The organism is Kitasatospora sp. Ki12 (assembly GCF_054601375.1).
Genome location: NZ_BAAIHT010000003.1, coordinates 744,746 through 859,343, shown reverse-complemented (window position 1 = coordinate 859,343; position 114,598 = coordinate 744,746). Strand labels below are relative to the sequence as shown.

93 protein-coding genes, 3 rRNA genes and 1 pseudogene (2 of these 97 cut by a window edge) are annotated in these 114,598 nt (G+C 74.2%); 65 read left to right on the top strand and 32 right to left on the bottom strand.

All coding sequences use genetic code 11. The features are described 5' to 3' along the window. The 3 genes in view from ACYP53_RS34350 to ACYP53_RS34340 are tightly spaced (each overlapping or abutting the next) and all read left to right on the top strand, a layout consistent with a single transcriptional unit that may run on beyond the window. Positions 1-156, top strand: partial view of an ABC transporter ATP-binding protein gene (locus tag ACYP53_RS34350; RefSeq protein WP_459650353.1) — the end only. 651 nt of this gene lie to the left of the window's left edge; the window shows 156 of its 807 coding nt (coding positions 652-807); its start codon lies off the left edge, out of view; it ends in the stop codon at positions 154-156. Then, a complete protein-coding gene (locus ACYP53_RS34345; RefSeq protein WP_459650352.1) occupies positions 153-1,550 on the top strand; it encodes a hypothetical protein in 1,398 nt (465 codons plus the stop codon). The genes ACYP53_RS34350 and ACYP53_RS34345 overlap by 4 nt, the downstream gene beginning before the upstream one ends. Then, a complete protein-coding gene (locus ACYP53_RS34340; protein WP_459650351.1) occupies positions 1,547-2,113 on the top strand; it encodes a hypothetical protein in 567 nt (188 codons plus the stop codon). The genes ACYP53_RS34345 and ACYP53_RS34340 overlap by 4 nt, the downstream gene beginning before the upstream one ends. Positions 2,114-2,170: 57 nt before the next feature. On the opposite strand, the gene ACYP53_RS34335 is transcribed toward ACYP53_RS34340, so the two are convergent. Both ACYP53_RS34335 and ACYP53_RS34330 read right to left on the bottom strand, forming a co-directional pair. After that, entirely contained in the window at positions 2,171-3,298 is a 1,128-nt protein-coding gene (locus ACYP53_RS34335; protein ID WP_459650350.1) for an NADH:flavin oxidoreductase, read from the bottom strand. A gap of 260 nt (positions 3,299-3,558) precedes the next feature. Further along, positions 3,559-4,047 carry an Lrp/AsnC family transcriptional regulator gene (locus ACYP53_RS34330; RefSeq protein WP_229928712.1) on the bottom strand — a complete coding sequence of 163 codons (489 nt, stop codon included), beginning with the start codon at positions 4,045-4,047 and terminating at the stop codon, positions 3,559-3,561. A 161-nt stretch (positions 4,048-4,208) separates the two neighbouring features. On the opposite strand from ACYP53_RS34330, the gene ACYP53_RS34325 reads away from it, so the two are divergent. The 5 genes from ACYP53_RS34325 (at position 4,209) to ACYP53_RS34305 (ending at position 15,557) form a co-directional block, all read left to right on the top strand. Then, positions 4,209-5,882, top strand: a complete 1,674-nt coding sequence (locus tag ACYP53_RS34325; RefSeq protein WP_189917845.1) for a PLP-dependent aminotransferase family protein — start codon at positions 4,209-4,211, stop codon at positions 5,880-5,882. Positions 5,883-6,177: 295 nt separating this feature from the next. Further along, positions 6,178-7,002, top strand: coding sequence for a hypothetical protein (locus ACYP53_RS34320; protein ID WP_459650349.1), 825 nt, complete (start codon positions 6,178-6,180; stop codon positions 7,000-7,002). Positions 7,003-7,021: 19 nt separating this feature from the next. Continuing rightward, on the top strand, positions 7,022-9,190 hold the full coding sequence (locus ACYP53_RS34315) for a CHAT domain-containing protein (protein WP_459650348.1): 2,169 nt from the start codon (positions 7,022-7,024) through the stop codon (positions 9,188-9,190). Next, entirely contained in the window at positions 9,187-14,292 is a 5,106-nt protein-coding gene (locus tag ACYP53_RS34310; protein ID WP_459650347.1) for a hypothetical protein, read from the top strand. The genes ACYP53_RS34315 and ACYP53_RS34310 overlap by 4 nt, the downstream gene beginning before the upstream one ends. Beyond that, the gene (locus tag ACYP53_RS34305; RefSeq protein ID WP_459650346.1) at positions 14,289-15,557 is read left to right on the top strand and encodes a hypothetical protein; all 1,269 of its coding nucleotides are present in this window, start codon (positions 14,289-14,291) and stop codon (positions 15,555-15,557) included. Before ACYP53_RS34310 ends, ACYP53_RS34305 begins: the two co-directional genes overlap by 4 nt. Positions 15,558-16,027: 470 nt before the next feature. On the opposite strand, the gene ACYP53_RS34300 is transcribed toward ACYP53_RS34305, so the two are convergent. After that, positions 16,028-17,428, bottom strand: a complete 1,401-nt coding sequence (locus ACYP53_RS34300) for a COG1470 family protein (RefSeq protein WP_459650345.1) — start codon at positions 17,426-17,428, stop codon at positions 16,028-16,030. A gap of 225 nt (positions 17,429-17,653) precedes the next feature. On the opposite strand from ACYP53_RS34300, the gene ACYP53_RS34295 reads away from it, so the two are divergent. From ACYP53_RS34295 to ACYP53_RS34260, 8 genes are all read left to right on the top strand, one after another. Beyond that, positions 17,654-18,409: a response regulator transcription factor gene (locus ACYP53_RS34295; protein ID WP_459650344.1), complete on the top strand. Its 756-nt coding sequence runs from the start codon at positions 17,654-17,656 to the stop codon at positions 18,407-18,409. Between the two features lie 213 nt (positions 18,410-18,622). Beyond that, complete coding sequence (locus ACYP53_RS34290) at positions 18,623-21,901, top strand: hypothetical protein (RefSeq protein WP_459650343.1); 3,279 nt, start codon at positions 18,623-18,625, stop codon at positions 21,899-21,901. Continuing rightward, positions 21,898-22,638, top strand: a complete 741-nt coding sequence (locus ACYP53_RS34285; RefSeq protein WP_459650342.1) for a DUF4255 domain-containing protein — start codon at positions 21,898-21,900, stop codon at positions 22,636-22,638. The genes ACYP53_RS34290 and ACYP53_RS34285 overlap by 4 nt, the downstream gene beginning before the upstream one ends. Next, a complete protein-coding gene (locus ACYP53_RS34280) occupies positions 22,635-24,914 on the top strand; it encodes an ATP-binding protein (protein WP_459650341.1) in 2,280 nt (759 codons plus the stop codon). The genes ACYP53_RS34285 and ACYP53_RS34280 overlap by 4 nt, the downstream gene beginning before the upstream one ends. Before the next feature lie 140 nt (positions 24,915-25,054). Then, positions 25,055-26,602, top strand: coding sequence for a phage tail sheath family protein (locus tag ACYP53_RS34275; RefSeq protein ID WP_459650340.1), 1,548 nt, complete (start codon positions 25,055-25,057; stop codon positions 26,600-26,602). A gap of 65 nt (positions 26,603-26,667) precedes the next feature. Further along, positions 26,668-27,108, top strand: a complete 441-nt coding sequence (locus ACYP53_RS34270; protein ID WP_189917863.1) for a phage tail protein — start codon at positions 26,668-26,670, stop codon at positions 27,106-27,108. Beyond that, the gene (locus tag ACYP53_RS34265) at positions 27,105-27,620 is read left to right on the top strand and encodes a hypothetical protein (RefSeq protein ID WP_189917865.1); all 516 of its coding nucleotides are present in this window, start codon (positions 27,105-27,107) and stop codon (positions 27,618-27,620) included. The genes ACYP53_RS34270 and ACYP53_RS34265 overlap by 4 nt, the downstream gene beginning before the upstream one ends. After that, positions 27,617-27,775 (top strand): DUF6760 family protein, encoded by a 159-nt coding sequence (locus ACYP53_RS34260; protein ID WP_167344238.1) that lies wholly within the window; start codon positions 27,617-27,619, stop codon positions 27,773-27,775. The genes ACYP53_RS34265 and ACYP53_RS34260 overlap by 4 nt, the downstream gene beginning before the upstream one ends. Positions 27,776-30,506: 2,731 nt before the next feature. Here ACYP53_RS34260 and ACYP53_RS34255 read toward each other — a convergent pair. Further along, positions 30,507-31,013: a hypothetical protein gene (locus tag ACYP53_RS34255; RefSeq protein WP_189917867.1), complete on the bottom strand. Its 507-nt coding sequence runs from the start codon at positions 31,011-31,013 to the stop codon at positions 30,507-30,509. 19 nt (positions 31,014-31,032) lie between these two features. Between ACYP53_RS34255 and ACYP53_RS34250 the strand changes: the two genes are divergently transcribed. The 10 genes from ACYP53_RS34250 to ACYP53_RS34205 all read left to right on the top strand — a co-directional run bounded on the left by ACYP53_RS34250 (position 31,033) and on the right by ACYP53_RS34205 (position 40,237). Then, positions 31,033-31,305, top strand: coding sequence for a hypothetical protein (locus tag ACYP53_RS34250; protein ID WP_459650339.1), 273 nt, complete (start codon positions 31,033-31,035; stop codon positions 31,303-31,305). A gap of 113 nt (positions 31,306-31,418) precedes the next feature. Continuing rightward, positions 31,419-31,844, top strand: coding sequence for a phage tail protein (locus ACYP53_RS34245; protein WP_459650338.1), 426 nt, complete (start codon positions 31,419-31,421; stop codon positions 31,842-31,844). Positions 31,845-31,949: 105 nt separating this feature from the next. Continuing rightward, positions 31,950-32,672: a CIS tube protein gene (locus ACYP53_RS34240; RefSeq protein WP_459650337.1), complete on the top strand. Its 723-nt coding sequence runs from the start codon at positions 31,950-31,952 to the stop codon at positions 32,670-32,672. Further along, a complete protein-coding gene (locus tag ACYP53_RS34235) occupies positions 32,669-34,447 on the top strand; it encodes a VgrG-related protein (protein ID WP_459650336.1) in 1,779 nt (592 codons plus the stop codon). The genes ACYP53_RS34240 and ACYP53_RS34235 overlap by 4 nt, the downstream gene beginning before the upstream one ends. 95 nt (positions 34,448-34,542) lie before the next feature. Beyond that, positions 34,543-34,854: a PAAR domain-containing protein gene (locus tag ACYP53_RS34230; protein ID WP_459650335.1), complete on the top strand. Its 312-nt coding sequence runs from the start codon at positions 34,543-34,545 to the stop codon at positions 34,852-34,854. After that, on the top strand, positions 34,851-35,288 hold the full coding sequence (locus ACYP53_RS34225; protein ID WP_189917879.1) for a GPW/gp25 family protein: 438 nt from the start codon (positions 34,851-34,853) through the stop codon (positions 35,286-35,288). The genes ACYP53_RS34230 and ACYP53_RS34225 overlap by 4 nt, the downstream gene beginning before the upstream one ends. Beyond that, complete coding sequence (locus tag ACYP53_RS34220) at positions 35,288-37,249, top strand: putative baseplate assembly protein (protein ID WP_459650334.1); 1,962 nt, start codon at positions 35,288-35,290, stop codon at positions 37,247-37,249. The genes ACYP53_RS34225 and ACYP53_RS34220 overlap by 1 nt, the downstream gene beginning before the upstream one ends. Positions 37,250-37,271: 22 nt before the next feature. Next, positions 37,272-37,835, top strand: coding sequence for a phage tail protein I (locus ACYP53_RS34215; protein ID WP_459650333.1), 564 nt, complete (start codon positions 37,272-37,274; stop codon positions 37,833-37,835). Between the two features lie 3 nt (positions 37,836-37,838). Continuing rightward, positions 37,839-39,125, top strand: coding sequence for an NADase-type glycan-binding domain-containing protein (locus tag ACYP53_RS34210; RefSeq protein ID WP_459650332.1), 1,287 nt, complete (start codon positions 37,839-37,841; stop codon positions 39,123-39,125). A 119-nt stretch (positions 39,126-39,244) separates the two neighbouring features. Continuing rightward, positions 39,245-40,237 carry a PI-PLC domain-containing protein gene (locus ACYP53_RS34205; protein WP_459650331.1) on the top strand — a complete coding sequence of 331 codons (993 nt, stop codon included), beginning with the start codon at positions 39,245-39,247 and terminating at the stop codon, positions 40,235-40,237. Positions 40,238-40,435: 198 nt separating this feature from the next. Here ACYP53_RS34205 and ACYP53_RS34200 read toward each other — a convergent pair whose 3' ends face one another. After that, positions 40,436-40,942: a hypothetical protein gene (locus ACYP53_RS34200; RefSeq protein ID WP_459650330.1), complete on the bottom strand. Its 507-nt coding sequence runs from the start codon at positions 40,940-40,942 to the stop codon at positions 40,436-40,438. Positions 40,943-41,628: 686 nt separating this feature from the next. Here ACYP53_RS34200 and ACYP53_RS34195 point away from each other — a divergent pair. The 3 genes from ACYP53_RS34195 to rrf all read left to right on the top strand — a co-directional run bounded on the left by ACYP53_RS34195 (position 41,629) and on the right by rrf (position 46,734). Next, positions 41,629-43,152: ribosomal RNA gene (locus ACYP53_RS34195) — 16S ribosomal RNA — on the top strand. 270 nt (positions 43,153-43,422) lie between these two features. After that, positions 43,423-46,535: ribosomal RNA gene (locus tag ACYP53_RS34190) — 23S ribosomal RNA — on the top strand. A gap of 82 nt (positions 46,536-46,617) precedes the next feature. Next, positions 46,618-46,734 (top strand): 5S ribosomal RNA (gene rrf, locus ACYP53_RS34185). Together the 16S, 23S and 5S rRNA genes form the textbook arrangement of a ribosomal RNA operon. Positions 46,735-46,835: 101 nt before the next feature. On the opposite strand, the gene ACYP53_RS34180 is transcribed toward rrf, so the two are convergent. After that, entirely contained in the window at positions 46,836-47,738 is a 903-nt protein-coding gene (locus ACYP53_RS34180) for a nuclease (RefSeq protein ID WP_189926581.1), read from the bottom strand. A gap of 466 nt (positions 47,739-48,204) precedes the next feature. Between ACYP53_RS34180 and ACYP53_RS34175 the strand changes: the two genes are divergently transcribed. Beyond that, positions 48,205-48,918 (top strand): hypothetical protein, encoded by a 714-nt coding sequence (locus ACYP53_RS34175; protein WP_459650329.1) that lies wholly within the window; start codon positions 48,205-48,207, stop codon positions 48,916-48,918. Positions 48,919-49,024: 106 nt separating this feature from the next. Here ACYP53_RS34175 and ACYP53_RS34170 read toward each other — a convergent pair whose 3' ends face one another. From ACYP53_RS34170 to ACYP53_RS34155, 4 genes are all read right to left on the bottom strand, one after another. Beyond that, entirely contained in the window at positions 49,025-49,639 is a 615-nt protein-coding gene (locus ACYP53_RS34170; RefSeq protein ID WP_189926577.1) for a TIGR03086 family metal-binding protein, read from the bottom strand. Between the two features lie 134 nt (positions 49,640-49,773). Next, entirely contained in the window at positions 49,774-51,411 is a 1,638-nt protein-coding gene (locus ACYP53_RS34165; RefSeq protein WP_459650328.1) for a phytoene desaturase family protein, read from the bottom strand. A gap of 111 nt (positions 51,412-51,522) precedes the next feature. Continuing rightward, entirely contained in the window at positions 51,523-52,179 is a 657-nt protein-coding gene (locus ACYP53_RS34160; RefSeq protein ID WP_189926573.1) for a response regulator transcription factor, read from the bottom strand. After that, positions 52,167-53,444, bottom strand: coding sequence for a sensor histidine kinase (locus ACYP53_RS34155; RefSeq protein ID WP_459650327.1), 1,278 nt, complete (start codon positions 53,442-53,444; stop codon positions 52,167-52,169). Before ACYP53_RS34155 ends, ACYP53_RS34160 begins: the two co-directional genes overlap by 13 nt. Positions 53,445-53,610: 166 nt before the next feature. Here ACYP53_RS34155 and ACYP53_RS34150 point away from each other — a divergent pair, with 166 nt between their 5' ends. After that, the gene (locus tag ACYP53_RS34150) at positions 53,611-54,639 is read left to right on the top strand and encodes a hypothetical protein (RefSeq protein ID WP_459650326.1); all 1,029 of its coding nucleotides are present in this window, start codon (positions 53,611-53,613) and stop codon (positions 54,637-54,639) included. Between the two features lie 58 nt (positions 54,640-54,697). Here the strand turns inward: ACYP53_RS34150 and ACYP53_RS34145 are convergent, their stop codons facing one another. After that, positions 54,698-55,735 carry a GlxA family transcriptional regulator gene (locus tag ACYP53_RS34145; protein WP_459650325.1) on the bottom strand — a complete coding sequence of 346 codons (1,038 nt, stop codon included), beginning with the start codon at positions 55,733-55,735 and terminating at the stop codon, positions 54,698-54,700. A 175-nt stretch (positions 55,736-55,910) separates the two neighbouring features. On the opposite strand from ACYP53_RS34145, the gene ACYP53_RS34140 reads away from it, so the two are divergent. The 4 genes from ACYP53_RS34140 to ACYP53_RS34125 all read left to right on the top strand — a co-directional run bounded on the left by ACYP53_RS34140 (position 55,911) and on the right by ACYP53_RS34125 (position 59,200). Then, complete coding sequence (locus tag ACYP53_RS34140; protein ID WP_459650324.1) at positions 55,911-56,501, top strand: isochorismatase family protein; 591 nt, start codon at positions 55,911-55,913, stop codon at positions 56,499-56,501. 321 nt (positions 56,502-56,822) lie between these two features. Next, positions 56,823-57,818: an ArsR/SmtB family transcription factor gene (locus ACYP53_RS34135; protein WP_459650323.1), complete on the top strand. Its 996-nt coding sequence runs from the start codon at positions 56,823-56,825 to the stop codon at positions 57,816-57,818. 198 nt (positions 57,819-58,016) lie between these two features. Continuing rightward, positions 58,017-58,781 (top strand): class I SAM-dependent methyltransferase, encoded by a 765-nt coding sequence (locus tag ACYP53_RS34130; protein ID WP_459650322.1) that lies wholly within the window; start codon positions 58,017-58,019, stop codon positions 58,779-58,781. After that, positions 58,778-59,200 (top strand): hypothetical protein, encoded by a 423-nt coding sequence (locus tag ACYP53_RS34125; RefSeq protein ID WP_459650321.1) that lies wholly within the window; start codon positions 58,778-58,780, stop codon positions 59,198-59,200. The genes ACYP53_RS34130 and ACYP53_RS34125 overlap by 4 nt, the downstream gene beginning before the upstream one ends. A 72-nt stretch (positions 59,201-59,272) precedes the next feature. Here the strand turns inward: ACYP53_RS34125 and ACYP53_RS34120 are convergent, their stop codons facing one another. Then, positions 59,273-60,190 carry an alpha/beta hydrolase gene (locus ACYP53_RS34120; protein WP_459650320.1) on the bottom strand — a complete coding sequence of 306 codons (918 nt, stop codon included), beginning with the start codon at positions 60,188-60,190 and terminating at the stop codon, positions 59,273-59,275. A 196-nt stretch (positions 60,191-60,386) separates the two neighbouring features. Here ACYP53_RS34120 and ACYP53_RS34115 point away from each other — a divergent pair, with 196 nt between their 5' ends. Then, positions 60,387-61,193: a mechanosensitive ion channel family protein gene (locus tag ACYP53_RS34115; RefSeq protein WP_459650319.1), complete on the top strand. Its 807-nt coding sequence runs from the start codon at positions 60,387-60,389 to the stop codon at positions 61,191-61,193. 113 nt (positions 61,194-61,306) lie between these two features. Here ACYP53_RS34115 and ACYP53_RS34110 read toward each other — a convergent pair whose 3' ends face one another. Then, positions 61,307-61,660, bottom strand: coding sequence for a DUF6401 family natural product biosynthesis protein (locus ACYP53_RS34110; RefSeq protein ID WP_189926539.1), 354 nt, complete (start codon positions 61,658-61,660; stop codon positions 61,307-61,309). Positions 61,661-61,813: 153 nt separating this feature from the next. On the opposite strand from ACYP53_RS34110, the gene ACYP53_RS34105 reads away from it, so the two are divergent. The 4 genes from ACYP53_RS34105 to ACYP53_RS34090 all read left to right on the top strand — a co-directional run bounded on the left by ACYP53_RS34105 (position 61,814) and on the right by ACYP53_RS34090 (position 65,640). Further along, on the top strand, positions 61,814-62,740 hold the full coding sequence (locus tag ACYP53_RS34105; RefSeq protein ID WP_459650318.1) for an LLM class F420-dependent oxidoreductase: 927 nt from the start codon (positions 61,814-61,816) through the stop codon (positions 62,738-62,740). A gap of 182 nt (positions 62,741-62,922) precedes the next feature. Next, on the top strand, positions 62,923-63,630 hold the full coding sequence (locus ACYP53_RS34100) for an AAA family ATPase (protein ID WP_459650317.1): 708 nt from the start codon (positions 62,923-62,925) through the stop codon (positions 63,628-63,630). A gap of 98 nt (positions 63,631-63,728) precedes the next feature. Further along, on the top strand, positions 63,729-64,706 hold the full coding sequence (locus ACYP53_RS34095; RefSeq protein WP_459650316.1) for a zinc metalloprotease: 978 nt from the start codon (positions 63,729-63,731) through the stop codon (positions 64,704-64,706). Between the two features lie 94 nt (positions 64,707-64,800). Beyond that, complete coding sequence (locus tag ACYP53_RS34090) at positions 64,801-65,640, top strand: Fpg/Nei family DNA glycosylase (RefSeq protein ID WP_189926531.1); 840 nt, start codon at positions 64,801-64,803, stop codon at positions 65,638-65,640. A gap of 190 nt (positions 65,641-65,830) precedes the next feature. Here ACYP53_RS34090 and ACYP53_RS34085 read toward each other — a convergent pair whose 3' ends face one another. Further along, the gene (locus ACYP53_RS34085) at positions 65,831-66,466 is read right to left on the bottom strand and encodes a nucleoside/nucleotide kinase family protein (RefSeq protein WP_459650315.1); all 636 of its coding nucleotides are present in this window, start codon (positions 66,464-66,466) and stop codon (positions 65,831-65,833) included. 74 nt (positions 66,467-66,540) lie between these two features. Further along, a complete protein-coding gene (locus ACYP53_RS34080) occupies positions 66,541-67,860 on the bottom strand; it encodes an outer membrane protein assembly factor BamB family protein (protein WP_459650314.1) in 1,320 nt (439 codons plus the stop codon). A gap of 150 nt (positions 67,861-68,010) precedes the next feature. Here ACYP53_RS34080 and ACYP53_RS34075 point away from each other — a divergent pair, with 150 nt between their 5' ends. Further along, positions 68,011-68,577: a Uma2 family endonuclease gene (locus ACYP53_RS34075; protein WP_459650313.1), complete on the top strand. Its 567-nt coding sequence runs from the start codon at positions 68,011-68,013 to the stop codon at positions 68,575-68,577. A 28-nt stretch (positions 68,578-68,605) separates the two neighbouring features. Here ACYP53_RS34075 and ACYP53_RS34070 read toward each other — a convergent pair whose 3' ends face one another. Next, positions 68,606-68,938, bottom strand: a complete 333-nt coding sequence (locus ACYP53_RS34070; protein WP_459650312.1) for a DUF4326 domain-containing protein — start codon at positions 68,936-68,938, stop codon at positions 68,606-68,608. A gap of 94 nt (positions 68,939-69,032) precedes the next feature. Between ACYP53_RS34070 and ACYP53_RS34065 the strand changes: the two genes are divergently transcribed. The 3 genes from ACYP53_RS34065 to ACYP53_RS34055 all read left to right on the top strand — a co-directional run bounded on the left by ACYP53_RS34065 (position 69,033) and on the right by ACYP53_RS34055 (position 74,218). After that, a complete protein-coding gene (locus ACYP53_RS34065; protein ID WP_459650311.1) occupies positions 69,033-71,561 on the top strand; it encodes a SpoIIE family protein phosphatase in 2,529 nt (842 codons plus the stop codon). Positions 71,562-71,759: 198 nt separating this feature from the next. After that, the gene (locus ACYP53_RS34060; RefSeq protein WP_229929299.1) at positions 71,760-73,427 is read left to right on the top strand and encodes a sensor histidine kinase; all 1,668 of its coding nucleotides are present in this window, start codon (positions 71,760-71,762) and stop codon (positions 73,425-73,427) included. 122 nt (positions 73,428-73,549) lie between these two features. Continuing rightward, complete coding sequence (locus ACYP53_RS34055) at positions 73,550-74,218, top strand: response regulator transcription factor (RefSeq protein WP_189926583.1); 669 nt, start codon at positions 73,550-73,552, stop codon at positions 74,216-74,218. Positions 74,219-74,391: 173 nt separating this feature from the next. Here ACYP53_RS34055 and ACYP53_RS34050 read toward each other — a convergent pair whose 3' ends face one another. Beyond that, positions 74,392-74,547: a hypothetical protein gene (locus ACYP53_RS34050; RefSeq protein WP_189926519.1), complete on the bottom strand. Its 156-nt coding sequence runs from the start codon at positions 74,545-74,547 to the stop codon at positions 74,392-74,394. A 224-nt stretch (positions 74,548-74,771) separates the two neighbouring features. Here ACYP53_RS34050 and ACYP53_RS34045 point away from each other — a divergent pair, with 224 nt between their 5' ends. From ACYP53_RS34045 to ACYP53_RS34035, 3 genes are all read left to right on the top strand, one after another. After that, the gene (locus ACYP53_RS34045) at positions 74,772-75,542 is read left to right on the top strand and encodes a LysM peptidoglycan-binding domain-containing protein (RefSeq protein ID WP_189926517.1); all 771 of its coding nucleotides are present in this window, start codon (positions 74,772-74,774) and stop codon (positions 75,540-75,542) included. Positions 75,543-75,845: 303 nt separating this feature from the next. Continuing rightward, positions 75,846-76,601 (top strand): SDR family NAD(P)-dependent oxidoreductase, encoded by a 756-nt coding sequence (locus tag ACYP53_RS34040; RefSeq protein ID WP_189926515.1) that lies wholly within the window; start codon positions 75,846-75,848, stop codon positions 76,599-76,601. Positions 76,602-76,748: 147 nt separating this feature from the next. After that, positions 76,749-77,357, top strand: a complete 609-nt coding sequence (locus ACYP53_RS34035; protein ID WP_459650310.1) for a TIGR03086 family metal-binding protein — start codon at positions 76,749-76,751, stop codon at positions 77,355-77,357. A gap of 76 nt (positions 77,358-77,433) precedes the next feature. Here ACYP53_RS34035 and ACYP53_RS34030 read toward each other — a convergent pair whose 3' ends face one another. Both ACYP53_RS34030 and ACYP53_RS34025 read right to left on the bottom strand, forming a co-directional pair. After that, the gene (locus ACYP53_RS34030) at positions 77,434-77,901 is read right to left on the bottom strand and encodes a (2Fe-2S)-binding protein (RefSeq protein ID WP_189926391.1); all 468 of its coding nucleotides are present in this window, start codon (positions 77,899-77,901) and stop codon (positions 77,434-77,436) included. Between the two features lie 12 nt (positions 77,902-77,913). Continuing rightward, positions 77,914-80,382: a xanthine dehydrogenase family protein molybdopterin-binding subunit gene (locus ACYP53_RS34025; RefSeq protein ID WP_459650309.1), complete on the bottom strand. Its 2,469-nt coding sequence runs from the start codon at positions 80,380-80,382 to the stop codon at positions 77,914-77,916. A 479-nt stretch (positions 80,383-80,861) separates the two neighbouring features. On the opposite strand from ACYP53_RS34025, the gene ACYP53_RS34020 reads away from it, so the two are divergent. From ACYP53_RS34020 to ACYP53_RS34005, 4 genes are all read left to right on the top strand, one after another. After that, complete coding sequence (locus ACYP53_RS34020; protein ID WP_189926389.1) at positions 80,862-82,142, top strand: MFS transporter; 1,281 nt, start codon at positions 80,862-80,864, stop codon at positions 82,140-82,142. 100 nt (positions 82,143-82,242) lie between these two features. Next, complete coding sequence (locus tag ACYP53_RS34015) at positions 82,243-83,007, top strand: Mut7-C RNAse domain-containing protein (protein ID WP_459650308.1); 765 nt, start codon at positions 82,243-82,245, stop codon at positions 83,005-83,007. 93 nt (positions 83,008-83,100) lie between these two features. Further along, on the top strand, positions 83,101-83,526 hold the full coding sequence (locus ACYP53_RS34010; protein WP_459650307.1) for a cupin domain-containing protein: 426 nt from the start codon (positions 83,101-83,103) through the stop codon (positions 83,524-83,526). A gap of 8 nt (positions 83,527-83,534) precedes the next feature. Beyond that, on the top strand, positions 83,535-85,400 hold the full coding sequence (locus ACYP53_RS34005) for a CocE/NonD family hydrolase (RefSeq protein WP_459650306.1): 1,866 nt from the start codon (positions 83,535-83,537) through the stop codon (positions 85,398-85,400). A gap of 57 nt (positions 85,401-85,457) precedes the next feature. On the opposite strand, the gene ACYP53_RS34000 is transcribed toward ACYP53_RS34005, so the two are convergent. Together ACYP53_RS34000 and ACYP53_RS33995 are read right to left on the bottom strand one after the other, a co-directional pair. Next, positions 85,458-86,531 carry a restriction endonuclease gene (locus ACYP53_RS34000; protein WP_189926383.1) on the bottom strand — a complete coding sequence of 358 codons (1,074 nt, stop codon included), beginning with the start codon at positions 86,529-86,531 and terminating at the stop codon, positions 85,458-85,460. Between the two features lie 162 nt (positions 86,532-86,693). After that, positions 86,694-87,509: a PQQ-binding-like beta-propeller repeat protein gene (locus ACYP53_RS33995; RefSeq protein WP_189926381.1), complete on the bottom strand. Its 816-nt coding sequence runs from the start codon at positions 87,507-87,509 to the stop codon at positions 86,694-86,696. 227 nt (positions 87,510-87,736) lie between these two features. On the opposite strand from ACYP53_RS33995, the gene ACYP53_RS33990 reads away from it, so the two are divergent. Further along, on the top strand, positions 87,737-88,237 hold the full coding sequence (locus tag ACYP53_RS33990) for an inorganic diphosphatase (protein ID WP_189926379.1): 501 nt from the start codon (positions 87,737-87,739) through the stop codon (positions 88,235-88,237). 74 nt (positions 88,238-88,311) lie between these two features. On the opposite strand, the gene ACYP53_RS33985 is transcribed toward ACYP53_RS33990, so the two are convergent. Beyond that, entirely contained in the window at positions 88,312-89,574 is a 1,263-nt protein-coding gene (locus ACYP53_RS33985; RefSeq protein ID WP_459650305.1) for a pyroglutamyl-peptidase I, read from the bottom strand. An 88-nt stretch (positions 89,575-89,662) separates the two neighbouring features. On the opposite strand from ACYP53_RS33985, the gene ACYP53_RS33980 reads away from it, so the two are divergent. The 3 genes from ACYP53_RS33980 (at position 89,663) to ACYP53_RS33970 (ending at position 92,838) form a co-directional block, all read left to right on the top strand. After that, the gene (locus tag ACYP53_RS33980) at positions 89,663-90,895 is read left to right on the top strand and encodes a cytochrome P450 family protein (RefSeq protein ID WP_459650304.1); all 1,233 of its coding nucleotides are present in this window, start codon (positions 89,663-89,665) and stop codon (positions 90,893-90,895) included. Between the two features lie 125 nt (positions 90,896-91,020). Continuing rightward, on the top strand, positions 91,021-92,091 hold the full coding sequence (locus ACYP53_RS33975; protein WP_459650303.1) for a TerD family protein: 1,071 nt from the start codon (positions 91,021-91,023) through the stop codon (positions 92,089-92,091). A 129-nt stretch (positions 92,092-92,220) separates the two neighbouring features. Continuing rightward, entirely contained in the window at positions 92,221-92,838 is a 618-nt protein-coding gene (locus ACYP53_RS33970) for an SUKH-4 family immunity protein (protein ID WP_189926371.1), read from the top strand. Between the two features lie 68 nt (positions 92,839-92,906). Here the strand turns inward: ACYP53_RS33970 and ACYP53_RS33965 are convergent, their stop codons facing one another. Continuing rightward, positions 92,907-93,536 carry a TetR/AcrR family transcriptional regulator gene (locus ACYP53_RS33965; protein WP_459650302.1) on the bottom strand — a complete coding sequence of 210 codons (630 nt, stop codon included), beginning with the start codon at positions 93,534-93,536 and terminating at the stop codon, positions 92,907-92,909. A gap of 139 nt (positions 93,537-93,675) precedes the next feature. Here ACYP53_RS33965 and ACYP53_RS33960 point away from each other — a divergent pair, with 139 nt between their 5' ends. Then, positions 93,676-94,713, top strand: a complete 1,038-nt coding sequence (locus ACYP53_RS33960) for an aldo/keto reductase (protein WP_459650947.1) — start codon at positions 93,676-93,678, stop codon at positions 94,711-94,713. Positions 94,714-94,935: 222 nt separating this feature from the next. Here the strand turns inward: ACYP53_RS33960 and ACYP53_RS33955 are convergent, their stop codons facing one another. After that, positions 94,936-95,904: an NAD-dependent epimerase/dehydratase family protein gene (locus ACYP53_RS33955; RefSeq protein WP_459650301.1), complete on the bottom strand. Its 969-nt coding sequence runs from the start codon at positions 95,902-95,904 to the stop codon at positions 94,936-94,938. A gap of 400 nt (positions 95,905-96,304) precedes the next feature. Between ACYP53_RS33955 and ACYP53_RS33950 the strand changes: the two genes are divergently transcribed. Continuing rightward, positions 96,305-99,088, top strand: coding sequence for an SdrD B-like domain-containing protein (locus ACYP53_RS33950; protein WP_459650300.1), 2,784 nt, complete (start codon positions 96,305-96,307; stop codon positions 99,086-99,088). A gap of 119 nt (positions 99,089-99,207) precedes the next feature. Further along, positions 99,208-99,999, top strand: coding sequence for a hypothetical protein (locus ACYP53_RS33945; protein WP_459650299.1), 792 nt, complete (start codon positions 99,208-99,210; stop codon positions 99,997-99,999). 133 nt (positions 100,000-100,132) lie between these two features. Here the strand turns inward: ACYP53_RS33945 and ACYP53_RS33940 are convergent, their stop codons facing one another. Continuing rightward, positions 100,133-102,199 (bottom strand): MDR family MFS transporter, encoded by a 2,067-nt coding sequence (locus tag ACYP53_RS33940; RefSeq protein ID WP_459650298.1) that lies wholly within the window; start codon positions 102,197-102,199, stop codon positions 100,133-100,135. 237 nt (positions 102,200-102,436) lie between these two features. Here ACYP53_RS33940 and ACYP53_RS33935 point away from each other — a divergent pair, with 237 nt between their 5' ends. Further along, positions 102,437-103,924 carry an MFS transporter gene (locus ACYP53_RS33935; protein ID WP_459650297.1) on the top strand — a complete coding sequence of 496 codons (1,488 nt, stop codon included), beginning with the start codon at positions 102,437-102,439 and terminating at the stop codon, positions 103,922-103,924. Positions 103,925-104,070: 146 nt separating this feature from the next. Then, a complete protein-coding gene (locus ACYP53_RS33930) occupies positions 104,071-104,259 on the top strand; it encodes a hypothetical protein (protein ID WP_459650296.1) in 189 nt (62 codons plus the stop codon). 33 nt (positions 104,260-104,292) lie between these two features. On the opposite strand, the gene ACYP53_RS33925 is transcribed toward ACYP53_RS33930, so the two are convergent. Further along, a complete protein-coding gene (locus ACYP53_RS33925) occupies positions 104,293-105,174 on the bottom strand; it encodes an ABC transporter permease subunit (protein WP_459650295.1) in 882 nt (293 codons plus the stop codon). Then, a complete protein-coding gene (locus ACYP53_RS33920) occupies positions 105,171-106,121 on the bottom strand; it encodes an ABC transporter ATP-binding protein (protein ID WP_459650294.1) in 951 nt (316 codons plus the stop codon). Before ACYP53_RS33920 ends, ACYP53_RS33925 begins: the two co-directional genes overlap by 4 nt. A 125-nt stretch (positions 106,122-106,246) precedes the next feature. Here ACYP53_RS33920 and ACYP53_RS33915 point away from each other — a divergent pair, with 125 nt between their 5' ends. Both ACYP53_RS33915 and ACYP53_RS33910 read left to right on the top strand, forming a co-directional pair. Beyond that, positions 106,247-107,458 (top strand): sensor histidine kinase, encoded by a 1,212-nt coding sequence (locus tag ACYP53_RS33915; protein WP_459650293.1) that lies wholly within the window; start codon positions 106,247-106,249, stop codon positions 107,456-107,458. Beyond that, positions 107,455-108,167, top strand: a pseudogene (locus ACYP53_RS33910) (response regulator transcription factor). Before ACYP53_RS33915 ends, ACYP53_RS33910 begins: the two are co-directional and overlap by 4 nt. 58 nt (positions 108,168-108,225) lie before the next feature. Here the strand turns inward: ACYP53_RS33910 and ACYP53_RS33905 are convergent. The 4 genes from ACYP53_RS33905 to ACYP53_RS33890 form a co-directional block, all read right to left on the bottom strand. Continuing rightward, positions 108,226-109,065, bottom strand: coding sequence for an SAM-dependent methyltransferase (locus tag ACYP53_RS33905; protein ID WP_459650292.1), 840 nt, complete (start codon positions 109,063-109,065; stop codon positions 108,226-108,228). Between the two features lie 122 nt (positions 109,066-109,187). Further along, positions 109,188-109,937 carry a hypothetical protein gene (locus tag ACYP53_RS33900; protein WP_459650291.1) on the bottom strand — a complete coding sequence of 250 codons (750 nt, stop codon included), beginning with the start codon at positions 109,935-109,937 and terminating at the stop codon, positions 109,188-109,190. A 334-nt stretch (positions 109,938-110,271) separates the two neighbouring features. Next, positions 110,272-111,303: a DUF1648 domain-containing protein gene (locus ACYP53_RS33895; RefSeq protein ID WP_459650290.1), complete on the bottom strand. Its 1,032-nt coding sequence runs from the start codon at positions 111,301-111,303 to the stop codon at positions 110,272-110,274. Further along, complete coding sequence (locus ACYP53_RS33890; protein ID WP_189926337.1) at positions 111,300-111,647, bottom strand: GntR family transcriptional regulator; 348 nt, start codon at positions 111,645-111,647, stop codon at positions 111,300-111,302. The genes ACYP53_RS33895 and ACYP53_RS33890 overlap by 4 nt, the downstream gene beginning before the upstream one ends. A 196-nt stretch (positions 111,648-111,843) precedes the next feature. Here ACYP53_RS33890 and ACYP53_RS33885 point away from each other — a divergent pair, with 196 nt between their 5' ends. The 3 genes from ACYP53_RS33885 (at position 111,844) to ACYP53_RS33875 (ending at position 113,769) form a co-directional block, all read left to right on the top strand. Further along, positions 111,844-112,422: a universal stress protein gene (locus ACYP53_RS33885; RefSeq protein WP_459650289.1), complete on the top strand. Its 579-nt coding sequence runs from the start codon at positions 111,844-111,846 to the stop codon at positions 112,420-112,422. Between the two features lie 6 nt (positions 112,423-112,428). Beyond that, entirely contained in the window at positions 112,429-112,842 is a 414-nt protein-coding gene (locus ACYP53_RS33880) for a hypothetical protein (protein ID WP_459650288.1), read from the top strand. Positions 112,843-113,142: 300 nt separating this feature from the next. After that, positions 113,143-113,769, top strand: coding sequence for a GNAT family N-acetyltransferase (locus ACYP53_RS33875; RefSeq protein ID WP_459650287.1), 627 nt, complete (start codon positions 113,143-113,145; stop codon positions 113,767-113,769). 161 nt (positions 113,770-113,930) lie between these two features. Here the strand turns inward: ACYP53_RS33875 and ACYP53_RS33870 are convergent, their stop codons facing one another. Beyond that, on the bottom strand, positions 113,931-114,598 hold the 3' portion of the coding sequence (locus ACYP53_RS33870) for a S1C family serine protease (RefSeq protein ID WP_459650286.1). The gene runs 355 nt beyond the window's last position; the window shows 668 of its 1,023 coding nt (coding positions 356-1,023); the start codon falls outside the window, past its right edge — the gene reads right to left on this strand; it ends in the stop codon at positions 113,931-113,933.

Sequence of the window (114,598 nt, the reverse complement as noted above, 5' to 3'; positions counted from 1 at the left end):
GACGTGGTGCTGTTCGCCGACGGCCGCCTCGTCTTCCAGGGCACGCCGGACGACCTGGCCGCGGCGGGCGGCCCCGAGCACCCGGGCGACAGCCCCCTGGAGCGCGGCTACTCGGCGCTGCTCCGCAACTCCGGCCGGCCGGGAGGCACCTGGTGAACGCACGTGTCCTGCGCACCGAACTGAGGCGTTCGGTCGCCCCCTGGCCCGGCGTCGTCGTCCTGGCCGGCAGCCTGGCGGTCTTCTTCCTGATCGACGGCATCTGGTGGAAGGGCACCGCCGGGTGGACGGCCCAGTGGACCTCCATGGCGATGTGGACCCGCTACCTGCTGGCCTTCTGGTGGCCGCTCGTGGTGGGCATGGGAGCCGTGTACGGGCTGCGCGACTCCCGCTCGCGGATGGCCGAACTGCTGGTCACCACACCGCTGCCGGCCTGGCGCCGGGCGACGCTGCCGGCCGGTGCGACGGCGCTCGCGGTGACGGCGGGCTTCGGCCTGCTGGTGCTCGTCGGCGGGGCCCAGGTGGCCCTCGGCCGGACCACCTACGCACCGCTCGGCTGGCTGCCGATCTCGCTGGTGGCGGCGCTGGCCCTGGTCGCGGGGGCCGTGTTCGGCATGGGCGTCGCGCGGGCCCTGCCCCATGTGCTCACCCCGCCCGCCCTGGTGGTGTCCTTCCTCGCACTGACCAGCTTCCTGCGGGCGCGGACCGAGGGGCTGGTGCCGTCGGGCAACGCGCCGAACCAGATCTTCCTGCTGTCCCCCGCGGTCGCGGACCCGCGGGAGATGCTGCTGACGCTGTCCGGCTCGGTGCACCTCGGACAGACGCTCTGGCTACTCGGCCTGCTCGCCACCGGCTTCGCCCTGCTGTCGGCCGTGACCCGCCGGGCCCGGCTGCTCGCCGTGGTCCCGGTCCTGGCCGGCGCGGCCCTGGCACTGCTCGTCCTGCCCGCCGATCCGCGCGACTCCTACGTCGTGGACAGGACCGCCGCGGCCCTGGTCTGCGACGGACCGGTCTGCGTGACCCGGGCGAACCGCGCCCGCCTGGACGAGCTCGCACCGCGCGGCAACGAGGCACTGAACGTGCTGCGCGGCCTCCTGGGCGACCGGGCACCGCACTCGGTGCGGGAGGACGACAGGCCGCGCGAACTCGGCGGCGACCGCGGGCTCGACGCCGACGTGGTGCTGGTCGACTTCGACGAGCGGCTGTTCGCCGACGCGACGGGAGACGCGTTGACCCGGGCGCTCATCTCCCAGGGGCTGACACCCAACTGCCGCGGGAACAACGACCGCGAGGGCGGGGGGAGCAGCGGCATCGCGCTCCAGAGCATCGCCGTGAGCTGGGCCCTCCACGACCCCCAGCTCCGGCCGCTGACGGAGAAGGGCTCCGACGCCTACTCCGCCAAGACCTGGGCGGAGGCCGACGCGGCCTGGCAGAAGCTGACGGCGATGCCGCCGGCCGAGCAGCGCTCCCGGATCGTCGAGCTGCGCGCCGGCGCCTTCTCCTGCGCGCCCGGCGACCCGCTGCTGCCGCTGGCGGGGGAGGGGTCCCGATGAGGTGGCTGACGCTGTACGCCCGTTCACGGCAGGTGCCCGGTTCGGCCGCCGCCGTCGTGCTGGTCGGGCTGGCGGTGTGGGCGCTGGCCGAGCCCGGCCCGTCGAACCTGGGGACGGCGGTCCTCGTCCTCGGCGCGCACGTGGCGGCGGCCTCGGTCGGGCTCGGCGGCCAGGACGTGCTGCTGGACTGGACGGCCGCGATCCGGTGGCTGCCCCGCCGGGTGGCGCACGTGCTGCTGATCGGCGCGGTCGCCGGTGCGGCGCTGCTGGCGGTCCAGTCGGTGGGAACGGAGCTGGCCCCCACCGGGGTCGTCGTCCGGGACAGCGCGGGCCTGGTCGGCCTGGCCGCGCTCGGCGCGGTGCTGTGCGGGGCACAGCTCGCCTGGACCCTGCCGACCGGCTGGCTCGCGGCGGCCCTCCTCGTCCCGGTCCCGGGCGGCACCGCCGGAGAGGTGCTCAACTGGATGATCTTCCCCACCGGCACGACGGCGTCCGACCGGACGGCGTGGACCCTGCTGGCGACCGGCACCGTGGTGTACGCCCTGGCGGGGCCGCGGCGGTAGCGGGTCAGGGCCCGGCCGCCGGATCGACCGGCGGCCGGGCCCTCGGGGCGATGCGGGTCAGCTCAGGGTGCGGACCGCGGCGGCGTCGTAGGCCTGCAGGTCGGTGAAGCGGCCGGAGAGGACCTTGGCGGCCCACTGCGGGTCCTGGAGCAGGGCGCGGCCGACGGCGACCAGGTCGAACTCGTCGCGCTCCAGCCGGTCGAGGAGGTTGTCGATGCCCTGGACGGGGGCGCCCTCGCCCATGAAGGCGCGGACGAAGTCGCCGTCGAGGCCGACGGAGCCGACGGTGATGGCGGGGCGGCCGGTGAGCTTCCTGGTCCAGCCGGCCAGGTTGAGGTCCGAGCCGTCGAACTCGGGGACCCAGTAGCGGCGGGTCGAGGCGTGGAAGGCGTCGACGCCGGCCTCGGCGAGCGGGGTGAGGATCGCCTCCAGCTCCTGCGGGGTCTCGGCGAGGCGGGCGTCGTAGTTCTCCGCCTTCCACTGCGAGTAGCGGAAGATCACCGGGAACTCCGAGGAGACGGCCGCGCGCACCGCCGCGACGAGTTCGGCGGTGAACTTCGTCCGGGCGACCGGGTCGCCGCCGTAGCCGTCGGTGCGGCGGTTGGTGCCGGCCCACAGGAACTGGTCGAGCAGGTAGCCGTGGGCGCCGTGCAGCTCGACGCCGTCGAAGCCGATCCGCTCGGCGGCCGCGGCGGCCTCGGCGAAGGCGCCGATCACGGCGTCGAGGTCGGCCCGGGTCATCGCCCGGCCCGCGCCCTCGGTCCCGTCGAGCCGGATGCCGGACGGGCCGACGGCGGGGGCGTCGGCGACCGGCGGGTCGCCCTGCTTGCGCACCATGCCGATGTGCCAGAGCTGCGGCACGATGCTGCCGCCCGCCGCGTGGACGTCCTCGGCGACGCGGGCCCACCCGGCCAGCTGCTCCTCGCCGTGGAAGCGCGGGATGGAGTCGCTCTGGCCGGCGGACTCGTGGCCGACGTACGTCCCCTCGGTGACGATCAGGCCGACGCCCGCGGCCGCGCGGCGGGCGTAGTACGAGCGCACGTCCTCGCCGGGCACGCCGCCCGGGGAGAAGCTGCGGGTCATCGGCGCCATCACGATGCGGTTGGGCACGGTCAGCCCGTTGATCGTGACGGGCCGGGAGAGGATCTCGGCCGCGCGGGAGGTCGACGGCTCGGTGACGGTCATGGGGATTCCTCGCAGATAGCGGTGCGTCCATTCGGTGCTGCGCGGTGCGGTGTCGGTCGGTGCCGCGCGGTGCGCCGGTGTGGAGACGGTTGCCCGTGCCAACCACCGCGGTGGCCCCGGCATTTCACCGGCCGTCGGAATCCCGCTGTGATCCGCGCCACTGGCCGTCGGTTGCCGGTTGCCGGTCGACGGTCCAGCCGGTCACTGGCCGCCGTCACCGGCCGCCGTCACCGGCCGGGGGCGTGCCCGTTCCGGAGCGGTCAGCCCTGCCCGAGGTAGTGCCGGCCCGGTATCTGTTCGAAGATCAGGTTGGTGCGGGTCTGGGCCACCGCCGGGTGGGTGGTGAGGTGGTCGACGACGAAGTCGCGCAGGGATTCGGGGCCGGCGACGCCGACGTGCAGGAGGTAGTCGTCGGAGCCGGCCATGTGGAAGACGGCCAGGACGCCCGGCAGGTCGGGGGCGGTGCCGCGGAAGCTCTCGTTCTGCTCGCGGGTGTGGGCGCGCAGCCGGACCGAGATCATCGCCTGGAGCGGCAGGCCGATGGCGGCCGGGTCGACGTCGGCGCGGTAGCCGCGGATGACGTCGCGGTCCTGGAGGGAGCGGACCCGGGCCAGGCAGGTGGAGGGGGCGATGCCCACCGCCTCGGCGAGGGCGTTGTTGGGGAGGCGGGCGTTGTCGGCCAGGGCACGGATGATCGCCCGGTCGGTGTCGTCGATGGGGGCCCGCCGGCGCTGCGGATTGTTCGGCATGAGTGCCAGGATCCCAGCCGATTCCGTCGATGAGCAAACCTGTTCGGGCTTCGGCCGAATCTTCTTCGGACGGTCTTCCGGGAATCGCCGGAAAGTTCCATCCTGGGCGGCGCGAGCGGTGAACGCCCCTCGACCCCCACCACGTCCGGAGCGCCCCGCCGATGAGCCCGACCGCCACCGCCACCAGTCCCTTCGCAGAGACCGAGACCGGGACCGTGACCGCCGTCGACCCGGGCCCGGAGCTGGACTGCGGCGACTTCGTGCTCCCCGCTGCCGGGCTGGACGACGCCCAGCGGCTGCGCGCGCTGGACACCGTGGACGAGTACCTGACGCGCAAGCGCGAGCACCTGGTCGGCTACCAGGCCACCCAGGACATGAAGGGCACCGCGCTGGACCTGGCCCGGTTCATGCCGAACAACATCAACAACCTCGGCGACCCGTTCCAGAGCGGCGGCTACAAGCCGAACACCAAGGTCGTCGAGCGCGCCGTGCTCGACTACTACGCCCGGCTGTGGCACGCGGAGCGCCCGCACGACCCGGCCGACCCGGAGTCGTACTGGGGCTACATGCTGTCCATGGGCTCCACCGAGGGCAACATGTACGCGCTCTGGAACGCCCGCGACTACCTCAGCGGCAAGGCGCTGATCCACCCGCCGGCCGCCCCCGGGGACGAGCTGCGCTACGTCCAGGCCGCGCCCGACCGGGACAACCCGAACGCCCACCGCCCGGTGGCGTTCTACTCCGAGGACACCCACTACTCCTTCGCCAAGGCCGTCCGGGTGCTGGCCGTCGAGACCTTCCACGCCGTCGGCCTGGAGCTGTACCCGGACGAGTGCCCGCTGGTCGACCCGGCCACCGGGCGCCGGGAGTGGCCGGCCGAGGTGCCCTCCGCCCCGGGCCCGTCCGGGTTCGCCTGGGACGGCCCGGGCTCGGTGGACGTGGACGCGCTCGCCGCGCTGGTCGAGTTCTTCGCCGCCAAGGGCCACCCGGTCTTCGTCAACCTCAACCTCGGCAGCACCTTCAAGGGCGCCCACGACGACGTCCGGACGGTCTGCGAGCGGCTGCTGCCGATCTTCGAGCGGTACGGCCTGGTGCGGCGCGAGGTGGCGTACGGGACGGACCCGCGCACCGGGCGGCCGCTGGTCGACGTGCGTCGCGGCTTCTGGATCCACGTGGACGGCGCGCTCGGCGCGGGCTACGCGCCGTTCGCCCGGCTGGCCTCGCAGGACCCGGCGTACGGCTGGACTCCGGAGACGGAGCTGCCGGAGTTCGACTTCGGGCTCACCCTGCCGACCGCGGGCCACGGCGAGGTCGACATGGTCTCCTCGATCGCGATGAGCGGCCACAAGTGGGCGGGCGCGCCGTGGCCCTGTGGCATCTACATGACGAAGGTGAAGTACCAGATCTCGCCGCCGTCCCAGCCGGACTACACGGGCGCCCCCGACACCACCTTCGCCGGCTCCCGCAACGGCTTCTCCCCGCTGATCCTCTGGGACCACCTGTCCCGCCACTCCTACCAGGACCAGGTCGACCGGATCCGGACCGCGCAGGAGCTCGCCGACTACCTGGAGCGGCGCCTGCTGGCCATGGAGCACGAGCTCGGCGTCGACCTCTGGCCGGCCCGCACCCCGGGCGCGGTCACCGTGCGGTTCCGCAAGCCGAGCGCCGAGCTGGTGGCCAAGTGGTCGCTGTCCTCGCAGGACGTGCTGCTCGTCCCGGGCGACGAGTCCACCCGCCGCAGCTACGTGCACGTCTTCGTGATGCCCTCGGTCGACCGCGCGAAGCTGGACGCGCTGCTCGCCGAACTCGCCGAGGACCCCGCCGTTCTGGGCTGATCCACCGGCCGGGTCCGTAGCCCGCTGTGACGCCGGGTCCGTAGCGCGCTGTGACGCCGGATCCGGGGGCGCCGGGCCGCGCGGACCGCACCGGCTGCGAAGGGTGACGGAATGCCGGGTGCGGCGGTGGGGGGCCTTTTGACACGCCGTTTTGCGGCGACTAGCGTGAATTCAAAGGGCGCCGCTCCTGGTCGGCCTTTGAACCACCGGCCGGTGGAACGCATTCCGCCTGTCGACGAACTCCTCAGGGAGCGAGCCCGGTCTCCTTTCCGCCGCACGGCCTGCGGGAGGCGCGATGAACGGCTACGACGTCTACTGCAAGGCGATGACGGGGGATCAATGGCGGGGCTGGTGGGTGACTTGGCCCCCGTCGAGCCGCGTTCGCCTGGGTGACGTGCTCGACCGGCAGGACTCGGTCCGGAGGGCGGGCAGCCTGGCCGACCGCGGTGTCTCGTTCATTTCCGAGGACGGGACTCCGCCGGGTCTGTTCGTTTACGATTCGAACAAGTCCGTGAGTGTGCGTTTCAAAGCCGCCGGGGCCGCTCCCGATCCCCTTTCCGGACTGAGCGCGATCGACGCCGGTGCGTCGGTCACGTTCGGAAAGGAGAACACGGCGTTCGTGGTGTTCCGCGGTATCGCGCAGACGGGGATCGCCGATGTCCGGAGCCTGGCGAACGACCTGGCGACGCTGTGGTGGAACAAGGCCTGGGACGAGTCGCTGCTGGCCGTCACCAGCGTGGTCTCCGCCCGCGGTGGCACCGTTCTCGCGGCGGCGGCCGCGGGCGCGACGGCGGAGCTCAAGGTGGCCGCGTCGGCCGGCGTCGCGGGGGTGCTCCAGCTGGCCGACCTGGCGCTCGACGCCTCGGTCGTCCACCGCAGTGCCCTCGGCGCGGAGTGGACCGGCGCGGACGTCACGCCCTTCTACCAGGTGGTGCGGCTGCGCGAGAACTGGCGGGGCAAGGTGCACGCCGAGTACGGGCCGCGGCAGCCGGGCCACGGGGCCCTGCCCACCGCCCTTCCCCCCTTGCTGACCGAGGAGATCCGGGACGACCCCGCCGCCGTCCTCGGCCCGGTGGACGAGGCCGAGCAACTGCCGTTCGCCCCTTCGCGGGGCGGCTGACCCGCCGTCCGAGGCCGTGATGACGAGCGTCCGATTCCGCCTCGCACCCGGTCCGCCCGAGCCGGCGGGCACGGGTGACGGTCCCGCCAGGGTCGGTCTGCGGGTGGCGGGGCTCGAACCGGGCCCGCCGCGGGAGGCGGTGGAGGACCTGGACCTCGCGGAGGCCGCCGGGTGCGCCGAGGACCTGACCGGGGTGCTCGGCCCGGGGACCACCGACCAGCGGCGGAAGGCGGCGGGCGAGCGGCTGTTCGCCCTGCTGACCCCCGGCACCGTGGGCGCGCTCTGGGGCCGGGTGCGGGCGGGCGCGCGGGCGGAGGACACCGGGGCGGACCCGGTGCGGCTGAGCCTGGAGATCGCGGTCGAGGACCTGCGGCGGCTGCCGTGGGAGCTGCTCCGGGACGGCGGGAGCTGGATCTTCCACGACCCGAGGCTGCTGGTCTCACGCCGGCACGCGCCCGCGCACCTCCCCGTCCCCGGCTTCCCCGGCGCGGAGGGCGACGGCGACGGCAACGGCGAGGCGCCGGCCGACGCCGGGCGGCGGCCGGCCGGGCCCGCCGAGCTCGGGCCGCTGCGGGTGCTGCTCGTGGTCTGCAACCCGCTCGACCGGACGGACCTCGCCGACCAGGAGCACGCCACGATCGCGGCGGCGCTGGGCACCTCGCCCGGCCGCGCGCACCTCCAGGTCCTCGAAGGCCCGTCGCACCAGCGGCTCTTCGACGAGGTCCGGACGTGGCGCCCGCACGTCCTGCACTTCGTCGGCCACGGCATGCCCGCGGTGGAGGGGGCCGCCGCCGCCCTGCCGTTCAACTGGGCCACCCGGGAGAACCCCGAGGTCGACCCGAAGGAGCAGTGGAGCCTGGAGTCCGAGGACATCGCCGAGCTGCTGGACGAATGGCGGCCCCGGCTCGTCGTCCTGAACGCCTGTCGGACGGCGGCCGACCCGGTGGACAAGCTCGGCGGCCTCGCCCACGCCTTCCTCGAGGCCGAGGCCGAGGCGGTGGTGTCGATGCAGGCCGACATCGACTCGCCGGCCGGCGTCGCCTTCGCCTGCGCGCTCTACCGGGAGGTGGTGAAGGGGCTCGCGGTGGACCGGGCCGTGCACACCGCCCGTCGGGAACTGCGCAACCGCTTCAGCGAGCAGGGGTACTGGGCGCTCCCGGTGCTGGCCACGCAGCGTGACCCGGAGGCGGCCCTGGCGATCCGCTTCGTGCCGACCGAGCGGTCCATCACCACGCTCTGTGAGAACTCGCTCTACCGCGACCTGAAGCTCTTCGTGGACCGCGCGGACGAGCGCCGGGTGGCGTGGCAGGCCCTCGACCCCGTCGGGCCGCAGGAGGGCCGTCCGCTGCTGGTCATCTCCGGGCAGTCGCGGGTCGGGTCCCGGTGCACCGGCAAGACCTGGTTCACCCGCTCCTGCCTGCTGAGCTGCTTCCTGCACGGGCACCGCATCACCTACGTGGACCTGAGGAGTCGGCCTTCCGGCGGCGCCGGCGGAGAGCCCGGCAGCACCCACAAGGACTGGCTGGGCCTGCTCCGGGCGGTGCGTGACGGCTGCCTGGACGACAGCCAGCCGGAGCCGATGCGGCCGGAGGCCTTCTCCGCGTTCAACGCCGAACTCAACGCGCTGGTCGCGGGCGCCGTGCCGGTGACGGCCGGGCCCGGCGCCGCGCCCGCCGAACCGGTCGCGGACCAGGGCCGGCCGTTCGACGAACAGGTCGGGCAGGCGGACCGGCGCCGGGCGGGGATCTTCCGGGCCTTCCTGGACGCCCTGCACGCGGCCGACCCGGACCCCGACCGCGTCCACGTCCTCGCCCTCGACCACGCCGAGTTCCTGCTGCCCGAGATGTGCCGGCAGGCCGTCTACCCCGAACTGATCGAGCCCGTCGCGCGGCGGCGGGAGGCACCGCTGAGGCTGCTCCTGGTCACCACCAAGGACTGGATCGACCGGGGCGCACTGCCCCCGGAGGACGGCGGGTGGTGGCAGCCGGTGCTGACGCTCGGGGACTTCCCGGACCGCGACTACCTGCGTCTGGCCGACGAGTACTGCCAGCGGGCGGGCCTGAACTTCGCCGCGGAGGAGGTCCGGGGCGCGTTCGAGGGATACACGAAGATGATCTCCAGGCGGGGCGGCGTCGCGGTCGACCTCTTCCGAACGATCCGGCAGACCCTGTACGGAGCGGACACATGACCGGATCGATCGAGCAGATCACCGCCTTGATCGAGGCCGGTGCCGACTTCGACGAGATCCGTCGGCGGATGCTCCCGGCGGGGTGGGAGCCCCTGCTCAAGGCCTGCGCCGCCGCCGGCGTCTTCGACCGGGAGCTCTTCGACCGCGTCCTCCGGCCGTCCGCCGGTCCCGGCCCGCCCGGGCTGGACCGGCTGGTCGAGCGGGAGGTCGTCGAGCCGGCGCCCGGCGAGCCGGGCCGCTACCGGCTGTCGCAGGACGACCGCGCGGCCTACATGAAGCTCTGGCTCGTGGACTGGGCCGGCGGCGCGGCGCCCCGGGACCTGGCGAAGCTGGAACGGCGGCTCGCCGAGCACCGGGCCGCCGCCGGGGACCGGCGCGAGCAACTGCGCCACCTGCTGGTGGGCGACCGGAAGCGCGGGCTGCGGCTGTTCGACGAGCTCTTCACCGCGGCGGACACCGCCCGGGACTTCGCCCGCTGCCAGGACCTGCTGGACGTGCTCGCCGACGACGACCGCCTCTCCGTGTACGGCCCGGAGGTCGCCCGGGTCCGGGAGGACCGCGCGGGCTACGTACGGGCCCGGTGCCACTGGGCGGTGGACTACGCCCGCTGCGCGCAGTACCTGGCGCGGCCCGAACTGGAGGAGCAGGCCGCCGCCCTGCTGGCCGGCACCGACGTCCGGGCGTGGCAGCTGCACGGTGCGGCCGGGATGGGCAAGACCACCCGGCTGCGCTGGCTCGTCACCCGCTACTGCGCCGGCGCCGAGCGGGACGTCCCGTGCGCCCGGATCGACTTCGACGTGGTCTCCCCGGTGACCGTCGGCCGCCACCCGTGGCTGGCGCTGCTGGAGGCGGCCGCGCAGTTCGACGACCGCTGGGGCAAGCGGACCTTCGGCAGCCTGGACCGCTACGCGTCGTTCCGCAGCCTGCTCGGCCGCCGTCCGTCCGACCTGAGCCGCACCGCGGCCCAGGGCTTCCGGACCACCGGGGACCCGGACACGCTGCGGGCGGAGGTCACCCGGGTCTTCGTCGACCGGTTCAACGACGCCGCCGGAGACCGGCCGGCCCTGCTGGTCTGCGACACCACGGAGGAACTGCTGCTGCGGGGCACACCCGGAGTCGGCCGCTTCCTGGCGCTGCTGGGGGAGGTGCAGCAGGACTGCCCCGCGCTCCGCATCGTGCTGGCCGGCCGGTACGACCTGGCGACACGGGCCCCGGAGGCCCTGGCCGCGCTGAAGGGCGTCGAGTCCATCGAGGTGACGCCGTTCACCGACGAGCAGGCCGAGACCTACCTCCGCACCATCCGCGGCATCGCCGACCCCGGCAAACGGGCCGTCGCCCGACGGCGGGCCAACGGCCGGCCGCTGGTCCTCGCCCTGTTCGCCGACGCCATCGAGCTGGACCCGGACCTGGGCGTCGAGGCCCTGGAGAAGACCCGGGACCCGGTCATCCCGCCGCTGATCGAGCGGGTGGTGTGCCGGATCACCGAGGAGCCGGTGCGCTGGCTGCTGCGCTACGGCGTCGTCCCCCGCAAGCTGCGGCGCGAGGACCTGGCGGTGATGGCTCCGTTCCTGCGCAACATGGCGGGGCCCACCCCGAGCGACGACCCCAGGGCGGACACCGACGGCCTCGGCGGCCCGGACGCCTACCCGTTCACCCGGCCGCCCGGGACCACCGCCGAGCTCGACCGGATCTGGGCCGAGCTGCTCAACTACGCCGGCGGCTCCTCCTGGGTCTCGCAGGCCGCCGAGGACCCCTCGACGGTGGTCTTCCACCCGGACGTGCTGGTGCCCCAGCGGCTGCTCCTCGCCGACCACCCGGTCTTCGAGGACCTGCACCGCGCCTTCGCCCGGCACTTCGAACTGCTCGCCGAAGGGGCCCCGGACCGCTGGGCGGAGTTCACCCGGGAGGCGCTCTACCACCGGTTCCAGCCGGGCGACCCGCAGGCCGCCGCCGCCTGGCGGAGCGCACTGCGGCGGGCCCGGCAGGCCGACGCGCTCGACGAGCTGCACGAGCTCGCCTGCGAGGTGCTGGGCGGCGACTACCTGGACGAGGACGGCACGCCCCGGCGCGGCGGACGCGGGACGGCGCTGATCACCCACGCCGAGGTGGCCGAGGCCCGGCTCCAGGAGGCCTATGTGCTCGCCCGCCGGGCGCTGCGCGACCGGGTCGGGGCGGGGGACCCGCAGTGGGACGAGGTCGAGTACGCCCTGGAGCAGGCGGCCCGGGCCCGCGACGCCTCGCCCCGGGCCCTGCCCGTCCCCGGCGGGGAACACGTCGTGCGGGCGATGCTGCTGAACGCCGAGGGCCGGGCCGAGGCCGCCGTGCGCTGCGCCGAGCACGCGCTGACGGCGGCCGACCCGGACGAGCGCCTGGACGCGCTGCGCGTGCTCGGGGACAGCAGGGCCGCCGCCGGCGACCCGACCGCGCAGGACGCCTACCAGGAGGCCTTCGAGCTGGCCCTGCGCGAGGGCAAGGCCGTCCGGGCCGTCGAGATCGGCCTCGCCCTCGCCCGCGACCGCGAGGCGCACGGGCGGCTGGACGAGGCCCTGCGCTGGTGCGAACGGCTCGAACCGCTCGCCCCGCTCGCCGCCTCCCCGAGCCTGGTGCTCGCCCGGGCCGGGCTGCTGCTCGCCTGCCGGCGGCCCTGCGCCGCCCTGCGCGTCCTACGGCCCCTGCTCGGCACGGACGACCGGCCGGCCGCCGGCGGCGCGGCCGTCGACGCCGCCGTGGAGGCGGAACTGCTCCGGGCCCGGGCGGCGTTCATGCTCGGCCGGGAGGAGCGCGCCCGGACGGCCCTGGACCGCGCCACCCTGCTCACCGAACGCGTGCCCGGGGCGGCCCGCTACCGGTGGCGGGCCCGCATCCACCAGCTCGGCGGTGTGCTGTCCGGCGAACTGCTCGGGGTCGAGGAGGCGGAACGGTCCTTCCAGCAGGCCGAGAGCCTGTGGCAGGAACTCGGCTACCACGACGGCCACCCAACGTGCCGCTACCTCCACGCCCGCTTCCTGCTCCGCGACGTCGGCGACCTGGTGGAGGCGCGCGAACTGCTCGCCGCCGCCGGCCCCCGCACCGGCCCGCCGGCCGGCCGGTCGGCCACACCCGAGGACGAGTTCGCGCTCCGCACGGCCCTGCTCGCACGCGAGCTCGTCCTCGACGAGGGCGGCCGGCCCGACCCGGAGCGGCCGACCGCGGAACCGGCCCCGCGGCTGCCGCCCCGGCAGGCCGCCCTGCTGGCCACCCAGTGGATGGTCGAGGACTGGCGCAGGACCCGGCGCTCCGACCCCCCACCGCGCGACCGGGAGTCGGTCCAGGCGCTCGCCCACGCCCTGGAAGCCCTCGAACCGCCGTCCGCCCGGCTGTTCGTCCTGGACGAGCTGCGCCGTTGCCGGACCCCGCGCAAGGCCTCGGACACCGTGCTCGCCCCGCTGTACCGGGTGTTCCCCGCCGCCGACGACGCGCCGGACCCGCTGGACCGGGCCCTGCACCGGGCGCTGCTCGCCGAGCTCGACCGGCTGGCCGGCCGGCCCGACCGCGCCCATTCGGCCGTCGACGAGGCCCGGGCCGTCCTCCAGGAGGACACCTACCACCGGGACCCGCTGCAGTGGTGGCGCTGGTTCCGGGCCGGCACCCGGCTCGGCGTCCCCGACGAACCCGCGCGCGGCGACTACCCGTCGACCATCGCCGACCGCTTCCCGCTGCTGCACGCCGCCGTCCTGGCCGGGCTCGCCAAGGACGCCCGGCGGGCCGGCGACGCCGCGCGGGCCGGGGAACTGATCACCCGCGCGCTGGACGCCTCGGCCCGGGTGGCCCGGCCGACCCGCTGGGCGGCGGACACGCTGCGCACCTACGCGGAACTGGCCGACGACCCGGACGCGCGCTCGTCCGCCGACCGCCTCTACCAGCGGCTCGGCCGGCCGCAGCGCCCGGCCGAGCCCGTCCCGTCGCCGACCTGGCAGCCGCCGCAGGCCGCCGGGCAGCTGGCGATCCGCCTGACCGCCCCCGACGGCCTGCCGTCGGCGGACACCGAGGCGCTGCAGCGGCTGCTGTTCAACGACCCCGGGGCCGTGGTGGAGCGCCTGCGCGAGCCCCTGGCCGAGGCGCTCGGGGCGGTCCGGGAACCGGACCGGAACCGGGTGCTGCGCCTGGAGTCCGACGACGCCGCCGTCCACGCGCTGCCGTGGGAACTGGCCGTCACCGAGCCCCGGGGAGCGGGGCCGGGCGCCGGGCCGTACGGGTTCCGCACCCTGCCCGGCGCGGCCGAGCACGGCACCCTCGTCCAGTTGCAGACCTCGCTGCGCGACACGGTCGACCCGGACCTGCCGCTCGACGGCTTCCTCGGCCCGCGCACCCGGCGGGCCCTCGCGCTGGTGACCGGGCCGCGGGCCGCCGGCGGCCCCGAGCCGGACCCGGAGTCCCTGGCCGACCTGGCCCGGCAGCGGCAACGCCCCTCGACCGGCACGCCCACGGTGGTCATCGTGGCCCCGCCCACGGCCGTGCAGTACGGGTCCCGGGGCAGTCACCGGCTGTCCGGGGTGGCCCTCGCCGACGTCTACGCGTCCTTCGGCTTCACCGTCCGCTTCGTGGAGGCCGTCGACTCCGGCGATCCGCTGACCACCCGGCCGAGCCTGGTCCACGTCAGTGCCCCGCTGGAGGCCACCCCCAGGGGTCCGTACTTCGACATGTCCGTGGCGTACTCGGAGTCGCGGCTGGAGAGCAGGTCGCGGGGGTTCGACCTGCCGGCCGCCGCCCTGGCGGAGTGGCTCCGGGTGTCCCCGGACTGCGTGGTGGTGCTCGATCCGCCGGTGCCCGGGTCCCCGCTGGACATCCCCGAGCAGATGCTGTGGCGCAACCAGTTCGCGGCCCAGCTGTTCGCCAGGCTCCCCGCCGCCGCCGTGCTCGGCATCGGGCTGAACGAGTACCACACCTACGCGTCCGTCGCCCAGCTGGCGACCGCCGTCCGGGACCGGCGGCAACTGGCCGACGCCTTCCACGAGTTGGTGCTGGTCCGGAGCGGTCCGGTCTGGGAGGGCTCCACCTGGCGGGCCAGCGACACCACCCTGTTCGCCACCGCCACCACCTTCGCCGACCACGTCCTGTCATGACCGGCGCCGACCGCGAGGCGCGCAGCCGGGCCCGGACCCGCCACCTGGTCGCGAGCCTGGAGGCGGAGACCGTCCGCTGGACCGAGGCCACCGGGCCCGGCGAGCCGCTGGAGAAGCACCACAGCCAGGTGGCCTGCCTGGTGCGGCTGCTGCGCACCTGCCTGCGGGACCTGGACGGGCTCCCCGACCGCGAACTGACCGAGCCGGTCCTCGACCTCCACCACGTGTGGGACTTCTTCCGCGGCAAGCTCGTCCTGCGCTGCCTGCCGCAGTACCGGGACTTCCTGGAGACGGCCGACGAGCTCGCCTGGGCCTGCTACCAGCCGGCGCCGGCCGCGGCCGGGACGGGCCCCGGGGTGCCGCCGCTGGTCTTCCTCAACCGGGCCGAGGTCCCGTTCGCGGTCGGCCGCGGCCACGACTACCGGGAGCTCCTGCCCGGGGCCGTACGCACCCGCTCCGGCGAGGCGGCGGCGGGCACGCTGCCGTTCCCGATCATCGGCGTGCCCTGGCACCAGACCGAGCACCTGCCGGGGCTGCTCACCGTGGCGCACGAGGCCGGCCACCACGTCGAGGACGACTGCGGACTGGGGCTCGCGCTGCGGGCCAGGGTGCGGGGGAGCGGCCTCCCGTCCGAGCGCCAGCGGCTCTGGGAGGACTGGGTGACGGAGGTCTTCGCGGACGTCTGCGCCTGCCTGGCCTGCGGCCCCGCCTACCTCGACACGCTGTCCGACGCGCTGGCCGACCTCCCGCCGCTCGCCTTCGGCGGGTACCCGCCGAAGGAACTGCGGCTGAGGGCCTGCCGGAGCGTGTTCGAGCCGACCGCACCGGGTGCTGGCGAGCGGCCGGGGGAGGGGCCGGGTGAACCGTCGGGGGAGCAGGGCCCGTCGGACGAGGCGGCGGTGGTGGTCCGGGCGCTGACCGCCGACGGCTACGCCGAACTCGGCGGCCGGACCCTGCCGTCCGTGCTGACCTGCGCCGAGGCGTGGGAGCCGGAGGTGGCGGCCGGCCGGCTGCTGGCCGGCATGCCGTCGGGGACGGCCGACGCCCGGGCGTCCCTGGCCTCGGCGGCCGCCGCCTTCGCCCGCGATCCGGCCGGCTACGACGCGATGGGCGTCGGGCGGCGGGTGGTCCGGGAGGTCCTGGACCACCGCCCCAAGGGCCCCCGGGCCGCCACCCCCGCACCGGAGGCCGCCGACCGGCGGGCCACCGCCGCGGGGCACCTCCTCGCGGGCCTGCTCACCCGGACCGGGTCGTCCGCGGGCTGAGCGGCTGCGCTGCGATCGTCCGGGGCGTGATCCCCTCCGGTCCGGTCGTCCGGGGCCCGGGTCTCTTCGGTCCGATCGTTCGGACCGGAACGGTTCGGGCCCCGGCCCAACGTCCACCGCCGGTGCGCGCGGGGCAATCCGGGTGCCGGGCCGACGGGTCGTCAGTGGTCCACCGGGGCAGACTTCGCGGCCCGCGGGGGCCGGGCCGGTTGCCCTCGGAGGCCCTGTCCGGTTGCCCCGAAAGGGCAGACGCCCTCCGGTCGGCGCGGTACGGCGGCCTGGTCGGAGGGCGTTCGGCCCGACCGAAGTTACCGGCCGGTGTTGACATGGTCACAGGATGTAGGAGGAGATACGGGAGGGGGAGATACGAGACGGACGGGTCGGACAGGACCCGTCGGCATCATCGGGACAACCGGGGCGCTTCGCCCTCCCCGGTTGCCCGGGGAGGGAAGGTCATCCTGCGCGCCCAGTCAGTTCCCCTGTCGGAGATCGCTCAGCGTGCCGCTGATGTTGAGGAGTTCGTGGCAGGCGGCCGCCTGCTTGCCCGAGGCCGGAGTGCCCGGCGCCTCGCAGGTCACGCTCGCCGTCACCGTCTGGTCCCCGGACACCTGGATCGGGGTCACCCAGTGGTAGTCCTGGTTGCGGAAGGTCTCCAGGGCGATCGTGGTGATCGTCTGGTTCCCGGCCGTGATGGTCAGTAGCCCTTGGTCGCCCTGGAAGTTGGCCGCCACGATGTCCGTGATGTCGAAGACCTTGCCGTGCGGCACCTGGTAACTGCCCACGGCGGCGGCCGCGTTCGCGGTCTGCACGTCGATGGTGGCGGAGCTCTGCTGCCCGGTGCCCGGGACGGCCAGCCCGCCCGGACCGGTGGTGCGGCCGCCGGGGCCCGTGGTCGACTGCCCGGCCCCCGGCTTGGTCTGGCCGCCGGGGCTCGCGCCGCCGGGTTGCGTCGGCGCGCCGCCGTCCGGAGTGGCGGGGGCCGGCGCCGGGGTGGGGAGCTGCTGGGCGACGGCCTTCTCCGCGGCCTGCTTCGCGGAGCTGCGCACCGCCGGGCGGACCAGGGCGAACCAGGCCAGCAGCAGGGCGATCAGGGCCGCCAGAAGCGCGAGCAGCCACCAGGGGAAGATCGGCAGTTGAACGAACTCACCGTCCAGCAGCGGGCGTTGGACCGGCGTCGGGTCGGCCGCGGCGGTGTCGCCGCCCGGGCCCTTGCCGTCGGCCCCCTTGGCGCCTGTGCCCTTGCCGTCCGGCCCCTTGCCGTCCGCGCCCTGCTCCGGGCCGACCGTGACCTCGAACGGCCAGGAGGCCGGCTTGCCGAACCAGATCAGCTTGCGGGCGCGCGCCTGCACCCGCAGCTCCCCGGACTCGCCGGGTTCGAGGCGCAGCCGCTCCGGCGTGACCCGGAACCGCAGGTCCTCGCCGGCCTGTCCGGGAGCGAGGACGACGGTGGCGGGGGCGTTGCCGAGGTTGCGCACCGAGGCCCGGTAGCGTCCGCGGAGCCAGCCGCGACGGCGGCGGGGTGCGAGGGCGGCCTGCAGCTCGTGGAACGGCGTCACGGTGACCGTGGTCTCCGGGACCGTCACCAGCTCGGGGCGCTCCGTCGGCAGCACCCGGATGCCGAGCGGGAAGTCGCCGGCCCGCGCGGAGGGCGAACGCGGCGGGGCCAGGCGCACCGTCACCGTCTCGGACGTCCCCGGGAAGAGGGAGACCCGGGCCGGCTCGATCGTCGTCCACGCCGCACAATCACCGACCGCCTCCAGCGTGTACGCCTCAACGATGTCGAGGTCGTTGCGTACCGTCAGGGTCGTGGTGGCCACGCCACCGGGCGCCACCGTCAGCGCGGACAGGCCGAGTTCGGCGGATGTGGTCATGGCGTGACGGTAGGGCCGGGAGGGGGTCGGAGGAGAGGGCCGTGCGGGCAAGGCGTGGGCACACCCCTTGCCCGCGGGGGCGGACCGACCCTGCCCGCCGCCGTCCCGGCAGGCCGCACCCGACGCGGGAACCGCGGGGTCCGGGGCAGCCGGGCCCCGGCCGTAACCGCCCCACGGCCGGCCGGCCGTCACCACAGCAGTTCCACAGGAGATATGGAGTGTTCGATGACAACGACCGATACGACCCGCACCTGCCGGGGGGAATCCGTCACCACCAGGCGCACCGCACCGGCCCAGCGGTCCGGCAGCTCACTGCCCTCCGCACCGGGCCCCGCCGCCGCCCAGGTGCGTAGCAAGCCGGCCCAGGTGCGCGTGGCGGTGTACGCCGAGGACCTCATCCTGCAGACCGGTGTGGTCCAACAGCTGCGCCAGCGGCCCGAGGTGGAGCTGCTGAGCGAGAGCGAGGCGGCCGGCGCCGAGGTCTCCCTGCTGGTCGTCGACGCCCTGACCGAGACGGTGGCCGAGCACCTGCGCCGGCTGCGGCTCGCCACCTCGGGCCGGATAGGCCTGGTGGTGGGGCACTTCGAGGCCGGCGGGCTGCAGACGATCGTCGAGTACGGGGTCGCCGCCGTGCTGCGCCGCTCGGAGGCGGACCAGGACCGGCTGGTGCACCTCATCACCGCCCTGGCCAACGGTGAGGGCGTGATGCCCGGAGACCTGCTCGGCGAACTGCTCGACCGGATCGGGCTGCTCCAGCGCACCATGCTGGACGGCAAGGGCCTGACCCTGTCCACCTTGACGGCCCGGGAGGCGGAGATGCTCCGGCTGGTCGCCGAGGGCTTCGACACCAGCGAGATAGCCGCCAAGACCTCCTACTCCGAACGCACCGTCAAGAACGTGCTGCACGAGATCATCACGAGGCTGGGCCTGCGCAACCGGGCGCACGCCGTCGGGTACGCCATGCGGCGCGGCCTGATCTGAGGGGCGCGGCGGCTGTACCGGACCGACACGGGGGTGGCCCGGAACCGTCCGCCGCAAGACGCGCCATGGCCCGTCGGAGGCGAACCGCCCCCGGCGGGCTGCCCTTTGGGGACACGGTCGTTACCCCCGGCTCGGGCACCCGGGCTCTGTTCCCGGGCGTCCGGGCCGAGGAGACTGCCGGGAGAACGCCCCTGCCACCTTGAGAGGTCGAGCGTGATCGGCGCCACCGGCACTCCCCGCTCCATCCGGCGGCCGGCCAGAGCCGCCGTCGCGGTCCTGCTCGCGCTGGCCGCGGCCGTGACGACCCTGGTCGCCGCCGCCCCGGAAGGCCGGAACGCGTCCCCGGCGGCATCCGCCGCAGCGGACCCCGCGGCCGGGCGGGTCGTCTTCGCCGGCACCAACCACCGCGGCCTCGGCCGGGTCACCGGCGCGGACACCAGCGCCCCGCTGTTCGGGCCCGGTCCGGTCCACTTCGACCAGGACCCGTCCTCCCGCGGCGACGAGCTGGTCTTCACCAGCCTGCGGGACAGCACGCTCCCGCAGGTCTACCTGCGCGACGCCGCCGGCGCGGTGCGCCGACTGACCTCCGGCATGGACACCGCCCACCCCGCCCTGGCCCCGGACGGCAAGGCCGTCGTCTTCGAGGCACTGGAGACCAAGGCGGACGGCAAGCCCCAGCACGTCCTGTGGGTGGTCAACCGGGACGGCTCCGGGCTGCGCCGGATCACCGACGGCGCCGCCGACGAGACCCATCCGACGGTCTCGCCGGACGGCAAGTCGATCGCCTACTCCTGCACCGGAGACCCGGCGCACCGGCAGATCTACCTGCGGCCGTTCGAAGGCGGCGCGCCCGTCAAGGTCACCGACGTGACCACCGGGGACGCGATCGATCCGACCTGGAACCCGGTGAACGACGACGCGCACCGCAACCAGATCGTCTACACCTGGGACCAGGGCGACCAGGGCCGGACCCTGAGGCTCACCTCGCCCACCGGCGGCGACAAGGCGTTCTTCCTCCGCACCGGCTCCACCTGGCGGACCGGCTCCGCCTCCTGGCTGGCCGACGGCACCGGCGTCCTCTTCCTCAGCTCCGACCTGCTCGCCCCCGCCGCCCCGCCCCGGCAGCCCGAACCGCCCCGGCCACCCGTCGTCAACCTGTACCGGGCGCCGACCTGCTCCTGCGACGACCCCAAACTGCTCTACGGCACCGACCGGCTGATCGCGACGCCGGCCTGGCTCGGCAGCCAGGACAAGGGCGGGCCGGTGGTGGAGCAGACCAGCGCCACCGCCGCCAACATCGCCGACCTGCAGGACGTCCGCCCCGACGGGGTCGACCCGCGCGACCTGGGCGTCAGCGTGCTCCGGGAGGACCCGGCCGCCGACACCAACACCGACCCCGACCCGGCCGCCGACCCGCTCTTCCACCCCCGGGCCGGCTACGACCCCTGGTTCGAGCGGCAGACCTACACGCCCGACGGCCGGCAGATCGTGGTGACCCGCTACGAGGACTCACAGGCCGGACGGATCCAGCGGATCTGGCTGACCGACGCCGACGGCGCCAACCCGCGCCCGATGAACCTGGCCGGCCGACGCCCGCTCGACCGGGACACCGACCCCTCCCTCTCCCCGGACGGCCGGCTGATCGTGTTCAGCCGCAGCTCCCCGGGCGGCGGCGCGGAGCCGGCCCGGCCCGGCCGGATCGTGATCGCCCAGGTCTCCACCGGGGCGGTCGTCGGCACCGTCCAACCGCCGGCCGGCGAGCAGGGCGCCTCGGACGGCCAGCCCTCCTGGTCCCCCGACGGCAAGCTGATCGTCTTCTCCAGGTCCGCGGTGATCAACGGCAACGCCGGCAACCTGCACGTCTGGACGGTGGCCGCCGACGACCTCACCCGGCAGAGCGACCTGAGCCGGACGGTCTGCCCGGGCAGCTGCGACGTCATCGACGACAGCCCCGCGTTCTCGCCCGACGGGCGGCGGATCGCCTTCAACCGCAAGGGCGGCGACGGCGGCAACAACCACCGGGACGGCGTGCTGGTCGCCTCGGCGACCGGCGGCGACTGCACCGTCGTCCTGCCCACCGCGCTGCGCGGGCAGAAGGACGCCTGCACCCGGCCGCTGCCCGAGACCACCGACGCCGGCCCGTTCCAGCCCCGCGACGTCGCCTGGACGGCCGGCGGCGGGCAGCTGGTGCTCACCTCCCGCCGCGCCCAGCCGCCGAACTCACCGGAGGGGCTCGCCGTCTACGACTTCGCGGCCGGCACGCTCACCCCGCTCGACCGGCGCCTGCCGGGCCGGCAGAAGGAACCGGCCGTCCAGCAGTCCGTCGACCTGGAGCTGAGCGCACCCGAGCGGACCCCCGCGGTGCCCGTCGGCGGCGGCACCGACGTGACGATCACCGTCACCGACAAGGGCCCCGCGCCCTCGCCCGGCACCGTCCTCACCGCCTCCGTGCCGACCGGCGCCCGGCTCGGCGGGCTGACCAGCCCGGTCGGGCAGTGCGATGCCGCGGCGCTCCGCTGCGACCTCGGCACCCTCGCCCCGGGCCAGGTCGTCCGGGTGACCGCCCGGCTGATCGGCACCAGGACCGGTACCCAGGAGTTCGGCTGGAGCGTCACCGGGACGGTCACCGACCCGAACCCCGGGGACGACTCCGCCCGCACCTTCCTGCCCGTCCAGGAGGCGCCGTCGCCCTCGCCGACGCCCTCGCCGACGCCCACCCCGTCACCCACCCCGACGCCGTCGCCGACCGTCACCCCGACCCCGACGCCCGCGCCGACACCGACCGCGACCCCGACGCCCGTACCGCCGCCCGCTCCCGCCCCGCCGCCCGCCCCGGCACCGCCGCCGCAGGCCGGACCCGGGGTGTCCGTCGACGCCCAGCCGAACCCCGGCTACGTCGGCGGCCACGTGACCGTCAGCTACACCGTGCGCAACACCGGCCAGGCCCTCTCCACGGGGCTGCGCCTCACCCTCGGCCTGCCCGCGGGAGTGCCCACCGAGCCGCTGCCCCCGGGCTGCCGCTCCGGGACCTGCGAACTGGCCGACCTCTCCCCGGGCGGCAGCCAGGTGGTCCGGGTGGTGCTGTCACCCGTGGCCGTACTGGACACGACCGTCACCGCCGAGCTGACCACCACCGGCACCGACGCCACCCCGGGACCGCACCGGGCGAGCACCCCGCTGCGCATCCTGCAGCCCCGCATCGTCGCGGTGCCGCCGATCGGCAAGCCCGGCTTCGTGACCTCGGTGCGCGGCGTGGACTTCCCGCCCGGCACCCCGGTGCGCCTCACCTGGCAGCCCGGCATCACCGCCGCGGCGGCACCGACGTACCCCCGGGCCGACGGGACCTTCGCGGGCCAGCTGCTCATCCTCCCGAAGGACGAGACCGGCCCGCGGACCATCACCGCCGACGGCCCCGGCTTCTCCCCGGTGACCACCCCCTTCCTGGTCGTCGAGGGCAGCATCGGCCCGCCCGGGGAGGTGGAGCGGCGATGATCCACGAGGTCGACGAGGCGCTGCGGCTGCTGCTCGCCGAGGCCGGACTCGCGGAGCGCGGCGTCGAGGTGGCCTTCGACGCGCCCACCCGGGACTTCGCCGCCCGGCGCACCGCGCCGACGGTCAGCGTCTTCCTGTACGGCATCCGCGAGGAGACCGACCGCCGGCAGGCCGGCGCGACCGCCGAGTACGACGCGGACGGCGTGATCACCGGCCACCGCGCCGCACCCCGCTGGTTCGAACTGGCCTACCTGGTCACCGTCTGGACCAACCGGCCGCAGGACGAACACCGGCTGCTCGCCGAGGTGCTGCAGTGCCTGACCGCCGTCGACGCGCTGCCCGCCCGGGTGCTCACCGGGACGCTCCGGGAGCTCGGACTGACCGTCGGGCTCGACATCACCGGGCGCGACACCGGCCTGCCCTCGGTGTCCGACGTCTGGTCGGGGCTCGGCGGGGAGCTGCGGCCCTCGATCGACCTCCGGGCGCTCGCCCCGCTGCCCGGCGGGCGCACCCCCGCCGGGCCGCCGGTCACCGAGGGCCTGGTGGTGCGGGTCGAGGACACCAGCGTCGAGCGCGCCTCCGCGGGGGAGGGCGCGGCGGAGGGTACGGCCGCCACCGACGGCCCGGGCCGCCGGCTGCGCTACCGCGGCGCCACCGACCCCGGACCGGACGGCTTCGCCGCGCCCCGGGACCGCGAGCTGCCCCCGGGCCGCCGACCGCGGGGGAGGGCCCGATGACCGTCGACCTCGGGCCGGCCACCCTTTCCACGTCCATTCCCACTTCTACGGCGGCCGACGGACTGCCGCCCGGCCCCGACCACCTCTGGGAGCGGCTGCACCGGGTCGAGCAGCGGGTCCGGACGGCGGTGCGCGAGCGCCGGGCCGAGGACCCCGACCCGGACGACCCGTACCGGGGCCAGTACCTCAGCCCGGAGGCGGTGGAGCGGATCCTGGCGGCCTCCGCCACCGTCCGCCCGGACGGCTATGCGGCACCGGGTGACGGGCCCGCCGCGCCGCCCGGCTCCCGGCTGGCCCGGCTCGCCGACGCCTTCGGGCTGCTCCCGGTGGACGTCGAACTGCTGCTGGTCGTCCTCGCCCCCGACCTCGACACCCGTTTCGAGCAGCTCTACGGCTACCTCAACGACGATCTGACCCGCCGCCGGCCCACCGTCGGGCTGGCCCTCGAACTGTGCGGGCTGCCGGGGGCCGGCGCCGGCCGCTTCCGGTTCGCCGTACGGGCCCCGCTGATCGCCGGCGGCCTGGTGGAGGTCACCGAGCCGGAACGCCCGCTGCTCTCCCGCCCCCTGCGGGTGCCGGACCGGGTGACCGCCCACCTGCTCGGCGACGACGAGCCGGACGGCGCGCTGGCCGGGCTGGCCCGCCGCGTCACCGCCGGGCCCGCCCCCGCTTCGCCGGCGGCCGCGGAGCTCGTCGACCGGATCCGCGCGGCCTCGGCGGACGGCGGCCTGGTGCACCTGCTCGACAAGGGCGGGCACGCCGGCCCGCCCGCGGTGGCCGCCCTCGCGGCCGACGGCCGCCCGCCGCTGGTCGTGGACGCCGCCGCCCTCGCCGCCCGCCCCTCGCCGGACCTCGTCCGGGCGCTGGCCCGCGAGGCCCGGCTCACCAGCGCCGGGGTGCTGCTCGGACCGCTGGACCGGCTCGAACCCGAACGCCCCGAACGGGCCGCGCTGCTGCGCGAACTGTGCGCGGAGCTGACGAGTGGGCGAGTCTCCCCGCCCCGAGCCGAAGGGCGCGCCGACGCCGAGAGGGAGAAGCGAGGGAGCGACGCAGGAGCGACGGAGCGCCGACCGTCGGTGTCGGGTCAGGAGCGCCCGGAGGCGAGCGGGCGAGTAGCAGTCCCGCTGGTCGTGCACGGCGCGCAGGTGTGGGACCCGGCCTGGACCGTGGCGAGCCCGGTGGTGCTCACCGTCCCGCCGCCGGACGCGCACGGCCGGACCGAGCGCTGGGCCCGCGCGCTCGGCGGCCCGCCGGACGGCGGTGAACCGGCCCCGTTGAGCGAGGAGCTGGCCGAGGCGGTGGCCGCCTACCGGGTGGACCAGGAGAAGCTGGAGCGGGCGGCCGCGGTGGCGGCCAGGACGGCGGCCGCCGAGCGGCGCCCGGTGCGCCCCGAGGACCTGCGGGTCGCGGTGCGGGCGCAGAACGCCGCCGGGCTGGCCCGGCTCGCCCGCCGGATCGAGCCCGCCGTCGGCTGGGCCGACCTGGTGCTGCCCGGCCCCACCGAGGGCCGGCTGCGCGAACTCGTGCTGCGGGCCCGGCACCGCGACCGGGTGCTCGGGCAGTGGCGGATGCGGCCGGGCGGCGGCCGGGGGAACGGCGTGATCGCCCTGTTCGCGGGGGAGTCGGGCACCGGCAAGACGATGTCGGCCGAGGTGGTCGCCGCCGAACTCGGCATGGAGCTGTACGTGGTGGACCTCTCCACGGTCGTGGACAAGTACATCGGCGAGACCGAGAAGAACCTGGAGCGGATCTTCACCGAGGCCGCGCAGGTCAACGGCGTCCTGCTGTTCGACGAGGCGGACGCGCTGTTCGGGAAGCGCTCCCAGGTCAAGGACGCCCACGACCGGCACGCCAACCTGGAGACCGCCTACCTGCTCCAGCGGATGGAGTCCTTCGACGGGATCGCGGTGCTGACGTCCAACCTGCGCGCCAACCTCGACGAGGCCTTCACCCGGCGGCTGGACGTCATCGCCGAGTTCCCGCTGCCGGACGAGGCGCAGCGGCGCGTCCTGTGGGACCGCTGCCTGGGGCCGCGGCTGCCCCGCGGGGACGACCTCGACCTGGACTTCTGCGCCCGGCGCTTCGAGCTCACCGGCGGCTCCATCCGGGCCTGCGCGGTCTCCGCGGCCTACCTGGCCGCCGGAACGGGCACCGCGCTGGGCATGGCGCAGCTGGTCGCCGCGGTGGTCGGCGAGTACCGCAAACTCGGCCGGCTGGTGCTGGAGAGCGAGTTCGGCCCCTGGCTGGGCGCCGTCGGGGAGGCCGGCCGCGGCTGAGCCGCTACCGGCGGGGACCCCTCGCACTGTCCGCCGGGGGCAGCGTTCTTGCCCCCGGTCCGGGACCTGCGGACATGTCCCCGGACGGTGGCCGGGCAGCAGACTCGGGGGCGACTGACCGGCCACCCGAAGGAGCGCGAATGCCGTCCTACCTCACCCCGGGCGTGTACGTGGAGGAGGTCCAGTCCGGTGCCCGGCCGATCGAGGGGGTCGGCACGGCCGTCGCCGCGTTCGTCGGCTTCGCCGAGACCGGACCCTTCCACGAGCCCACGCTGGTCACCAACTGGGACCAGTACGTCCAGCGGTTCGGCGGCTTCACCGAGGGCACCTACCTCGCCCACTCGGTGTACGGCTTCTTCGCCAACGGCGGCGGCTCCGCCTACGTGGTGCGGGTCGGCGACCCGGCCCGGCAGGCCGCCGGCTCCCCCGCCCCGGCCGTCGGAGCGCCCGCGCCCGTCGCGATCTCCGGCTTCCTGTTCTCGGCCCTGCCCGGCGCCGGCGGCGAGGTGTCCGTCGAGATCGCCGACGTGGAGGGCGAGAACGTCCCCGAGGACCGCTTCCGCCTGCTGGTCCGCCGGGGCGCCGAGGTCGTGGAGACGTACGACGTCTCGACCCGCAAGAGCACCAAGGGCTACGTCGTCACCCAGCTGCGCGAGTCCAAGCTGGTCGCCGTCGCCGAGCAGCCCGGCACCGCGCCGAGCCGCCCCGAGCGCCGGACCCACGCCCTGGCCGCCGCCCCCGCCCCGGCCACCGGGCCGGTCGCGGCCGCCGCCGGCCGGCTCGACCCCGCCGAGTACGTCGGCGACTCCGCCGCCCGGACCGGCTTCTCGGGCCTGGAGGCGATCGACGAGATCACCATGGTCGCGGTGCCCGACCTGATGAGCGCCTACCAGCGCGGCGACATCGACGCCGAGGGCCTGCGGACCGTCCAGCTCGCCGTCATGTCGCACTGCGAGCAGATGGGCGACCGGATCGCCGTCCTGGACCCGCCGCCCGGCCTCAACGCCCAGCAGATGCGCACCTGGCGCAACGACGAGGCGGGCTTCGACTCCCGCTACGCCGCCCTGTACTACCCGTGGATCAAGGTCTTCGACCCGGCCAGCGGACGCAACGTGATGGTCCCGCCGAGCGGGCACGCCGCCGGCGTGTGGGCGCGCAGCGATGCCGAGCGCGGCGTGCACAAGGCGCCCGCCAACGAGGTCATCCGCGGCGCGGTGGACCTGGAGATCCGCCTCAGCAAGGGCGAGCAGGACCTGCTCAACCCGATCGGCGTCAACTGCGTGCGGGCCTTCCCCGGGCGCGGCATCCGGATCTGGGGCGCCCGCACCCTCTCCTCCGACCCGGCCTGGCGCTACCTCAACGTGCGCCGGCTCTTCAACTACCTGGAGGAGTCGATCCTCCTGGGGACCCAGTGGGTGGTCTTCGAGCCCAACGACGACCGGCTGTGGTCCAGCATCCGCCGGAACATCACCGCGTTCCTCACCGAGGAGTGGCGGCGCGGGGCGCTGTTCGGCCAGACCGCGGCCGAGGCCTTCTACGTCAAGTGCGACCGCGAGAACAACCCGCCGGAGTCCATCGACCTCGGCCAGGTGATCTGCGAGATCGGGGTCTCTCCGGTGAAGCCGGCGGAGTTCGTGGTGTTCCGGCTGTCCCAGTTCTCCGACAGCACGAGCCTCGTCAACGAATGACCGGTACCCGTACCAGGTACCCGGTCGGCACCCGCACGCGATTCATCGGAAGGTGACAACCAGCCATGGCTGAAGGCGATCCGCTCTCCACACACATCTTCGGCGTCCAACTCGGCGGCTACAACGTCGAGTCCGTCAAGGAGATCAGCAATCTGACGGTCGACCAGGAGGTCGTCGAGTACAAGCAGGTGACCCAGGAGGGCAAGCTGATCGTCCGCAAGCAGCCCGGTGCCCGGCTGCCCGGCGAGGTGACGATCACCCGCGGCCTCGACAAGAGCGGCGCGTTCACCACCTGGATCAAGGAGACCCTCAACAACGGGGCGATCAACACCGCGCGGCAGAACCTCACCATCGAGGTCAAGGACACCACCGGTGCCACCCTGCGGCGCATCCAGCTCACCAACGCCTGGGCCAGCCGCTGGGAGGGCCCCACGCTCACCGCCGGCGAGTCCAGCGCCGCGACCGAGACCGTGACCATCGTGTTCGAGGAGATCAGCGTAGAGTGAGGCGGAAGATCGGCCTGGAGGAACTCCTCGAACGGGCCCCGGCCGCGCAGAACACCGCGCCGCCGGCACAGCAGCCCGCGGGGCCGTCGGGGCTCTCCGGGGCCTCGGGGAACTCGGGGTCCTCGGGGCACCAACGACGGGTGCCGCACACCGAGTTCGAGTTCGAGCTGCCGCTCGGCTACGTCGACGACGAGGGTACGGTGCACCAGCACGGCACCATGCGTCTGGCCACCGCCCGCGACGAGCTGATGCCGCAGATCGACCTGCGGGTCAAGGAGAACCCGGCCTACCTGAGCGTGGTGCTGCTCAGCCACGTCATCACCCGGCTGGGCGACCTCACCGACGTGCACACCGGCATCGTCGAGCGGATGTACGCCACCGACGTCGCCTTCCTGCAGGACCTCTACCAGCGGATCAACAGCGAAGGCCACACGCGCGCCGCGGTGACCTGCCCGCACTGCGACGGCGCCTTCGAGGTCGACCTCGCCGGTGGGCGCCTGGGGGAATCGTGACGTACGCGCCTGCTCGGCTGTACGAGGAGATCGCGTACATCGCCTACCACTTCCACTGGCAGCGGGAGGACATCCTCGATCTGACCCACCGTGAACGCGGGCAGTGGGTACGGGAGATCGCCCGGCTCAACACCCGTGTCAGCGAAGGCGGGTGAGACGGGTGGGGCTGCGGGACTGGATCGGCGGACGGAAGGCGGCCGAGGCTCCGGCGGACGGCGGGGCCGACGGCGGTGCTGTTGAGGCCGGTGCTGCAGACGCCGGTGCCGCCGGGGTCGGCGGTGCCGAGCGGCGTCGTCCGGCCGGGGACGGGGGGTGGCGTGCCGTACGGCCGCTGACCCCGACCCTGGCCGGGGCGGCGCACGGCGTCAGCGACGGCCTGGTGTTCCGGTCCCGGCTCGCCTCGTGGCAGGACCCCTCGCTGAGCGGACCGCTCGGCCACGCCGTGCTGCCCTCCGCCCCGGCGGGGATCCTGCGGGCGATGGCGACTCCGGTCGCCGGGCCCGCCGTCAGATCCGGCGGGGACGAGCTCGTCCTGCCGGCGCCCGTGGCCGCGTCAGGGCCGGACGGGCCGGAGTCCGTGGCGGAGCCGGGCGGCCCGGGGGAGTCCGGGTCGGGCCGGGCGGTCCAGCGGTCCGTCGCGGTGCGGCGGCTTCCCGTGCGCTCCGGGCCCCGGGCGGCTTCGCGGTCGGGGGCGCGGTCCGCGTCCGCGTCCGCGGCCGTGCGGCCGGCCGTTGTGGAGGGCGCGGACAGCACCGGCGGTCCCCTGTCCGATCCCGTTCCCCTGTCCGTTCCGCTGTCCGTTCCCGCGCCCGGAGCGGAGGCCGCGACCCCGCGTCGCCGTGACCTGGTCGGCCCGGTGCGGCCCCGCTCCGTCAGCGAACCCCTGACCGTGGCGCGTCGTCCCCGTTCGCTCTCCGTACGCCCGGTGACGGTCGTCCACGTCCCGGCTCCGGCCGACCACGCGTCCCACGCGCCCGCCACCGGTGAGGCCGCCACGCCCGTACGGAACGAGCGGAACGAGCGGAGCGAGCGGAGTGGCCAGGCCGGGGAGACCGTCCAGCGTGCCGTCGTACCCGGCGCTGCGGCGCCCGCTCGTCCGGTGCTCGGTGCGCCGCTGACCTCCTTGCCCGCGAGCGCCAAGCCCGTGCCCTCCGGTCCCCGGGTTCCCGACGCCGCCCCGGGTTCGTCGTCGGCGATGCCGGTCGTTCCCGCCGGCGGGGCTTCCACGGGTGCTGGTTCCACGGGTGCTGGTTCCACGGGTGCCGGTTCCACGGGCGCGAGTCCCACCGGCGCGGGTTCCACCGGCGCCGAGCCGGGTGGGCCCGACCGCGCGCGGCAGACCGCCAGCGGTCACCGCGGCGCCACCCCTGCCCAGCGCACCCGTACCTCCTCCTCCTCCGAGCCCGGCGGCCCGGCATCGTCCCGTCCCGAGCGCGGGCCCGCCGCCGACGTGCCCGTCCAGCGCGCGCCGTCCGGGGGCGGCACCTCCTCACCCACACCGTCCTCACTAGCCACACCGTCCGACCCGGCCCCCGCCCGTACCCGCGGGGGCCTGGGCGCGCCCCTCGACGCGCTGCCCCCGACGGCGGCCGTGCCGGGCCGCACCGCCCCGCTGCTCGGCGGGCGCCCACCGGCCCGCCGGATCACCGGTCCGACGCCGGGTGACCCGGCGGCGCAGGGCACCGCTGCCGCCGGTGTGCCCACGGCCGGTGAGGGCCCGCGCGTGCAGCGTGCCGTCCGGCGTTCCGGTGAGGCCCCGGCCGGGCCGACGGTCCGGCCCGACAGCACCGCCGACGGCGGAGGGCCGACCGGCCCGGCCATGCCCACCGTGCGGAGTGCCGGTGAGGCTCCGGTGGAGCGAACTCACCACAACCAGACCGGTGGTGACGGATCATCACCTCTTCGCGACCGTACGGCCGGTGCCGGACCGGTGCCCACGGCGCGGCCCCACCGCGGTACCGACGGCGGACGGCCCGCGGACCGGAGCCGTCCTGTCGGCGCGCCGTCGGGGCCCACCGCCGCCGCGTCCGCGGCCGGCGAGGAGCCGCGGGTGCAGCGTGCCGTCCGGCGCCCGGGCACGGGGTCGGCGGAGTCGACGGGACGGAGCGGCCCGGAGCCCGGACGTTCGGAGCCCGGGCGCGCGGAGCGGTCCGACGCGCCGCAGCCGACCACCACCGCCACCCGGCCTGCCCCGGCTCGGTCCGCCGCCTCGCGGGTCGACGGCGCCGGCCCGGTGGTTCCCGCCCGTCCGGTGGCCGGCGGCCGGGGCGTGCAGCGGGCCATGCCGCTGACCGGCCCGATGCGCGGACTGCTCGGCGAACGCCCGATGCGCTCCGCCCTCGCCGCCACCCCGTCGGCGTCGCCCGCGCCCGGGACCGGGCCCGGTGCCCGTCCGGGCACGGGCCCGAAGCCCGCCCCGCCCGTGGTGCCGGCGGTCTGGCCCCGAGCCCTCCGGTCGCCGGCGGACGGCGAACCGGCGGCTCCCGTGCAGCGCTCGCGCCCGCGTTCTGCGCCGGGCGCGGGGGACGGCCGGACCGCCGGTGGCACGTCGGCCTCGCCGGGACACCCGGCGTCGACCGCTACGAACGCGAACGTGATCACGACAGCGGCTACGGCTTCGGCTACGGGTGCCCTGCGCGGCGTGCGCGGCGTCGCCTCGGTGCTGCGACGCGCGCGTCAGCGGCGCGAACCGGGGCAGCGCGACGGCGGACCAGCGGCCGACCGCCCCGGGGCGCAGGCGCAGCCGACGTCCTCCGGCGCCTCGACGGGTCAGCCGTCCGCTGCGGGGGCGCTGCGCGGGGTCGCCACCGTGCTGCAACTCGCCCGTGGGCGGCGGCCGGTGGGCCGGGGTGACCAGCGCCCGACGCCCCCCGGCGCCTCGACGGATCAGTCGTCCGGAGCCGGTGCGGCGGCGCGGGGGCCCGAGGCCGTGGTGCAACTCGCGCCCGCGCGCCGCCCCTTCGACCGTTCGGCGACTGATCGCCCTTCAGCGCAAGGGAGTTCGCAGCCGATCGGACCCACCTCCGGGCCGGTCGCACCGAACGCCCCGTACCCGCCCGCCGGTGCGTCGGTGCCGAGCGCGGGCGGCCGGGTGCAGCGGCGGGCCGTCCCGTCGGGGTCGGCGGAGCGTCCGCCGGTGGTCAGGCTCGCGCCGCTGACGGCGTCGTCGGTCCAGCGGCTTCCGGCGCCCGCCCGTCCCGCGCCACCGTCCCCGGGCGGGCCGTCCCAGGCGGAGCCGGGCCCGGGTCGGGCGGCAGCGCTCCCGCTCGTCGTGGCACGGTCGCTGAGCGCCCCGCCCGTACGGACCGCACCGGCGGCCGCGCGGTCCGTCCCGTCCGTACCGTTCTCGCCGTCCGGGCCGTCCGGGCCGTCCGGGCCGTCCTCGCCGGGCACGGCGCAGATGCTGCAGCGGGTGGCGGAGCAGGCGGGGCTGACCGGGGTGCCGCTGACGGCGGTGCCGGCCCGTGCGCCGGTCACGGTCCAGGCGGCCCCGTCGGCCAGCGGCCCCGCCCGGCCCGCTTCGCCGCCGCAGGCCGCCGGACCGCCGGCCGAGGCGGCCGGCATCGGCTCCGGCGATCTGGACGAGTTGGCCCGGCGCCTGATCGAGCCGGTCGGGCGGCTGCTGCGCACCGAGCTGCGCCGGGGGAGGGAGCGCGGCGGGCAGCCGTACGACGGGCGCCGCTGAGCGCGGACCGGACGCGGGACTCGGGACCGGACCCCGGGACCAGACCCCGGGAGCGGACCCCGGGAGCAGGACCCAAGAGCACGACCCAGGAGCAGGAAACAGGAACGGGACCGATGACCGACAACATCTTCGCGACCAGCGTGTTCTTCAGTCTGACCATCGGCGGCAACGACCTGGGCGAGTTCACCACCTGCTCGGGGCTCGGCGCCCAGGTCGAGATCGAGCAGTACGCGGAGGGCGGCAACAACGGCTTCGCCTGGCAGCTGCCGGGCCGGATCACCTGGACGAACATCACGCTGACCCGGGCGGTCACGGCGGACACCACCAAGATCGCGCGCTGGCTGGGCGAGATCGTCCGGAAGGTCGAGCCGAAGGACGGCGAGATCGTGGCGCTGCGGCCCGACCTGAGCCGGATCGTCGGCTGGCAGGTGCTCGGGATCGTTCCGGTGCGGTGGGAGGGGCCGTCCTTCGACCCCTCCAGCTCCCAGGCGGCGATGGAGACCCTGGAGATCGCCCACGCGGGCCTCCGCCCCTCCTGAGACCCCTCCCGAGGCCCCGCCCGCGGTCCCTCCTGGGCCCAGACCGGCCCGCCCCGCCCCGACCGCCGTCCCCCTCGAACCGACCCACCCGTAAGGAGCACCAGGATGTCCTCGGCGGTCCCCGCGAGCGTCACCCGGGCCCAACTGACCATCATGGAACCGCCGTCCACCGTCGGCGCCCAGCCCGGCGGGACGCTCGCGCAGCTCCGGCTCCAGTTCAACCCGGCGACCCTGGTGCTGCGCAAGTCCACCGAGTGGCGGCGCACGCCGTCCCGGATGGCGGGCGAGTCCGCGCTGCCGGAGTTCGTCGGCAGCGGCCCGCGCTCGCTCTCCCTCGACGTGTTCCTGGACTCGACCGCGACCCACGACAACTCGGTGGAGCGGGCGGTGGAGAAGCTGATGACGGCCTGCGTGCCCACCCCGACCAGCCTGGCACGCAAGACGCCGGCCAGTCCGTGGATCCGGCTGGACTGGGGCACCCTGAAGACGACCTCGTTCAACGGGGTGCTGACCGGCCTCTCGGTCACCTACACGCTGTTCGACGTGAACGGCAATCCGCTGCGGGCGGTCTGCTCGCTCACCATCGACGAGGCCAGCGTCGACCCGGCCGGACAGAACCCGACCTCCGGTTCGCCGGAGGCCCGCAGCACCCACCGGGTGATCGCGGGCGACAGCCTGCCGCTGCTCGCCTGGCGCGCCTACGGGGACGCGACGGCCTGGCGCACCATCGCGGAGGCCAACGACATCGACGACCCGATGGCCCTGGTGCCGGGCGAGGAGCTGATCGTGCCGGGTATCGACGAACTCACCCGCGGGGGGCGCTCATGACCACGCCCGAGGCCCGGGGCGGCCGGCCGTTCGCCGCGGATCCCGTCATCGAGGCGCCGGGCCCGCTGCCGCCGGTCTGGGCGGCCCAGCTGGTCTCCTGCGACATCGAGGAGAGCGTCGGCCTGCCCGACACCGCGGTGCTGAGCTTCCGGGACGCCGACCACGCCTTCCTCGCCGCGACCGGGATCACCATCGGGACCAAGCTGCGGGTGTCCGTGGTCACCGTGCAGGGCCACACCCGGGTGCGGCTGTTCACCGGCGAGGTGACCGCGCTGGAGCTGGAGGTGGACACCACGGGCTCGTACACCGTGGTGCGGGCGTCGGCGGTCACCCACCGGCTGATGCGCGGGCGGCGGGTGAAGGCCTTCCGGAACATGACGACGGCCGACATCGTCCGGGCGGTCGCCACCGGGGCGGGCCTGACCTGCGGCAAGATCGACTCCTTCCCGGTGGTCCACCAGCAGCTGTCCCAGGCGAACGTTCCGGACTGGGAGTTCCTCCAGTTCCTGGCACAGGAGAGCGGCGCGTACGTGCGGGTCGACGACGACGGGAAGCTGGAGTTCGTCCGGCCCGAGCCCGCCTCCGGCGCACCGGCCCCCTCGACCCCCGCGCCGCAGAACCCGCTGGTGCTGGAGTATGGCCGCAACCTGCTGGAGCTGCGCGGGGTGCTGACCGGCGTGGCCGGCGCGGAGACCGTCGAGGCGCGCGGCTGGAACGTCACCACCAAGAGCGCCCTGGTCGCCACCGAGCCGTCGGTGACCTCCCGGACCGTGCAGCCCGGGATGAGCCCCTCCGTGGTGAGCTCCGCCTTCCCCGGCCGGTCCAAGCTGACCGTCGCCGACACCCCGTACCGCACCCAGGCGGAGACCGCCGCCGTGGCCCGCTCGCTGGCCGCCTCGGTGGCCGCCGGCTTCGGCGAACTGGAGGCGGTCGCCGAAGGCAACCCGCGACTGCGGGCCGGCACCCCGGTGGCCCTGGGGAACGTGGGCGCGGCCTTCTCCGGCCGCTACACCGTCACCGGGGCGCGCCACCTCATCGAGCCCTTCCGCGGCTACCGGACCACCGTCGTGGTGAGCGCCTCGCCCGACCGCTCCCTGGCCGGCCTGGTCACCGGCGGCAACGCGCCGCCGCGCGGGCCGCGGATGCCGGGCCTGGCCGTCGCCGTGGTCACCGACGTCCGGGAGCCGGGCGGCGGGCAGCGCGGCTGGGTCAAGCTGAAGTTCCCCTGGCTGGACGACACCTACGTCTCCGACTGGGTGCGCACCGTGCAGTGGGGCGGCCACGGCGGCGGCGGGGTGATCGCCCCAGAGGTCAACGACGAGGTGCTGGTCGGCTTCGAACAGGGCGACCTGGACAGCCCCTACGTGCTGGGCGGGCTCTACAACGGCGTGGACCGGCCCTCGCCGCACGACGTGCCGCTGGTCGACGCGGCCGGCGGCAAGATCAACCGCCGTTCCGTGGTGTCCCGTTCGGGCCACCGCCTGGAGCTGCTGGACGTGCCGGGCGGCGCCTCCGGCGTCCTGCTGGCGAGCGGGGACAAGAAGCTGGAGGTCAAACTCGACCAGCAGAGCGGGGAGATCGTGCTGACCGTCCACGGCGCCGGCGGCGCCGGGGGCAGCACGGTGCGCCTCACCTCAACCGGCATCACCCTCGACGCGGGCACCGGCGAGGTGAACGTGCGCGGCGGATCGGTGACGCTCCGGGGCACGACGGCGGTCACCGTGGACGGCGGCGCCCAGGCGGTGCTCAAGGGAGCGATCGTGCGCATCAATTGACGTAGCGTCAGAACTAGCGCCGGAAAGCCCCTTTCAGTGCCCGGCAGACACGTGCCCCCGACGCGGCGGGCACCCTCGGAAACAGGAGACCGCACATGCCCCCCGCAGCCCGGACCGGCGACATGACCGATCACGGCGGCGCCCTCACCACCCCGCCGCCGGGCGCCCTCAAGGTGGCGACCGTGCTGATCGGCGGCCGCCCCGCCGCGGTGGTCGGCAGCATCCACGCCTGCGTCCCGCACGTGGAGATGGGCCCCGCCAACCTCGTCGAGCCCCAACTGGGCACGGCCACCGGGGGACTGGTCCTGATCGGCGGCCTGCCCGCGGCCCGTATGGGGGACAAGACGACCTGCGGCGCCACCATCACGAGCGGCGCGTTCAACGTGCTGATCGGAGGTGCGATGTGACGGGCAGCTTCATCGGCCGCGGCTGGGCCTTCCCGCTGCGGGTGAACGCCACCGGCGGCATCGGCATGGTGGACCGGGAACGGGAGATCGCGGAGGCCATCCGGCTCATCCTCGGCACCGCCCCCGGCGAGCGCCCGATGCGCCCGGAGTTCGGCTGCGGCATCCACGAGTACGTCTTCGCCCCGGGGGACAGCACCACCGCCGGGCGGATCGCCCGCGAGGTGCGGATCGCGCTGGAACGCTGGGAGCCGAGGATCGAGGTCGACGACGTGGTGATCGCCTTCGACAGCGTCGACGAGGGAACGCTCTACATCGACGTCCACTACACCGTGCGGGCCACCAACGACCGCCGCAACCTGGTCTTCCCCTTCTACACCATCCCCGAGCACCCGGCCGGGCCGGACGGGGCCGCGGCGGACGGGGGAGAGAACTGATGGCACTGCCCTCCCCGAACCTGGACGACCGCCGCTTCCAGCAACTCGTCGACGAGGCCAAGCGGTACGTGCAGCAGCGCGCGCCGGAGTGGACCGACCACAACGTCTCCGACCCCGGCGTCACCCTCATCGAGACCTTCGCCTACCTGGTCGACCAGCTGCTCTACCGGCTGAACCGGGTCCCGGAGAAGAACTACGCGGCCTTCCTCGACCTGCTGGGCATCCGGCTCTTCCCGCCCGCCGCCGCCCGGGCCGAGGTCGACTTCTGGCTCTCGGCACCCCAGCCGGAGACGGTCCTGCTGCGGGCCGGCACCGAGGTCTCCACGCTGCGCACCGAGACCGACGAAGCCGTGGTCTTCGCCACCGCCGAGGACCTCCCGATCGTCCCCAGCACGCTGGAGCGGCTGGTCACCGTGCACGCCTCCGGCGAGCAGTCCGACGCCACCGCCCGGCTGGCCGACGGAGTGGACGTGCCGTGCTTCCAGGCGCGCCCGGCGGCCGGGGACGCCATGCTGTTCGCCCTGCCGGCCGTGGTGCCGCGCTGCATCCTGGTCGTCCGGCTGGACAGCCGGGTGGAGGGCGTCGGCGTCGACCCGCGCCAGCCGCCGCTGGCCTGGGAGGTGTGGGACGGCGCGCGCTGGATCGCCTGCGAGACCGGCAGCGACACCACCGGCGGCCTCAACCGGCCCGGCGAGGTGGTGGTGTTCGTCCCGGCCGGGCACACCGCGTCCGTGGTGGCCGGCCGGCGGGCCGGCTGGCTGCGCTGCCGGGTCACCGAGCCGCAGCCCGGCCAGCCCTTCTACTCCGAGTCGCCCACCGTCCGCCGGGCCGAGGTGTTCACCGTCGGCGGCACCGCGACCGTCGCCCACGCGCAGACCGTGACCGACGCGCCGCTCGGCTCCTCGGAAGGGGTCGCGGGCCAGCGCTTCCGGCTGGCCAGGCCGCCGGTCCTGCTCGACGGCGAGCCGCCGGTGGTCGAGGTCGCGGCCGGCGACGGCTGGCAGCCCTGGACGGTCGTCGACCACTTCGGCGACTCCTCCCCGGCCGACCGGCACGTGGTGCTGGACGCGACCACCGGCGAGTTCCTGTTCCCGCCCGCGGTCCGCGAACCCGACGGCAGCCTGCGGGCCTTCGGCGCGGTGCCGCCCAAGGGCGCCCGGCTGCGCGTCCCGCACTACCGCACCGGCGGCGGGATCGCCGGCAACGTCGCCCGCGGCACGATCACCGTGCTGCGCAGCTCCGTCCCGTACATCGCCCGGGTGGACAACCGGGAGGCGGCGAGGGGCGGGGTCGACGGCGAGACCGTGGAGAACGCCAAACAGCGCGCCCCGCACCAGCTGCGGCTCCAGGAACGCGCCGTCACCGCCGGGGACTTCGAGCTGATCGCCCGGCAGGCCGCACCGTCCGCCGCCCGGATCAGCTGCGTTCCCGGCGGCGGCCAGGACGCGGGGACGGTCCGCGTCCTGGTCGTCCCCGACGCGGTCGCGGACGAGGGCGACCGGCTGCGGTTCGAGCAGCTGATCCCGGACGGGCAGGTGCTGGCCGCCGTCGCGACCGCGCTCGACGAGCGACGGCTGATCGGCACCCGGGTCGTCGTGCAGCCGCCCGCCTACCAGGGCGTCACGGTGGTCGCCCGGCTCACCACCGGCGCCACCGACCCCGACCGGGTCCGGGAGGCGGTGCTCGCCGAGCTGTACCGGTACCTCAACCCGCTGCGCGGCGGCGCCGACGGCACCGGCTGGCCGTTCGGCCGGGCCGTGCAGTACGGGGAGGTGTTCGCCGTGCTCCAGCGGGTGGCCGCCGTCACCGGGGTCGAGGACCTGCGGCTCTTCCCGGCCGACCCGATCACCGGACGCCGGGGCGCCCCCGCCGAGCGGGTCGAGGTCCCGCCGGACGCGCTGGTCTTCTCCCACCAGCACCAGATCGTGGTCACCGCGGTCGCCGAGGACGGGGTGTCATGAGCGAGCGCAGCGAGGTGGGCGCATGAGTCGCGCCGCGATACCCGGGCTGCCCAGCGCGCACCCGATCGGCGAACTGCTGCCCGCGCTCTTCGCCGAGGACGACTTCGCCCAGCGGTTCACGGCCGGTCTGGACACCGTCCTCGCCCCGGTCTTCGCCACCCTGGACAGCCTGCCCGCCTACTTCGACCCCCGCCTCGCGCCGGCCGACTTCCTGGACTGGCTGGCGTCCTGGGTCGCGGTGGAGGTCGACCCGGCCTGGCCGGAGGAGGTGCGCCGCGCGGTGGTCGAACGCGCCCTGGAGCTGCACCGGTGGCGCGGCACCCGCCGCGGACTCACCGAACGGCTGCGGCTGGTGCTGGGTGCCGGCGCCGAGATCGAGGACGGCGCCGGCGCCTCCTGGACGACCGACCCCGGCGCCGCACCGCCGCCCGCGGCCGGCGGTGACGTACTGATCCGGGTCTGGCCCCTGCGCGGCCAGGGCCTGGACGAGGACCAGGTGCTGTCCGTCGTGAGGGCGGGCTGCCCGGTCCATCTGAACTGCCGGGTGGAGATCCTGCCCGGCCCACCCGGGCGAGCGGAGGACTGACGGATGCCGGTGTGCCCCGACTGCGGAACGGTCAACGGCGAGGGGGACGACTTCTGCGGCAACTGCGGTGCGTACCTCGGCTGGTCGCGCAGCGCCGCCGCGCCCGCGGCTGCTGCTCCTGCGGCTGCTGCTCCTGCGCCGCAGGCCGAACCCGAGCCCGTCACCAGTACGGCGCCCTCCGCCCGTACCGAACCAGCCGCACCTGCTACGCCCACCGCGCCCACCGCGCCCGAGACCGCCCGTACCGAATCCACCTGGCGAGCCGCGTCCCGGCGGGTCACCCGCAGTACCCGGAGGGAGCAGCCGCCCGTCCCCGCGGCGGAGCCGGAGAACCCGACCCCGCCCGCGGCGGAGCCACCGCCCGCGGCACCCGCCGAGCCCCCGCGGACGACCTCCACCCGGGCGTCGACCCGTACCCCCGCCCCGGCCGCGACCCCGGAACCCACTCCGGCACCGGGCCCCGTAGCCGTTCCGGCCCCCGCGCCGGATCCGGAGCCCGAGCCGCCGGCCGACCCGGTGGCCGTGCAGCCCGCCAAGCCCGTGGCCCCGCGCCCGGTGGTCCGGGCGGTCGCCGCGGAGGAGGTCCCGGACGGCCTGCCCTGCCCCCGGTGCGGCACGCCCAACCTGCCCGACCGCCGGTTCTGCCGCCGCTGCGCGGCTCCGCTGACCGTCACCGCAGCGCCGCCGAAGCTGCCCTGGTGGCGCACCCGTTGGCCGTTCCGGCGCCGGGTGCGGATGGGCGGCTCGGGCAACGCGCTGCGCCGCACCATCGCGCTGCTGGTGCTGGCCGCCCTGGTGGTCGCCGGCATCCTGCTGTACCCGGCCGGCCAGAAGGCCTACCAGGACGTACTGGACAAGCTCGGCAGCACCGCGCCGATCACCCCCAGCGCGACCTCGGCGAGCGCCGCCCTGGACGGCCACCCGGCGACCGCGGCCGACGACGGCCTCACCAACAGCTACTGGGCCGCGCCCGCGGTCGGGGACTCCATCACCTTCGACTTCCGCAGTCCGTTCCGCCTGGTGGACCTGATCGTCCACACCGGCGGCTCCGCGGACCCGCAGCAGTTCCAGCAGCAGGCCCGCCCCCTCGTCCTGTTCCTGGAGGTGACCTCCTCGGACGGGGAGCAGCACCGGAAGCAGCTCACCCTCAACGACCAACCGGGCCCGCAGACCGTGGCGACCGGGATCAGCGACGTCGTCCAGGTGAAGCTCACCGTCCGCGAAGCCGCCGGCACCGGCCCCGGCCGCGCCATCGCCCTGGCCGAGGTGGAGTTCTTCAAGCGGACCTGACGGAAACGGACTTGAGCGGTCGTCGTAGGTCGTTCGCTTATTGACCGTTTACCGTTCGGCAACGCACCGTTGGTGCAATGGGCATGTCCACATCAGAACGTCTCCGGAAGGAGTGCTCCTTGACCACTCACCTCAGGCGCGGTGCGGGCGGCGTGCGGGTGGTCCCGGCCGTGATGGCGGCGCTGTGCGGGATCGCCGGTGTCACCGCGGTCGGCGCGACCCCGGCGGCCGCGGCCGACCAGCGGCACGCGATCTACGCCATCGCGCACCGGGTCGACACCGTGGAGGGCGTGGACGCCGCGCTCAAGCACGGTGCCAACGGCATCGAGATCGACGTCTGCGCCTGGTGGAACCCGAACGAGTGGCGCGCCTACCACGACTGCTCCTCGGCCGGGGAGAACCGCCTGGGCCCCAGCTTCGACAGCATGATCGACCGCATCCTCTCCAACGCCGACGCGGGCCGCCGGCTGTCGCTGGTCTGGCTGGACATCAAGGACCCGAACTACTGCGGGGCCGAGCCGAACCGCACCTGCAGCGTCGCCGGACTGCGCGACAAGACGCAGCGGCTGACGGCCGCCGGGATCCAGGTGCTCTACGGCTTCTACGAGTACCACCCCGGCAACACCCCCGACGTCGGCGGCCGGGGCTGGAAGAGCCTGGAGGGCAAGCTCGGACCCCTGGAAGGCATCACGACGACCGGCACCCGCGACCAGGTGACCAGCGCCTTCAACCGGTCCGGCGCCGGATTCCCGGCCGGCCGCCGCGCGATGGACTACGGCGACAGCGACATCACCAAGGGGTTCGGCAACTGCACGGAGGCCACCTACAACACCTGCGCCGAGCTGAAGAAGGGAGCCGGCGACCGCGCCGCCGGACGGCTGGCGGCCACACTCTCCTGGACGACCACCTACAACGACCCCTGGTACGTCGACAAGCTGCTGGGTGACGCCGGCGTGGACGGCATCATCGCCGGCTACGGCGCCTTCACCGGGGTGCGTGAGTACGACGACAGCTGGCAGTGCGCCAACGCCGTCAACCTCGTCCGTGACTGGGTGAACCGGCACGGCTCCACCCACCGCATGGCCACCAGCGGCGACCGCCTGTTCAAGTAGGCGACCTCCCGTAGGCGACGGCGCGTCCCGGCCGCGTCCCCGACCGCACTCGACCGCACCCGGCGCAGGCCGGGTGCGGTCGGCTTTCCCGCCGTGTCAGCAGCACGGGGCGGCGGAACGGCTGGCAGCTCGGCCACGGGGGACGGTGGCCGAGCTGGTCAGTCGGCTCGCGGGCCGGGGGGATGGGCCGGGGAGGGCTCAGTAGAGGTCGGAGGAGAGGTAGAACGCGTTGGTGCCGGGCCCGGTGGTGCTGGAGCGGGGGATGACGCCGCCGCCCCAGTAGACGCCGGAGCGCCCCGACGCGTGGACGGTCAGCCGGGCGTGCGGGTGGCCCCAGGTGCCGGTGGACCAGAGGGCGTTGTTGCCGGCGTCGTAGACGACGAAGTTTCCGTCGGACTGCATGACGGCCTTGTAGCCGCGGCCGACGGTGTTGCTGGCCAGGACGTCCGTGATCTGGAAGGTCGTCCTGCTGGGCTGGTAGACGACGAAGTTGCCGTCGTCCTGCATGATGGCCCGGGTGGTGCCGGCGTCCAGGTGCCAGCCCTTGTAGAGCGGCTCGTCGTCGTAGATCGAGATGTAGCTGCCGTCGCCCCGGTCGACCGCCGCCTCCGCGGTGCCGGTCGCGGTCATGGTTCCGGCGATGGCGAGCGCGGTGGTGGCGGCGGCCATCGCGATGTTCCGGAGGGCCTTCTTCGTCTTCTTCATGTCCCCGTGTGCCTCTTCCTCGTTCTTCGCGCCCGGTGGTTCCTGGAGCGCCTGACACGAACGATCATGGAGCACGGCGGTAGACGTTCGATGAACGTCTCGTTGAGGTGGGAGCGGTTTGGCTCGCGGGCGGAGTGGGAGTACTGTTCTCTAGTCGCTCGGCAGGGAGCACCGGACACGCATCGGCGCGGACGGTCCCGGGGCGGCCAATCCTCTGAAACACCACTTCCCAGGTTCGGGCTGGGTCGCGTTCGCGTTTTCGCGTCGTGGCTCCGTGTGTATTTGGCATGTTCGTTTTATTGGATTGCGGTCGATTCGCTTTTCGGAGCGGGGATCGGCTAGAGTTTGAAACGTCGGACGGGGCGTCAAGCCGCAGAAGACACCGGCGAGTTGGATGAGGAAGCCCGGAAACGGCGCGGAAAACATCTGATAAGCTGGAAACACGAAAGAACGAAGCCCGGAGGGCCTGCTGGAAGGCAGTCCGAAGGAAGCGCCCGTTCCTTGAGAACTCAACAGCGTGCCAAAAGTCAACGCCAGATATGTTGACATCCCCGGCCTCAGATTGTTCTGGGGTTGGAGATTCCTTTTGAATTAAAACACTAGCGAGGACGCAGTGCGCGGGATCACCCTATTCCGGTGGTTGCCGTGCCGCTCAACGCGGGTGTCGACCCGATTACGGGTATACATTCACGGAGAGTTTGATCCTGGCTCAGGACGAACGCTGGCGGCGTGCTTAACACATGCAAGTCGAACGGTGAAGCCCTTCGGGGTGGATCAGTGGCGAACGGGTGAGTAACACGTGGGCAATCTGCCCTGCACTCTGGGACAAGCCCTGGAAACGGGGTCTAATACCGGATATGACCTTCCTCCGCATGGGGGTTGGTGTAAAGCTCCGGCGGTGCAGGATGAGCCCGCGGCCTATCAGCTTGTTGGTGGGGTAATGGCCTACCAAGGCGACGACGGGTAGCCGGCCTGAGAGGGCGACCGGCCACACTGGGACTGAGACACGGCCCAGACTCCTACGGGAGGCAGCAGTGGGGAATATTGCACAATGGGCGAAAGCCTGATGCAGCGACGCCGCGTGAGGGATGACGGCCTTCGGGTTGTAAACCTCTTTCAGCAGGGAAGAAGCGCAAGTGACGGTACCTGCAGAAGAAGCACCGGCTAACTACGTGCCAGCAGCCGCGGTAATACGTAGGGTGCGAGCGTTGTCCGGAATTATTGGGCGTAAAGAGCTCGTAGGCGGCCTGTCGCGTCGGATGTGAAAGCCCGGGGCTTAACCCCGGGTCTGCATTCGATACGGGCAGGCTAGAGTGTGGTAGGGGAGATCGGAATTCCTGGTGTAGCGGTGAAATGCGCAGATATCAGGAGGAACACCGGTGGCGAAGGCGGATCTCTGGGCCATTACTGACGCTGAGGAGCGAAAGCGTGGGGAGCGAACAGGATTAGATACCCTGGTAGTCCACGCCGTAAACGTTGGGAACTAGGTGTTGGCGACATTCCACGTCGTCGGTGCCGCAGCTAACGCATTAAGTTCCCCGCCTGGGGAGTACGGCCGCAAGGCTAAAACTCAAAGGAATTGACGGGGGCCCGCACAAGCAGCGGAGCATGTGGCTTAATTCGACGCAACGCGAAGAACCTTACCAAGGCTTGACATATGCCGGAAACACCTGGAGACAGGTGCCCCCTTGTGGTCGGTATACAGGTGGTGCATGGTTGTCGTCAGCTCGTGTCGTGAGATGTTGGGTTAAGTCCCGCAACGAGCGCAACCCTTGTTCTGTGTTGCCAGCATGCCTTTCGGGGTGATGGGGACTCACAGGAGACTGCCGGGGTCAACTCGGAGGAAGGTGGGGACGACGTCAAATCATCATGCCCCTTATGTCTTGGGCTGCACACGTGCTACAATGGTCGGTACAAAGGGCTGCGATGCCGCGAGGCGGAGCGAATCCCAAAAAGCCGGCCTCAGTTCGGATTGGGGTCTGCAACTCGACCCCATGAAGTTGGAGTTGCTAGTAATCGCAGATCAGCATGCTGCGGTGAATACGTTCCCGGGCCTTGTACACACCGCCCGTCACGTCACGAAAGTCGGTAACACCCGAAGCCGGTGGCCTAACCCGTAAGGGGAGGAGCCGTCGAAGGTGGGACCAGCGATTGGGACGAAGTCGTAACAAGGTAGCCGTACCGGAAGGTGCGGCTGGATCACCTCCTTTCTAAGGAGCACATGGCCGCTTGCAGGCGAATGTTCTGCACGGTCGCTCATGGGTGGAACGTTGACTATTCGGCACAGGAAGAGATCGGACGTAGTACTGCTTCGGCGTGGAAAGCGATCTGGGATTGACTGTGTCGGGCACGTTGTTGGGTCCTGAGGGAACGGGTTTCCGTTGTCTCAGTGCCGGCCTCACTTGAGGCAGCCCGGTTGGGTGTCGAGGGTGTGTGACTGGTCGTTGTTTGAGAACTGCACAGTGGACGCGAGCATCTGTGGCCAAGTTTTTAAGGGCGCACGGTGGATGCCTTGGCACTAGGAACCGATGAAGGACGTGGGAGGCCGCGATAGGCCCCGGGGAGCTGTCAACCGAGCTTTGATCCGGGGGTGTCCGAATGGGGAAACCCGGCAGTCGTCATGGGCTGTCACCCGCTGCTGAACACATAGGCAGTGTGGAGGGAACGCGGGGAAGTGAAACATCTCAGTACCCGCAGGAAGAGAAAACAACCGTGATTCCGGGAGTAGTGGCGAGCGAAACTGGATGAGGCTAAACCGTATTGGTGTGAGACCCGGCAGGGGTTGCCAATGCGGGGTCGTGGGATTTTTCTTGATCGGTCTGCCGGCCGGTCGGCGAGTCAGAAACCGTATGGGTAGTCGAAGGACATGCGAAAGGTCCGGCGTAGAGGGTAAGACCCCCGTAGACGAAATCTGTACGGCTCGTTTGAAGAACTCCCAAGTAGCACGGGGCCCGAGAAATCCCGTGTGAATCTGGCGGGACCACCCGCTAAGCCTAAATATTCCCTAGTGACCGATAGCGGATAGTACCGTGAGGGAATGGTGAAAAGTACCGCGGGAGCGGAGTGAAATAGTACCTGAAACCGTGTGCCTACAAGCCGTGGGAGCGTCGTTCATCAGCTTGCTGGTGGGCCGTGACTGCGTGCCTTTTGAAGAATGAGCCTGCGAGTTTGCGGTGTGTAGCGAGGTTAACCCGTGTGGGGTAGCCGTAGCGAAAGCGAGTCCGAATAGGGCGACCCAGTTGCATGCCCAAGACCCGAAGCGGAGTGATCTAGCCATGGGCAGGTTGAAGCGCGGGTAAGACCGTGTGGAGGACCGAACCCACCAGGGTTGAAAACCTGGGGGATGACCTGTGGTTAGGGGTGAAAGGCCAATCAAACTCCGTGATAGCTGGTTCTCCCCGAAATGCATTTAGGTGCAGCGTCACGTGTTTCTTGCCGGAGGTAGAGCACTGGATAGGCGATGGGCCTTACCGGGTTACTGACCTTAGCCAAACTCCGAATGCCGGTAAGTGAGAGCGTGGCAGTGAGACTGTGGGGGATAAGCTCCATGGTCGAGAGGGAAACAGCCCAGAACACCGACTAAGGTCCCTAAGCGTGTGCTAAGTGGGAAAGGATGTGGAGTCGCAGAGACAACCAGGAGGTTGGCTTAGAAGCAGCCACCCTTGAAAGAGTGCGTAATAGCTCACTGGTCAAGTGATTCCGCGCCGACAATGTAGCGGGGCTCAAGCACATCACCGAAGTCGTGTCATTCACATGCGAAGGCCAACGGCTGTGTGATGGGTAGGGGAGCGTCGTGTGCCGGGTGAAGCGGCGGTGGAAACCAGTCGTGGACGGTATACGAGTGAGAATGCAGGCATGAGTAGCGATACAAGAGTGGGAAACTCTTGCGCCGATTGACCAAGGGTTCCTGGGTCAAGCTGATCTGCCCAGGGTAAGTCGGGACCTAAGGCGAGGCCGACAGGCGTAGTCGATGGACAACGGGTTGATATTCCCGTACCCGCTTTGAAGCGCCAACGTCGAACCTTGATGCTAAGCCCGTGAAGCCGTCCTGGAGCCTTCGGGCAAAGGGAAGTGGTGGAGCCGGGACCCAACGTAGTAGGTGAGCGATGGGGTGACGCAGGAAGGTAGTCCAGCCCGGGCGGTGGTAGTCCCGGGGTAAGGGTGTAGGCCGAGTGATAGGCAAATCCGTCACTCATTGAGGCTGAGACCTGATGCCGAGCCGATTGTGGTGAAGTGGATGATCCTATGCTGTCGAGAAAAGCCTCTAGCGAGTTTCATGGCGGCCCGTACCCCAAACCGACTCAGGTGGTCAGGTAGAGAATACCGAGGCGTTCGGGTGAACTATGGTTAAGGAACTCGGCAAAATGCCCCCGTAACTTCGGGAGAAGGGGGGCCATTCCTGGTGATGGGTCTTGCACCTTGAGCTGGGGGTGGCCGCAGAGACCAGCGAGAAGCGACTGTTTACTAAAAACACAGGTCCGTGCGAAGCCGTAAGGCGATGTATACGGACTGACGCCTGCCCGGTGCTGGAACGTTAAGGGGACCGGTTAGCTCTGTTTCGACAGGGCGAAGCTGAGAACTTAAGCGCCAGTAAACGGCGGTGGTAACTATAACCATCCTAAGGTAGCGAAATTCCTTGTCGGGTAAGTTCCGACCTGCACGAATGGCGTAACGACTTCTCGACTGTCTCAACCATAGGCCCGGTGAAATTGCATTACGAGTAAAGATGCTCGTTTCGCGCAGCAGGACGGAAAGACCCCGGGACCTTTACTATAGCTTGATATTGGTGTTCGGTTCGGCTTGTGTAGGATAGGTGGGAGACTTTGAAGCAGCAACGCCAGTTGTTGTGGAGTCGCCGTTGAAATACCACTCTGGTCGTGCTGGATGTCTAACCTGGGTCCGTGATCCGGATCAGGGACAGTGTCTGGTGGGTAGTTTAACTGGGGCGGTTGCCTCCTAAAGGGTAACGGAGGCGCCCAAAGGTTCCCTCAGCCTGGTTGGCAATCAGGTGTTGAGTGTAAGTGCACAAGGGAGCTTGACTGTGAGACTGACGGGTCGAGCAGGTACGAAAGTAGGGACTAGTGATCCGGCGGTGGCTTGTGGAAGCGCCGTCGCTCAACGGATAAAAGGTACCCCGGGGATAACAGGCTGATCTTCCCCAAGAGTCCATATCGACGGGATGGTTTGGCACCTCGATGTCGGCTCGTCGCATCCTGGGGCTGGAGTAGGTCCCAAGGGTTGGGCTGTTCGCCCATTAAAGCGGTACGCGAGCTGGGTTTAGAACGTCGTGAGACAGTTCGGTCCCTATCCGCTGTGCGCGTAGGAGTGTTGAGAAGGGCTGTCCCTAGTACGAGAGGACCGGGACGGACGAACCTCTGGTGTGCCAGTTGTCCTGCCAAGGGCATGGCTGGTTGGCTACGTTCGGGAGGGATAACCGCTGAAAGCATCTAAGCGGGAAGCCTGCTTCGAGATGAGCACTCCCACCTCCTTGAGAGGGTAAGGCTCCCAGTAGACGACTGGGTTGATAGGCCGGATATGGAAGCCCTGTAAGGGGTGGAGTTGACCGGTACTAATAGGCCGAGGGCTTGTCCTCAGTTGCTCGCGTCCACTGTGTTGTTCTGAAACAACGACCCACCCGATTCTTGGTCGGGTGTCGGTTGACAGTTTCATAGTGTTTCGGTGGTCATAGCGTGAGGGAAACGCCCGGTTACATTCCGAACCCGGAAGCTAAGCCTCACAGCGCCGATGGTACTGCAGGGGGGACCCTGTGGGAGAGTAGGACGCCGCCGAACAATCATTGCTGAAAAGCCCCTGATCCACTCGGATCAGGGGCTTTTCGCATTTCCGGCTGGCGTGAATGCGACCTGGACGTTCGAGAGCGGGCCGGCGAGGGTCATGTCTCGCTGAACAGCAGGTCCTCGATGGGCCGGGTCATCCGCACCGTGTTGTTGCCGATGACCTCGACGACGTGCTGCAGGCCGACGGTGGGCGGCTTGCGGAGCTCGGGCAGGGTGAACTCGTCGGCGCCGCCGGCCAGGAAGGCGGGCAGGCAGCCCAGGTCGGGGCCGAACAGCCGGACGTAGTCGACGAGTCGGCGGAACAGCTTCGGCAGGATCACGAGGTCCTTGGTGAGCGAGTCGAGGTTCTCGATCTTCGCGCCGCTGGTGGTCACGTCGTGTTGCCAGACGCTGCCGGGGGCCTTGGTCTTGCGGGCCTGCTTCGCGGTGGCAGTCAGGTCCGCCCGGAGCTTTTCGGGGAGGCTCTCGTAGAAGGTGGGGTAGACCAGCCCCTGCGACAGCAGGTGGTGGTTGGCGGTGGCGCGCAGCATGCCGAGGGTGACGTCCAGGTGGAAGCCGCTGCGTGCGGGCGCCGGGGGATCGCCGACGTCCGGCGGGGCGCCGCGCCCGACCAGCGCGATGCAGCGGCGGAAGGGGTCCGCGCCGCCGGTGAGGATGTAGCCGGGGACGGAGTCCGGCGTGGAGACGACGACCTTCTCCTCGTCGTCCTGCACGACCCTGGTGAAGCCGAGCCACGTCAGCAGTTCGTCGCGGGCGGCGTGCGCGCCGAGCGTCAGCGGCTGGTGCGCGAAGTCCGGGCCGACGCCCTTGTAGTGGGTTTCCAGGGCGTCGATGGAGTCCAGCCGCAGCGAGGCGCCGCCGTTCTCGTCGCGTTTGACCGGGTTGAGCCCGGGGACGTCGCCCCAGAAGCCCGGGTCCTGCGGCAGGAAGTGGACGGTGTCGCCGTCGGGCCGGTCATGGAACACCTGGTACGAGCCGGTGATGAGCACCATGGACATGTCTGCCTCCCGGAGCTGACAGGACGCCACCGCCGCGGCACCGGACGGGCGGTCCGGAGGCCCGGCAGGTCCGGCAGGTCCGGAGGTCCGGTGGCCCGGCAGGTCCGGTGCTCCGGAGGTGTGCGACCGAGGGGTCTCCGGATGTGAAGCGTTCGGGCCCGCCCGGGGCCTGGGGCGGCGGGTCCGGTGGCGGTCGTCCGTGTCGTCCTTCCTTCCACCATGCGCCCGTCCGGACGCGATGTCACCCCGGACGGGCCTGGTCACACGCGGTGAGGACCGGGTGCCGGGGGACCGGACCGGCCGTCCGATGGCAGGTTTCGGACAAGGTGGCTCCGTGGGCGAAATTCCGGGAACCTCCACCGAATTCTCACGCGGTCTCCCCGTAAGGTGACTCTCGATTCCGCCGCCGGGCACCCCGGCGGTCGGGACGCCTCCCTCCCCCCGACCCGACTGGAGTGGTACGGCTATGAATGTTCGTCAGTTGTGGAAGCGTGCGGCGACGGCGGTCCTCGGAAGGGGGATCGGAGCCGCGGCGGCGGCGTTCGCGCTGGTCGCGGCCGTCGTCCTGGGCGGTACGGTCTCCGGCATGGCCTCGGCGGAGGCCAAGCCCGCGGGGTGGGGCGGCTCGGGCCGCTGGGCCTGCTCCGGGCAGCCCGTCGACGCCGGGAACGTCATCACCGACCACGACGGCGCGGGTTGCGGCGGCTGGGGCTCCTGGTACCAGCAGCCGGCGAAGGACGGGATCTGGACCTGCTCCGGCTCCCCGGTGGTCGCCGGTTACGTCATCACCGACCACGTGACGTCCGGCTGTCGGGGCATCGGCGCGTGGCGCCACAGCCTCGTCAAGGACGGCATATGGACCTGTGCCGGCTCTCCGGTCGTGCCCGGGTACGTCATCATCAACCACCTGCGGGCCGGCTGCGGCGGCATCGGCGCCTGGCAGCACGGCCTCCCGCACGACGGGATCTGGACCTGCTCGGGCTCCCCGGTGGTCGCCGGGTACGTGATCACCGGCCACATGCAGGCGGGCTGCGACGGCGCCGGCGCCTGGTACCACAACATCGCCCGGGTCGGCCTGTGGACCTGCCCCGGCTCGCCCGTCCCGCCCGGCTTCCGCGCCACCACCTACTCGGCGGGCGGCTGCAACGGCCTCGGCGCCTGGGTGCTCGCCCGCGCCTGACCGTCGCAGCGTGACCGCTCTGGCCTCCTACCCCCCGCGCCCGGTTCCGGGCGCGGGGGTCCGGCGGTTCCGGCGGGTCCCGGGGCCAGAGATGGCTGACGGACCGTCAGCGCGTCGTGTCGTAGGACCAGTTCGGGTCCCGTCCGGTGAGCGCCAGTAGCCGGTCCTGGGCGTCGGCGCCCGGCGCGGTGACGAGTGGCGGGTCGAACAGGCCGGTGCGGGCCAGGTTGCGGTAGCCCTGGAACTCGTCGAGCGCGTACCGGGCGGCGCCCGGCGGCATCCGGCCGGTCTCGCCCAGGGCCCGGGCGAGGTCCCAGCCGTGCACGACGGTCTCGGCGGTCAGCTCGCGGGCGTACCCGCCGGCGTCGCGCACCCCGTACGGCAGGTGCACCAGCAGGTCCGGTACGTCCTGCTGGTGGAGCGCGCGGACCGCCGTGTCGGCGGCCATCGCCCATACCCCGACGGGGTTGCGGCCCAGTACGTCACCCCCGAACCGGTGGCCGATCGCCTCCGGGGTGTAGCCGGCCACCGCCTGGCAGACCCAAAGGTGCTGTGCGGCAAGGTGGTTCATCAGTGTGCGGACGTCCCAGTCCCGACACGGCGTGGGCGCCGTCCAGCCGTCGTCGGGAACGGCCCGCACCAGGCGGGTCACCTCCGCCACGGCGGCGACGTAGCGTTCACGGACCTCGACGTGGAAACCGGGTGGGTGCGGACATTCCATCGGAGGGCCTCCCTCCTGCCCTGCTCACTCTCAGTAAACCGCCACCGGGAGTGACCTGCCAGGTGGGCGGGTGTCCGGACGCGCCGGGTGACCGGCCGACCGCCCGCTGTCAGGCCCGCCCCAGGTCGGCCATGTCAGCCCGCGTCAGCCAGGTCGGCCAGGACGGCCTGGGCCGCGTTGTGCCCCGGGATGCCGCTGACCCCGCCGCCGCGCACGGCCCCGGCGCCGCACAGCAGGACGTTCGGGCGGTCCGTCGCCACGCCCCAGCGGGCGGCGGCGCTGCCCGGCTCTCCGGGGCCGTCCCCGCCGTCCGCGTCCCCGCCGTCCGCGTCCCGGAAGGGGAAGGCGAGGTCCCGGTGGAAGATGTGGCCGCCCGGCAGGCCGAGCTCCCGCTCCAGCTCCGGCGGCGTCCTGGCCTCCAGGCAGGGCCGGCCGTCGGCGTCGGCGGCCAGGCAGTCGGCGATCGGCTCGGCCAGCACCGCGTCCAGCTGCGCCAGGCTCGCGGCCAGCGCGCGCTCCTTGGCCGCCGGGTCGCCGAACAGCCGGGCGGGCATGTGCAGGCCGAACAGGGTGAGCGTCTGGAGCCCCTGCCGGACGGCGTCCGGGCCGAGGATCGACGGGTCGGTGAGGGTGTGGCAGTAGATCTCGGACGGCGGGGCCGAGGGCATCCGGCCGGCCCGCGCCTCGGCGTACGCGGTCGCCAACTGCCGGTAGCCCTCCGCGATGTGGAAGGTCCCGGCGAAGGCCTCGCGCGGGTCGGCGGTGGTGTCGCACAGCCGCGGCAGCCGGCGCAGCACCATGTTGACCTTCAGCTGGGCGCCCTCGGGTGCGGGCCCCGGATCGTCGCCCAGCAGCCGGGCCAGGGCCGCCGGCGCGGCGTTCACCAGCACCCGCCGGGCCGCCACCGTTCCCTCCGTACCGCCGTCCCGGTCCCGGTAGGACACCTCGGCCTCGCCCCGCCCCCGGCCGTCGCGGTCGGCGGCGACGGCGGTCACCTCGTGGCCGGTGCGGATCTCGGCGCCGGCCGCCAGCGCCGCCCCGGCGAGCGCGCCCGTGACCGCTCCCATCCCGCCGACCGGGACGTCCCAGTCGCCCGTCCCGTTGCCGATCACGTGGTAGAGGAAGCAGCGGTTCTGCCGCAGCGAGGGGTCGTGGGCGTGGGTGAAGGTGCCGATCAGCGCGTCCGTCAGGACCACCCCGCGCACCAGGTCGTCCGCGAAGGTCCGCTCGACCACCGCGCCCAGCGGCTCCTCGAACAGGGAGGTCCAGGCGGCCTCGTCCGCGATCCTGCGGCGCAGCTCCGCCCGGGTGGGCAGCGGCTCGGTGAGCGTGGGGAACACCCGCTCGGCGACCCGGCCGGTCGTCCCGTAGAAGCGCTGCCAGGCCCGCCACTCACGGTCGCCGCCGGTGAGCGCCCGGAACGACTCCCCGGTCCTCGCCGGGTCGGCCGCGTCCACCAGCAGCCCGGTCGGGCTCCCGTCCCGCTCGACGGGCGTGTACGAGGAGATCCGGCGCCGCCGCAGGTCCAGCCGCAGCCCCAGGTCCCGGACGATCGTCCGCGGCAGCAGGCTCACCAGGTAGGAGTAGCGCGACAGCCGGGCGTCCACCCCCGGGAAGGCCCGCGCGGAGACCGCGGCCCCGCCCACCTGCGCCAGCCGCTCCAGCACCAGCACCCGCTGCCCGGCCCGCGCCAGGTACGCCGCCGCCACCAGCCCGTTGTGCCCGCCGCCGACGATCACGACGTCGTACCGCGAGGACGCGTTCGTGTTCATCCGGCCACGCTACGCCACATCCGCGGGCCGCGGAACAGCCGTGCCGCGCCCGCGCGCAGGCCGCGGCACGGGCGGGGCCGGGACGCCGCTGACTGGCGCAAGCAGGCGCGCCTACCGGTCGGCGAGGGTGCGGAGGTAGGTGAGGACGGCGAGGACGCGGCGGTGGCCGGAGTCGGGGGTGGGCATGCCGAGCTTGGTGAAGATGTGGCCGATGTGCTTGTTCACGGAGCTCTCGGCGAGGAAGAGGAGCCGGGCGATGGCGGGGTTGTTGTGGCCCTCCGCCATCAGGGCGAGGACCTCGCGTTCGCGCGGGGTGAGGGCGGCGAGCGGGTCGGGGCCGGTGCGGCGGGCCATCAGGTGGTTGATGACCTCGGGGTCCAAGGCGGTGCCGCCCTCGGCGACGCGGCGGAGGGCCTCCAGGAACTCCTCGGCGCGGCCGACCCGGTCCTTGAGGAGGTAGCCGACCCCGGTGGCGCTCTGGGCCAACAGCTCGGTGGCGTAGGCGTGTTCGACGTACTGGGAGAGGATCAGGACGGGGAGGGCGGGGAGCCGGCGGCGGGCCTCGACGGCGGCGCGCAGGCCCTCGTCGCGGAAGCCGGGCGGCAGCCGGACGTCGACCACGGCGACGTCGGGGCGGTGGTCGAGCAGGGCGGGCAGCAGGTCGTCGCCGTGCTCGACGGCCGCGCAGACCTCGTGGCCCTCGCTGGTCAGCAGGAGGGCCAGGCCCTCGCGGAGCAGGGCGTTGTCCTCGGCGATCAGGACGCGCATGGGATGTCCACTTCCAGTACGGTCGGGCCCCCGGGTGGGCTGGACAGGTCGATGGTCCCGTCGAAGGCGGCGACGCGCCGCCGCAGGCCGGGCAGGCCGCTCCCGGTGCCCTCGGCGGCGCCGCCCCTGCCGTCGTCCTCGACCCGGACGGCGATCGCGTCGGCGGTGATCCGCAGCCGGACCAGGGCGGTGGAGGCGCCGCTGTGCCGGGCGACGTTGGTGAGCGCCTCGGCGACCACGAAGTAGGCCGCGGCCTCGGCGGCGGCCGGTGCGCGGGGCGGCGGGCCGGCCGCCCCGTCGAGGTCGGTCCGGGTGGGGACGGCGCAGTGGGCGGCGAGCGAGCGGACGGCCTCGGTGAGCCCGCGGTCGGCGAGCACGGGCGGGTGGATGCCGCGGACGAGCGTCCGCAGGGACTCCAGGGCCTGTTCGGTGACCAGTTGGGTGGAGTCCACCAACTCCGCGACGTGGTCCGGGCGGTGGGCGAGCGCCCGGCGGATCATGCCGAGCCGGAGCGAGACGGCCACCAGGTCGGCCTGCGCGCCGTCGTGCAAGTCCCGTTCGATGCGCCGCAGTTCGGCGGCGTGGGCGTCCAGCGCCGCGGACCGGCTGACCGTCAGTCGGTGCACCCGCTGGGCGAGCGACTCGCGGCCGGGGGCGGTCAGCAGCCGACGGGAGGCACGGGCGTGCAGGTCGGCGAGGAACGGCAGGACGGCGACCGCGAGGGCGGCGTAGCCGACGCCGCCGACCGCCGCGATCGCCGCCACCGGCCAGGAGTCGACGTTCAGCAGGATGACGGCGTCCCGCTCGGCCGGCAGGAGCCGCCACCACAGCGGCGCGGTCAGCCAGTTGACGGCGTGGCTGCAGAGGGTGAGACCGGCTGCGCACAGGGCGGTGCCGACGGTGCCGTGGGCGAGCAGCCAGCGCAGGTCCCGGAACAGGTCCTCGCGGACGGCGGGATCGCGCAGGGGCGACGTACGGCTGCGGAAGGGATCGTCGCGGTACGGCGCGCGGACCGCCGAGCCCAGTCGCCGGCCGACCAGCCGTCGGTGGAACTCCGCGTAGCGGCCCAGCAGGTGAACGGCGCCGGGGAGGAGCAGCAGGCCGAGGCCGACGAGGCAGAGGGCGAGGACGACGAGCAGGAGGGCCGACGCGACCAGCGCGCCCAGCCCGGTGGCGAGGCAGCGGAGCGCGTACCCGGCGGCGGAGGGGAAGCGGCGCAGCGCCGACCTGGCGGTCGCCGTGGCGTCGATTCCGGCTGCCCGCACGATCGTTCAGCGCCTCCGAGTCGACTGTCGATCACCCTAACACCGGCCGGGTGGATCGGCCGGGCGGCCGGCTCGGACGGATGCGTTCGCGGACGCGAGGCCTTTCCCCGGGCGTCCGCCCGACCCCACAATGGGGCGGGCGGATCATGAAGGCGGGGGGCCTGGGGTGGAATGGCTGCTGGGGATCGGCGGAGCGCTGCTGCTCGGCGTGGTGACCAATCTGGTCTACGACTTCGCCAAGTACGGCGGCTCACGCATCGGTTCACGGGTCCCGGCGCCGAGCGTGCGGCGGGCGAGTCTGTCGGCGGCGGCCCGGGCGCACGACGTCCGGGCGGACGGCCTGGCGCCGTTGATCACCTGGTCGGCGGCCCGGCCGCTGTCCCCCGGAACTCTGGTGACCTCGTACGGAGGGCGGGTCGAACGCCCGCACGTGCTGGACGCGGTCGGGTGGGCCGAGGAGGTGGCGCGGCAGCGGGCCGCCGGGGCGGCGGGCCGGACGGCGTACATCTCGCGGCTGACGGTCGATCACGGTGAGCACAGCGCCGCCCGGGTGTGCGAGGTGACCATCGCCGAGAGCGACTACGCGGAGTGCATGGCCACCACCGGGCTGGGCCGCGAGGACCCGGAGGCGGGTCGGCTGCTGCGCGAGGCGCTGGACGAGGGGCTGACGAGCTTCGTGGCCGGCGCGCCGCCCACGATGGTCAGCGCCTGCGTCGCGGTGCGGGACCGCGCCGGCCGGCTGTTGCTGCTCCGGCGCTCACTGGCGGTCAGGACCTTCCCGGCGCAGTGGACGGTCGGGATCAATGAGACGATGAAGTACCGCGACGAGCCGGGCGCCGCCGAGGACTTCTACGGGCTGGTCCACCGGGCGCTGGAGGAGGAGCTGGGGCTGCTGCCCGCCGACGTCGGACCGGCGGTGATCACCTGGCTGGGCTGGAGCGAACCGGCGTCCTGCTACACGCTGGTCGCCACCGTCCGGGCCCGGCTCGACGCGGCGGAGATCGACCGCCGCCGCGACGCCTGCCACAGCACCTTCGAGCACGACATGGCGGTGTGGGTGCCGTTCACCCGCCGCACCGTGTCCGCGCTGGTCGAGGGCGGTGTCTGCCCGGACGGCTCGCACCGCTGGTCGTACCTGGCGCCGCTGGTGGCCCGGGAGGCCTGGCGGGCGGCGCAGCAGAAGCGGGAGGCGTAGCAGGAGCGGGGGCAGGGGGCAGAGGCGCGGACCGCCGGTCGGCCGGGCCGTACGGCGTTCACCGTCCGGCTGCCGTGACGGCCGTACCCGTCGCCGCCGCGGTGGTCCGGAACCGCTGCCGGTAGTCGGTCGGCGTGGTGCCGAGCCGGCGGCGGAAGGCGCGCACCAGCGTGTCCGTGGTGCCGAACCCGCAGGCGGTGGCGATGCGTTCGAGCGTGGCATCGCCCGATTCCAGCTGGTGGCGGGCGAGTTCGACCCGGGCCGACTCGATGTAGACGCTCGGCGTGGTGCCCAGTTCGGTCTTGAAGATCCGGGTCAACTGCCGTTCGCTGACGTGGGCGTGGGCGGCGAGGTCCGGGACGGTGAGCCGCCCGGAGAGGTTGCGCAGGATGTGGTGGCGCAGCTCCTCGATCCGCCGGGTGGTGGACACCGGCTCCAGCGGGACGCTGAACTGGCTCTGGCCGCTGGGGCGCTTGAGGTACATCACCAGCTGGCGGGCGACCCGCAGGGCCAGTTCCTCGCCGAAGTCCTCGGCGACCAGGGCGAGCGAGAGGTCCAGGCAGGCGCTGATGCCCGCGCCGGTCCAGACCTCGCCCTCGCGGATGAAGATCGGGTCGGCGTCGACCTCGATCTGCGGGTACTCGGCGGCGAGTTGGCCCGCGGTCGACCAGTGGGTGGTGGCGCGCCGGCCGTCCAGCAGCCCGGCGGCGGCCAGCAGGTGCGCGCCGACACAGACGCTGGCCACCCGGCGGGAGCGGGCGGCCAGTGTGCGGACCCGCTCGACCACCGCCGGATCGGTGAGCGCGCGGACCCGGCGCCGGTCGTCCACCTCGACCGAGCCGGGCACCAGCAGGGTGTCGATGCCGCCCTCGGCGGCCTGGTCGAAGGTGAGGTCGGGCAGGATCCGCACGCCCGCCGCGGTGGTGACCGGTGCCATGGTCTCGGCGGCGAGGGTGACCCGGTAGCCGGCCGCGTCGTCGGTCTCCCGCCGGACCAGCGAGAACACCTCGGGCGGGCCGGTCACGTCGAGCAGGTCGACACCCTCGAACAGGACGATGACGATCAGCCGCCGCGCGGCCCCGGTGTCCGGCTGCACTGCCCGCACTGGATGCCCCCGATCCCTCGATGTTCCCCGACCCCTGATGTCGGAATCTGCATGTTAGACGACATTGCCGACACGCGGGCGTCGGCCGTAGCGTTTTCGAGGCCGAGCACACCACGTGTGACCTGCGGAAACCTCACTCCCTCCGAACGTGAAAGGTGGCACCGCCGTGCCCACGACGACCCTGCGCACCCTCAACGGCCTCGACGACAAGCCGGCCTCCCTCGGCGACGCGACCGTCATCCTGATCGACTACCAGAACACCTACGTACGCGGCGTGATGGAGCTGGAGGGCTGGCAGGAGGCGCTCGACGCCGCCGCCGACCTGCTCGCCCGGGCCCGGGCGGCCGGTGCCACCGTCATCCACGTGATCAACGACGGCGGCGAGGGCACCCCGTACGACGTCCGCGCCGAGATCGGGCGGATCCACCCGAGCGTGGCGCCCGTCGAGGGCGAGCGCGTCGTGGTCAAGCAGGTCCCGGACGCCTTCGTCGGCACCGACCTGGGCGAGCTGGTCGACGCGGCCGGGCACCGGGACGTGGTCGTGGCCGGCTTCATGACCCACATGTGCGTCGCCTTCACCGCGGCCGGCGCCTTCCTGCGCGGCAACCGCCCGACCGTGGTGGCCGCCGCCTCCGCGACCCGGCCGCTGCCGTCGGCGGGCGCCGAGCTGACCGCCGCCCAGGTCCACCGCGGCGCGCTGGCGACGATCGGCGACCTCTACGGGGTCGTCGTGGAGTCCCCGGCGGACCTGGGCTGAGGGCGATCGCGGGCCGTGCGGGAGGGGTGACGGGCGGAATCGGCGGGCGGGGCGGGCCCGAGGGGATCGCGTGGGGACGAGCCCCCGGGCCCGCCCCCACCGGGCGTCCGGTCCGTCATCCGGACGCCCCGGCCGCCCCGGACGCCCCGGACGCCGCGGCCGCCCCGGCCGCCGCCGGGGCACCCCGCCCGGCCGGCCGCGCCCTCCGGAGGGGAGGCGCGGGAGCCCCAGCCTGGCCCGGGCGGCGGGCGGCGGGCAAACGATTCGGTTCTCGCCGAACGGTCTTGCGGCGCGGCCCGTCCCGGGGCGACGATCGCGGTCGTGCTGAGAATCTTCTTCGGGGCGGACGACCTGGCGCGGGTCCGGGTCGCGGAGCGTCCGGACATGTCGATGGAACTGTCACTCAGCGTGCACGCCCTGGTGAACGGGCTGCGCGATCCGCGCTTCGAGCCCTGGCGGGACCGCCTGCGGGCCTCCTGGAGCCCGCGCACCTCCCTCCTCTTCGACCTCTACACCCCCTCGGCGATCCCGGAGTTCCTCACCGTCCGGCGCGATCCGGGGGCCACCGAGAGCGCCACCGCAGCCACGCCGGAGGCGCCGCTGCGCGAGCACCTGCGCGCGGTCGGCGGGGAGCGGCGGTTGAGCGCCTTCGCGCGCGGCGTGGCGGCGGGCGACCGGCGGGCCCGCGAGGTGCTCGGCCACGTCACCGCCGAGTACCAGACCCGGGCGATCGACCCGTACCGGCGGCAGATCGAGAGCATCGTCACCACCGAGCACGGGCGCCGCCGATGGATGACCGAGCCGGACCGGATCCTCGGCTCGCTGCACCCGGCGGTGTCCTGGCGCCGCCCGGTGCTCAGCTTCCCGCTGGCGAACGGGTGCCGGCACGACGTGCGGCTGGACGGCCGCGGACTGCTGCTCCAGCCGTGCGTGTTCGGCCCCCGCCGTCCGGTCATCGCCCGGTTCGAGGACCCCTCCCAACAGCCCGTGCTCCTCTACCCGGCCAGGATCGGTGGACCCTTGCACGCCGAGCCCGAACCGGCCCCCAGCCGGACCCTGACCGCCCTGCTCGGCCAGACCAGGGCCGCCGCCCTGGAGTCCATCGCCGTCCACGGCCCCTGCTCCACCAAGGAGTTGGCGGCCCGCCTGGGCATCTCCACCGCCTCGGCGAGCGAGCACGCCACCGTCCTCGCCGACTCCGGGCTCACCGTCAAGGGCCGCACCGGCCGGACGGTCACCCACCGGCTCACCCCGCTCGGCGAGGCGCTGCTGGCCGGCCACCTCCCCGCCCTGGGCGCGGGCCGGGAATCCGCCTGACCGCCTGACCGCCCGCCCGCCCGCCGTGGCTCCTCCCCGGTGGCACGGCTGCGTCGGCACCCCGAGTTGAACGCGTTCAAAGGCGTGCGCCATGATGAGGGCGCGCGGGATCCCCCGGCCGCGACCTGCGGCGACGGGAGCCCCCGTGCTGCCCCCGCCGCCCACCGGCCCCCGCCGACGCCCCACCGGAGCCGCCCGATGACCGGTCACCAAGCCTCCGGCCCCCACCCCTCCGGCGTGCGCGACGTCGTCCGCTACAACTGGCCGATGTACGCCGCCGGAACCCTCACCGCCGCCACCGGCTGGGCACTGGCCCGCCGCCTGCCCGGCCCCGCCGCCGCGCTGGCCCGGACGGCCGCCGGCGTCGCCGCCGGGTACGTCGTCAGCAGCCTCCTCGCCACCTGGGCCGTCTACGACCGCTCCGAACTCCACGGCTACCACTGGCTGCCCGCCCTCCTGCCGGACGGCCCCGGCGACCACCTGATCGTCGACACCGGCCTCAACGAGATCGGCCGCCCGCTCGCCGCACGCCACCCCGGCGCCCGCGGCCGGGTCGCCGACCTGTACGACCCGGCGACCGCCGGCGCCTCCATCCGGCGCGCCCGCGCACTCGTCCCGCCCGCCCCCGGCGGCATCCCGGCCCGCGCCGACGCCCTGCCCGCCGAAACGGCCGCGCTGGACACGGTGTTCGCCGTCTTCGCCGCCCACGAGCTGCGCCGCCCCGCCGACCGCACCGCCCTCTTCGCCGAGGCCGCCCGCGCCCTGCGCCCCGGCGGGACCCTGCTGCTCGTCGAGCACCTGCGCGACACCGCCAACGCCGCCGTCTACGGCCCCGGCGCCTGGCACTTCCACTCCCGGGCCACCTGGCTCCGCCACGCCGCCGAGGCCGGCCTGCACCCGGCCACCGAGCGCCGGATCGCCGGCCTGGTCACCGCCATCGCCTTCCGGAAGCCCGTCTCATGAGCGAACTCCTCACCCTGGAAGCCCAGTTGCGCCTGGTCGGCGCCGCCCTCGTCGCGATGGGACTGGTCCACGCCGTGCTGCCCCGCGCCATCGGCTGGCCCGGGGACCTGTGCGGCACCACCCTGCTGACCCGCCAGGTCTCCTACGCCCACCTCTTCTTCATCGGGCTGGCCTGCGTCCTGCTCGGGCTGCTCCCGCTCTGCCTGGCCCCCGACCTGCTCGCGGCCGGCTGTCTCGGCACCGCCCTGCTGGCCGGCCAGACCCTCTTCTGGGGGCTGCGCTGGCTCTTCGAATTCGCCGTCTTCTCCCCGAAGCTGTGGCGCGGCGACCCCCTGCGCACCGCCGCCCACCTCGGCCTCTCCGCCCTCTGGACCTGGGTCACGGCCGTCTTCGCCACCGCCCTGTGGCACACGCTCTGAGACACGCTGGCTGAGGCACATCGCGGCCGCAGCCGCCCCGGCACGGCGAGGCGCCGGTGGGCGGTGGTGGTGTCAGGAGTCGACTGGGTGGGCCGGAGGGAAGGCCCGGGTGGTTCGGCCGGGGTGTTGTCGCGGGCCCGCTCGTGGGGGTCCGGTGACAGGGGCGCGGGCCATGCTGGTGCCGGAGGTCGGCCGGGAGGCCCGGGTGAGCGGGGCGCCGGTGGCGTCAGGCGTCGGCCGGGACGGCCGGGGTGTGGCGGGGCTGGCGGGGGAGGGGAGGGTGAGCGCCTCGGGGGAGGCGGGTGGGAGCGCGAGGGCGGAGGCGGCTTCGGCGGGCAGCGGGTGCAGGCCGAGGAGCGCGGTGGTGAGGCGGGTCGTGGCGCGGTGCCAGTCGGGGACGCGCTGGAGCATGGCGTGGCCGCTGCCGGCGACGGTGTAGCCGCAGACGCGGGCCCCGGCGGCGCGGCTGCGGGCCGCGAAGGCGCGGGTGTCGGCGGGCAGCGTGACGGTGTCGCGGTCGCCGTGCAGCAGCAGGACGTCCCGGTCGGCCAGCTGTTCGCACGGGTCCTCGGCCGGGCACCACGGGGCGAGGGCGATCAGTCCGGTGACCGAGGGGTGGCCGCCGGCCCGGAGGGCGGCACGGCCGCCCATGGAGTGGCCGATCAGGACGGTCGGTACGGGCCCGAGCCGCGCGGCCAGTTCGTCGAGCGCGGTGAGCGCGTCCCGGGCGGCGTCGGCGCGTTCGCCGTTCCAGCCGCGGTGGCGGTAGCGGACGGTGGCGACGGCGACCCCGGCGTCCGCGGTCGCCCGGGTGAGGGCGCGCAGGAAGCCGTGCATCCGCAGCAGGGGGAGGTTGAGCCGGCCGGGCCGGGCGAGGTTGTGCTCCTCGCCGCCGTGCAGCACCAGGACGGCGGCCCGGGCCCCGTCCGGGCGGGTCCGCCAGTGCAGCGCCCGGTGCCCCACCGCGCTGTCCGCCGCCGTACCGCTCACTGCCGCACCGTCCTGTTCCGTCCTGGCCCGTCGTCCCCCGGACCGCCACTGTACGCGGGCGACTCGCCGGGGCGTTCACCCGAGGGAAGCATCCCGGACGCCGGGCGCGCGCGGCCCGGACGGGGGCCTGCTATCCACGAAGGGTGGGGGGCCGCCGCGCCCGCTCGTGGCGCCGTGTCACCGAGTGGAGGACTCCGTGGCTCAGCAGCTCGCACTCTCCGTCGACTTCGGGTCGGGCTTCACCCAGGCCTGGTCCAAGATCGCGAAGGTCATTCCGCAGTTCATCGCCTTCCTGGTGATCCTGGTCATCGGCTGGTTCGTGGCGAAGGCCGTCGCCAAGGTGCTCGACCGGGTGCTGCGCAGGATCGGTTCGGAACGGGTCGCGGAGCGGTCCGGGGTGGCCGCCCGGCTGAGCGGCTCCAAGTACGACATGACCGGCATCGTCTGCAAGGTCGTCTACTACATCGTCCTGCTGATGGCGCTGCAGCTGGCGTTCGGCGTCTTCGGCCCGAACCCGATCAGCGTGATGATCCACAGCATCGTCGCCTGGCTGCCCAAGGCGATCGTCGCCGTCGTGATCGTGGTGGTCGCGATGGCCATCGCCAACGGCGTGCGCGACATCGTGGGCAACTCGCTGTCCGGCGCCTCGTACGGCCGCACGGTCGCCACCATGGCGTGGGGCTTCATCGTCGCGCTCGGTGTGATCGCCGCGCTGGGCCAGGCCGGCATCGCCACCGCGATCACCGGGCCGGTGCTGATCGCCGCGCTCGCCACCGTCGCCGGTGTGGTGGTGGTCGGTGTCGGCGGCGGCCTGATCATGCCGATGCGCCAGCGCTGGGAGCGGTGGCTGGACAGCGCCGAGCAGGAGACGGCCCGGCTGCGCGGCAGCGCCTACCAGGCCGGCCGCTCGGACGCGCTGGCCCACCAGCCGGTGCGGCCGACCACCCAGACCGGCCCGGGCACCCCGCCGGCCCCGGGCATCGAGCCCGGCGAGAACCGGTGAGCGGGCGGCAACCGGGGAACCGGTGAGCGGGCGGCAACCGGGGAACCGGTGAGCGGGCGGCAACCGGAGAACCGGTGAGCGGGCGGGCACCGGAGAACCGGTGACGGTGGGTGTCAGACCTCCAGCAGGCCCTGCTCGCGCACCAGCCAGCAGATCGCGGTCAGCCGGAGCACGGCGTAGTCGTGGCCGACCGGCTCCCGCCAGCCGATCTCGCTGAGCGCGTCCAGGAAGCCCAGCGCGTAGTCCGACAGTTCCTCACGGTCCAGGGGCCGGGGCGCGAGCTCCGGCCCCTGCGCGTACAGCAGCTCCCGCAGCATCGCGGCGTGCTGGTCGACCGCCGCGACGAAGCCGGGCTCGAAGGCGAACTCGGCCAGCCGCGGCGTGAAGGCGGCCACGATGCCGGGCAGCGGGCAGCCGGCCGGCTCGTCGGGGGAGCGCCGGAAGGATTCGTCGGGGGTCGCGAACATCCGTCCACGGTAGGCGAGCCCGGGGGCGGGAACGGCGGCCCGTGACGGTTCCGTGCTGAGACCTTGGCCACCCGTGGCGGGGTCTCGGTACGTTCCGTGGTCTGGCCGGTTCCCTGCGCTCACGACCGGGCGGTCCGTACCAGAATGGTCGGCATGGATCTCCGTGTGTTCACCGAACCGCAGCAGGGTGCGAGCTACGACACCCTCCTGAAGGTCGCCCGCACCGCCGAGGAGCTCGGCGCCTTCAGCGCCTTCTTCCGTTCCGACCACTACCTGAAGATGGGCGACGTCGACGGCCGGCCCGGCCCCACCGACGCCTGGATCACCCTGGCCGGTCTCGCCCGCGACACCAGCACCATCCGGCTCGGCACCCTGATGACCGCCGCCACCTTCCGGCTGCCCGGCGTCACCGCGATCCAGGTCGCCCAGGTCGACGCGATGAGCGGCGGCCGGGTCGAGTTCGGCCTGGGCGCCGGCTGGTACGAGGCCGAGCACACCGCGTACGGCATCCCCTTCCCGAAGGAGAAGTTCGGGCGGCTGGAGGAGCAGCTGGCGATCATCACCGGGTTGTGGAACACCAAGCTCGGCGACACCTTCGACTTCACCGGCGAGTACTACACCCTGACCGACTCGCCCGCGCTGCCCAAGCCCGTCCAGGAGCGCATCCCGGTGCTGATCGGCGGCCACGGCCCCAAGCGGACCCCGGCGCTGGCCGCCCGCTTCGCCGACGAGTTCAACCTGCCGTTCGCCTCGGTGGAGGACTCGGCCGCCCAGTTCGCCCGGGTCCGCGCCGCCGTCGAACAGGCCGGGCGCCCTGCCGACGCCGTGCTCCACTCCAACGCCCTGGTCGCCTGCGTCGGCCGGGACGACGCCGAGGTGGCCCGCCGGGCCGCCGCCATCGGCCGCTCGGTCGAGGAGCTGAAGGCCGACGGCCTGGCCGGCACCCCGGACGAGGTGGCCGAGAAGATCGGCCGGTACGCGGCCGTCGGCAGCGAGCGGATCTACCTGCAGATCCTCGACCTGGACGACCTGGACCACCTGGAGCTGATCGCCTCCCGGGTCGCCCCGCAGCTCGGCTGACGGTTCCGGCCGGCCGCCCCGGGCCGCCCCGGAAAGGCTCAGGAAAGGCTCCGGGGTGGTTCCGGTCGGCCGCCGGTCGGTGACGGAACCGTCCCGAAACGGGCCCGGTCCTGCCACAGGACCGGGCCCGACCAGGCACGTCCGCACCCGCCCCGACCTCCGCCCTTTACTCGCCCTTGGGAATGCGACATGCTCCTGAGCAGGGAACGGCGGGGGGAGAACCGGTGAGCGGCACGAGAACGGTGCGGGCGGAGGTGCCGAGGGTGCCGCCGCCGCGCACCGCCGCGGAGCACGTCGTCCTGCCCCCTCCGCACGACCCGCCCGCCCTGCACCACCTGCGCGGACCCGGCCCGGCGGCGCTCCGCTACCCCGCCGGTGACCTGCTGGTCGTCACCGGACTGCCCGGCAGCGGCAAGAGCACCCTGATGCGCCGCTGCGTGCGCGCCCCGCTGATCGACTCCCAGCTGGTCCGCGAGGAGTTCGCGGCCCGGCTGCCCGGCCGCCTCCCGTACGCGCTCTACCGTCCGTTCGCCCGGCTCGCGCACTACCGGCGGCTGCGCCGGGCCGTCCTGGACGGCGGGCCGCTCGCGGTGCACGACTGCGGGACGCTGCCCTGGGTGCGGTCCTGGCTCGTCCGCGCCGCCGCCCGGCAGGGCCGCCGGGTGCACCTGCTGCTGCTCGACGTCGACCCGGCCGAGGCGCTGGACGGGCAGCGGCGGCGCGGCCGCGGCGTCTCCCGCTACGCCTTCGCCCGGCACCGGACCGGCGTCACCCGGCTGCGCCGGTGGATCCTCGACGCCGGCGGGCTGCCGGCCGGCTGTGCGTCGGCCGTGGTACTCGACCGGGCCGCCGCGCGCGCCCTGCGGGAGATCGACTTCACGGCGTCATAGTCTCGGCGGGTCCGCGCCGGGCACCGGGCCGGCGGGTCCGGCCGGAGCACGCCAGGGTGCGGCCGAGACCCCGTCAGACTCCCCCGTCAGGAGCGCAGATGCGCCGTACTGCCCGGGTGCGCTCGCGTGCCCCCCGCCTGTTCCCCTGTGCCGTCGCAGTGGTCGCCGCCGCCGGTCTGAGCCAGTTCGCGGCACCCGCCCCGCAGCGGGCCGCCGCCGCGCCGACCACCGTGTGCGCCGGCGGCGCGCAGGAGGCGGGCGACGCCGCCGCCCGCAAGCCGGCCGGAAGCCCGATCGGAAAGGACCCGAACGCGGTCACCCCCGCCCAGGCCCGGGCCATGGACGACGACCTGCGCGCCCGCCTCGCCGAGCGGCGCCACACCCGCGGACCCGGCGACACCGCCACGACGATCCCGGTGTACGTCCACGTGATCCACAACGGGGACGCCGGCCGCCTCGCCGACACCGCCGTCAACGCCCAGATCGACCACCTCAACGCGACCTACGGCGGCGACGGCGACGGCAACACCCCCACCGGCTTCCAGTTCGCGCTGGCCGGCACCGACTACACCGACAACGCCTCCTGGTACAGCGGCATCACGCCCGGCTCCTCCGCCGAGAGGGCGATGAAGAAGAAGCTGCGCACGGGCGGAGCGGGCACCCTCAACCTCTACACCGCCCACCTCGGCCAGTCCCTGCTCGGCTGGGCGACCTTCCCCGACCAGTACCGCTCGCACCCGGCCGACGACGGCGTGGTCGTGCTCGACACCTCCCTGCCCGGCGGCTCCGCCACCCACTACAACGAGGGCAACACCGCGACCCACGAGACCGGCCACTGGCTCGGCCTCTTCCACACCTTCCAGGGCGGCTGCGCGAGCCCGGGCGACTACGTGGCCGACACCCCGCCCGAGCGCAGCGCCGCCTACGGCTGCCCCGAGGGCCGGGACACCTGCACCAGCCCCGGCAAGGACCCGATCCACAACTTCATGGACTACAGCTACGACGACTGCATGACCCAGTTCACCCCGGGCCAGATCCAGCGGATGGGGGACTCCTGGACGGCCTACCGGAGCTGAGCGGCCCGGGCACCTGGCGGCCCGGGGGCGGTGCGGCCCGGGGACGGGGCCCAACCGGGCCGCGCCGGGCCGTCGCGCGGACCAGAATGGAGGCATGCCAGAAGGTGACTCCGTCTACCGCGTGGCGGCCCGGCTGCACGAGGCCCTGGCCGGCCGACTGCTGACCAGCGCCGACCTCCGGGTGCCCGCCCACGCCACCGCCGACCTCGCCGGCCGCCGGGTGCTGGAGGTCGCCCCGCGCGGCAAACACCTCCTCGCCCGGCTCGAAGGCGGCCTCACCCTCCACACCCACCTGCGGATGGACGGCCGCTGGGAGGTCTACCGCCCCGGCGAACAGTGGACCGGCGGCCCCGCCTGGCAGATCCGGGCCGTCCTCGGCACCGACGGGGGCACCGCCGTCGGCTACCGGCTGCCCGTCGTCGAACTGCTGCGCACCACCGACGAACGGCGCGCCGTCGGCCACCTCGGCCCCGACCTGCTCGGCCCCGACTGGGACCCGGTCGAAGCCGTCCGCCGGCTCCTCGCCCGCCCGTCCCGCCCGGTCGTCGAGGCCCTGCTCGACCAGCGCAACCTGGCCGGGATCGGCAACGTCTACGCCAACGAGCTGTGCTTCGTCGCCGGCGTGACGCCGTGGACCGAGGTCGGTGAACTCCCGCACCCCGACCGGCTGGTGGAGCGCGCCCGGCAGATGCTGGAGGCCAACAAGCTGCGCCCCGGCCACATCACCACCGGCGACACCCGGCCCGGCTACCAGCACTGGGTCTACGGCCGGGCCGGACGGCCCTGCCCGCGCTGCGTCACCCCCGTGGTGAGCGGGCGTCAGGGCGAGCCCCCGCGCGACCGGTCGGTGTACTGGTGCCCGTACTGCCAGCGCGGCCCGGCCCCGGCCCCGACGCAAGCCCGCGCCGGGCGGGGGAGGGCGCCCGGGCGGTGAGACGGGGCGGGGCCCGTCTTCGAACCCCCTCCCGCCGGGCGACGCTCCCCAGCCTCCGGCCGGGAGGTGCCCCCCTCCTCCGCCTTGCGATGCACGCACCCCGACGCCGCCCCGCTCGCCCCTCCGGGTGGACGACGGGGGCTCGAAGACGGGCCCCAGGGGAGAAGGGGCCCCAGGGGGAGAGGGGGAGTCAGGGCCGCTCGACCAGGGCGGGGTGGCGGGGGTCGTCCACCCGGACGGTGAGGTCGGCGAGTTCGGCGGGGCCGGTCTCGGCCTCGTAGCGGGCGAAGGCCGGCAGGGTCCACCGCTGGTCGGCGGGGGTGCGGCGGGCCAGGGCGGCCGGGGTGAGCGCGAGGTGGACGGTCAGGTCCAGCGGCAGCCAGCGGCCGAGCAGCAGCGGACCGTCCAGCAGCAGCACCCCGTTCGGCGGGAGCCGGGTGTACGGGGCGCGGGTGGAACGGTCCGTCACCGGGTCGCGCAGGGTAGGCAGGACACGGCCGCTGCCGCCCGGCTCCAGCGGGTCGAGGACCTCGCGCAGCAGGGCGCCGTCGTCCAGCCAGAGGTCGTGGAAGGCGTCCGCGTCCCGGTGGCCGTACTCCAGCCGGATCGAGGCCGGGCGCAGGAAGTCCGCCGCCGACACCCGCAGCGTGGGACGGCCGCGCAGCCGCAGCGGCTCCACCAGGGCGTCGGCGAGGGCCTCGGGGCGGGCGGCCGCGGCGCCGTCCACGGCCACCCGCAGCCGGCGTCCGGCGGCGTCGGGCAGGGCGGTGATGCGGTCGACGAGCAGCTCGGCCAGGTTGTCGGGGGAGATCGGGCGCACCCGCATCGGGTCCTCCTGCCGTTTCGTCGGGGTCGCTCGGGTCGGCGCGGGCGAGGGCCCGGGCTCGTGCTCAGGCTCGTTCAGGCCAGCGGGAGGGCGTACAGGATGTCGTCGTGGCCGGCGTAGAGGTGCTGCCCGTCGGCGGCGACGGTCCAGACGTCCTTGCCCGGGCCGGAGTCGTGGAAAGTCCACGCCGGCTCGCCGGTCGCGGTGTGGATCGCGCAGACCCCGCCGGCCGCCGGACCCGGCACGAACAGTGTGTCGCCGACGACCCGCGGACGGCTGCGGCGGTCCAGCAGGAACGGCAGTCGGCAGGACCAGAGCACCGCGCCGGTGGTCGCGTCGTGGCAGGTGACGACGCCGTGGTCGGTCGGGACGTACACCTGGGGGCCGTCCGGGACGGGCGGCAGCGCCCGCCAGGACTCGCCCCGGGCGGGGGAGTAGGTCCAGCCGGGTTCGCCGGCGGGGCTCAGCTTGCGCACGCCACCGTTGCCGTCGGGGACGTAGACCTTCTGCCGGTCGGTGGCGCACCAGCGCAGGTCCTCGTCGCCGGGGGCGGTCCACAGTTCGCGGCCGGTGTCGGAGTCCCGGGCCACCAGCTCGGCGCGGCTGCCGAGGAAGCGGACGCAGGCCAGGAGGTGGCCGCCGACATCGACGGCGGGGGTGACCGGCTGCTCCTCGTGCTCGGTGCGGACGGACCAGAGGAAGTAGCGGTCGGCGACCCGCAGGGCGAACAGCCGGTTGTCCGACGGGGTGCCGTCGGCCCGGGGGCGGCCCCAGGAGTAGCCGTAGAGGACGCCGCGGTCGTAGCCGGTGAGCCGGGTGTCGCCCTGCAGGTCGTCGGGCAGCGGCAGGCTCCAGTCGGCGGTGGGGTCGGTGAGGTGGCGGGCCTCCAGGTGGCCCTGGTAGGTGGTGGTGAAGAGCTGCTCGGGGCCGAGTACGACCTTGCCGAGCAGGTCGAGGTCGCTGGGCCAGTCGCGGGAGGGCGGCGGGTCGAAGACCAGCAGCCGGGCGGCGGTGCCCCGGACCGGGTCGAGGACCTGCAGGCCGTTCCTGGAGAGGTAGACGGGGCGGCCCGGCGGGTCGGTGAGCCGCTCGGGGGTCATCGCCTCGGGGCCCCGGTAGGTCCAGAGCGGGGTCGGGCCGGAGACGGCGGTCGGCTGGGGCCTGGGCGGCGCCGGAGCGGGCGGCGACCCGTCGGCACCCGAACGGCTCAACGCCCAGACGGCCCCACCCGCCGCGAGCACCCCGGCCCCGAGCAGCATCCGGCGCCGGCTCAGCCACGGCCCGTCCCCGCCCCCGCCGATCACGTCCCCGGGCGCCTCGCCCTCGTCGCCTTCCTCCCCGTCCCACTGCCACGACGTCCCGTGCGAGGGCTCCTCGGACGACGGCGACTGCATATACGCTCTCGCTTCCCCACCGGCGGCCCCGCGCCGCCACTCGCCCGGAGGATATCGAACAGTCCGCGAACTGCCCGGAATCGCCGTAACGCCCGTACTAGGCTGAGGCGCACAGCACCAGGCCCGCTCACCGCCCAGGGGAGGTACGCCGTGACGGCCGAGATGATCGCACCCGAGTGGATGCACCGGCAGATCACCAGCGAGCAGTACGACTCCTGGACCGACGAGCAGTGCGCGGGCATCGAGATCGTCGACGGGATGGTGATCGTGTCCCCGAGCGCTTCCAAGCGGCACAACCGGCTCGCCCGGCTCCTGGCGAACGTGCTGGACGAGGCGGGAGGCGTCGAGTGGAACGCCGACACCGACTTCGACGTGCGGCTGCAGGACGTGCCGCTGAACAACCGCCGACCGGACGTGGTGGTCTACCGCGCGGACACCATCGACGAGTCGCCGACCAGACCCGACCACGTGCTGCTGCTGGTCGAGGTGGTCTCGCCGGGTTCGGAGACCACCGACCGGGTGGTCAAGCTCGACCAGTACGCCAAGGCCAGCATCCCGTTCTACTGGCGGGTCGAACAGGCCGCGGGCCGCGTGCCGGTCGTCCACACCTACGTGCTGGACGCGGCCGCGGGGACGTACCGGGCGGGGGAGCTGTTCACCGGGCTGGTCAAGGCCGTGGTGCCGTACCCGGTGGAGCTGGACCTCTCCGGACTCTGAGGGGTCCGGCGCAACAGGGGACGTGTCCTCACGGCTTCGCCGGGGGGTGGTCGGCGAGGTCCGCGAGGACGTCGGCGTGGCAGGGGAGCGGGGCGCACCAGCAGCCGAGGCGGTGGCCGCGCAGGGGCGGGACGAGGGCGAGCAGGTCGGGGCGGGCGAGGAGGTAGGCGCGGTACTCGGCGACCATCTCCTCCCGGGTGAGGTCGGGGCCCGGGCGGTAGGGGCAGTTCAGGGGGGATTCGGCGAGGTGCCAGCCGCCGCGGTGCACGGCGCGGCCGACGTAGACGACGTCCTGGTAGCCGGGGTCGTCGCGGTGGCCCTTCAGGTTGACCACGGTGGTGCGGCGGGTGGTGCTCGGCATGCCGTCCATGCTGGTGCAAGCGGGGCGGTCCGGCAGCCCGGGGCGGGGGCCGCTCCGCCTTGACACCGTTCCGGGCCCGGCGTAGCAAAAGAGCATGTGCCATCCGCACGCGACCGGTGGGGCCCCTGGGGCGCGGTCCGGGCCGGACCTGCCGCGGGAGCCGGGCGCCGACGCGGAGGTGCGCCGGGCGGTCCCGGCAGCCGTGCCGGAGAAGGCCCGGCCGGCGGACCTCCGGCGGGACGAGCTGCTCGCCGACGCCGTGCGCGGGGTGCTCGGGCGCACCGGGGCGTACGGGGCGATGGTGTTCCTGCGCTCGCGGGCCGGCCGGTCGCTGGTGCTGCGGACCGTCGCGGGGGTGCCGCTGTCGGTGATGCGACCGTTCCGGCAGATCGCGGAGGCCGGGCCGCTGCCGGTCGCGGTCTGCTTCCGGACGGGGCACCGGATCGTGCTCTCGGACAGCGAGGACACCATGCGGCGCTTCCCGCAGCTCGCGGTGGGCCTGCCGTACGACTTCGCCTCGGCCTGCGTGCCGGTGGGCCTCGGCCCCGACCGGTTCGGGGTGCTGAGCGCGTTGTGGCCCGCCTCGGACGACGGGGTGCCGGCGGCCGACGTCGCGGAGCTCACGGCGGTGGCGGACCGGCTGGGCGCCGGGCTGGCCGGGCTGGCGGAGGACGGGCGGTCGGTGGAGCCGGACGGGGAGGCGACGGTGGTCGAGCTGGCGCCGCCGTCGGTGCCGGCCACCCGGGTCGGGCTGTTCGACTGGAACGTGGCGACCGGGGCGCTCGCCACCGACGAGCGGTTCCTGGAGATCTTCGGCTTCGGCCCGGGCGAGTTCGACGGGACGGTGGCGGCCCTGAACCGCCGGGTCGCGCCGGGCGACCTGTCGGCGTTCCGGACCGCCGCCCGGACCGCGCTGGACCACGGAGAGGTGCTCGCCGCCCGGGTCCGGGTGCTCGGGCCGGACGGCGAGCCGTACCCGGTGGAACTCTGGGCGCGGGTGCCCACCGCGATCTCGGACGGCCGGACCCACCTGGTGGGCGCGGTGCTGGACACCCGGAGGCTGACCGCCGCCGCGGCCGCCGTGGAGCGGCTGCGCGAGGGCGTGTTCTCGCTCGACCTGGACGGCCGGATCACCTACGCCAACCGCGCCACCGAGCCGCTGCTGCTGGCCCGCCGCGAGGACCTGATCGGCCGGCACCCCTGGGAGGTGCTGCCCTGGCTCGCCGACCCCTTCTACGAGAACCGCCACCGCGCGGCGCTGCTCTCCCAGCGGCCCACGGCCTTCCTGGCGTCCCGTCCGCCGGGCGGCTGGCTCGCCTTCTCCCTCTACCCCGACGCGCACGGCGTCACCGGCCGGGTGGTCGCCGCCGAGTCCCCGTCCGGCGAGGCCGAGCCGCCGGCCACCCCGCCGCCCGCCGCCCTGACCGGCCTGGGCGGCACCCACCACCTGCTGCAGCTCGCCAGCGCGCTCACCGAGGCGGTCACGGTGCGGGACGTGTGCCGGGCCGTCGCCGAGGAGATCCTGCCGGCCTTCGGCGGCCAGGAACTCGCCATCTACACGGTGCGCGATCAGCAGCTGCAGCTGGTCTCGCAGTCCGGCTACCCGGACGGCTTCCTGGACACCTTCGAGGGCACCCCGATCGACGCCCGCGTCCCCGGCGCGGAGACGCTCAGCACCGGCACGCCGATCTTCTTCGAGTCGGTGCGCGAACTCGCCACCGCCTACCCCGGCCTGGCCCTGGACGAGATGGGCGCCTGGGCCTTCCTGCCGCTGATCGCCTCCGGCCGCCCGGTCGGCAGCTGCATCCTCGGCTTCGACCGCCCGCGCCCGTTCACCGTCGAGGAGCGCGGGCTGCTCACCGCCCTCGGCGGCTTCATCGCCCAGGCACTGGAGCGCGCCCGGCTGTACGACGCCGAGTTCGCGCTGGCCCGCGGCCTGCAGCAGGCGCTGCTGCCGCACCGGCTGCCCGAGGTGCCCGGCATCCGGATCACCGCCCGCTACCTGCCCGGCACCCAGGGGATGGAGATCGGCGGCGACTGGTACGACGCGATCGTCACCGGCGGCGACGTCACCCTGGTGATCGGGGACGTCGAGGGCCACAACGTCGCCGCCGCCGCCGCGATGGGCCAGCTGCGCAGCGCCGTCCGCGCCTTCGCGACCGGCGACGACCCGCCCGACCAGGTGCTTGCCCGCACCAACCGGCTGCTGCTCGACCTCGACCCCGGACTGCTCGCCAGCTGCTGCCTGGTCCGGCTCACCCCCGCGGACGGCACCGCCCGGATCGCCCGGGCCGGACACCTGCCGCCGGTGCTGCGCCACCCGGACGGACGGGCCGAGGCGCTGTACGTGCCGGGCGGGCCGCTGCTCGGGGTGGACGAGCGGGCCGAGTACCCGGTCAGCGAGGTGCGGCTGCGGCCGGGCTCGCTGCTCGCCCTCTACACGGACGGGCTGGTGGAGGACCCGGCGGTGGCGATCGACCAGGGCGTGGACCGGCTGCGGGCCGCCATGGCCCGGGCGGAGGAGGGGGAGGGGCTGGAGGAGGCGGCGGAACGGCTGCTGCGCGAGGTCGGCTCGACCCGCCGGGTGGACGACGTGGCGCTGCTGCTGACGGCCTTCGGCTGAGGGGCCGGGGGGCCGGGGAGGCTGAGGGGCTGAGGGTGCCGGAGCCGGCCGGGTCGGGTCGGTCGTCCGGTGGAGGCCCGCCCGGATGCCGACCGCGGGGGCCGACCGCGGCGGCCGCTCCGACCGGCGACTTTCGTCGGCACCGGCGGCGACGAAGGTGGACGGCGGGGGTGCCGGCCGGACGGTTAGCCTCGACGGGTGGATGCGATCGCGCGGGCCTGGAAGACGGCGGTACGGACGGCGCTGCCGGGGCCCTGGCGGCCCCGGCGGGTGGTGGGCGAGGCCCTGCTCGCCCTGCTGATGGGCACGTTCGCCGCCCTGCTGGAGGTCCTGGCCGGCTCCGGCCTGGCGGTGCCCTTCGGCCTCGGCGTCACCGTGCTCTGGGTGCTGCGGCGCGGGCTGCCGGCCACCGTGCTGCTGGCCGCCTCGGCCGCCACCGGCTGGTCCGGGGGGCCGGTGCTGCTGCTGATCTGCGCCGGCTGGGCGGCCGGGGCGCGGATCCGCCGGGTCTGGACGCTGGTCGGCACCTTCGTCCTGGGCTGGGCGCTGTTCACCGTCACGGGCGTGTGGAAGGACGCCGCCTCCGTCTCGCCGAAGCTGGTGCTCGGGGTGTCGCTCGGCGGTTTCCTGGTGCTCGCCGTGCTGCCCGCGCTCTACGGCCGGTACCGGGCGCAGCGGCGCGCCCTGCTGGACGCGCTGCGCGACCGCAACGACCAGTTGCTGCGCGAGCGGGTCATGGTGGTGCACCAGGCGCGGCTGCGCGAGCGGCACCGGATCGCCCAGGACATGCACGACAGCCTGGGCCACCAGCTGGCGCTGATCTCGGTGCACTCGGGCGCGCTGGAGGTCGACCGGACGCTCACCGACCGGCAGCGGGAGGCGGTCGGGGTGCTGCGGCAGGCGGCGGTCGCGGCGATGCGCGAGCTGCGCGAGGTGGTCGGGGTGCTGCACGACGAGTCGACGGCGGTGCCGCCCGCGCCGGGGGCCGCGGCCGCCGGGCCCGCCCGGGGCGGGGTGGAGGGGATCGACGCGCTGGTGGAGTCCTCCCGGACGGCCGGCGCGGAGGTCGTCCTCAGCCGGGAGGGCGAGCGGCGCCCGCTGCCGGCCGCGGTCGATCACGCGGCGTACCGGATCGTGCAGGAGGCGCTCACCAACGCGCACAAGCACGCCCCCGGCGCGCCGATCGGGGTCGCGCTCCGGTACGAGCCGGACGCGCTGGTGGTGGAGGTGACCAACACGCGCGCGCCGGAGCTGGTGGGCGTGCGCGCCGGGGCGGGCGCCGCCGTGAGCGGCGGTCAGGGGCTGACGGGGTTGCGGGAGCGCGCCCGGCTGGTCGGCGGCATGGTGCACGCCGGGCAGACGCCCGAGCAGGGCTTCCGGCTGGCCGCCGTGCTGCCGTACGAGGCGGCCGAGGGCGGGAAGGAGGACGCGGCGGCCGCGGGCGAGGACGACTGGGTGTTCGAGGGCCTGCCGCCGGCCGAGGACGGCGGCGGGAAGCGCCGGAGCCCGGCCATGGGCTGCGCGGTCGGCGTGGTCGGGGTCGGGGTGGTCCTGCTGGGGCTGCTGGTCTGGGGCGTGGTCGCCTTCACCGACGGCACCCGCGACGCGACGGTGAAGAAGGAGCGGTACGACCGGATCCAGGTCGGTACGGCGGAGTCCGCCGTGCTGCGCGAGCTGCCGCCCGGCAACAACCTCTTCACCTCCGAGTACAAGGGCACCGGGCCGACTCCGCCGGAGGGCGCGGCCTGCCGCTGGTACCTGCTGGACGGAGCGCCCGGCGAGTCCTGGAACGACGAGCACGTGGCGCGGTTCTGCTTCAAGGACGGGGTGCTGGTGGAGAAGCAGGAGTACGTCAGCAAGAACTGACCGCGCACCCGCCCGGACCGGGGACCGGGGCTGGCGGACCGGGGGGACCGGCGGTCCGGGCGGGTCGGCGGGATGTGAGGATGGTGCCGCAGCCGAAGCACCGTTCGAGGGGAATGACCAGCGTGATCCGAGTCCTCGTCGCCGACGACGAGCCGCTCATCCGGGCCGGGATCAGGATGATCCTCGGCTCCGCCGACGACATCGAGGTGGTCGCCGAGGCCGCCGACGGGCGGGAGGCGCTGGAGCTGGCGCGGGCGCACCGGGTGGACGTGGTGCTGCTGGACATCCAGATGCCGGTGATGGACGGTCTGACGGCGCTCGGGGAGCTGGCGAGGGTCGCCCCCGGCGCGCGGGCGCTGATCCTCACCACCTTCGGGGAGCGCGAGAACGTCCTGCGCGCCGTGACCGAGGGCGGCGCCGGGTTCCTGCTCAAGGACACCGCGCCGAACGAGCTGATCCAGGCCGTCCGGGCGGCGGCCGGCGGGAACGCCTTCCTGTCCCCGGCGGCCACCCGGCACATCGTGGACTCGCTGGCGGCCGGGCACAGCGGCTCGCTGGCCGCCCGCAGCGCCGCGGCCCGGCGCCGGCTGGAGGTGCTCACCGAGCGCGAGCTGGAGGTGCTGGGGCTGCTCGGCGAGGGCCTGTCCAACGCCGACGCGGGAGCCCGGATCCACATGAGCGAGGCGACGGTGAAGACCTACGTGAGCCGGATCCTGGCCAAGCTGGGCTGCGAGAACCGGGTCCAGGCGGCGCTGCTGGCGCGGGACGCGGAGCTCGGCGGACGGAACTGAGCGCGTTCGTCTCGCCACGGAACGTGTCGGGTGTGGTGGATACCACCCGGCGGCCCCGCGGAACCGGGAACTCCGGGTGCGGTGGTGACGGTCCGTCAGTCATTCGTTGCGATGAGTCGATGGTGTGCCGACTCTGACGAATGGACAGGTGTGAGCGAGGGCACGGAAATTGATCATTCGATCTTGAAAATGCTGACAAACCTGGTCGAACCGGGCGCACTTTCTTGATCGATACCGCCGGTAACAGTCAACTGACCTGCGATGTCGAAGAATTGCTTGCTGCGCCCCGGGGATGCCCCTAGCTTCATTGGCGGCGCAACGAGCGCCACCCGGGTTCACCCCGACGCACCGCCCGCCGACTGACCCACGGCGCGAGGGCGGCGCCCGCCGACCAGGCCGGCTCTGACGAGGCCGACGGCGAGCCGAGGTGACCGGGGCGGCACGACACGTCCGACGCGTGTCCGGCCGCCCGTCGAGTGAGGTGCGCGAAACCACGGCCCGTGTCCCGGGCTTGGTTCCGCCTGCCCGCCCGGGGCTTGTCGAGAGGACCTACATGACTCCCCGTCACGAGACCGCCGCCACCACCGAGACCACCGTCACCAAGCGCAACCGCGTGCGGATGGCGGTCGTCGCGGGCGCCGCAGCCGCGGCCCTGCCGGTGGTCGGCCTCGTCACGGCCACCTCGGCCTCCGCCGCACCCGCCTCCTCCTGGGACTCCGTCGCCCAGTGCGAGAGCGGCGGCAACTGGAGCATCAACACCGGCAACGGGTTCCACGGTGGGCTCCAGTTCTCCCCCAGCACCTGGAAGGCGTACGGCGGCACCGCCTACGCCCCCCAGGCCAACCAGGCGAGCAGGGCGCAGCAGATCGCCGTCGCCGAGAAGGTGCTCGCCTCGCAGGGTCCGGGCGCCTGGCCGGTCTGCTCGAAGAAGGCCGGTCTGAGCAAGGGCGGTGCCCCCGCCGCCCCGGACACGGCCGATGACGCGAAGCCGGCCGCCAAGCCCGCCCCCAAGGCCGCCAAGCCGCCGGTGAAGGCGGCCAAGCCCGCCACCGCGCCGGCCCCGGCGGCCAAGCAGCAGGCCGCCAAGCCCGCCCCCAGGGCCGCCGACCCGGCGCAGGGCCGGCCGTCGGCCAAGCCGGCGCAGTCCGCGCCGGTCACGGAGAAGAACACCGCGGGCGACAGCTACACCGTCCGGAGCGGCGACACCCTCAGCGACATCGCCGCCCGGTTCGGCGTCGACACCGACCGGCTGTACGGAAAGAACGTGCAGGTCATCGGCGGTGACCCGGACCTGATCTTCCCGGGTCAGACGCTGACCGTCTGACGGATCCTCCGCACACCCCTCCGCCGCGGGCCCTGCCTCAGCCTCGGGGCGCGTCTTGCGGAACCATGCGAAACCCGGCCGAGCGGCCGCCCCTGCCCGGGGCGGCCGCTCGGCTCGCCGCGTTTCGGAGCGGCGCGATGGCAGCTGCTCGGACCACCGGCGGGCGGCGTGCACGCCGGGGTACGGGGGCGTTCCCTGGTGTAGTTGAACGTTGAACGCAACGTCTGAATACCGCCGGAGGTTTGCGGCGCCCGGGACCAGGATCGAGTCATGTCCGAGATCGGAACGAGGAGTTCTGGAGATATGACGATGAACGGAACCGCGGTGCTCGACGGCAAGGCGGCCCTGGTGACCGGCGGCAGCCGGGGGATCGGCGCGGCGGTCGCGCTGCGGCTGGCCGAGGACGGCGCCGACGTGGTGGTGACCTACCAGGGCGGTGCCGAGCGCGCCGAGGAGGTCGTCGCGAAGATCACCGCGATGGGGCGGACCGGCTGGGCCGTCCGCGCGGACAGCGCCGACCCGCAGGCGGTGGGGGCCGCGGTGGCGGCCGTCGCCGAGCGGTTCGGGCGGCTGGACGTCCTGGTGAACAACGCCGGGGTCGGCGCCCTCGGCCCGATCGGCGAGCTGGCCCTCGACGACGTCGACCGGGTGCTGGAGGTGAACGTCCGGGCGCCCTTCCTGTTCGCGCAGGCCGCCTCCGCACACCTGGCCGAGGGCGGACGGATCGTCACCATCGGCAGCTGCATGGCCAAGCGGGTCGCCTTCCCCGGCGGCACGCTGTACGCGACCAGCAAGGCCGCGCTGATCGGGCTCACCAAGGCGCTCGCCCGCGAGCTCGGTCCGCGCGGGATCACCGCCAACCTGGTCCACCCGGGCCCGATCGACACCGACCTGAACCCGGCCGACGGCCCGTCGGCGGAGTTCCAGGCCGGGCTCACCGCACTCGGCCGCTTCGGCACCGGCGCGGAGGTCGCGGCCGCCGTCGCCTACCTGGTCGGCGAGGACGGCCGGTACGTCACGGGTGCGGAGCTGGCGGTGGACGGCGGCTTCGCGGCCTGAGGCACGCAGCCGCGGTCCCGACCGCCCGGCCCGTGGCGCGCGCCGGCGCGCGCCACGGGCCGGGCGGTGTCGTGCCGGGCGGTCGTCGGCGCCCGTGCTTACGATCGACCGCCCGGCACGACCCGTGCCCCGACCGAGAGGTGTGCCATGACCGCAGCGGACGACCCGATCGGACTGCTCGCCCGGGCCCTCGCGCAGACCGCCGGACTGATCGACGGCACCGGCGTCGAACTGGCCGGCCACCCGACCCCCTGCCACTCCTGGGACGTCGGCGACCTGGTCAGCCACCTGCTCCACGACCTGCGGCAGTTCACCGTACGGGCGAACGGCGGGCAGCCGGACTGGTCGGAGCCCTTCGAGCGGGTCGAGGAGGACTGGCTGCACGCCTTCGAGGCCGGGGCCGAGGAACTGGTCGACGCCTGGCGCGCGGCCGGGGACCTCGACGGGACGGTCGAGGCACCCGGCCTCGGCACTGTGCCGGCCCGCTTCCCGCTCGACCAGCAGACCACCGAATTCGCCGTCCACGGCTGGGACTTGGCCCGGGCCAGCGGCCAGTCCACCGAGGGCCTGGACCACGAGGTCGCGCTGGTCGCGCTCGCCTGGGCGCAGGGCGCGCTCAAACCCGAGTACCGGGGCGTGGAGGAGGAGCGGTACGCCTTCGGCCCCGCCGTCACCGTGCCCGAGGACGCGCCGCCGTACGACCGGCTCGCCGCGTTCTTCGGCCGCGACCCGGCGGCGCCGGTGGTGCTCCCGTGACCCCGGCGGCGCCGGTGGTGCTTCGGTAGGGCCCGTCTTCGCCGGCGCCAGGCCCGTCCGCGCCGGCGCGCCCGCGTCAGGGCTGCGCCGGCTGCCGGGCCGCGGCCTGCTTGATCGCCTCGCGGATGCGCGGGTAGGTGCCGCAGCGGCAGACGTTCTGGATCTGGTCGATGTCCGCGTCCGTCGGGTTCGAGGTGCGGCGCAGCAGGGCGACCGCCGCCATGATCTGGCCGGGCTGGCAGAAGCCGCACTGGGCGACGTCGCAGGAGAGCCAGGCCTCCTGGACGGGGTGCAGGGTCTCGCCGTCGGCGAGGCCCTCGATGGTGGTGACGGTGTGGCCCGCGCAGTCCTTGACGGACCGGGTGCAGGGCTGGAACTCCTGGCCGTCGAGGTGGCTGGTGCAGGCGCGGCAGACGCCCACCCCGCAGCCGTACTTGGGGCCGGTGACGCCGAGCTTGTCGCGCAGCACCCAGAGCAGCGGCATGTCGTCCGGGGCTTCGACGGTGACGGGCTGCCCGTTGAGGACGAAGGTGTGGGTGGGCATGGGGGCGGGTCCTCAGAAGTTGATCGGGAAGGAGCGGGGGCTGGTGCCGGTCGCCCGGGCGTAGGCGTTGGCGACCGCGGCGGAGGCGGCCGGGACGCCCAACTCGCCCGCGCCGCCCGGCGATCCGCTCGGCGGCAGCAGGTGGATCTCCACCGTCGGCGGGGTGTGCCGCTGCCGGGCGTAGTGGAAGTCGCCGTAACTCCCTTCGCGGAAGGCACCGTTGTCGAGGTGGTTGCCGGCCTGGAGGATCACCGAGATGCCGTCGACCAGCGCGCCGGTCAACTGGGCTTCCAGGCCCTTGGGGTTGATCACCCGGCCGACGTCGGCGGCGATCACGGCCTTGGTGACCCGGGGGTTGGCGCGGTCGGTGGCGTCCAGTTCGACCAGGTAGGCGGCGATGCTGCCGTGCTCGTCGTGGTAGCCGATGCCCTGCGCCTGGCCGGGGGGCATCGGGCGGCCCCAGTCGCCCTTCGCGGCGACGGTGTCCAGCACGGCCCGGCCGGCGGCGCCGCGCAGCCGGGCGCGGCGGAAGGCGACCTCGTCCTGGCCCATCCGCCGGGCCAGTTCGTCCATCATGATCTCGTCGGCCACCCGGACGCTGCCCGAGTAGACCGAGCGCCAGCTGCCGGTGTGCACGGCCAGCGGCAGTTCGGAGAGCAGCTGGGTGGGAACGCCCACGTTGTACGGGTTCTTCTCGGTGAGCAGGAAGAACGCCTGGGCGAGGCTGAGCCCGGCCACCGAGAGGCTGAACCCGGCGGCGGAGAGCGCCTCCCCGAGGCCGTGTCCGAGGTCCGTCTTGACGGTGGCGGCGCGGTGCTCCCAGCTGAGCACCTGCCCCAGGGCGTAGGTGGCCCGGACCCGGTGGTGGCTGGCCGGGCGCATCCGGCCGTGGCGCATGTCGTCGTTGCGCGTCCACATCAGCTTGACCGGGCGGCCCGCCGCCTTGGAGATCAGGGCCGCCTCCAGCGCCGCGTCGAAGAACAGCCGACGGCCGAAGGAGCCGCCGCCGCGGACCACGTGCACGGTGACGGCGCTCTGCGGCAGGCCGAGTTCGGCGGCGATGGTCTGCTGGGCGACGATCGGGCTCTGCGCCGCGAACCACAGCTCGGCCCGGTTCGACCGGACGTCGGCGATCGCGGTGAGCACTTCCATCGGGGCGTGGTTCACGAAGGCGAAGTCGAACTCCCCGTCCACGTACTGGGTCAGCAGCGGCGGGATGAGGAAGGGCAGGTGGGCGGAGCGCAGCCGGGCCTTGACGTCGGCGTCGGACAGCCCGGCGACCGGGCCCGGGTTCCAGCTGGTGCGCAGCGCGTCGCGGGCCTTGAGCGCCTGGTCGAAGGTCTCGGCGAGGACGGCGACCCCGCTCGGGATCTGCACCACGCCGAGCACCCCGGGCATGGCGCGGGCGGCCGAGGCGTCCAGGGACTTGAGGGTGCCGTTGACGGTGGTGGGGCGGGCGACCACGGTGGGCACGGCGCCGGGGACCTGGAGGTCGCCGGCGTACTTGGCGCGGCCGGTGACGATGTCGCGGGCGTCGATCCGGCCGGTCGGGGTGCCCACCAGGCGGAGCCGGTCGGCGGGCTTGGGCGTACCGGGGACGGCGGGCAGGACCACCGTCGCGGCGTCGGCGGCGAGTTCGCCGTAGCCGGCCCGGCGGCCGTCGGGGGCGAGCACGGCGGAGTCGGCGGTGCGCAGGGAGTCTGCCGGAACGTTCCAGCGCCTGGCGGCGGCGGTCACCAGCCGGGCACGGGCGGCGGCGGCCGCGCCGCGCACCGGGTCGTACAGCGAGCGGACGGAGTTGGAGCCGCCGGTCAGCTGGTTGAAGAGCAGTTCGGGGCGGCCGTCGGAGAGCGGCACGTCCACGTCGGTGAGCTTGGCGTCGAGCTCCTCCGCGACCATCATCGCGATCGCGGTGGTCAGGCCCTGGCCGACCTCCAGCCGGGGCAGGTACAGCACGGCGCGCCCGGCGGGGGTGATCTCCAGGACCAGCAGGTGGGAGGTCGGCAGTCCGGCCAGGATCATCGCGTCGCCGAGGTCGATGACGTCCGGGATGCCGGGCAGGCCGAGCAGTTGCGGGGGTGCGGCGTCCCGGGCGGCGGCCGCGGCGTGGGCGGCTTGTGCGGCTTGTGCCGCGCCCGGCGTGGCCGCCTGCGCGGTGGCGGGGGCGGCGGTGTCGAGGCCGAGGCGGGCACCGATGGTGAGGGTGGGCGCGGCCAGCAGGTAGGTGAGGAACCGGCGGCGGCCGGTGGGCCCGGCGTCCGGTGTGGTGTCCGGTGCGCCGTCCGTCGAGGTGTCCGTCGGGGTGTCCGTGCTCGCGTCCGGGGTGAGGTGGGGGCCGGCTTCCGTCGCGGTGCCCGGACGGTTGAGGGGGTGGGGCTGTCCGGCGTCGCCCGGGCGACCGGTGGAGTCCGAGGGGGCGATGGAGGTGCTGATGGGAGGAACCCTTCGAGCCGGAGAGACGGCACCGGTTCGGGCGGGCACGACGGCCCGGGCCCCGGTGCCGGACCGCGAACGCCGTTGAGCATAAAAGGGCGCTACTGACGGGTCAACACGGTCAAAGTTGGCCCCCGAATTGGCCGATCTCGCTTTTGCAACGTTCTGCGCCCGCGGAGTCGGAACGGGTACGGACGGCGCTTCGGCGGCGCGGGAACGGCCCGGCCAGGACGGCCGCGAAGCGGTCGGGGAGCCCAACGCGCCGCTGTCGCACGGGGGTTCAGCGCTCGGTCGGCGGTGCGGCGGAGCCCGGAAGTGGCCCAAGAAATCCCTTGATCACTGGACCTTTCGGATGGGCCAGTTCCTGCCTAGGGTAGGTGGCGAACCGTCGCCGACGGTTGTGAACTCCCGGCCGCACGCCGCCCGTCCGTGCGTCGGTGCTGTCGTCCGTCCGTGGGTTCACGGCCGGACACCGCAGAACAGTGACCGTCCGTGACCGATCGGCCGCGGACCAGCGAAGGAGCGACGTGCCGACCGACCGATCCGCCCGGTGGAGCACCCTCCTGCCGCCCGCCGGCCCCCAGCGGACCCTGGCCGCAGCCCAGTTGGCGAGCGCGGTGGGCGACGGCGCGTACTACACCTGCTCCGCGCTCTACTTCACCCGCGTCGTCGGGATGTCACCGACCGCCCTCGGGATCGGCCTCGCCGTCGCCTGGGCGCTCGGCTCCGTCGCCGGCGTCCCGCTCGGCCACCTCGCCGACCGGCGCGGCCCGCGCCGCACCGCGGTGGCGCTCGGGCTCGCCGCCGCCGCCGTGGTCGCCGCCTTCCTGGTGATCCGCTCCTACCCGCTGTTCCTGCTCGCGGTCTGCCTCTACGCCACCGCGCAGTCCGGACTGAGCGCCGCCCGGCAGGCGCTGGTCGCCGGACTCGTGCCGCCCGCCGAACGCACCGGCCTGCTCGCCCACCTGCAGTCGACGCTCAACGGCGGCCTGGCCGTCGGCGCCGCCGTCGGCGGCATCGCGCTCAGCGTCGGCACCCGCGACGCCTACCTCGGCGCCTTCGTCCTCACCACCGTCGGCCTGCTGATCGGCGCGCTGGTCCTGCGGCGGCTGCCCGAAGTGCCGCCCGCCCCCGAGGGATCCGGCACCGGACCGCGGCTGGCCGTGCTGCGCGACCGGCGGTACGCCGCCGTCACCCTGGTCAACGCCGTCCTGCTGCTGCGGATGCCGCTGCTCAGCCTGATCATCCCGCTCTGGATCGCCCAGCGCGCCCCCGCGATCGGCTGGCTCGGCTCGGCCCTGTTCGTCCTCAACACCGTGGCCGTGCTGGCCTTCCAGGTCCGGGCCGCGCGCGACGTCACCGGCCTGGACACGGCCGCCCGGGCGGTCCGCTCGGCCGGCGTGCTGCTGCTCGGCTGCTGCGCGGTCTTCGGACTGTCCGCCCTCGACGTGCCCGTCTGGGCGGTCGGCGCGCTGCTGACCGCGGCGTCCGTGCTGCAGGTGGCCGGCGAGATGCGGCAGTCGGCCGGCTCCTGGCAGATCGGCTTCGACCTCGCCCCGCCGGAGCGGATCGGCCAGTACCAGGGTTTCTTCGGCACCGGCGTCGCCGTCGCCCGCACCCTCGGACCGCTGCTGCTCACCACGCTCCTGCTCGACGGGGGCCTGGCCGGGTGGCTGGTCCTGGGCGGGGTCTTCCTCGCGGCCGGGTACGCGATGGGGCCGGTCGCCCGCTGGGCGGCACGGGACCGCGAGCACCTGGCGGCGCCCTCCGCCCGGGTCGTGGCGGACACCGCCGCGAAGGGCGCGTAGCGGAGGGGGACAGAGCCGGACGAAGCGCGACGACGCCGAGCGGGGGCGGGGAGAGCGGAAAACGCTGGCCCCGCCACCCGCGCGCTGGCATGCTGGCCGCGTGGACAGACCCCAGATCTGGCTCGACTTCGCCCCTGAGCTGCACCTCTTCGTCTCCTCGCCCCGGCGGGCCGGCCGCACCGCGCTGCACACCGACGGCGCCTCCACCCTCGGCCACGTCGTCGAGTCCCTGGGCGTGCCGCTCACCGAGGTCGGCGCCCTCGTGGTGGACGGCCGGGCCGTCCCCGACGCCCACGTGCCGGCCGACGGCGAGCACGTCTCCGTCCGGGCCGTGACCAGGCCGCAGCCCTCGCACACCCCGCCGCGCTTCCTGCTGGACGTCCACCTCGGCACCCTCACCCGCCGGCTGCGGCTGCTCGGCGTGGACGCCGCGTACGAGAACCCCGACATCGGCGACGCCGCGCTGGCCGCCCGCTCCGCCGCCGAACAGCGCGTCATGCTCTCCCGCGACCGCGGCCTGCTGCGCCGCCGCGAACTCTGGGCCGGCGCCTACGTCTACAGCCACCGCCCCGCCGAGCAGCTGCGCGACGTGCTCTCCCGCTTCGCCCCGCCGCTCGCGCCCTGGAGCCGCTGCACCACCTGCAACGGCACGCTGCACGCCGCCACCAAGACCTCGGTGCGCGAGCAGCTGCGGGACGGCACCGAGCGCTCCTACGACGCCTTCGCCCAGTGCGACGACTGCGGCCAGGCGTACTGGCGCGGCGCCCACCACGCCCGGCTGGAGGCGATCGTCTCCGAGGCGGTACGCGACTTCGGCAGCGGCAGCGGCAACGGCAACGGTCAGTCAGGGGTGGCGACGGCGTAGGGCCCTCTGGCGCAGGCCGCGTGGCCGTGGTCCCATCGGCGGTGGGGGACGGGACCACGCTACTCGGTCACACGAGAGAGGCCAGGTCGTCGGATGAGCAATCAGGCAGAGCACCAGCCCTTCGGCACCGCGGACGTCGCGGACGCCCCCGTGGTCACCGCCCCCGACGGGGCCGAGGTGTACCCGCTGCTGGTCCTGGAGGGGCAGGGGAGCCTCGCGGTGTTCGCGCTCGCCCCCGGGCAGGTGACCCACGCGGTCTCCCACGCCACCGTCCAGGAGCTGTGGCAGGTCACCGCGGGCCGCGGCGAACTCTGGCGCCGCCAGGGCGAGCGCGAGGAGATCGTCCGGCTGCTGCCCGGCACCGCGGTGTCGGTACCGCTGGGCACCGCCTTCCAGTTCCGGGCGGACGAGGACTCCGACGGGCCGCTGCGGGTCACCGCCGTCACCATGCCGCCCTGGCCCGGGACGGACACCGAGGCCCGCCCGGAGGAAGGCCCCTGGAAGACGACCGGCCGGTGAGGCGGGGCATGCCGCGCCGCCCGCTGTCGGCGCTGGCCGCGGCCGCGGCGGTGCTCGCGCTCGCGGCCGCCCCGGCTGCCGCCGTACCCGCCGCGGGGCCCGCCGTCGGGCCGGTCCAGCCGCAGCTGGAGTCGCGCTACGTGACCATGCCGGACGGCGTCCGGCTCGCCGTCGACGTCCATCTGCCCGCGGGCACCCGGGCCGGTGCCGGCCTGCCCACCGTCCTGGTCACCCAGCGCTACTGGCGGGCCGCGGTCCGGGTCGGCCAGCCCGGCGGCGCGGGCGAGGAGGCCCGGCGGTGGACCGCCCGCGGCTACGCCTACGTCGTCGCCGACCTGCGCGGCACCGGCGCCTCCTTCGGCACCCTGACCTCCGAACTCGGCGCCGACGCGACCGCCGACAGTGGCCCGCTCAGCGACTGGATCGCCGCCCAGCCCTGGTCCAACGGCCGGGTCGGCACCACCGGCGTCTCCTACGGCGGCGACACCGCGATGCTCGCCACCTCCCTCGGCAACCACCACATCACCGCCGCCGCCCCGGTCTCCTACGACTTCGACCCGTACGAGGACCTGGTCCGCCCCGGCGGCGCGCTCATCGAACCCCGGCTCGCCCCGTACGCCCTGCTGCTGCGCATCCTCGACCAGGCCGGCGGCACCACCTGCGAGACCGACGAGCGGACCAGGCGGCTCTGCGCGGACACCGGCCTCACCGGCCTCCAGCCCCGACCGGTCGACGGCCCGGACGGGCCGGCCCTGCTCGCCGCCGCGCGTGCCGAGCACGCGGACAACGCCAACCTGGTGGAGATGGCGAACTCCGGTGCGCACCGCGACTACCGGGACGGACCGGAGAGCTGGACGGTCGGCAGTGTCGGCGAGCGGACCGAGGCCGTCGAGGCCGGCCGGGTGCCGGTCCTGACCACGGCCGGCTGGCTGGACGCCGGCACCGCGAACGGCGTGCTCTCCCAGTTCACCGGCCTGTCCAACACCCAGGACGACTGGATCGGCCCCTGGAACCACGGCGCCGCCTCGCTCGCCGACCCGTTCCAGCCGGCCCGCCCGCTCACCGCGGCGGAACGCGGCGAACTCGACCGGCGCACCCTCGCCTTCTTCGACCGCTACGTCCGCGGCGGCGCCCGCCCCGACGGCCGACGGCAGGTGCACTACTACACCTTCAACGAGGGCGTCTGGCGCACCACCACCCGCTGGCCGGTGCCCGGCACCCGCACCCGGCGGCTCCACCTGGGAGCGGACCACATGCTCGGCCGACAGCCGGACGACCACCGCACCGGCTCCGACCTGCTCCGCCTCGACCCGACCGCGGGCACCGGCCCGCTCGACCGTTGGAACACCAACCTCAGCGGGGACGAGGTCAGCTACCCCGACCGCGCCGCCGTCGACGCCAAGCTGCTCGGCTACACCTCCGCCCCGCTGACCGCCGACACCCGGGTCACCGGCAACGGGAAGGTCACCCTCGACGTGACCGGCCTGGAGGGGTCGGCGCGCGGCGCGCTGCACGTCTACCTGGAGGACGTCGCGCCGGACGGCCGGGTGACGTATCTGACGGAAGGTCAACTCGCCCTGACAGAAAGGAAGGTGGCCGACCGGGGCGAGAACCCCGACTGGCGCCGGCTGCGCACGCCGCGCACCTACGCGGCGGAGGACGCCGAGGACTTCCCGCAGGGGGAGGCGCAACGCGTCACCATCGACCTCCAGCCGGTCTCGGTGCTCTTCCGGGCCGGCGAGCGGATCCGGCTCACCGTGGCCGCCGCCAACCCCGACTCCTTCCAGGTGCTCCCGACCGACGGGCGGGCGAGCTACCGGATCGGGTGGGGCGACGGCCGGGCCTCGGTGCTGGAACTGCCGGTCGTGTCCTGACGGTTGAGGGCGCGGGGTGCCCGGCCGCAGGACCGCCGCGGCCGGGCACCCCGTCGGCTACGCGTCCACGACCTCCAGGCCGTACGCGACCACGGCCTGGCGCAGACCGCCCGGGTAGCCGGCGAGGGCCGGGGTGAACTCCCAGTCGCCGGAGGCGTCGCGGTCGAAGCGGCCGAGCCGCATCGCGGTGTTGGTCTGCGCGCCGTCGGCCAGGTGCATCACGGCGGCGTCCTGACCGGCACCGGCTTCGAGGATCAGCGCCGGTCCGGCGAAGCCGGCCATGGTGGCGTCCGGGTGGTTCTCGGTGTCGGCGGCGGCGATGACGACCAGCCGGTCGACGTCGGCGGGCAGCGCGTCGAAGTCGACCATCAGGCAGGCGTTGGCGTCCTCGTAGCCGGTCACCAGCCGCACCGAACCGTCCGGCGTGGAGCCGTTGTTGTAGAAGACGAGGTGGTCGTCCGAGACCGCGACGTTGCCGCGGCAGACCAGGGCGGCGATGTCGTACTCCTGCTCGCCGGTCCAGTGCAGGAGCAGCCGGGCGGGCTCGGCCGCGACCTCGATCGCGGGCAGCGCGTCCAGGTCGGCGGCCTCGGCGGCGTCCTCCTGGGCGGCGGCGAACACCTCGTGGAAGCCGTGGTGCTTGAGCAGCCCGACCAGTTCGGCGCCGTTGATCAGGGCGACGGCCTTGCCGGTGACGAACTGGTGCGAACTCGGGCCGAACTTGCTGGTGGTGACGAGGACGGCCTTGGTCGCGGCCGGGTCGGCCCGCAGCGTGCCGTAGAGGTCGCGCACCGCCGACGGCGGCACCGTGTCCCGGTACCGCTTCACCTGCACGATCACGTTCCCGCCGCGGAACGGGTCGGTGTCGATCCCGCGGACGTCCACCCCGCCGTCCCGGGACCGGGCGGTGAGCTCGACCTTCATGCCCATCGCCGCCATCAGCCGGGCGACGAGCTGTTCGAACTCGACCGGGTCCATCGCCACCAGCAGCTGGAGCTCGCGCACCCGCTTGGACATCCGGCCGCGGTTGGCGTTGGTGTCGTCGCGGAGATGGCGGAACAGCACGCGCTGGGCGCGGCGTTCGTCGGTGTCGGGGTTGCCGAGGCGGTGGAGTTTCCGGCTCCGGGACATGGAGTGCCCCCTCTTGCAGATGACGGTTGTCGCAGGCGTCACCGTAGAGGAGTCGTGGGCGAAGCACTGTCGGCCCGTCAGTTCCGCCGCACAATCGAGACCTGGCCGGGAGGCCGCGGTGCCGGGCCCTACCGGGGCGCGTGCAGGTCGCGGTGCCGGGCCTCAGAGCGCGTGCAGGTCGAGGTGCCAGGCGTGGGTGGTGTAGGCGCCCATCCGGGTCGGGTGGCGTTCGACCAGGGTCACGTCGAGGCGGTCGGCGGTACGGCGCAGCGAACCGCTGAACCGGTGCTGCTCGTCGGCGGGCAGCGGGTGCAGCTCGGCGAGGACGGTGTCGTCCAGGTCGCGGCCGACGGCCCGCAGCACGCCCGCGTCGAGCACCAGGAGGGTGCCGTCGGGCAGCACCAGCGGCTCCGGGGCCTGCGGGTCGGTGAGCAGCGGGCCGCGTTCGATCCGGCCGCCCGGCAGCAGCCGCACCACCCGGCTCTCGGTCGGGTGGCGGCGGTCCGTCTCGACCACGCGCAGGCCGCTGCCGACCACGTAGTGGCCGTAGCTGCGCCAGGAGTCGACCAGGGCGCCGTCACGGTCGTACGCCCGGGTGTCGAAGGCGTCGTAGCCGGCCAGGCCGAGCGCGAAGCGGCCGCCGCCGAGGGCCGCCGCGCGGTCCCCGCGCAGTTCGGCGACCGTGCTGCCGTCGGCGAGGTCCAGCAGGAGGGCGGGGCCGAGGTGGCCCCAGGCGGTGTAGTCGAACGAGTCGGTGGTGACCAGGACCCGGCCGGAGGAGAGGTGCGCCGCGTTGGGGCGGCCCGGGCAGGGCTGCTGCCAGCGGACCCGGCCGGTGGCGTCGACGCAGCTGAGCTCGCCGTTCCGGCCGTGCACCTCCAGCCCGTCCCGCCGGGCCAGCGGCCCGTCCGGCCGGCCCTGCGGCCGTTCGCCGCTCCTGCGATCATGGCCCATGACAGTGACCCGCCAGCTCCCCATGGCCCGGATGCTAGCGGACTCCGCCGAACGGCGGTGGCGGTTTCGGAGGGTGTCCGAACGGCCGACAATCTCTCCGGGAGTCCGGCTCCGGGAGCCCGGGCGATCGGGAGTCCAGGAGTCCAGGAGTCCAGGAGTTCGGGAGTTCGGGAGCCCGGGCGTTCGGGAGTTCGGGCGATCGGGAGTGCGGGAGCCCGGGAGCTGTCCCAGGAGCCGAGGAGGAGGCCGCGGTGGAGTTCGAGGTGCTGATCGAGATCCCGCGGGGGTCGCGGAACAAGTACGTGATGGACTTCGTGGCGGGCCGGATCCGCCTGGACCGCACCCTGTTCACGGCCACCCGCTACCCGGCCGACTACGGCTACGTCGAGGGCACCCTCGGCGGGGACGGCGAACCGCTGGACGCCCTGGTGCTCGGCGGCGAACCGGCCGTCCCCGGCTGTGTGCTGACCTGCCGGGCGGTGGGCATGTGGGTGATGCGGGACGAGCGCGGCCCGGACCAGAAGGTGCTGTGCGTCCCGGCCGGGGACCCGCGCTACGCGGACCTGGCGGACATCGGCGACCTGCCGGAGTTCGACCTGCGGGAGATCAGCCACTTCTTCCGGGTGTACAAGGAGCTGGAGCGCGGCAAGTCCGTCGAGGGCTCGCACTGGGCGGACCGGGCGGCCGCGCACGCCGAGATCGCGGCCTCCCGCGCCCGGGCGGTGGGGACCCGCTTCGCCGACCCGGCGTAGCGGGGGCGGGGGCGGACCTGCTCCGAGGCCCGCCCCCGCCCCCGCCCCCGCCGCCGCTCAGAGCCGGGCGCCGCTCAGAGCCGGGCGCTGCTCAGGACGGCCCGGACCTGGTCGGCGATGGCCGCCTCGTTCTGCTCGAACTCCGGGGCGGTGAGCAGGTTCCCGTCCGCCGGCAGGCCGGTGAGGACCGGGGTGTGGAGGTGGCCGCCGGGGAGGCCGGGGGCGAGTTCGAGGCGGAGGCGGTTGGAGCGGTAGGCGACCTCGTTGGAGAGGTAGCCGCCGCCTCCGCCGGCGACGGCGCGGGAGCCCGGGGTGGGCCCGTCGGCGCGCTCCACGGGGTCGGTGGCGCCCGCCGGGATCTCGGTGACGGGGGTGTTGAGCAGCACCGGGTAGGGCTGCTGGACGGCCGTCATGGCGTCGGTCGGCAGCGTGGTGCGGATGAACTGGGGCCCGTCGGCCAGGCCGGGGGCGTCGACCGGGTGGCTGGTCGTGCCGCCGGAGAGCGCGCCGACGTTGTCGGGGTACGGGTCGGCGGAGCGGGCGCGTCCGGCCCAGGCCTCCAGGGTGAACAGGCCGGGGTAGCCCTGGCTGATGCTGGTGATCAGGTCGGCGGACTGCGGGCCGCCGGGCACCAGGTGCGGGCCGAAGGCGCGCTCCACCATGCCCCGGTCGAAGTCGCCGTAGCGGACCGGCAGGACGACGGCCCGCACCTCGGCGGTGCTGCCGTCGGCGAGGGTGATCCGCCGTCCGTTCAGCTGGAGGACGGCCGCGCCGGAGGGGTTGGCGCGGCGCGGCTCGGTGTCCAGGCCGAACGGGTCGAAGCCGCTGACGAAGATCCGCCGGATCCCGCGGGCGGTGCCGAAGCCGTCCGCGAGGCCGCGCGAGGCGTCCTCGAAGCGGGCCCGCAGCCCGGCCCGGTCGACGGTGAACCCGGGCTGCCAGCCGTCCAGTTGGACGGTCATGGCGAGCCTGGTCCAGTACAGCGGGCGGTCGTCGAGGGCGGGCAGTTCGCCGCCGGGGCGCCGGCCCTGGGCGCGGTCGACGCCGGCCTGCCACAGCGCCCGGCCCCAGGCGTCCACCACCCGCTCGGCGCGGTGGGGGGTGCGGGCGGAGCAGAGGGCGGCGGGGAAGCCGCGGAGCAGGTCGTCCAGGCCGGACCGCTCGGTGAAGGCGGCCGTGCGGGTGTCCTGGAGGCGGGCCTGCTCGGCGTCCGGGGCCGCCGTGACGGCGGTGCGGCAGCCGGCCGGGGCGGCCTGGGCGGCGGCCGGGGCCAGCAGCGCGACGAGCGTTCCGGTCAGGGCGGCGGCCAGGCCGGCGGTACGGCGTATAAGTGTCATGTCACCTGACAATAGGTCCGGACCTGACGCCCCGCCAGAGCGCCGTCGCGCGGCCCGTACGCCGAGCCGGTGCCCGTACGCTGAGCGGGTGACAGCGCCCGAGCTCTCCCTGACGTCCCTGGTGGCCGACCCGTACGGCGGCTACACCCGGCTGCGCGCCGACGCGCCCGTCCACCGGCTCGTCGGCCCGGACGGCCTGCCGTTCTGGCTGGTGACCCGCTACCCCGACGTGCGCCAGGCCCTCGCCGACCCGCGGCTCGCCCTCGACAAGGCCCACGCCGCCCCCGGCAACTACCGCGGCTTCGCGCTGCCGCCCGCGCTGGACGCCAACCTGCTCAACATGGACCCGCCCGACCACACCCGGATCCGCCGCCTGGTCTCCCGGGCCTTCACCCCGCGCCGGATCGCCGCCCTGCGCGCCCCGGTCGAGAAGGTCGCCGAGCAGCTGCTCGACTCCATGGCCCCGGCCGGCCGCGCCGACCTGCTCGCCGCGTACGCCGCGCCGCTGCCGATCACCGTCATCTGCGACCTGCTCGGCGTCCCCGAGGACGACCGGCACGACTTCCGCGCCTGGACCGACAGCCTGATCACCCCCGACCCCGACCGCCCGGAGGCGGCCCGCGCCGCGGTCAAGGCGATGCTCGGCTTCTTCACCGGGCTGATCGAGCGCAAGCGCACCGCGCCCGGCGACGACCTGCTCTCCGACCTGATCGCCGTCCGGGACGAGCGGGGAGAGGGCGAGCCCGAGGTCCGGGACGTTCGGGAGGGGGAGGGCGGTGACCGGCTCAGCGAGGACGAGCTGACCTCGCTCGCCTTCCTCATCCTCTTCGCCGGCTACGAGAACACCGTCCACCTCATCGCCAACGCCGTCCTCGCCCTGCTCACCCACCCCGAGCAGCTCGCCGCCCTGCGCGCCGAACCGGAGCTGATCGACGGCGCCGTCGAGGAGTTCGCCCGCTTCGACGGCCCCGCCCCGCTGGCCATCCGCCGCTTCGCGCGCGAGCCCGTCACCATCGGCGGCGTCACCGTCCCGGCCGGGGAGACCGTGCTGCTCGCCCTCGGCTCCGCCAACCGCGACCCCGAGCAGTTCGCCGACCCCGACCGGCTCGACCTGCGCCGCCGGGAGAACGGCCACCTCGCCCTCGGCCACGGCATCCACTACTGCCTCGGCGCGCCGCTGGCCCGGATGGAGACCGCCGTCGCGCTGACCGCCCTGCTGCGCCGCTTCCCCCGCCTCGCCCTCGACGTCCCGGTCGAGCGGCTGCGCCACCGCCCCACCCTGCGCGCCCGCGGCCTGCTGGAACTCCCCGTCCGGTACTGATCCGGGGCACCGGTCCGCGACCTGCCGGGCACTGACGCGACCTTGACGGCGGGGCCGGGAACCGGCACGAGTTCTACAGCGTTGTCGTACTCGAACAGCGGTACTCGTACGGTGGAGGAAGTCCCATGAGTGTGGCCCTGACGAAGGGCGGCAACGTCTCCCTGGGCAAGCAGGCCCCCGGGCTGGCGGTGATCCGGGTCGGTCTCGGCTGGACGGCCGGGGCCGGGTACGACCTGGACGCCAGCGCGCTGCTCTGCGGGGCGGACGGGAAGGTCGGCTCGGACCAGAACTTCGTCTTCTTCAACAACCTGCGCAGCCCGGACGGCTCGGTCCGCCACCAGGGCGGCTCCGGCGGCGGCGCCGACCGCGAGCAGATCGAGGTCCGGCTCGCGGAGGTCTCCGCCGGTGTGGAGAAGATCGTCTTCGCGGTGGCGATCTACGACGCGGCGCAGCGGCGCCAGAGCTTCGGGCAGGTCCGCAGCGCGTACGTCCGGATCACCGACCCGGACGGCGGCACCGAGGTGGCCCGCTACGACGTGGCGCCGGAGGCGGGCAGCGAGACGGCGATGGTGTTCGGCGAGCTGTACCGGCACGGCGCGGACTGGAAGTTCCGGGCGGTCGGGCAGGGGTACGCCGCGGGGCTCGCGGGCATCGCCGCGGACTTCGGGGTGGACGTCCTGCAGCCGGCTCCGGCTGCGGCATCGGCTCCGGCTCCCGTGAAGCCCGCGCTGCCCTCCGCGCCGCCCGCGCCGGTGGTGCCCGCCGCCGTGCCCGCCGTACCGCAGACCCAGCCTCTGACAGGGAGTTCCCCCGTGACGTGTTTCTTCGACCCCTCGCACGGCGCCGGCACGACGGCCGTGCTCTGGTCGCCGCAGTGGGGCGTGCCGCGCCAGATCGAGACCTGCGTCGCCTGCGCCCAGCGGGTGCAGACCACCGTCCCGCCGTTCTACACCCCGCACCAGGGCTACCCGCAGCCCGTCCAGCAACCCGGGTACCCGCAGCAGGGTTACCCCCAGCAGGGCTATCCGCAGCAGGGTTACCCGCAGGCGCCCGACCAGCAGGGTCAGGGCGGCGGCCGGCGCTTCGGCGCCGGTGCGCTGATCGGCGCGGGCGCGGCGGGCCTGGTCGGCGGCGCGCTGCTCAACGAGGCCTTCGACGACGACCCCGAGGTGATCGTCAACAACTACTACGAGTAGGACGGCCGCTGAGCCGTCGTACCGCGGACGCGGACGGGCCGTCGGGGGTGCGCCCCCGGCGGCCCTCGCCGTCGGTGGCGTGCGCTTGAATGGCGCCGGTACACCGTTCCGACCGGGGGAGACGCACCGATGACCACGCCCACCGCCGAGCTGCTCGCCGCCGCCCGCAACCCCGACGCGGCCTGGCTGGAGTCCTGCTTCGGCCCGGGCGCGCTCTGGCGGCCCGAGGCGCTGCCCGAACGCCTGGAGTCGCCCGGCGCCCGGGCCTTCCTGGCCGGGGTCGGCGTCCCGGCCGTCGGGCTCGACCTCCTCGACTACGACTCGACCGGCCTGCCCGGGCGCGGGATGTGGGAGGCGGACCTCGACGAGCTGTTCGGCAACCGCACCCCGGACGACGACACCCCGCCGGCCGCCTGGGGGTACTGCGTCGGGACGGTCGGCGTGCTGCACCTGATGGTCGACGCCGGATCCGGGGCCGTGCGGATCTACAACCCGGACGGCTGGGACCACGGGAGCGGCGAGGGCGGCTGGGCGGCCGACTCGCTGCCCGCGCTGATCGGCGCGCTGGCGCTGCTGACCCGCTTCGAGGAGCGGATCACCGGCGGGGACGCGAAGGCGGCGCTGGACGAATTCGTCGCGCTGCTGGAGGAGTTGAGGCAGGGGCCGGACGAGTCGGACCTCTGGCACGGCGTGGTCGAGAACCTGCGGGAGGAGTACGAGGAGCCCGAGGAGTCCGACGAGAGCTGAGCACCGCTCTGCGCGTCCCGCCTCCCGCGGCCGCACAACGCACCGCCGTTGTGCGGCCGTTCGCGTGTTCAGGCCCGGCCGCTCCGGTACGCCCCGGCGCGCGCGGCGGCCTCGGCGGCGGCCGCGGCGCGGTCGGCGGCGGCTTCGTCCAGCGGTTCGGCGGTGGTCAGCATCCGGTAGTAGAGCGGCGCCGAGACCGCCCGGACGACCTCCGACGCGTCGGTGTCCGGGGGGAGTTCGCCGCGTTCGACGGCCTCGGTGACGCACGGCGCCCACTCCGCCACCCGGCGCCGGTAGAAGTGCCGCAGCGCCTCGGCGGTGTCCGCGTCGCAGTGCGCCGCGACGATGACCGCGCGGAACAGCGCGCCCTGTCGGGGGTCGGCCAGGGTGCGCTGGACGAGCCGGGCGTTGGCCCGCAGGTCCTCGGCGAGGGAGCCGCTGTGCGTGCGCGGCAGGGACTGCTCCGCCATGTCCGTGAGCAGGTCGGCGACCAGGGCGGTGGTGCTGCCCCAGCGGCGGTAGACGGTGGTGCGGCCGACCTCGGCCCGCTGGGCGATGTCACCGAGGTCGAGGCCGCTGAAGCCGTGCTCGACCAGGGCGTCCTCGGCGGCCCGCAGGACGGCGGCACGCACCCGGGCGGTCCGGCCGCCGGGGCGGACGGTGCCGGGGGTGGAGGGGTCGGCGGGATCGGTGGTCATTAACGGGATTCCTGTTCCATTAGGTCGAGGGAGTCTGCTAGCTTCGATCCCATCCTAACGGAACAGGAGTCCCATTAGGGGCTTCGAGGGGAGAACAGTCATGGGCACCGCCAGCACCGCCAGCACCGCCAGTACCGACATGGAATACCGCCGCCTCGGCACGTCCGGACTCAAGGTCCCCGCGCTCAGCCTCGGCACCGGCACCTTCGGCGGCCGCGGCCCGCTGTTCGGGGCCTGGGGCACCACCGACGTCCAGGAGGCCCGCCGCCTGCTCGACATCGCCGTCGACGCCGGCGTCACCCTCTTCGACACCGCCGACGTGTACTCCGACGGCGCCTCCGAGGAGGTGCTCGGCCAGGCCGTCCGCGGCCGCCGCGACCAGGTGCTCATCTCCACCAAGGCCGGTCTGCCCACCGGCGACGGCCCCCAGGACGCCGGCACCTCCCGCGCCCGCCTCACCCGGTCCGTGGACGACGCGCTGCGCCGCCTCGGCACGGACTACCTGGACCTCTTCCAGCTGCACGCCTACGACGCGGGCACCCCGATCGAGGAGGTGCTCGCCACCCTGGAGGACCTGGTCCGGGCCGGCAAGATCCGCTACACCGGCGTCTCCAACTTCTCCGGCTGGCAGCTGATGAAGTCCCTCGCCCTCGCCGACCGCCACGGCCGCCCCCGCTACGCCGCGCACCAGGTCTACTACTCCCTCGTCGGGCGCGACTACGAGTGGGAGCTGATGCCGCTCGCCGAGGAGGAGGGCGTGGGCGCCCTGGTCTGGAGCCCGCTCGGCTGGGGCCGCCTCACCGGCCGGATCCGGCGCGGGCAGCCCCTCCCGGCCGGCAGCCGGCTGCACGACACCGCCGACTACGGCCCGCCGGTCGAGGAGGAGCTGCTCTACCGGGTGGTCGACGTGCTGGACGGGATCGCCGCCGAGACCGGCCGCACGGTTCCGCAGATCGCCATCAACTGGCTGCTGCGCCGCCCGACCGTCTCCTCGGTCATCATCGGCGCCCGCAACGAGGAGCAACTGCGCCAGAACCTCGGCGCGGTCGGCTGGTCGCTGACCGACGACCAGGTTGCCCGCCTCGACGCCGCCAGCACCCGCACGGCCCCCTACCCGTACTTCCCGTACCGCCGCCAGGAGGCCTTCGCCCGCCTCAACCCGCCGCTGGCGGGCTGAGGGCGAGCGGACAGGACCTCGGGCCCGTCTGCGAACCCCCGCCCGCCTTCCGAGCGCACGACGGGGGTTCGAGGACGGACCCGAAGGCCCCGGCCCGGGAGATGTCCGGGCCGGGGCCGGCGAGGCGCTGTGGGGCCGGTGGCGCACAGCGGTTCGGGGGAGCGGGGCTCGGCTCCGGTGGGCGCGGCAGAAGGCGGGCGCGGCCGCCCGGCGCGGGAGCGGCTACCGCCGGTGCCAGGCGGCCAGGAGCTCCGCCTCCCGTCCGGGGGTCAGCGTCTCCGGCAGTGGCTCGAACGCGCCGATGTCCCGGGCGGTGTCGGCCACCGGGCGGAGCGCGAGTCCGGTGGCGAGGGCGGCGGCCGGGTCGCCGGTGCTGGTGGCCCGGGTCCGGGGGTCGGTGGGCCACAGCGGCAGCGCGCGCTCCGGGACGCCGGCCGCGCGCAGGAAGTCCTCGGCCACCCAGGTGACGGTGGTCCCGGCCGGGGCGACCGCGGCGGCGACGGCGTCGAGGAGGTCGCCCATGCCGAACGGTGGGGCGGTGGCGGCGTGGTAGGCGCCGGAGGCGTTTCCGGCCAGCAGGGCGAGCATCCAGGCGGCGAGGTCGCGGGCGTCGACCACCTGGATCGGGGCGTCGGGCCGCCCCGGGGCCAGGACCTCGCCGCCGGCGGCCAGGCGCCGCACCCAGTAGTCGAACCGGCGGGTGTAGTCGTGCGGGCCGATCACGTACGTCGGGCGCACCAGCAGCGTGCCGGGGCCGAAGGCCTGCCGGGCGGCGCGCTCGCACTGGACCTTGAGGACGCCGTAGGTCCGGCCGGTGAGCGTGTCGGCCTCCGGGCCGTCGGCGGGCCGCAGTGGGGAGTCCTCGGTGAAGCCCGGGGCGGCCGGGGTGTCGTACACCGCCATGGAGGAGACCAGGAGGTAGCGACCGGCGGCGCCCGGGTCGAGCGCGGCGGCCAAGTCCCGTACCTGGCGCGGGAAGTAGGCGCTGACGTCGACGGTGGCGTCCCAGCGGCGGCCGCGCAGGACGGACAGGTCGCCGTCGCGGTCGGCGATCAGGTGGGTGGCCTCGGGGAGCAGCCCGGCACCGGACTTTCCCCGGTGCAGCACGGTGACCTCGTGACCGGCGGCGAGGGCCGCTTCGGCGAAGTGGAGTCCGACGAACTTGGTACCGCCCATGACCAGTATGCGCATCGGGCCATCGTGCCAGAGCCGGTTTCGGCCGTACCAGGAGCGGTCGTACCGGTACGGAAGTGGTCGGTGGGGTCGGTGAGTTGGGGTAGATTGTGCGCAGTTCCGGCGGGAAGTGTGTCGACCGTCGGCAGGTTCATGCGGAGCCCGGGGGCGGCGAGTGGCGCGGGCGATCGGATTCGCGCAGGTCGGCGGCCCGGAGCCGGGCGGGGAGCGCGATAGTGCGACGGCCCTCGAAACGTCTGACGCCACGTCAAAGTTCCTTGTTTTCCTGCGAACTTCCGCGAGGCCGTTTTAAGCTCCCGTTAACGATGGCGGCTTTCCGCCACTCTCGCGAACTCCCTCACGAGGTCGGGCGGCAGGCCCCCACCGGACCATGCCCAACGTAACGATGAGAGCAGGGATGACGACGACAAGTGAACGAACAGCCGGTGCCGCGCGCGGCCCGGACCGACGGCGACCCGACCGGTACGGCCGTCGCACCGCGGGCGGCGCGGTGGCGCTCGCCGTCGCGATCGGCGCCTGCTCGTTGGCCGCGGCCCCGTCGGCGTTTCCGCAGACCGGCGACGGCACGGTGACGGTCCGGGTGATCCGGGCCGTGGACACCAGCGGGACGTGGACCCCCGTGCTGGAACCGGGAATGGCGGGCGTGAAGGTGACGCTCACCGACGACGCCGGAGTCGGCATCGAGGGCACCACGGCGGCCGACGGCACGGTCACGCTGGCCCCGGCCGCGAGCAAGGCCGCCGGCGGCAAGTACCGGGTTCAGGTGGTGAATCCGAAGCCGGGTGTGCTGTTCCCGGCCTTCGCCTCCCGCCAGGGACTGACCGGCGCACCGAACCAGCTCAGCAGCAACGAGGAGTTCGTCGACCTCGCCGGCGGCAAGAAGGTGGAACTCACCACGGGCCTGTGGAACCCCGGTGACTACTGCCAGAAGAACGCGCCGCTGGTGTCGACCTGTCAACCCGCCCCCAGGGAAGGCGAATCGGCGCACACGCTGGTCTCCTTCCCGTACAGCGCCCGGGGCGTGGCCGGGACCGACGCGACGGTGACCGACCTGGCCACCGCCGAACAGACCGGCAACATCTACGGCGTCGCCTGGAACAGGACCGACAAGCGGCTCTTCTCCGCGGCCTCGGCCAAGCGCACCACGGCGTACGGGCCCGGCGGCCCGGGGGCGATCTACGTGACCGACCCGGCGACGAAGAAGACCACCCTCTTCGCCACCGTCCCGGACGCCGGCACCACGCCGCACAGCGCCGGCAACGACGACGCGTTCCTGCCCGCGGTGGGCAAGGAGAGCCTCGGCGCCATCAAGGTCGGCGAGGACGGCAAGGACCTCTTCGTCGTCAACCTCCACGACCGCAAGATCTACCGCTACGACGCCACCGCGGCGACGGCGGCGCAGCCGAAGGCCGCGTACCCGATCCCCGACCCGGGCTGCCCGGCGGCCGGGGACTGGCGTCCGTACGGCCTCGGCCTGCAGGACGGCACCGGCTACCTCGGCGGCGTCTGCTCCGGCGAGTCGACCGGCAAGACCTCGGACCTGCGGGCCGTGGTGCTGCCCTTCGACCCGGCCACCGGAGAGTTCAAGCCGGCCGTGCTGAACCAGCCGCTCGACTACCCGCGCGGCAACACGGTCGGCACCGCCTGCCCCGGCGCCGGCTGGTTCCCCTGGCAGGACGACTTCCCGGCCACGCAGAACGGCCGGTCCTGCGGCACCGACTACATGGCCAACCCCGAACCGGCGGTGGCCGAGATCGCCATCGAGACCGACGGCACGATGCTGATCGCCTTCCGCGACCGCTTCGGCGACCAGTCGGCCGCCGGGCCGACCGCGGGCACGATGGCCAAGGTCCTGCCCGGCGGCGACCTGAACAAGGCCTGCCTGGTGAACGGCGCCTACGTGCTGGACACCAACAACGGCTGCGGGGCCACCACCCGGGGCACCCGGTTCTTCGACAACAACCGCATCGGCCACAACAACGCCCTGAACGCCGGAATGGCGTTCTCCAAGGTCGAGAGCTCCATCGCGACCTCGGGCTACGACACCAACGGCATGGCCTTCGGCTACGGCCCCGGCTTCGACAAGCGCGACGGCAAGGCCGACGGCGGCCTGCGCCTCAACCCGGTCGGCCCGCTGCCGCCGTTCGGCAAGGGCGCCGCGATGGGCGACCTCGAGGTGCTCTGCGACCAGGCACCGCTGCAGATCGGCAACCGGGTCTGGTACGACCCCGAGCGCAGCGGCCTCCAACTGCCCGGCCAGCGACCGGTACCCGGTGCCACCGTGCACCTGTACGACGAGTCGGGGAAGCTCGTCGGCACGACGAAGACGACGGCGCGGGGCGAGTACTACTTCGACGACAGCAACGTCGACGGAGGCCTCAAGCCGAAGACCAAGTACACCATCAAGCTGGACAACCCGGCCGACTACGCCAAGGACGGCCCGCTGTTCCAGTGGGTGCCGACCGAACACGACGTCGGCGACAACCACTTCATCGACTCCAAGGGAATCGTCCCCACCGGCGGGAAGTACCCGGAACGGGCACTGACCACCGGCGGACCGGGCCAGAACGACCACACCTACGACTTCGGCTTCCGGCAACAGGAAGGCACGCTGCGCCTGGTGAAGAACGACCAGGACGGCAAGCCGCTGGCGGGCGCCAAGTTCCAGCTGTGGCACGAGACGAACGGCACCGACGGGCTGCAGCCGACCGGCGACAAGCCCGACACCAAGGTCGGCGAGCCGTGCACCACACCGGCCGACGGGGTCTGCCAGGGCAAGGGCGTGCCGGGCACGTACTACTGGCAGGAGCTGAGCCCGCCGGACGGGTACGCGGCGCCGGAGGTCACGGTGTTCGGCCCGCTGGTGCTGAACTCCGGAAACCTCGACGACGGGGTCTCGGTGACGGCGGTCAACCGCCTGATCCCGACGCCGACGCCGACACCCACCCCGACACCCACCCCGACACCCACGCCCACGCCGACACCGCCGCCGACCACGTCGACGCCGGTCCCGGCACCGCCGGACCAGCCGGCCCCGCCGGCGCCCGGCCCCGGGCACCTGCCGAACACCGGTGCGGGCGCGGCGATCCCGTTCGCCGTGGCCGGTGCGGCGGCACTGATCACCCTCGGAGCGGCACTGGTGCTGCTGGTCCGTAGGCGCAGGACCGTCCGACAGGGCTAGCACCCGTCAGGCGCAACGGGCGGGTTCGCGGGACCACCGGTCCCCGGGCCCGCCCGACTGCTGTGACCGGCCCGCCGTTCCGACCCATCGACGAGAACCGACGAGAGAAGGCACCCCGCATGGCCCGGAAGGCGCAGACCGACCCCGACCCCCGCAGGCCGCGTCGCCGCCGCCTCCTCCGGACCCTGGTCGCGATCGCGGTGTGCGGCACCGCGGTCGGCGGCCTCGCCGTCTACCGGGCGGTCTCCGACGAGACCGGCGAACGGCCGGTGACCACGGACGAGGCCTCCCGGCTGGCCGTGTCACGGCTCAACCTCTACCAGGCCGCCCCGGTCGGCGTGACCCTCACCGCCACCGAGGGCGGGGGAGTGAGCATCCGGGTCGAGGGCGTCGTGGACTACCGCACCCACCGGGGCGTGGGCCGCTACCGCACCACCGGGGCGAGCGGCCCGCTGGACCACGGGCTGGTCGTCTGGGACACCGGCGGCCTCGGACTGGCCCCCGAGCCGGCCGGCGTCGACGGCCCGGCCTGGCAGCAGGCCGAACACGTGCCCCGGCAGGCCTGGTCACCGCGCTCCTACACGGCCGACCCCCTGGACGCCGGGCTCAGCCTGATCGTCCAACTCGGCGCCGACCGCCCCGACAACCCGCTGCTGCTCGCCCAGTCCGGCGCCCGCTGGCTGGGCCGCGACCGGATCGACGGCCGCGGCTACGACCGCTTCGCCGGCCCGCGCGCCCAGGGCTCCGCACCCGACGGCGAACGGTCACCACTGACGTACTGGGTCGACGGCGACGGCGCACTGCGCCGGGTCACGATGCGCATGCCGGGCCTCGGCACACCGACCACGGCGGACTTCACCGGCCACGACGGCACCGCCAAACTCCCCGAGGCCCCCTGGCTGACCGGCTGACGCCACCTGTGACCCGATGACGCACGGAAGGAAACGAGACCCGGTGAGTACGGCACGTCACGAGATCATCGAGGGAGTCATCACTCCCGTCTCACGGTCATGGGCGCACGAGTCCGCCGCCGAGGTGTAGGACCTAGACCCGGGCGGTGTCCTTCGGGCGGGCGTGGGCCGGGAGGCCGTTGGCGAGGTCCTCGACCAGGAGGCGCCAGGCGATGGCGTCGGCGGCGGTGCGCAGTTGGGGGCTGCGGGGGCGGCCGGCGTCGGCGTCGAGGCGGGCGTTGAGCCAGCCGGACCAGGCGCGGCCGAGGGCCTGGACCTCGCGGGTGCCGGCCTCGGTGTGGACGAGGCGGTCGCCGTCGCGGACCAGGTAGCCCTCGGCGGCCATCCGGTCGAAGACCGGCTCCAGCACCTCGGGCGGGACCCGCTTGCGGGCGGCGATGAGGTCGAGGTCGGCGTGGCCGACGGCCTTGGTGTGCTGGGCGACCTCCATCAGCGCCCAGGCCCCGGCGAGGTCGACCCGGGTGTCGGCGCCGGAGACGATCGTCCGGACGGTGTCGAGGTCCACGCCGCGCACGATCGTGCAGACCGCGTACTCCAGGTGCGGGTCGGAGTCGCCGGTGGTCGGCTGGGCGAAGCCCTCGCCCATGTCGGTCGAGCCCGCCCGGGCGGTGTCGCGCAGCTGGACCTGCTTGAGGAAGAGCGCGACCACGAAGCCGACCGCCGCCACCGGGATCGTCCACAGGTACACGGTGTGCAGGGCGTCGGAGTACGCCCGTACGATCGGCGCGGCCTGCTCGACGGGCAGGCGGTGCAGCCCCTGCGGGCTCTCGGCGGCGCGGGCGAGCACGGCCGGGTCGGCGCCGGTGAGCCGGGCGGCGGTGGCGACGCCCTTGCCGAGTTCGGTCTTGAGGCTGTTGGCGTAGATGGTGCCGAACACGGCGGTGCCGAAGGAGCTGCCGATGGTGCGGAAGAAGGTCACCCCGGAGGTGGCGGTGCCGAGGTCCGCGTAGTCGACGGTGTTCTGGACGGCGATGGTGAGCACCTGCATGCTCAGCCCGATGCCGACGCCGAGCACGAACATGTAGAACGAGGCCAGTGCGGTGCCGGTGCCGGGTTCGAGCCGGGAGAGCAGGTAGAGGCCGAGGGCCATCACCGCCGTGCCGGCGATCGGGAACATCCGGTACTTCCCGGTCTTGCTGACCACGTTGCCGCTGCCGACCGAGGCGATCAGCAGACCGATCACCATCGGCAGCATGCGGACGCCGGAGACCGTCGCCGAGTCGCCGTCCACGTACTGCAGGAAGGTCGGCAGGAAGGTCAGCGCGCCGAGCATCGCGAAGCCGACGATGAAGCTGAGCACCGAGCAGACCGTGAACACCGGGTTGCGGAACAGCCGCATCGGCAGCATCGGTTCGACCGCCCGGGTCTCCGCCCAGCAGAACAGGCCGAGCGCCAGCGCGCCGCCGACGAACAGGGCGATGATCACCCCGGAGCCCCAGGCGTACTGGTTGCCGCCCCAACTGGTCGCCAGGATCAGCGCGCCGGCGCCGACCGAGACCAGGGCGATGCCCAGGTAGTCGACCACCGGCCGGGCCGCCGAGCGCACCGAGGGGATGGTCCGGGCGGCCGCGATCACCACCACGACCGCGATCGGCACGTTGACGTAGAACGCCCAGCGCCAGGACAGGTGGTCGGTGAACAGCCCGCCCAGCAGCGGCCCGATCACCGTGGCCACGCCGAACACCGCGCCGATCGCGCCCTGGTACTTGCCGCGCTCGCGCAGCGGGATGACGTCCGCGATCAGCGCCATCGCGGTGACCATCAGACCGCCCGCGCCGATGCCCTGCACCGCCCGCCAGGCGATCAGCAGCGTCATGTTGGTGGACAGGCCGCACAGGAACGAGCCGCCGACGAAGACGATCGCCGACACCTGGAACACCAGCTTGCGCCCGTACAGGTCGCCGAACTTGCCGGCCAGCACGGTGGCCACCGTCTCGGCCAGCAGGTAGGAGGTCACCACCCAGGACATGTGCGCGGCCCCGCCGAGGTCCGCGACGATGGTGGGCAGCGCGGTGCCGACGATGGTCTGGTCGAGGGCGGCCAGCAGCATGCCGAGCACGATCGTGCCGAAGACGACGTTCCGCTGCCGGACGTCCAGCACCGGTGGGGCGGACGGCGGGTTCTCGGTGGCGACGGTCATGCCGTCAGCCTCTGGCGTGCGGGCGCCGATCGCGATCCGGTTCGGCTGATCGGGTGAGGGCGCGCCGGGAGACCGTACGGGGCCGGGCGCGGGGCCTTGTGCGGTGCCGTGGTCAGGGCCTTGGCCGGTTAAGGCCCGGGTGGCGGCGCCCGGTGGCGCGGGCGACGATGAGCCGAGCGGAGCCGGCCGACGATCGGCCGGGCAGCAGGCCGCCCCGGACTCCGGGAAGAGGCTCCGATGACCGCCCGTCCCCCGCGCAGCACCGCGCAGCCAGGCCCGCCCGGCCCGCCGGGCCCGCCCGGCGCCACCGCCGCGGGCGGGCGGGCCGCCGCGCGGCGGTGGCAGGCGCTCGCGGTCTGCCTGGTGGCCGGGTTCATGACCTTGCTGGACGTCAGCATCGTCAACGTCGCCCTGCCGACCGTCCGGGCCGGGCTGCACATGTCGGAGAGCGGCCTGCAGTGGGTGCTCAGCGGCTACGCGCTGGCCTTCGGCCTGGTGCTCGTCCCGGCCGGGCGGCTCGGTGACGCGCGCAGCCGGCGGGCCGTCTTCCTGACCGGGCTCGCCCTGTTCACCGCGGCCAGCGCGCTGGCCGGCGCGGCACGCAACCAGGAGTGGCTGGTGCTGGCCCGGCTGTTCCAGGGCGCGGCGGGCGGCGTGCTGGTGCCGCAGGTGTCCGGCTTCATCCAGACCCTCTTCCAGGGTGCCGAGCGCGGCCGGGCCTTCGGCGCGCTCGGAGCCACCATCGGGCTGTCCACCGCCGTCGGACCGCTGCTCGGCGGCCTGCTGATCCACCTGTTCGGCCCGCAGGACGGCTGGCGCTGGGTGTTCCTGGTCAACCTGCCGATCGGCGTCGCCGCCCTGCCGGTCGCCTACCGGCTGCTCCCGCCGCCCCCGCCCGCCACCGAGCGGGCCGGGCACCGGGACTTCGACCCGGTCGGGGTGGTGCTGCTCGGCGCCGGCACGGTCTCCCTGCTGCTGCCGTTCGTCCAGGAGCAGCAGTGGCACAGCGCGTCCCGCTGGCTGCTGCTGCCGGTGGCGGCGGTGCTGCTGGCCGCCTTCGTCGGCTGGGAGGCGGCCTACGGGCGGCGGCACGAACCGCTGGTGAGCATGGCGCTGTTCAGGGTGCGCCCGTACGCGGCCGGGGTGCTGCTGTCGCTGGTGTACTTCGCCGGGTTCACCGCGATCTTCTTCATCTTCACGCTGTACCTCCAGGCGGGCCTGCACTACTCGGCGCTGACGGCGGGCCTGGCGATCACCCCGTTCGCGGTCGGCTCGGGGGTGGCCGCGGCGGTGGGCGGCCGGCTGGTGAGCCGGCTCGGGCGACGGCTGGTGGTGGCCGGGCTGCTGCTGGTGCTGGGCGGCCTGCTGGCCGCGGCGCTCGCGGTGCAGCTGTGGTCCGGGCCGCGGGTGGGCTGGACGACCGCGCTGCCGCTGCTGGTCGCCGGGGTCGGCAGCGGGCTGGTGATCGCCCCGAACCAGACGCTGACCCTCCAGCGGGTGCCGGTCGCCCGGGCGGGCAGCGCGGGCGGCGTCCTGCAGACCGCGCAGCGGGTCGGCTCGGCGGTCGGCATCGCGGTCGTCGGCTCGGTGTTCTTCGCGCACGCCCGCGGCCGCCACCCGGACTGGGCGACGGCCTTCCAACTGGGCGTGACGGTCGCGGCGGGCCTGGTCCTGGTGGCGCTGCTGGTGGCGGTGACCGACGACTGGGTGGGACGGCGTGCGTAGGGCGGGCCTTCGAGCGGCCCTGGGGCCCGTCTTCGAACTCCCGCCTGTGGACCGGCTTCCGGGCTGGACGGCTGAGGTAGGAGGCGGATCGTGACGGGTGTCCGGGTGGGTTTCCTCGCGGCGGCCGGGGCCGCCGAGCGGTTGCTGTGCCGCCCCGAGGTGGCGGCGGCCTGGCGGTCAGCGTCGGCGTTCCGACCCCCGAACTCCCGCCGGAGGCAGCCGACTTCGTGGTGGGCCTGCCGGCCCGGCCGGCCGTCCGCCGGCACGGGTGGGTGGACGTGGTGCGGGCGCTCAGCCGGGCGGAGCGGGCGCCGGGGCGCGTCGCGGCGTTCTGAGTGCCCGCCGGGCGTGTCGGCTGCCACCGGCCCTCAGTGGTCCCGGCGGTGGATGACCAGCGTCGCGACCGCCACCGAGCCGAGGGCCCAGGCCGCGAAGGTGATCCAGGAGCCGGTGACGGTCGCCGGGTACTCGGTCGGGCGCATGCCCGCCAGGGTGGTCCGGGCCAGGCGTTGAAAGGCGGGCAGCGGCAGGGCGTGCAGCAGGTCGGCGGTCCAGCGGTAGCGCTCGGTGAGGAGCGACGGGAGGAAGAACAGCACCACGACCGTACCGACGACGGCGCCCGCGCTGTGCCGGATCAGGGTGCCGAGTCCGAGCCCGATCAGCGCGCAGACCGGGCCGAACAGTACGGCCGCCGCGACGTACCGGAAGGCGGCGGGGTCGCTGAGGGACTGGCCGATGCCGACGTCGGACAGGATCGCCTGGGTGAGGCCGAAGGAGACGCCGACGGTGAGCAGGCCGTAGCCGAGCATCGCGGCGGCCAGCACGCAGGCCTTGGCCAGCAGGACGGCCCGGCGGTCCGGCACGGCCGCCAGCGTCGTGCGGATCAGTCCGGTCGCGTACTCGCCGGCGATGACGATGGCGCCGAGGCCGCCGGCGACGAGCAGCAGGATGTCGGCGGCTGCCATGTTGAAGGCGTCGTTGAGCGCCAGCTGTGCCATGACCACCGGATCGCCGTCGCCGGGCGTGTAGTGGTCGCGGGTGTACAGGGCGGACTTGAGGCCGGCGGCGATGACGGCCAGCGCGCTGAGGCCGAGCACCCAGGGGATCGAGCGCAGCGAGCGGAACTTGAGCCACTCGGCGGCGAGCAGGTCGGTGAAGCGGGCGCGGGGTTCGGTGTCGAGGGCACGCGGTCCGGTGCGGCGGACGCGGGAATCGGTGGTTGCGGTCCCGGCGGTCATCAGGGTGTTCATCGGGGCTCTCCGGCGAGGTATTCGACGCTGTCGGCGGTCAGGGTCATGAACGCCTCCTCCAGGGAGGCGCCGCGGGTGGTCAGGGCGTAGAGCAACAGGCCGTTCTCCAGCGCGAGTTCGCCGATCCGGCGGTCGTCCAGGCCGGTGACCGTGAGCGTGTCGTCCGGGCCGGCCCCCGCGAGGGCGGCCTCCGGGCCCGGCCGTACGGTGGCGCCTGCGGCCGTCAGCACGGCGGCCAGCCGGTCGGGTTCGGCGGTCCGCACGGTGACGGTGGCGCGGCCCGCGCGGGCGGCGAACTCGGCCAGGCTCTCGTCGGCGATCAGCCGGCCGCGTCCGATCACGACCAGCCGGTCGGCGGTGTGCTCCATCTCCGCCATCATGTGGCTGGAGACGAACACCGTCCGGCCCTCGGCGGCGAGGCGCCGGAACAGGCCGCGCACCCAGAGCACGCCCTCCGGGTCCAGCCCGTTCAGCGGCTCGTCGAAGAGCAGGACGGGCGGGTCGCCGAGCAGGGCGCCGGCGATGCCGAGCCGCTGCTTCATGCCGAGCGAGTAGCCGCGGATCCGGCGCCCGGCGGCCTCGGCGAGCCCGACCTCCGCCAGTACCTCCTCGACCCGGGCGTCCGGGATCCGGTTGCTGCGGGCCAGCGCCCGCAGATGGGCCCGGGCGCTGCGCCCGCCGTGCACGTCGCCGGCGTCCAGCAGCGCGCCGACGTGGCGCAGGCCGCGGGGCCGGCCGCGGAACGGCCGGCCGTCGACGGTGACGGTGCCGGCGGTGGGGTCGTTGAGGCCGAGGACCATCCGCAGGGTGGTGGACTTGCCCGCGCCGTTGGGGCCGAGGAAGCCGGTGACGGTGCCCGGCCGGACGGTGAAGGTGAGGCGGTCGACGGCGGCCCGGACGGTGGTGCCGCGGCCGTAGTGCTTCGTCAGCTCGTTGACTTCGATCATGGGCACCACTTTGCCGGGGGAGTGGACCGCGGGGCATCGGACCGACGTCGACACCGCAGGTCAGCCCCGGTCGTACAACCACGGTTGGATGACGGCGTCCCGGGCTGTCGTTACGATCTTGAACCATGTTGTCGACCCCTTCCCCGCCGCCGTTCCGGCGCGTCCCGCCCGAGGTGTGGGTCGGTCTCGCCTGGTGCGTGGCCGCCGCCTATCCGGCCGTCCGCCTCGGCGCCGGCGCCGGACAGCACCACGGCGCCGCCGCGCACGGCGGCTGGGCGTTCACCCTGGCCGACACGGTGGTCGCCTTCGCGGGTGCCGCGCTGGTGCGCCGGCTGCCGGTGCTCTCGGTCGTCCTGCTGCTGATCGCCACCTGGACCGAGACCGACGGCTGGGCCGGCGGCACCCAGGTGCCGCCCGGCGCGCTGCTCGCCGTGGACGCCGCGCTCTGCCTGATCACCGCCACCCGGTCGCGCCGCACCTCGCGGGCCGCGTTCGCCGTGGTCATGGGCTTCCTGGTGCTGCACATCGGGCTGGTGCGCGGCGACACCGTCGGCATCTTCACCGGGACCCACATCGGCTCCGCCGACGGCGCCGCGCTGCTCGCGCTGGTCGCCTGGCTGGTCGGCCGCTCGGTGCGGCAGAACCGGGAGCACGCGGAGGCGTTGACCAGCCGGGCGGCCGCAGAGGCGGTCACCGCCGAACGGCTGCGGATCGCCCGCGAGATGCACGACACCGTCGCCCACGGCCTCGGCGTCGTCGCGCTGCAGGCCGGCGCCGCCCGCCGGGTCATCGACCGCCGGCCCGAGCGCGCCAAGGAGGCGCTCGGCGAGATCGAGGCCGCCGGACGGGACACCCTGGCCGCGCTGCGCCGGATGCTGGTCGTGCTGCGCCGGGCCGACGGCGAGGCCTCGGCCACCGTTCCGCAGAGCCTGGCCGACCTCGACCGGCTGGCCGGGGTGACCACGGCGGCCGGGGTGCGGGTGGAGGTCCGCCGGCACGGTGACCCGCGGCCGTTGCCGCCGGAGGTCGACCTCGCGGCCTTCCGGATCATCCAGGAGTCGGTCACCAACGTGGTCCGGCACGCGGCCGCGGCCGCCTGCGTGGTCTCCGTCGACCACCGGACGGCGGGGGAGCTGTCCGTCGAGGTGACCGACCGGGGCCGGGGGTACGGCAGCGAGCCGGGCAGCGGCTTCGGGCTGGCCGGTCTGCGCGAGCGGGTCGCCCTGCTGGACGGCGAGTTCGACGCGGGGCCGCGCGCCGACGGCGGGTTCCGGGTCGCGGCGACGCTGCCGGTGCCCGCACTCGCGGCCTCGGCGACGGGGGAGGCGGGCGCATGATCCGGGTGGTGCTGGTCGACGACCAACCGCTGGTGCGGGCCGCGCTGGAGATGGTCATCACGGAGACCACGGACGTCGAGGTGGTCGGCGAGGCGGGCACCGGGGCCGACGCCGTCCGGCTGGCCGCCGAACTGCGCCCGGACGTCGTGGTGATGGACATCCGGATGCCCGGCATGGACGGCATCGAGGCCACCCGGCTGGTGACCTCCGCCGGCGGGCCGACCAGGGTGCTGGTGCTCACCACCTTCGACGAGGACGAGCACGTCTACGCGGCGCTGCACGCGGGGGCGTCCGGCTTCGTGGTCAAGGACATGGCGCTGGACGACATCCTCGGCGCGGTGCGGGTGGTCGCCGCCGGGGACGCCCTGATCGCACCGAGCGTCACCCGGCGGCTGATCGGCGCCTTCGTCGGCGGCCGGCCGCCGGGGCGCCGGCGGGGGCACTGCCGGGGCTGTCGGGTGGGGCGGCGGCGCCGGGTGCGGCCGCGGCGGCCGAGCGGCGGCTGGACGCGATCACCGGGCGCGAGCGGGAGATCCTCACCCTGGTCGGCCGCGGGCTGTCCAACACCGAGATCGCCGCCGAACTGGTGCTCAGCATCGCCACCGTGAAGACCTACATGACCCGGCTGCTCGCCAAGCTCGACGCCCGGGACCGGGTGCAGCTGGTCATCCTGGCCTACGAGGCGGGCCTGGTCACCGTCCCCGGGTGACCGGGGCCGGGTGGTTGGGGCCCGCCTCGCTGCGGCCGCCTGCGCGGGCGGGAACGGTTCAGCGCTTGATCGCCACGCCCGCGTACATCGCGATGTCCCGGTCACGGACGGGCGCCGCGTCGGCGTCCGGGTGCCAGTGGTGGACCAGCGTGACGCCCGGGTCGAGCAGCTCGTAGCCGTCGAAGAAGGCCTCCGCCTCGGCCTTGTCACGGATCTGCAGCGGGATGCCGCGCGCGTTGTACTCCCGGCCGACACCGCCCACGCCCACCGGGTCGGTGTCGCCGGTGAACACCGTCAGGGCGAGGAAGCTGCCGGGCGCCAGCGCGTCCATGAAGCGGCGCACGATGCCCTGCGGGTCGTCCTCGTCCAGCACGAAGTGGACGATCGCGATGAGCGACAGCGCCACCGGCTGCGAGAGGTCGAGCACTTCGCGCAGCCGGGGGTCGGTGATGATCGACTCCGGGTCGCGGAAGTCGGCGTCCACGTAACAGGTACGGCCCTCGGGCGTGCTGGACATCAGCGCCCGCGCGTGGGTCAGCACGATCGGGTCGTTGTCCACGTACGCGACCCGGGCCCCGGGCACGATCGCCTGGGCGATCTCGTGCACGTTCGGCGAGGTGGGGATGCCGGTGCCGATGTCCAGGAACTGCCGCACGCCGTACCGCTCGGCGAGGTGGCGCACCGAGCGCTGCATGAAGGAGCGGGTGGTGCGCATCGAGATCGGCAGCGACGGCCAGGCCCGCACCGAGGCGTGCGCGGCGGTGCGGTCCGCCTCGAAGTTGGTCTTGCCGCCGATGAGGTAGTCGTAGACCCGGGCGGAGTGCGGGACGTCCATCCGCAGGTCCACCGACGGGTAGTCCTCGTTCGGACCGCGTTCAGCCCGGACCTCGTTCGCCATGCTCGCCCTCCCGTGGGGGATCCGTCACCGGCCGCCCCGGTGGCGGTCCCTGGAGCGCATGGTAACGGGCCCCGGGGAGGGCGTGATGACGGTCCCTCAGGCTGGCTCCTCGGGTGGGCTCCTCAGGCCTGCGCCTCCGGCTGCACCGGCTCCGCCAGGGCGCCGCCCGGCTGCCGGGGTACGGCGGCCTGGTCGGGGCCGGCCCGGCGGTGCGCGGCGAGTTCGAGCGCGGCGCCGAGCCAGGCCGCACCGAAGGACCACGTCGCCAGCCACTCGCACAGGTAGAGCGGCCGTATCCGCCAGTCGGCGCCGATGCCCGTCGCCCCGGCCGCGATGGAGAGCGCGAGGGCGACCAGGATCAGCACCCCGGCCGCCAGGTAGGCCGCGCCGACCCGGGCCGGCTGGGTCGAGCGCGGATTGCGGAAGGAGTAGAGGCAGAACAGCGCCAGCATGACGAACAGCAGGCTCGCGAAGACCAGGTGAAACACCCCGATGGTGCGCTGCAGGCCGGACGCCCCCTCCGGGGACGCGGGGCACAGCGCGACCCCGACCGCGAAGAACCCGGCCGCCGTGCTCCAGCGGTCGTCCCGGCGGTCGAAGCGGTAGCAGACCAGGAACACCCCGAGCGCGCACAGGGCGCCCACGAAGACGTTCCGGGTGCCGGTGTAGTACGAGGCGCTCATCGAACCGGGCCAGAAGCCGTCCGTGCTGCGCCCCAGCAGCTCGGCGGCCAGCCAGTTGCCGAACGGCAGGACGACCGGGAGCAGGATGCCGATCAGCCCGACGCCGAGGCGCAGGAACGTGACCGTCCGTCCGTCCTGGACGCCCCGCCGGACGTCCGGTGGGTTCTGCGCGCGTGAGTCGTGAGTCACGGACGCCTCCTTGCATGCGGTGCGGGCGCGCCGGCGCCCGCGGACTTCTCGGGCCGCGAGGGACAGGAGGGGGCGGTGTCGACGGGATCCGCCCCACCTGAGCGGCCATCAACTGGTGTACCCGCATTGGCGTTCGAAGCACCACTGAATCGAGTGGTTTGCGCTCCCGGGCCGCCGCCCGGCATCCCCCCGGTGACCAGCGGCGATGACCTGATCCCCTCCGACCGGCGGTCTGTCCCGGTGGCCCGGGAAGTCTCCGGCCGCCCGGCGCGGCCGGTCTACGACGGCCGGTCTACGACGGCCGGTCTACGACGGCCGGTCTACGACGGCCGGTCTACGACGGCTGGTCCGCCGCCCGGCCCGTCGGCCGACCGCCGCGTGCGATCACCGCGTTGAGCAGGGCCGCCCCGCGCTCGGCGTCGTCGACGCTGACCGCGAAGTCGGTGCCGCGGCGGGTGCGGACCACCAGGCACTCGCCGCCGCGCAGCATCACCGTGGTGCCGAGCCGGTTGACCCGGTAGCCCCAGCCGCCCGCCTGGGCGGCGGTGCGCACCTCGGCGCGGGCCGAGACGAGCTCCTCGGGGGACCAGCGGCGGGCGGGGCGGCCGAACGGGCCGAAGCCGACGGTCAGGCCCCGGGCGGTCACCCGGGCCTGCACCGAGGAGCAGACGAGGACGGCCAGGGCGGGGAGCGCGAAGGACAGCGCGACCGACCAGTCCAGTCCGGTCAGGCCGCTCGCCGCCACCAGCACACCGGCCACCGCCACCAGGCCGAGCACGGCGGCGAGCAGTTGCAGCCACGGGTTGACGGCCCGCGAGAGCCAGACGAAACGTTCCCCCTCCGGCACGTCCAGCGCCGGGGTGCCGGCCGTCGGGTGCTCCTCGGGCCGGCCGTCGGCCGCCCGGCCCGTGCCCCGGCCCGCCAGCCAGGCCAGCGCCCCGGCGACGGCCGTGGCCGCCAGCACCAGGACCACCTCGACGCCCATCGGCGCGGCGTCCTGCCACCGGGCGCGGTCCAGGTTGGCGTGCACGACGGCGGTCTGCGCCCCCGTCAGCAGCACCCCGCCGGAGGCCAGTGCCGCCGCCCCGCAACCGGGCGCCTGCTCGGCGCAGTACCGCTGCAGCAGCGCGGCGACCGCCACCAGGACCAGCCAGACCAGCGCCGGGAACAGCGCCGCCCAGGTCAGCGACATCGAGCCGTCCGGGTCCCGGCCGCCCCAGTGGGTGGCCAGCGGGTCCGGCAGCCGGTGGCGCGCCGCCAGCGGCAGCGCGATCAGCAGCGCCAGGACCCCGAGCGACCAGGCCGCCGCGCCCCACCGGGCTCCCCGGCCCGCCGGGCGTCCCTTCCCGCGTGCTTCCTCCGTCACGACATCCCCCTGATCATGTCCACGAGATCATTCCTGCTGTAGCCGGCCCTGGCCGCGTCGGCGACCAACTGCCGTACCCGTTCGGTGAGTTCGGATCGGGTGTCGGCGCCCGTCGCGATCGTGATGCCCCGGCCCCGGCGGAACTCCAGCACCCCCTCGTCGCGCAGCGTCCGCAGCCCGCGCAGCACGGTGTTGGCGTTCACCCCCAGCGCCCGGGACAGCTCCCGGGCCGGCGGCAGCTTGTCCCCGGGGGCGCACTCGCCCTCGGCGACGGCCCGTCTGATCGCCCCGGCGACCTGCTCGTGCAGCGGTCGGGTGTCCCCGACGTCCAGCTTCAGCAACATGGTGCTACTGACGATAGCACCATTCATGTCTCCTGCCAGGTGTGCCCGGGTCCGACGGGCGCCCGGGGCGGGTTCCCGTATGGAGTGCGTCGGGATCGCCGCCCGGCGCGTCAGGGAGGCGTCAAGGAGTGGAGGTGGGCGGCCCGGGCGGCGGTTGGGTGGGAGACGTCGGGACACCACGGAGCGAGGACGGACCATGCACGGCAGCGAGCGGCACGAGAACGGCGCGGCACCCCAGGTGGTGGCACCCCGGGTGGTGGTCGGGGTCAGCGGGTCGCTGGGAAGCCTGGCGGCGCTGCACCGGGGGGTGACCGAGGCGCGGGAACGGGGCGCGGAGCTGCTGCCCGTCCTGGCCTGGGAGCCGCCCGGCGGGGAGCTCGGCTACCGGCGCTCGCCCTGCCCGCCGCTGCTCGCCGCCGTCCGGGAGAAGGCCGAGCAGCGCCTGCACGCGGCCCTCGACGCGGCCTTCGGCGGCGCCGACCCCGGCGTGCCGCTGCGCCCGGTGGTCATCCGCGGCGAGACCGGCCCGGCGCTGGTCCACGTCGCCGACCGCCCGGGCGACCTGCTGGTCCTCGGCCGGAGCGGCGGCCCGCTGCGCCGCCGGCTGCGGCGCCCGGTGTCCGGCTACTGCGCGCGGCGGGCCGGCTGCCCGGTGCTGACCGTCCCGGTGCCCGCGCTCCTCGGCGAGCTGCACGAACTGGAGGCGCTGCACCGCCGTGCCCGCTGGCACCTGCCGGTCCGGCCGCTGTCCGAACTCCTCCCGGCGAAGGGGTAGTCGGCGGTGCGGATGTACGCGGCCCGCCCGGGCGCCACCCGGTACCACCCCGTTCGCAAACGGCCGACGGCCGGCACCTCGGCCACGGTGGCCCTGCTCGCGGGCGGCGCGACGGCGCTCGGCCTCGGCGCGCTCGGCGAACTGCACGCCGGCCCGCTCGCCCTGACCGCCTACGCGGCGCTCTGCGCCCTGGTCGGCGGCCGCTCCCGGCCGGGCGCCGCACCGCTGGTCGGCCTGGCCGCCTGGCTCTGCTGCAACGCCTTCGCCGAGCACCGGCACGCCGAACTCGGCTGGTCCGGCCCCTGGCCGGAGGCCGCCCACTACGCGGTGTTCACCGCCGCCGCCCTGCTGGCCGCCCTGCCCACCGCCCTGCCGCGCCGCACCATCCGCGTCTCCCTCCTACACCCCGACCCTCGCTGAGGCCCCCCGAGCGGCCCGCCGCCGGCCACCACGCCGACGGTGGGCCCCACCGAACCCCCTGGCTCCGGCCGGTACTCCGGAGCCACGGCGAACCGGTGGAATCGGGTGACGGACCGCGCGGAGCGGCCACGGGTTCGGACAACGGGGGCCACCCGGAACCACCGGCCCCCACCGCGACCCGCCCCGCGCGGTCCGCCATCCGGCTGCGTGAAGGTGGCGGTCACGGCCGCGCCGACGGACTCACCCGCCACCCCGCCACCCCGCCGTCGCGCCGGATGTGAGGAGCGACAGGATGCGCGCATGCGGACAACCGGAACGCCCAGGACGGCGACCCTCGGTGACGCGGCGTCGATCAGCCGCTCGCTGGCCCCCGCCTTCGACGACGACCCGATGATGTGCTGGTTCTTCCCCGACGAGGCCTCGCGTCGGGCCTTGCTGGGCAGGTACTTCGCCACCCTCTTCACCCGCCAGTACGTCCACGCCGCCGTGTGCGAGCGCACCGCGAACGCGGCCGCCTTCTGGGTGCCGCCGGAGGCCCGGGCCAAGGCCGTCCCGGACGCCGCGACCGTACGGGAGCTGACCGAGCTCCTGGGCGACCGCGCCGAGCTGTTCGGCCGCACCGTCGAGGAGGTCGGCCGGCACGCCGCGCGGGAGCCGCACTGGTACCTGGCGCTGATCGGTGCCGACCCCGCCGCGCAGGGCCAGGGGCAGGGTGCCGCGCTGCTGCGCTCCGGGCTGGCCCAGGCCGACGCCGCCGGACTGCCCGTCCACCTGGAGTCCTCGAAGGCCGCCAACCTCGGCCTGTACGAGCACTTCGGCTTCACCGTGCGCGAGGAGCTGACGCTCCCGGACGGCGGCCCGACGCTGTGGGCGATGCGGCGCGAGCCGCACCCAGTCCGGGCGAGCCGGATGGACGGTAACGGCTAGGCCCTCTCTTTCGGATCTTGCCGGGCGCACGACGCCGGGCATCCCGCCTGGACGCACCGGCGAATCATCCAAGTACGACCCAGTACGAGGACGATCCGCCGGCACGCCCAGCCGGGCGCTCAACGCCGCGCGCTGATCCGACAAGATCCGAAAGAGAGGGCCTAGTCGTCCGAGCGGAGTTCGGCCGGGACGGCGATGACGTCGACCAGGGCCTGGCCGCGCAGCACCGTGAGGGACAGCGGGCGGCCGATCGCGTCGGCCAGCATCAGGTGCTGCAGGGAGCGGGCGCTGCTCATCGGTTCTCCGGCGGCGGTGAGCAGCAGGTCGCCCTCGTGCAGGCCGGCGCGGTCGGCGGGGGCGCCGGGGACCACCTCGACGATCCGCAGGCCGGTGGGCTGCCCGGTGCGCTCGCGCAGGGCAGGCGGTAGCGGGGCGGGCAGTCCGGCGAGGCCCAGGTAGGCGCGGCGGATGCGGCCGTCGGTGAGCAGGGTGGCGATGATCTGCCGGCTGGTGGCGTCGATCGGGACGGCCAGGCCGAGCCCGTTCCCGGCCACCGCCGTGGTGATGCCGACGACCTCGCCGCTCGCGGTGGTCAGCGCGCCGCCGGAGTTGCCGGGGTTGAGGGCCGCGTCGGTCTGGATGACGTTGTCGATGACGCGCACGGCGCTGCCGGAGTGGGCGGGGAGCGAGCGGCCGAGGGCGCTGACCACGCCCGCCGTGACCGTGCCGGCCAGCCCGAGCGGGTTGCCGACGGCGACGACCAGCTGCCCGACCCGCAGGGCGGTGGCCTCGCCGAGCCGCACCGGGGTGGGGGTCGGGCCGTCGGCGC

Coding starts and splice junctions, on each gene's coding strand:
- ACYP53_RS34340 (WP_459650351.1), top strand. CDS start 1,547: ATGAGGTGGCTGACGCTGTACGCCCGTTCACGGCAGGTGCCCGGTTCG.
- ACYP53_RS34335 (WP_459650350.1), bottom strand. CDS start 3,298: ATGACCGTCACCGAGCCGTCGACCTCCCGCGCGGCCGAGATCCTCTCC.
- ACYP53_RS34330 (WP_229928712.1), bottom strand. CDS start 4,047: ATGCCGAACAATCCGCAGCGCCGGCGGGCCCCCATCGACGACACCGAC.
- ACYP53_RS34325 (WP_189917845.1), top strand. CDS start 4,209: ATGAGCCCGACCGCCACCGCCACCAGTCCCTTCGCAGAGACCGAGACC.
- ACYP53_RS34320 (WP_459650349.1), top strand. CDS start 6,178: ATGAACGGCTACGACGTCTACTGCAAGGCGATGACGGGGGATCAATGG.
- ACYP53_RS34315 (WP_459650348.1), top strand. CDS start 7,022: ATGACGAGCGTCCGATTCCGCCTCGCACCCGGTCCGCCCGAGCCGGCG.
- ACYP53_RS34310 (WP_459650347.1), top strand. CDS start 9,187: ATGACCGGATCGATCGAGCAGATCACCGCCTTGATCGAGGCCGGTGCC.
- ACYP53_RS34305 (WP_459650346.1), top strand. CDS start 14,289: ATGACCGGCGCCGACCGCGAGGCGCGCAGCCGGGCCCGGACCCGCCAC.
- ACYP53_RS34300 (WP_459650345.1), bottom strand. CDS start 17,428: ATGACCACATCCGCCGAACTCGGCCTGTCCGCGCTGACGGTGGCGCCC.
- ACYP53_RS34295 (WP_459650344.1), top strand. CDS start 17,654: ATGACAACGACCGATACGACCCGCACCTGCCGGGGGGAATCCGTCACC.
- ACYP53_RS34285 (WP_459650342.1), top strand. CDS start 21,898: ATGATCCACGAGGTCGACGAGGCGCTGCGGCTGCTGCTCGCCGAGGCC.
- ACYP53_RS34280 (WP_459650341.1), top strand. CDS start 22,635: ATGACCGTCGACCTCGGGCCGGCCACCCTTTCCACGTCCATTCCCACT.
- ACYP53_RS34275 (WP_459650340.1), top strand. CDS start 25,055: ATGCCGTCCTACCTCACCCCGGGCGTGTACGTGGAGGAGGTCCAGTCC.
- ACYP53_RS34270 (WP_189917863.1), top strand. CDS start 26,668: ATGGCTGAAGGCGATCCGCTCTCCACACACATCTTCGGCGTCCAACTC.
- ACYP53_RS34245 (WP_459650338.1), top strand. CDS start 31,419: ATGACCGACAACATCTTCGCGACCAGCGTGTTCTTCAGTCTGACCATC.
- ACYP53_RS34240 (WP_459650337.1), top strand. CDS start 31,950: ATGTCCTCGGCGGTCCCCGCGAGCGTCACCCGGGCCCAACTGACCATC.
- ACYP53_RS34235 (WP_459650336.1), top strand. CDS start 32,669: ATGACCACGCCCGAGGCCCGGGGCGGCCGGCCGTTCGCCGCGGATCCC.
- ACYP53_RS34230 (WP_459650335.1), top strand. CDS start 34,543: ATGCCCCCCGCAGCCCGGACCGGCGACATGACCGATCACGGCGGCGCC.
- ACYP53_RS34220 (WP_459650334.1), top strand. CDS start 35,288: ATGGCACTGCCCTCCCCGAACCTGGACGACCGCCGCTTCCAGCAACTC.
- ACYP53_RS34215 (WP_459650333.1), top strand. CDS start 37,272: ATGAGTCGCGCCGCGATACCCGGGCTGCCCAGCGCGCACCCGATCGGC.
- ACYP53_RS34210 (WP_459650332.1), top strand. CDS start 37,839: ATGCCGGTGTGCCCCGACTGCGGAACGGTCAACGGCGAGGGGGACGAC.
- ACYP53_RS34200 (WP_459650330.1), bottom strand. CDS start 40,942: ATGAAGAAGACGAAGAAGGCCCTCCGGAACATCGCGATGGCCGCCGCC.
- ACYP53_RS34180 (WP_189926581.1), bottom strand. CDS start 47,738: ATGTCCATGGTGCTCATCACCGGCTCGTACCAGGTGTTCCATGACCGG.
- ACYP53_RS34175 (WP_459650329.1), top strand. CDS start 48,205: ATGAATGTTCGTCAGTTGTGGAAGCGTGCGGCGACGGCGGTCCTCGGA.
- ACYP53_RS34170 (WP_189926577.1), bottom strand. CDS start 49,639: ATGGAATGTCCGCACCCACCCGGTTTCCACGTCGAGGTCCGTGAACGC.
- ACYP53_RS34165 (WP_459650328.1), bottom strand. CDS start 51,411: ATGAACACGAACGCGTCCTCGCGGTACGACGTCGTGATCGTCGGCGGC.
- ACYP53_RS34160 (WP_189926573.1), bottom strand. CDS start 52,179: ATGCGCGTCCTGATCGCCGAGGACAACGCCCTGCTCCGCGAGGGCCTG.
- ACYP53_RS34130 (WP_459650322.1), top strand. CDS start 58,017: ATGACCGGTCACCAAGCCTCCGGCCCCCACCCCTCCGGCGTGCGCGAC.
- ACYP53_RS34125 (WP_459650321.1), top strand. CDS start 58,778: ATGAGCGAACTCCTCACCCTGGAAGCCCAGTTGCGCCTGGTCGGCGCC.
- ACYP53_RS34110 (WP_189926539.1), bottom strand. CDS start 61,660: ATGTTCGCGACCCCCGACGAATCCTTCCGGCGCTCCCCCGACGAGCCG.
- ACYP53_RS34105 (WP_459650318.1), top strand. CDS start 61,814: ATGGATCTCCGTGTGTTCACCGAACCGCAGCAGGGTGCGAGCTACGAC.
- ACYP53_RS34100 (WP_459650317.1), top strand. CDS start 62,923: ATGCGACATGCTCCTGAGCAGGGAACGGCGGGGGGAGAACCGGTGAGC.
- ACYP53_RS34095 (WP_459650316.1), top strand. CDS start 63,729: ATGCGCCGTACTGCCCGGGTGCGCTCGCGTGCCCCCCGCCTGTTCCCC.
- ACYP53_RS34090 (WP_189926531.1), top strand. CDS start 64,801: ATGCCAGAAGGTGACTCCGTCTACCGCGTGGCGGCCCGGCTGCACGAG.
- ACYP53_RS34085 (WP_459650315.1), bottom strand. CDS start 66,466: ATGCGGGTGCGCCCGATCTCCCCCGACAACCTGGCCGAGCTGCTCGTC.
- ACYP53_RS34080 (WP_459650314.1), bottom strand. CDS start 67,860: ATGCAGTCGCCGTCGTCCGAGGAGCCCTCGCACGGGACGTCGTGGCAG.
- ACYP53_RS34070 (WP_459650312.1), bottom strand. CDS start 68,938: ATGCCGAGCACCACCCGCCGCACCACCGTGGTCAACCTGAAGGGCCAC.
- ACYP53_RS34065 (WP_459650311.1), top strand. CDS start 69,033: ATGTGCCATCCGCACGCGACCGGTGGGGCCCCTGGGGCGCGGTCCGGG.
- ACYP53_RS34045 (WP_189926517.1), top strand. CDS start 74,772: ATGACTCCCCGTCACGAGACCGCCGCCACCACCGAGACCACCGTCACC.
- ACYP53_RS34040 (WP_189926515.1), top strand. CDS start 75,846: ATGACGATGAACGGAACCGCGGTGCTCGACGGCAAGGCGGCCCTGGTG.
- ACYP53_RS34035 (WP_459650310.1), top strand. CDS start 76,749: ATGACCGCAGCGGACGACCCGATCGGACTGCTCGCCCGGGCCCTCGCG.
- ACYP53_RS34030 (WP_189926391.1), bottom strand. CDS start 77,901: ATGCCCACCCACACCTTCGTCCTCAACGGGCAGCCCGTCACCGTCGAA.
- ACYP53_RS34010 (WP_459650307.1), top strand. CDS start 83,101: ATGAGCAATCAGGCAGAGCACCAGCCCTTCGGCACCGCGGACGTCGCG.
- ACYP53_RS34005 (WP_459650306.1), top strand. CDS start 83,535: ATGCCGCGCCGCCCGCTGTCGGCGCTGGCCGCGGCCGCGGCGGTGCTC.
- ACYP53_RS34000 (WP_189926383.1), bottom strand. CDS start 86,531: ATGTCCCGGAGCCGGAAACTCCACCGCCTCGGCAACCCCGACACCGAC.
- ACYP53_RS33995 (WP_189926381.1), bottom strand. CDS start 87,509: ATGGGGAGCTGGCGGGTCACTGTCATGGGCCATGATCGCAGGAGCGGC.
- ACYP53_RS33985 (WP_459650305.1), bottom strand. CDS start 89,574: ATGACACTTATACGCCGTACCGCCGGCCTGGCCGCCGCCCTGACCGGA.
- ACYP53_RS33975 (WP_459650303.1), top strand. CDS start 91,021: ATGAGTGTGGCCCTGACGAAGGGCGGCAACGTCTCCCTGGGCAAGCAG.
- ACYP53_RS33970 (WP_189926371.1), top strand. CDS start 92,221: ATGACCACGCCCACCGCCGAGCTGCTCGCCGCCGCCCGCAACCCCGAC.
- ACYP53_RS33965 (WP_459650302.1), bottom strand. CDS start 93,536: ATGACCACCGATCCCGCCGACCCCTCCACCCCCGGCACCGTCCGCCCC.
- ACYP53_RS33960 (WP_459650947.1), top strand. CDS start 93,676: ATGGAATACCGCCGCCTCGGCACGTCCGGACTCAAGGTCCCCGCGCTC.
- ACYP53_RS33955 (WP_459650301.1), bottom strand. CDS start 95,904: ATGCGCATACTGGTCATGGGCGGTACCAAGTTCGTCGGACTCCACTTC.
- ACYP53_RS33950 (WP_459650300.1), top strand. CDS start 96,305: ATGACGACGACAAGTGAACGAACAGCCGGTGCCGCGCGCGGCCCGGAC.
- ACYP53_RS33945 (WP_459650299.1), top strand. CDS start 99,208: ATGGCCCGGAAGGCGCAGACCGACCCCGACCCCCGCAGGCCGCGTCGC.
- ACYP53_RS33940 (WP_459650298.1), bottom strand. CDS start 102,199: ATGACCGTCGCCACCGAGAACCCGCCGTCCGCCCCACCGGTGCTGGAC.
- ACYP53_RS33935 (WP_459650297.1), top strand. CDS start 102,437: ATGACCGCCCGTCCCCCGCGCAGCACCGCGCAGCCAGGCCCGCCCGGC.
- ACYP53_RS33925 (WP_459650295.1), bottom strand. CDS start 105,174: ATGAACACCCTGATGACCGCCGGGACCGCAACCACCGATTCCCGCGTC.
- ACYP53_RS33920 (WP_459650294.1), bottom strand. CDS start 106,121: ATGATCGAAGTCAACGAGCTGACGAAGCACTACGGCCGCGGCACCACC.
- ACYP53_RS33915 (WP_459650293.1), top strand. CDS start 106,247: ATGTTGTCGACCCCTTCCCCGCCGCCGTTCCGGCGCGTCCCGCCCGAG.
- ACYP53_RS33905 (WP_459650292.1), bottom strand. CDS start 109,065: ATGGCGAACGAGGTCCGGGCTGAACGCGGTCCGAACGAGGACTACCCG.
- ACYP53_RS33890 (WP_189926337.1), bottom strand. CDS start 111,647: ATGTTGCTGAAGCTGGACGTCGGGGACACCCGACCGCTGCACGAGCAG.
- ACYP53_RS33885 (WP_459650289.1), top strand. CDS start 111,844: ATGCACGGCAGCGAGCGGCACGAGAACGGCGCGGCACCCCAGGTGGTG.
- ACYP53_RS33875 (WP_459650287.1), top strand. CDS start 113,143: ATGCGGACAACCGGAACGCCCAGGACGGCGACCCTCGGTGACGCGGCG.